This window comes from Pseudomonas sp. LBUM1671 (assembly GCF_059695685.1).
Window position 1 is genome coordinate 3,661,137 of the sequence record NZ_CP166782.1, and the last position, 111,071, is coordinate 3,772,207.

The 111,071-nt window shown below is 58.9% G+C and carries 111 protein-coding genes and 8 pseudogenes (2 of these 119 cut by a window edge); 66 read left to right on the forward strand and 53 right to left on the reverse strand.

Annotated features, from left to right (window positions below):
• Nucleotides 1-584, forward strand: the 3' portion of a protein-coding gene (gene fnr, locus ACA060_RS16715) for a fumarate/nitrate reduction transcriptional regulator Fnr (RefSeq protein ID WP_497311852.1). 160 nt of this gene lie to the left of the window's left edge; the window shows 584 of its 744 coding nt (coding positions 161-744); its start codon lies beyond the left edge, outside the window; the stop codon is at nucleotides 582-584.
• A gap of 23 nt (nucleotides 585-607) precedes the next feature.
• Entirely contained in the window at nucleotides 608-1,591 is a 984-nt protein-coding gene (locus tag ACA060_RS16720; RefSeq protein ID WP_109632494.1) for a zinc-dependent alcohol dehydrogenase family protein, read from the forward strand.
• Here the strand turns inward: ACA060_RS16720 and ACA060_RS16725 are convergent.
• A complete protein-coding gene (locus ACA060_RS16725; protein WP_497311853.1) occupies nucleotides 1,581-2,492 on the reverse strand; it encodes a universal stress protein in 912 nt (303 codons plus the stop codon). The two genes, ACA060_RS16720 and ACA060_RS16725, sit on opposite strands and share 11 nt — an antisense overlap.
• Before the next feature lie 227 nt (nucleotides 2,493-2,719).
• Here ACA060_RS16725 and ACA060_RS16730 point away from each other — a divergent pair, with 227 nt between their 5' ends.
• Nucleotides 2,720-3,283, forward strand: a complete 564-nt coding sequence (locus ACA060_RS16730; RefSeq protein ID WP_497311854.1) for a GNAT family N-acetyltransferase — start codon at nucleotides 2,720-2,722, stop codon at nucleotides 3,281-3,283.
• Nucleotides 3,284-3,336: 53 nt separating this feature from the next.
• Here ACA060_RS16730 and ACA060_RS16735 read toward each other — a convergent pair whose 3' ends face one another.
• The gene (locus ACA060_RS16735; protein WP_497311855.1) at nucleotides 3,337-4,260 is read right to left on the reverse strand and encodes a universal stress protein; all 924 of its coding nucleotides are present in this window, start codon (nucleotides 4,258-4,260) and stop codon (nucleotides 3,337-3,339) included.
• A 107-nt stretch (nucleotides 4,261-4,367) separates the two neighbouring features.
• Nucleotides 4,368-5,606, reverse strand: coding sequence for an MgtC/SapB family protein (locus ACA060_RS16740; protein WP_109632502.1), 1,239 nt, complete (start codon nucleotides 5,604-5,606; stop codon nucleotides 4,368-4,370).
• A 274-nt stretch (nucleotides 5,607-5,880) separates the two neighbouring features.
• On the opposite strand from ACA060_RS16740, the gene ACA060_RS16745 reads away from it, so the two are divergent.
• The 4 genes from ACA060_RS16745 to ACA060_RS16760 all read left to right on the forward strand — a co-directional run bounded on the left by ACA060_RS16745 (nucleotide 5,881) and on the right by ACA060_RS16760 (nucleotide 8,583).
• A complete protein-coding gene (locus ACA060_RS16745; protein ID WP_109632504.1) occupies nucleotides 5,881-6,807 on the forward strand; it encodes a universal stress protein in 927 nt (308 codons plus the stop codon).
• Nucleotides 6,808-6,958: 151 nt separating this feature from the next.
• Complete coding sequence (locus tag ACA060_RS16750) at nucleotides 6,959-7,363, forward strand: antitoxin Xre-like helix-turn-helix domain-containing protein (protein WP_497311856.1); 405 nt, start codon at nucleotides 6,959-6,961, stop codon at nucleotides 7,361-7,363.
• Entirely contained in the window at nucleotides 7,357-8,049 is a 693-nt protein-coding gene (locus ACA060_RS16755; RefSeq protein ID WP_497311857.1) for an RES family NAD+ phosphorylase, read from the forward strand. Before ACA060_RS16750 ends, ACA060_RS16755 begins: the two co-directional genes overlap by 7 nt.
• A gap of 132 nt (nucleotides 8,050-8,181) precedes the next feature.
• A complete protein-coding gene (locus ACA060_RS16760) occupies nucleotides 8,182-8,583 on the forward strand; it encodes a hypothetical protein (RefSeq protein ID WP_497311858.1) in 402 nt (133 codons plus the stop codon).
• Nucleotides 8,584-8,819: 236 nt separating this feature from the next.
• Here ACA060_RS16760 and ACA060_RS16765 read toward each other — a convergent pair whose 3' ends face one another.
• On the reverse strand, nucleotides 8,820-9,149 hold the full coding sequence (locus ACA060_RS16765; RefSeq protein WP_497311860.1) for a DHCW motif cupin fold protein: 330 nt from the start codon (nucleotides 9,147-9,149) through the stop codon (nucleotides 8,820-8,822).
• A gap of 183 nt (nucleotides 9,150-9,332) precedes the next feature.
• The gene (locus ACA060_RS16770; RefSeq protein ID WP_497311862.1) at nucleotides 9,333-9,923 is read right to left on the reverse strand and encodes a TetR/AcrR family transcriptional regulator; all 591 of its coding nucleotides are present in this window, start codon (nucleotides 9,921-9,923) and stop codon (nucleotides 9,333-9,335) included.
• 195 nt (nucleotides 9,924-10,118) lie between these two features.
• Between ACA060_RS16770 and ACA060_RS16775 the strand changes: the two genes are divergently transcribed.
• Genes ACA060_RS16775 through ACA060_RS16785 form a run of 3 tightly spaced genes read left to right on the forward strand, consistent with a single transcriptional unit; the run spans nucleotide 10,119 to nucleotide 13,182 of the window.
• On the forward strand, nucleotides 10,119-10,832 hold the full coding sequence (locus ACA060_RS16775; RefSeq protein ID WP_497311864.1) for an SDR family oxidoreductase: 714 nt from the start codon (nucleotides 10,119-10,121) through the stop codon (nucleotides 10,830-10,832).
• A 10-nt stretch (nucleotides 10,833-10,842) separates the two neighbouring features.
• Nucleotides 10,843-11,799, forward strand: a complete 957-nt coding sequence (locus ACA060_RS16780) for an alpha/beta fold hydrolase (protein ID WP_497311866.1) — start codon at nucleotides 10,843-10,845, stop codon at nucleotides 11,797-11,799.
• Between the two features lie 57 nt (nucleotides 11,800-11,856).
• On the forward strand, nucleotides 11,857-13,182 hold the full coding sequence (locus tag ACA060_RS16785; RefSeq protein ID WP_497311868.1) for an epoxide hydrolase family protein: 1,326 nt from the start codon (nucleotides 11,857-11,859) through the stop codon (nucleotides 13,180-13,182).
• A gap of 92 nt (nucleotides 13,183-13,274) precedes the next feature.
• On the opposite strand, the pseudogene ACA060_RS16790 reads toward ACA060_RS16785, so the two are convergent.
• Nucleotides 13,275-13,541 (reverse strand): annotated as a pseudogene (locus tag ACA060_RS16790) (TetR/AcrR family transcriptional regulator); the annotation flags it as partial.
• Between ACA060_RS16790 and ACA060_RS16795 the strand changes: the two are divergent.
• The 3 genes and pseudogenes from ACA060_RS16795 to ACA060_RS16805 form a co-directional block, all read left to right on the forward strand.
• Nucleotides 13,524-13,853 (forward strand): annotated as a pseudogene (locus tag ACA060_RS16795) (hypothetical protein); the annotation flags it as partial. The pseudogenes ACA060_RS16790 and ACA060_RS16795 sit on opposite strands and share 18 nt — an antisense overlap.
• 336 nt (nucleotides 13,854-14,189) lie before the next feature.
• Complete coding sequence (locus ACA060_RS16800; RefSeq protein WP_497311870.1) at nucleotides 14,190-14,720, forward strand: glyoxalase superfamily protein; 531 nt, start codon at nucleotides 14,190-14,192, stop codon at nucleotides 14,718-14,720.
• A 98-nt stretch (nucleotides 14,721-14,818) separates the two neighbouring features.
• Nucleotides 14,819-15,490 (forward strand): class I SAM-dependent methyltransferase, encoded by a 672-nt coding sequence (locus ACA060_RS16805; RefSeq protein ID WP_497311872.1) that lies wholly within the window; start codon nucleotides 14,819-14,821, stop codon nucleotides 15,488-15,490.
• A 19-nt stretch (nucleotides 15,491-15,509) separates the two neighbouring features.
• Here ACA060_RS16805 and ACA060_RS16810 read toward each other — a convergent pair whose 3' ends face one another.
• The 3 genes from ACA060_RS16810 to ACA060_RS16820 are packed head-to-tail and all read right to left on the reverse strand — an operon-like array spanning nucleotide 15,510 to nucleotide 19,032.
• Nucleotides 15,510-16,742: a nucleoside permease gene (locus tag ACA060_RS16810; RefSeq protein ID WP_497311874.1), complete on the reverse strand. Its 1,233-nt coding sequence runs from the start codon at nucleotides 16,740-16,742 to the stop codon at nucleotides 15,510-15,512.
• A 56-nt stretch (nucleotides 16,743-16,798) separates the two neighbouring features.
• A complete protein-coding gene (locus ACA060_RS16815) occupies nucleotides 16,799-17,896 on the reverse strand; it encodes a sugar phosphate isomerase/epimerase family protein (protein WP_497318279.1) in 1,098 nt (365 codons plus the stop codon).
• Entirely contained in the window at nucleotides 17,893-19,032 is a 1,140-nt protein-coding gene (locus ACA060_RS16820; RefSeq protein ID WP_497318281.1) for a Gfo/Idh/MocA family protein, read from the reverse strand. Before ACA060_RS16820 ends, ACA060_RS16815 begins: the two co-directional genes overlap by 4 nt.
• A gap of 227 nt (nucleotides 19,033-19,259) precedes the next feature.
• Between ACA060_RS16820 and ACA060_RS16825 the strand changes: the two genes are divergently transcribed.
• From ACA060_RS16825 to ACA060_RS16845, 5 genes are all read left to right on the forward strand, one after another.
• The gene (locus ACA060_RS16825) at nucleotides 19,260-20,264 is read left to right on the forward strand and encodes a LacI family DNA-binding transcriptional regulator (RefSeq protein ID WP_497311876.1); all 1,005 of its coding nucleotides are present in this window, start codon (nucleotides 19,260-19,262) and stop codon (nucleotides 20,262-20,264) included.
• A 113-nt stretch (nucleotides 20,265-20,377) separates the two neighbouring features.
• Nucleotides 20,378-22,540 (forward strand): ATP-binding protein, encoded by a 2,163-nt coding sequence (locus tag ACA060_RS16830; protein ID WP_497311878.1) that lies wholly within the window; start codon nucleotides 20,378-20,380, stop codon nucleotides 22,538-22,540.
• Nucleotides 22,541-22,680: 140 nt separating this feature from the next.
• Nucleotides 22,681-23,250, forward strand: a complete 570-nt coding sequence (locus ACA060_RS16835; protein ID WP_497311880.1) for a GNAT family N-acetyltransferase — start codon at nucleotides 22,681-22,683, stop codon at nucleotides 23,248-23,250.
• Between the two features lie 252 nt (nucleotides 23,251-23,502).
• Complete coding sequence (locus ACA060_RS16840) at nucleotides 23,503-23,997, forward strand: PaaI family thioesterase (RefSeq protein WP_497311882.1); 495 nt, start codon at nucleotides 23,503-23,505, stop codon at nucleotides 23,995-23,997.
• Nucleotides 23,998-24,247: 250 nt separating this feature from the next.
• Entirely contained in the window at nucleotides 24,248-25,348 is a 1,101-nt protein-coding gene (locus ACA060_RS16845; RefSeq protein WP_497318283.1) for an alpha/beta hydrolase family protein, read from the forward strand.
• On the opposite strand, the gene ACA060_RS16850 is transcribed toward ACA060_RS16845, so the two are convergent.
• The 4 genes from ACA060_RS16850 to ACA060_RS16865 form a co-directional block, all read right to left on the reverse strand.
• On the reverse strand, nucleotides 25,331-26,353 hold the full coding sequence (locus tag ACA060_RS16850) for a sensor histidine kinase (protein ID WP_497311884.1): 1,023 nt from the start codon (nucleotides 26,351-26,353) through the stop codon (nucleotides 25,331-25,333). The two genes, ACA060_RS16845 and ACA060_RS16850, sit on opposite strands and share 18 nt — an antisense overlap.
• Before the next feature lie 10 nt (nucleotides 26,354-26,363).
• Nucleotides 26,364-27,824: an ATPase domain-containing protein gene (locus ACA060_RS16855; RefSeq protein ID WP_497311886.1), complete on the reverse strand. Its 1,461-nt coding sequence runs from the start codon at nucleotides 27,822-27,824 to the stop codon at nucleotides 26,364-26,366.
• Entirely contained in the window at nucleotides 27,821-28,255 is a 435-nt protein-coding gene (locus tag ACA060_RS16860; RefSeq protein WP_109632539.1) for a hypothetical protein, read from the reverse strand. The genes ACA060_RS16855 and ACA060_RS16860 overlap by 4 nt, the downstream gene beginning before the upstream one ends.
• 457 nt (nucleotides 28,256-28,712) lie before the next feature.
• Nucleotides 28,713-29,309, reverse strand: coding sequence for an eCIS core domain-containing protein (locus ACA060_RS16865; RefSeq protein WP_497311888.1), 597 nt, complete (start codon nucleotides 29,307-29,309; stop codon nucleotides 28,713-28,715).
• Between the two features lie 200 nt (nucleotides 29,310-29,509).
• On the opposite strand from ACA060_RS16865, the gene ACA060_RS16870 reads away from it, so the two are divergent.
• The 3 genes from ACA060_RS16870 (at nucleotide 29,510) to ACA060_RS16880 (ending at nucleotide 31,463) form a co-directional block, all read left to right on the forward strand.
• A complete protein-coding gene (locus ACA060_RS16870) occupies nucleotides 29,510-30,055 on the forward strand; it encodes a cupin (RefSeq protein ID WP_497311890.1) in 546 nt (181 codons plus the stop codon).
• Between the two features lie 315 nt (nucleotides 30,056-30,370).
• On the forward strand, nucleotides 30,371-31,045 hold the full coding sequence (locus tag ACA060_RS16875) for an NADPH-dependent F420 reductase (protein WP_497311892.1): 675 nt from the start codon (nucleotides 30,371-30,373) through the stop codon (nucleotides 31,043-31,045).
• 118 nt (nucleotides 31,046-31,163) lie between these two features.
• Nucleotides 31,164-31,463 carry a hypothetical protein gene (locus ACA060_RS16880; protein WP_371922083.1) on the forward strand — a complete coding sequence of 100 codons (300 nt, stop codon included), beginning with the start codon at nucleotides 31,164-31,166 and terminating at the stop codon, nucleotides 31,461-31,463.
• Between the two features lie 176 nt (nucleotides 31,464-31,639).
• On the opposite strand, the pseudogene ACA060_RS16885 reads toward ACA060_RS16880, so the two are convergent.
• Nucleotides 31,640-31,786, reverse strand: a pseudogene (locus ACA060_RS16885) (LysR family transcriptional regulator); the annotation flags it as partial.
• A gap of 7 nt (nucleotides 31,787-31,793) precedes the next feature.
• Here ACA060_RS16885 and ACA060_RS16890 point away from each other — a divergent pair.
• The 3 genes and pseudogenes from ACA060_RS16890 to ACA060_RS16900 all read left to right on the forward strand — a co-directional run.
• Nucleotides 31,794-31,926: pseudogene (locus tag ACA060_RS16890) on the forward strand (EamA/RhaT family transporter); the annotation flags it as partial.
• Between the two features lie 216 nt (nucleotides 31,927-32,142).
• A complete protein-coding gene (locus ACA060_RS16895) occupies nucleotides 32,143-32,724 on the forward strand; it encodes a hypothetical protein (protein WP_109632547.1) in 582 nt (193 codons plus the stop codon).
• Nucleotides 32,725-32,884: 160 nt separating this feature from the next.
• Nucleotides 32,885-33,094 (forward strand): annotated as a pseudogene (locus ACA060_RS16900) (MAPEG family protein); the annotation flags it as partial.
• Nucleotides 33,095-33,137: 43 nt separating this feature from the next.
• Here the strand turns inward: ACA060_RS16900 and ACA060_RS16905 are convergent.
• Nucleotides 33,138-33,959 carry an SDR family oxidoreductase gene (locus ACA060_RS16905; protein ID WP_497318285.1) on the reverse strand — a complete coding sequence of 274 codons (822 nt, stop codon included), beginning with the start codon at nucleotides 33,957-33,959 and terminating at the stop codon, nucleotides 33,138-33,140.
• A gap of 255 nt (nucleotides 33,960-34,214) precedes the next feature.
• Between ACA060_RS16905 and ACA060_RS16910 the strand changes: the two genes are divergently transcribed.
• The gene (locus ACA060_RS16910; RefSeq protein WP_109632549.1) at nucleotides 34,215-34,724 is read left to right on the forward strand and encodes a YkgB family protein; all 510 of its coding nucleotides are present in this window, start codon (nucleotides 34,215-34,217) and stop codon (nucleotides 34,722-34,724) included.
• Nucleotides 34,725-34,770: 46 nt separating this feature from the next.
• Here the strand turns inward: ACA060_RS16910 and ACA060_RS16915 are convergent, their stop codons facing one another.
• The 4 genes from ACA060_RS16915 to ACA060_RS16930 all read right to left on the reverse strand — a co-directional run bounded on the left by ACA060_RS16915 (nucleotide 34,771) and on the right by ACA060_RS16930 (nucleotide 40,071).
• Nucleotides 34,771-35,616 (reverse strand): helix-turn-helix transcriptional regulator, encoded by an 846-nt coding sequence (locus ACA060_RS16915; RefSeq protein ID WP_497311895.1) that lies wholly within the window; start codon nucleotides 35,614-35,616, stop codon nucleotides 34,771-34,773.
• A 337-nt stretch (nucleotides 35,617-35,953) separates the two neighbouring features.
• Nucleotides 35,954-37,627 carry a tetratricopeptide repeat protein gene (locus tag ACA060_RS16920; protein WP_497311897.1) on the reverse strand — a complete coding sequence of 558 codons (1,674 nt, stop codon included), beginning with the start codon at nucleotides 37,625-37,627 and terminating at the stop codon, nucleotides 35,954-35,956.
• 237 nt (nucleotides 37,628-37,864) lie between these two features.
• Nucleotides 37,865-38,521 (reverse strand): DUF2931 family protein, encoded by a 657-nt coding sequence (locus tag ACA060_RS16925; protein WP_497311899.1) that lies wholly within the window; start codon nucleotides 38,519-38,521, stop codon nucleotides 37,865-37,867.
• Entirely contained in the window at nucleotides 38,521-40,071 is a 1,551-nt protein-coding gene (locus tag ACA060_RS16930) for a T6SS phospholipase effector Tle1-like catalytic domain-containing protein (RefSeq protein WP_497318287.1), read from the reverse strand. The genes ACA060_RS16925 and ACA060_RS16930 overlap by 1 nt, the downstream gene beginning before the upstream one ends.
• A 218-nt stretch (nucleotides 40,072-40,289) precedes the next feature.
• Here ACA060_RS16930 and ACA060_RS16935 point away from each other — a divergent pair, with 218 nt between their 5' ends.
• Together ACA060_RS16935 and ACA060_RS16940 are read left to right on the forward strand one after the other, a co-directional pair.
• A complete protein-coding gene (locus ACA060_RS16935) occupies nucleotides 40,290-40,652 on the forward strand; it encodes a hypothetical protein (protein ID WP_102650913.1) in 363 nt (120 codons plus the stop codon).
• A gap of 197 nt (nucleotides 40,653-40,849) precedes the next feature.
• Nucleotides 40,850-41,251, forward strand: coding sequence for a RidA family protein (locus ACA060_RS16940; RefSeq protein ID WP_497311901.1), 402 nt, complete (start codon nucleotides 40,850-40,852; stop codon nucleotides 41,249-41,251).
• A gap of 3 nt (nucleotides 41,252-41,254) precedes the next feature.
• On the opposite strand, the gene ACA060_RS16945 is transcribed toward ACA060_RS16940, so the two are convergent.
• Nucleotides 41,255-42,160 (reverse strand): LysR family transcriptional regulator, encoded by a 906-nt coding sequence (locus ACA060_RS16945; RefSeq protein WP_497311903.1) that lies wholly within the window; start codon nucleotides 42,158-42,160, stop codon nucleotides 41,255-41,257.
• A gap of 191 nt (nucleotides 42,161-42,351) precedes the next feature.
• On the opposite strand from ACA060_RS16945, the gene ACA060_RS16950 reads away from it, so the two are divergent.
• The 5 genes from ACA060_RS16950 to ACA060_RS16970 all read left to right on the forward strand — a co-directional run bounded on the left by ACA060_RS16950 (nucleotide 42,352) and on the right by ACA060_RS16970 (nucleotide 45,932).
• Nucleotides 42,352-42,924, forward strand: a complete 573-nt coding sequence (locus ACA060_RS16950; RefSeq protein WP_497311905.1) for a chorismate mutase — start codon at nucleotides 42,352-42,354, stop codon at nucleotides 42,922-42,924.
• A gap of 130 nt (nucleotides 42,925-43,054) precedes the next feature.
• Entirely contained in the window at nucleotides 43,055-43,495 is a 441-nt protein-coding gene (locus ACA060_RS16955) for a phage infection protein (protein ID WP_497311907.1), read from the forward strand.
• Between the two features lie 198 nt (nucleotides 43,496-43,693).
• Nucleotides 43,694-44,122 carry a nuclear transport factor 2 family protein gene (locus tag ACA060_RS16960; RefSeq protein WP_109632565.1) on the forward strand — a complete coding sequence of 143 codons (429 nt, stop codon included), beginning with the start codon at nucleotides 43,694-43,696 and terminating at the stop codon, nucleotides 44,120-44,122.
• Nucleotides 44,123-44,336: 214 nt separating this feature from the next.
• Entirely contained in the window at nucleotides 44,337-45,368 is a 1,032-nt protein-coding gene (gene ahr / locus ACA060_RS16965) for an NADPH-dependent aldehyde reductase Ahr (RefSeq protein WP_497311909.1), read from the forward strand.
• A gap of 111 nt (nucleotides 45,369-45,479) precedes the next feature.
• Complete coding sequence (locus ACA060_RS16970; protein WP_497311911.1) at nucleotides 45,480-45,932, forward strand: hypothetical protein; 453 nt, start codon at nucleotides 45,480-45,482, stop codon at nucleotides 45,930-45,932.
• A gap of 82 nt (nucleotides 45,933-46,014) precedes the next feature.
• Here the strand turns inward: ACA060_RS16970 and ACA060_RS16975 are convergent, their stop codons facing one another.
• The gene (locus ACA060_RS16975) at nucleotides 46,015-46,473 is read right to left on the reverse strand and encodes a MarR family winged helix-turn-helix transcriptional regulator (protein ID WP_109632571.1); all 459 of its coding nucleotides are present in this window, start codon (nucleotides 46,471-46,473) and stop codon (nucleotides 46,015-46,017) included.
• Between the two features lie 226 nt (nucleotides 46,474-46,699).
• Nucleotides 46,700-47,905, reverse strand: a complete 1,206-nt coding sequence (locus tag ACA060_RS16980; RefSeq protein WP_497311913.1) for an epoxide hydrolase family protein — start codon at nucleotides 47,903-47,905, stop codon at nucleotides 46,700-46,702.
• A gap of 639 nt (nucleotides 47,906-48,544) precedes the next feature.
• Here ACA060_RS16980 and ACA060_RS16985 point away from each other — a divergent pair.
• Nucleotides 48,545-49,462, forward strand: a complete 918-nt coding sequence (locus tag ACA060_RS16985) for a LysR substrate-binding domain-containing protein (protein ID WP_497311915.1) — start codon at nucleotides 48,545-48,547, stop codon at nucleotides 49,460-49,462.
• 14 nt (nucleotides 49,463-49,476) lie between these two features.
• On the opposite strand, the gene ACA060_RS16990 is transcribed toward ACA060_RS16985, so the two are convergent.
• Nucleotides 49,477-49,971 (reverse strand): cupin domain-containing protein, encoded by a 495-nt coding sequence (locus ACA060_RS16990; RefSeq protein WP_497311917.1) that lies wholly within the window; start codon nucleotides 49,969-49,971, stop codon nucleotides 49,477-49,479.
• Between the two features lie 222 nt (nucleotides 49,972-50,193).
• Here ACA060_RS16990 and ACA060_RS16995 point away from each other — a divergent pair, with 222 nt between their 5' ends.
• Entirely contained in the window at nucleotides 50,194-50,889 is a 696-nt protein-coding gene (locus ACA060_RS16995) for a tRNA (adenine(22)-N(1))-methyltransferase (RefSeq protein ID WP_497311919.1), read from the forward strand.
• An 84-nt stretch (nucleotides 50,890-50,973) separates the two neighbouring features.
• A complete protein-coding gene (locus ACA060_RS17000) occupies nucleotides 50,974-51,135 on the forward strand; it encodes a DUF2986 domain-containing protein (protein ID WP_497311921.1) in 162 nt (53 codons plus the stop codon).
• 91 nt (nucleotides 51,136-51,226) lie between these two features.
• Here ACA060_RS17000 and ACA060_RS17005 read toward each other — a convergent pair whose 3' ends face one another.
• The 3 genes from ACA060_RS17005 to ACA060_RS17015 all read right to left on the reverse strand — a co-directional run bounded on the left by ACA060_RS17005 (nucleotide 51,227) and on the right by ACA060_RS17015 (nucleotide 53,114).
• Nucleotides 51,227-51,592 carry an antibiotic biosynthesis monooxygenase family protein gene (locus tag ACA060_RS17005; RefSeq protein ID WP_109632583.1) on the reverse strand — a complete coding sequence of 122 codons (366 nt, stop codon included), beginning with the start codon at nucleotides 51,590-51,592 and terminating at the stop codon, nucleotides 51,227-51,229.
• Nucleotides 51,593-51,633: 41 nt separating this feature from the next.
• Nucleotides 51,634-52,608: a zinc-dependent alcohol dehydrogenase family protein gene (locus ACA060_RS17010; RefSeq protein ID WP_497311923.1), complete on the reverse strand. Its 975-nt coding sequence runs from the start codon at nucleotides 52,606-52,608 to the stop codon at nucleotides 51,634-51,636.
• Nucleotides 52,609-52,811: 203 nt separating this feature from the next.
• Nucleotides 52,812-53,114: an ArsR/SmtB family transcription factor gene (locus ACA060_RS17015; RefSeq protein ID WP_497311925.1), complete on the reverse strand. Its 303-nt coding sequence runs from the start codon at nucleotides 53,112-53,114 to the stop codon at nucleotides 52,812-52,814.
• A gap of 488 nt (nucleotides 53,115-53,602) precedes the next feature.
• Between ACA060_RS17015 and ACA060_RS17020 the strand changes: the two genes are divergently transcribed.
• Together ACA060_RS17020 and ACA060_RS17025 are read left to right on the forward strand one after the other, a co-directional pair.
• On the forward strand, nucleotides 53,603-53,962 hold the full coding sequence (locus ACA060_RS17020; RefSeq protein WP_109632589.1) for a DUF6124 family protein: 360 nt from the start codon (nucleotides 53,603-53,605) through the stop codon (nucleotides 53,960-53,962).
• 937 nt (nucleotides 53,963-54,899) lie between these two features.
• The gene (locus ACA060_RS17025) at nucleotides 54,900-55,199 is read left to right on the forward strand and encodes a hypothetical protein (protein ID WP_305502372.1); all 300 of its coding nucleotides are present in this window, start codon (nucleotides 54,900-54,902) and stop codon (nucleotides 55,197-55,199) included.
• 205 nt (nucleotides 55,200-55,404) lie between these two features.
• On the opposite strand, the gene ACA060_RS17030 is transcribed toward ACA060_RS17025, so the two are convergent.
• From ACA060_RS17030 to ACA060_RS17050, 5 genes are all read right to left on the reverse strand, one after another.
• A complete protein-coding gene (locus ACA060_RS17030; RefSeq protein WP_497311928.1) occupies nucleotides 55,405-56,178 on the reverse strand; it encodes an L-iditol 2-dehydrogenase in 774 nt (257 codons plus the stop codon).
• Nucleotides 56,179-56,240: 62 nt separating this feature from the next.
• Nucleotides 56,241-57,338, reverse strand: a complete 1,098-nt coding sequence (locus ACA060_RS17035) for an ABC transporter ATP-binding protein (RefSeq protein ID WP_497311930.1) — start codon at nucleotides 57,336-57,338, stop codon at nucleotides 56,241-56,243.
• Between the two features lie 145 nt (nucleotides 57,339-57,483).
• Nucleotides 57,484-58,314 (reverse strand): carbohydrate ABC transporter permease, encoded by an 831-nt coding sequence (locus ACA060_RS17040; RefSeq protein ID WP_283180389.1) that lies wholly within the window; start codon nucleotides 58,312-58,314, stop codon nucleotides 57,484-57,486.
• A 10-nt stretch (nucleotides 58,315-58,324) separates the two neighbouring features.
• Complete coding sequence (locus ACA060_RS17045; RefSeq protein ID WP_256597514.1) at nucleotides 58,325-59,224, reverse strand: carbohydrate ABC transporter permease; 900 nt, start codon at nucleotides 59,222-59,224, stop codon at nucleotides 58,325-58,327.
• 194 nt (nucleotides 59,225-59,418) lie between these two features.
• On the reverse strand, nucleotides 59,419-60,726 hold the full coding sequence (locus tag ACA060_RS17050; RefSeq protein ID WP_109632600.1) for an ABC transporter substrate-binding protein: 1,308 nt from the start codon (nucleotides 60,724-60,726) through the stop codon (nucleotides 59,419-59,421).
• 294 nt (nucleotides 60,727-61,020) lie between these two features.
• Between ACA060_RS17050 and ACA060_RS17055 the strand changes: the two genes are divergently transcribed.
• Together ACA060_RS17055 and ACA060_RS17060 are read left to right on the forward strand one after the other, a co-directional pair.
• A complete protein-coding gene (locus tag ACA060_RS17055; protein ID WP_109632602.1) occupies nucleotides 61,021-61,971 on the forward strand; it encodes a helix-turn-helix domain-containing protein in 951 nt (316 codons plus the stop codon).
• 30 nt (nucleotides 61,972-62,001) lie between these two features.
• Complete coding sequence (locus ACA060_RS17060; RefSeq protein WP_109632604.1) at nucleotides 62,002-62,904, forward strand: carbohydrate kinase family protein; 903 nt, start codon at nucleotides 62,002-62,004, stop codon at nucleotides 62,902-62,904.
• A gap of 112 nt (nucleotides 62,905-63,016) precedes the next feature.
• On the opposite strand, the pseudogene ACA060_RS17065 reads toward ACA060_RS17060, so the two are convergent.
• The 3 genes and pseudogenes from ACA060_RS17065 to ACA060_RS17075 form a co-directional block, all read right to left on the reverse strand.
• Nucleotides 63,017-63,175, reverse strand: a pseudogene (locus tag ACA060_RS17065) (extracellular solute-binding protein); the annotation flags it as partial.
• A pseudogene (locus ACA060_RS17070) lies at nucleotides 63,174-63,371 on the reverse strand (nitrilase-related carbon-nitrogen hydrolase); the annotation flags it as partial. The pseudogenes ACA060_RS17070 and ACA060_RS17065, both read right to left, overlap by 2 nt.
• 4 nt (nucleotides 63,372-63,375) lie before the next feature.
• The gene (locus tag ACA060_RS17075; RefSeq protein WP_497311933.1) at nucleotides 63,376-64,428 is read right to left on the reverse strand and encodes an agmatine deiminase family protein; all 1,053 of its coding nucleotides are present in this window, start codon (nucleotides 64,426-64,428) and stop codon (nucleotides 63,376-63,378) included.
• Nucleotides 64,429-64,562: 134 nt separating this feature from the next.
• Between ACA060_RS17075 and ACA060_RS17080 the strand changes: the two genes are divergently transcribed.
• From ACA060_RS17080 to ACA060_RS17115, 8 genes are all read left to right on the forward strand, one after another.
• Complete coding sequence (locus tag ACA060_RS17080; protein ID WP_497311935.1) at nucleotides 64,563-65,450, forward strand: LysR substrate-binding domain-containing protein; 888 nt, start codon at nucleotides 64,563-64,565, stop codon at nucleotides 65,448-65,450.
• Nucleotides 65,451-66,053: 603 nt separating this feature from the next.
• Nucleotides 66,054-67,292 carry a non-hydrolyzing UDP-N-acetylglucosamine 2-epimerase gene (gene wecB, locus ACA060_RS17085; protein WP_497318289.1) on the forward strand — a complete coding sequence of 413 codons (1,239 nt, stop codon included), beginning with the start codon at nucleotides 66,054-66,056 and terminating at the stop codon, nucleotides 67,290-67,292.
• Between the two features lie 41 nt (nucleotides 67,293-67,333).
• Nucleotides 67,334-69,547 (forward strand): hypothetical protein, encoded by a 2,214-nt coding sequence (locus ACA060_RS17090; protein ID WP_497311937.1) that lies wholly within the window; start codon nucleotides 67,334-67,336, stop codon nucleotides 69,545-69,547.
• A 12-nt stretch (nucleotides 69,548-69,559) separates the two neighbouring features.
• Nucleotides 69,560-71,674: a glycosyl transferase family protein gene (locus ACA060_RS17095; RefSeq protein WP_497311939.1), complete on the forward strand. Its 2,115-nt coding sequence runs from the start codon at nucleotides 69,560-69,562 to the stop codon at nucleotides 71,672-71,674.
• On the forward strand, nucleotides 71,671-74,214 hold the full coding sequence (locus ACA060_RS17100) for an NfrA family protein (protein ID WP_497311941.1): 2,544 nt from the start codon (nucleotides 71,671-71,673) through the stop codon (nucleotides 74,212-74,214). The genes ACA060_RS17095 and ACA060_RS17100 overlap by 4 nt, the downstream gene beginning before the upstream one ends.
• 8 nt (nucleotides 74,215-74,222) lie before the next feature.
• The gene (locus tag ACA060_RS17105; RefSeq protein WP_497311943.1) at nucleotides 74,223-74,876 is read left to right on the forward strand and encodes an alginate O-acetyltransferase AlgF; all 654 of its coding nucleotides are present in this window, start codon (nucleotides 74,223-74,225) and stop codon (nucleotides 74,874-74,876) included.
• Nucleotides 74,873-75,847, forward strand: a complete 975-nt coding sequence (locus ACA060_RS17110; protein WP_497311945.1) for an alginate O-acetyltransferase AlgX-related protein — start codon at nucleotides 74,873-74,875, stop codon at nucleotides 75,845-75,847. The genes ACA060_RS17105 and ACA060_RS17110 overlap by 4 nt, the downstream gene beginning before the upstream one ends.
• Nucleotides 75,844-76,707: an alpha-amylase family protein gene (locus ACA060_RS17115; RefSeq protein ID WP_497311947.1), complete on the forward strand. Its 864-nt coding sequence runs from the start codon at nucleotides 75,844-75,846 to the stop codon at nucleotides 76,705-76,707. The genes ACA060_RS17110 and ACA060_RS17115 overlap by 4 nt, the downstream gene beginning before the upstream one ends.
• A gap of 12 nt (nucleotides 76,708-76,719) precedes the next feature.
• Here ACA060_RS17115 and ACA060_RS17120 read toward each other — a convergent pair whose 3' ends face one another.
• From ACA060_RS17120 to ACA060_RS17135, 4 genes are all read right to left on the reverse strand, one after another.
• Entirely contained in the window at nucleotides 76,720-77,199 is a 480-nt protein-coding gene (locus ACA060_RS17120) for a VOC family protein (RefSeq protein ID WP_497311949.1), read from the reverse strand.
• A 35-nt stretch (nucleotides 77,200-77,234) separates the two neighbouring features.
• The gene (locus tag ACA060_RS17125) at nucleotides 77,235-78,455 is read right to left on the reverse strand and encodes an MFS transporter (protein WP_497311951.1); all 1,221 of its coding nucleotides are present in this window, start codon (nucleotides 78,453-78,455) and stop codon (nucleotides 77,235-77,237) included.
• Nucleotides 78,456-78,963: 508 nt separating this feature from the next.
• On the reverse strand, nucleotides 78,964-79,491 hold the full coding sequence (locus tag ACA060_RS17130) for a GNAT family N-acetyltransferase (protein WP_497311953.1): 528 nt from the start codon (nucleotides 79,489-79,491) through the stop codon (nucleotides 78,964-78,966).
• A 34-nt stretch (nucleotides 79,492-79,525) separates the two neighbouring features.
• Entirely contained in the window at nucleotides 79,526-79,915 is a 390-nt protein-coding gene (locus tag ACA060_RS17135; protein WP_497318291.1) for a c-type cytochrome, read from the reverse strand.
• A 202-nt stretch (nucleotides 79,916-80,117) separates the two neighbouring features.
• Here ACA060_RS17135 and ACA060_RS17140 point away from each other — a divergent pair.
• A pseudogene (locus ACA060_RS17140) lies at nucleotides 80,118-80,229 on the forward strand (thioesterase); the annotation flags it as partial.
• Nucleotides 80,230-80,284: 55 nt separating this feature from the next.
• Entirely contained in the window at nucleotides 80,285-80,593 is a 309-nt protein-coding gene (locus ACA060_RS17145) for a DUF7693 family protein (protein WP_497311955.1), read from the forward strand.
• Here the strand turns inward: ACA060_RS17145 and ACA060_RS17150 are convergent.
• On the reverse strand, nucleotides 80,577-81,851 hold the full coding sequence (locus ACA060_RS17150) for a glucarate dehydratase family protein (RefSeq protein ID WP_497311957.1): 1,275 nt from the start codon (nucleotides 81,849-81,851) through the stop codon (nucleotides 80,577-80,579). The two genes, ACA060_RS17145 and ACA060_RS17150, sit on opposite strands and share 17 nt — an antisense overlap.
• Nucleotides 81,848-83,227 carry an MFS transporter gene (locus tag ACA060_RS17155; RefSeq protein WP_497311959.1) on the reverse strand — a complete coding sequence of 460 codons (1,380 nt, stop codon included), beginning with the start codon at nucleotides 83,225-83,227 and terminating at the stop codon, nucleotides 81,848-81,850. The genes ACA060_RS17150 and ACA060_RS17155 overlap by 4 nt, the downstream gene beginning before the upstream one ends.
• Nucleotides 83,228-83,333: 106 nt before the next feature.
• Between ACA060_RS17155 and ACA060_RS17160 the strand changes: the two genes are divergently transcribed.
• A complete protein-coding gene (locus tag ACA060_RS17160) occupies nucleotides 83,334-84,236 on the forward strand; it encodes a LysR family transcriptional regulator (protein ID WP_109632636.1) in 903 nt (300 codons plus the stop codon).
• Between the two features lie 112 nt (nucleotides 84,237-84,348).
• The gene (locus ACA060_RS17165) at nucleotides 84,349-86,034 is read left to right on the forward strand and encodes a sensor domain-containing diguanylate cyclase (protein WP_497311961.1); all 1,686 of its coding nucleotides are present in this window, start codon (nucleotides 84,349-84,351) and stop codon (nucleotides 86,032-86,034) included.
• 215 nt (nucleotides 86,035-86,249) lie between these two features.
• Here ACA060_RS17165 and ACA060_RS17170 read toward each other — a convergent pair whose 3' ends face one another.
• The 5 genes from ACA060_RS17170 to ACA060_RS17190 all read right to left on the reverse strand — a co-directional run bounded on the left by ACA060_RS17170 (nucleotide 86,250) and on the right by ACA060_RS17190 (nucleotide 91,480).
• A complete protein-coding gene (locus tag ACA060_RS17170) occupies nucleotides 86,250-86,585 on the reverse strand; it encodes a hypothetical protein (RefSeq protein WP_109632637.1) in 336 nt (111 codons plus the stop codon).
• Between the two features lie 152 nt (nucleotides 86,586-86,737).
• The gene (locus ACA060_RS17175; RefSeq protein WP_497311963.1) at nucleotides 86,738-88,021 is read right to left on the reverse strand and encodes an MFS transporter; all 1,284 of its coding nucleotides are present in this window, start codon (nucleotides 88,019-88,021) and stop codon (nucleotides 86,738-86,740) included.
• A 62-nt stretch (nucleotides 88,022-88,083) separates the two neighbouring features.
• The gene (locus tag ACA060_RS17180) at nucleotides 88,084-88,962 is read right to left on the reverse strand and encodes an alpha/beta fold hydrolase (RefSeq protein ID WP_109632641.1); all 879 of its coding nucleotides are present in this window, start codon (nucleotides 88,960-88,962) and stop codon (nucleotides 88,084-88,086) included.
• A 41-nt stretch (nucleotides 88,963-89,003) separates the two neighbouring features.
• Entirely contained in the window at nucleotides 89,004-90,008 is a 1,005-nt protein-coding gene (locus tag ACA060_RS17185; RefSeq protein WP_497311966.1) for a PdxA family dehydrogenase, read from the reverse strand.
• Between the two features lie 1,067 nt (nucleotides 90,009-91,075).
• Nucleotides 91,076-91,480 (reverse strand): DUF1801 domain-containing protein, encoded by a 405-nt coding sequence (locus tag ACA060_RS17190; RefSeq protein ID WP_497311968.1) that lies wholly within the window; start codon nucleotides 91,478-91,480, stop codon nucleotides 91,076-91,078.
• Nucleotides 91,481-91,999: 519 nt separating this feature from the next.
• Here ACA060_RS17190 and ACA060_RS17195 point away from each other — a divergent pair.
• Entirely contained in the window at nucleotides 92,000-92,362 is a 363-nt protein-coding gene (locus tag ACA060_RS17195; RefSeq protein WP_109632647.1) for a DUF6124 family protein, read from the forward strand.
• A 112-nt stretch (nucleotides 92,363-92,474) separates the two neighbouring features.
• On the opposite strand, the gene ACA060_RS17200 is transcribed toward ACA060_RS17195, so the two are convergent.
• Nucleotides 92,475-93,410: a Ppx/GppA family phosphatase gene (locus ACA060_RS17200; protein ID WP_109632648.1), complete on the reverse strand. Its 936-nt coding sequence runs from the start codon at nucleotides 93,408-93,410 to the stop codon at nucleotides 92,475-92,477.
• A gap of 189 nt (nucleotides 93,411-93,599) precedes the next feature.
• On the opposite strand from ACA060_RS17200, the gene ppk2 reads away from it, so the two are divergent.
• From ppk2 to ACA060_RS17215, 3 genes are all read left to right on the forward strand, one after another.
• Nucleotides 93,600-94,517, forward strand: a complete 918-nt coding sequence (ppk2, locus tag ACA060_RS17205; RefSeq protein WP_497311970.1) for a polyphosphate kinase 2 — start codon at nucleotides 93,600-93,602, stop codon at nucleotides 94,515-94,517.
• A gap of 124 nt (nucleotides 94,518-94,641) precedes the next feature.
• Nucleotides 94,642-95,094, forward strand: a complete 453-nt coding sequence (locus ACA060_RS17210; RefSeq protein ID WP_497311972.1) for a thiol-disulfide oxidoreductase DCC family protein — start codon at nucleotides 94,642-94,644, stop codon at nucleotides 95,092-95,094.
• A complete protein-coding gene (locus ACA060_RS17215) occupies nucleotides 95,091-95,459 on the forward strand; it encodes a DoxX-like family protein (RefSeq protein WP_497311974.1) in 369 nt (122 codons plus the stop codon). The genes ACA060_RS17210 and ACA060_RS17215 overlap by 4 nt, the downstream gene beginning before the upstream one ends.
• A gap of 70 nt (nucleotides 95,460-95,529) precedes the next feature.
• On the opposite strand, the gene ACA060_RS17220 is transcribed toward ACA060_RS17215, so the two are convergent.
• Complete coding sequence (locus ACA060_RS17220) at nucleotides 95,530-96,129, reverse strand: HD domain-containing protein (RefSeq protein ID WP_497318293.1); 600 nt, start codon at nucleotides 96,127-96,129, stop codon at nucleotides 95,530-95,532.
• 326 nt (nucleotides 96,130-96,455) lie between these two features.
• On the opposite strand from ACA060_RS17220, the gene ACA060_RS17225 reads away from it, so the two are divergent.
• Entirely contained in the window at nucleotides 96,456-97,520 is a 1,065-nt protein-coding gene (locus tag ACA060_RS17225) for an alpha/beta fold hydrolase (RefSeq protein ID WP_497311976.1), read from the forward strand.
• Nucleotides 97,521-97,618: 98 nt separating this feature from the next.
• Here ACA060_RS17225 and ACA060_RS17230 read toward each other — a convergent pair whose 3' ends face one another.
• Together ACA060_RS17230 and ACA060_RS17235 are read right to left on the reverse strand one after the other, a co-directional pair.
• Entirely contained in the window at nucleotides 97,619-98,077 is a 459-nt protein-coding gene (locus ACA060_RS17230) for a metallophosphoesterase family protein (RefSeq protein ID WP_497311978.1), read from the reverse strand.
• A 108-nt stretch (nucleotides 98,078-98,185) separates the two neighbouring features.
• Nucleotides 98,186-99,343 carry an alkene reductase gene (locus ACA060_RS17235; protein ID WP_497311980.1) on the reverse strand — a complete coding sequence of 386 codons (1,158 nt, stop codon included), beginning with the start codon at nucleotides 99,341-99,343 and terminating at the stop codon, nucleotides 98,186-98,188.
• Between the two features lie 90 nt (nucleotides 99,344-99,433).
• Between ACA060_RS17235 and ACA060_RS17240 the strand changes: the two genes are divergently transcribed.
• The 3 genes from ACA060_RS17240 to ACA060_RS17250 all read left to right on the forward strand — a co-directional run bounded on the left by ACA060_RS17240 (nucleotide 99,434) and on the right by ACA060_RS17250 (nucleotide 101,047).
• Nucleotides 99,434-99,811 (forward strand): winged helix-turn-helix transcriptional regulator, encoded by a 378-nt coding sequence (locus ACA060_RS17240; protein WP_497311982.1) that lies wholly within the window; start codon nucleotides 99,434-99,436, stop codon nucleotides 99,809-99,811.
• A gap of 91 nt (nucleotides 99,812-99,902) precedes the next feature.
• Nucleotides 99,903-100,337, forward strand: coding sequence for a GNAT family N-acetyltransferase (locus ACA060_RS17245; RefSeq protein ID WP_497311984.1), 435 nt, complete (start codon nucleotides 99,903-99,905; stop codon nucleotides 100,335-100,337).
• A 107-nt stretch (nucleotides 100,338-100,444) separates the two neighbouring features.
• The gene (locus ACA060_RS17250) at nucleotides 100,445-101,047 is read left to right on the forward strand and encodes a P-loop NTPase family protein (RefSeq protein ID WP_497311985.1); all 603 of its coding nucleotides are present in this window, start codon (nucleotides 100,445-100,447) and stop codon (nucleotides 101,045-101,047) included.
• On the opposite strand, the gene ACA060_RS17255 is transcribed toward ACA060_RS17250, so the two are convergent.
• From ACA060_RS17255 to ACA060_RS17265, 3 genes are all read right to left on the reverse strand, one after another.
• The gene (locus tag ACA060_RS17255; protein ID WP_497311987.1) at nucleotides 101,041-102,030 is read right to left on the reverse strand and encodes an MBL fold metallo-hydrolase; all 990 of its coding nucleotides are present in this window, start codon (nucleotides 102,028-102,030) and stop codon (nucleotides 101,041-101,043) included. The genes ACA060_RS17250 and ACA060_RS17255 overlap by 7 nt on opposite strands.
• Before the next feature lie 199 nt (nucleotides 102,031-102,229).
• Nucleotides 102,230-103,228, reverse strand: coding sequence for an acyltransferase family protein (locus ACA060_RS17260; protein WP_497311989.1), 999 nt, complete (start codon nucleotides 103,226-103,228; stop codon nucleotides 102,230-102,232).
• Nucleotides 103,229-103,476: 248 nt separating this feature from the next.
• Nucleotides 103,477-103,818, reverse strand: a complete 342-nt coding sequence (locus tag ACA060_RS17265) for a hypothetical protein (RefSeq protein WP_497311991.1) — start codon at nucleotides 103,816-103,818, stop codon at nucleotides 103,477-103,479.
• Nucleotides 103,819-104,024: 206 nt separating this feature from the next.
• Between ACA060_RS17265 and ACA060_RS17270 the strand changes: the two genes are divergently transcribed.
• The 7 genes from ACA060_RS17270 to phnE all read left to right on the forward strand — a co-directional run bounded on the left by ACA060_RS17270 (nucleotide 104,025) and on the right by phnE (nucleotide 110,844).
• Nucleotides 104,025-104,273 (forward strand): hypothetical protein, encoded by a 249-nt coding sequence (locus ACA060_RS17270; RefSeq protein WP_109632663.1) that lies wholly within the window; start codon nucleotides 104,025-104,027, stop codon nucleotides 104,271-104,273.
• A gap of 246 nt (nucleotides 104,274-104,519) precedes the next feature.
• Nucleotides 104,520-105,002, forward strand: a complete 483-nt coding sequence (locus tag ACA060_RS17275) for an HIT family protein (protein ID WP_109632665.1) — start codon at nucleotides 104,520-104,522, stop codon at nucleotides 105,000-105,002.
• A gap of 140 nt (nucleotides 105,003-105,142) precedes the next feature.
• Nucleotides 105,143-107,398, forward strand: coding sequence for a TonB-dependent siderophore receptor (locus tag ACA060_RS17280; RefSeq protein WP_497311994.1), 2,256 nt, complete (start codon nucleotides 105,143-105,145; stop codon nucleotides 107,396-107,398).
• 215 nt (nucleotides 107,399-107,613) lie between these two features.
• Entirely contained in the window at nucleotides 107,614-108,465 is an 852-nt protein-coding gene (locus ACA060_RS17285) for a putative selenate ABC transporter substrate-binding protein (protein WP_109632720.1), read from the forward strand.
• On the forward strand, nucleotides 108,462-109,259 hold the full coding sequence (locus tag ACA060_RS17290) for a phosphonate ABC transporter ATP-binding protein (protein WP_497311997.1): 798 nt from the start codon (nucleotides 108,462-108,464) through the stop codon (nucleotides 109,257-109,259). The genes ACA060_RS17285 and ACA060_RS17290 overlap by 4 nt, the downstream gene beginning before the upstream one ends.
• Complete coding sequence (locus ACA060_RS17295; RefSeq protein ID WP_109632724.1) at nucleotides 109,253-110,080, forward strand: PhnE/PtxC family ABC transporter permease; 828 nt, start codon at nucleotides 109,253-109,255, stop codon at nucleotides 110,078-110,080. The genes ACA060_RS17290 and ACA060_RS17295 overlap by 7 nt, the downstream gene beginning before the upstream one ends.
• Entirely contained in the window at nucleotides 110,077-110,844 is a 768-nt protein-coding gene (phnE, locus tag ACA060_RS17300) for a phosphonate ABC transporter, permease protein PhnE (RefSeq protein ID WP_497311999.1), read from the forward strand. Before ACA060_RS17295 ends, phnE begins: the two co-directional genes overlap by 4 nt.
• A gap of 8 nt (nucleotides 110,845-110,852) precedes the next feature.
• Here the strand turns inward: phnE and ACA060_RS17305 are convergent, their stop codons facing one another.
• Nucleotides 110,853-111,071, reverse strand: the 3' portion of a protein-coding gene (locus tag ACA060_RS17305; RefSeq protein WP_497312001.1) for a GFA family protein. It continues 174 nt past the right edge of the window; only the last 219 of its 393 coding nucleotides appear in the window; its start codon lies off the right edge, out of view; it ends in the stop codon at nucleotides 110,853-110,855.

A 111,071-nucleotide genomic window follows, 5' to 3' on the forward strand; every position in this document is an offset into this window, starting at 1 on the left:
TCTACCGCACCGGCGACCCGTTGCGTTCGCTCTACGCGGTACGTATCGGTTCATTCAAGACCTGTGTGGTGTCCGTCGATGGCCGCGAACAAGTCACCGGTTTTCACATACCCGGCGAAATGCTCGGTCTGGACGCCATCAGTGCCGAGGAGCACGCCTGTACGGCGATTGCCCTGGAGGACAGCGAAGTCTGTCCCATTCACTTTGCGCAGCTGGAAAAACTGGCGCAAACCCTGCCGTCGTTGCAGCACAACCTCAACCGGCTGCTGAGCCGCGAAATCGTGCGCGATCACAGCATGCTGATGTTGATGGGCAACATGAACTCCGATGAGCGCCTGGCGGCGTTTCTGCTGAACCTGTCCCAACGGTTCAGCATCCGTGGTTATTCATCCAAAGAGTTTGTGCTGAAAATGCGTCGCGAAGAAATCGGCTCCTACCTGGGGCTACGCCTGGAGACCATCTGCCGGGGCATTGCACACCTGCGGGACCAAGGGTTGGTGGAAATCGCCGGCCGCGACGTCAAGATCCAGAACATGGAAGGGCTCAAGCAGATGGTCGCCGGCTGTCATCGCCAACCCCGCTGATTTCGCCCGACTGGAGCTTCGTCATGCGCGCCATGGTTCTGTCTATCCCCGGCCAGCCGTTGCAACTGCAAGAACGCCCCATCCCGATACCCGGCCCACACCAACTGCTGCTTAAAGTGCTCGCCTGCGGCGTGTGCCGCACCGACCTGCACCTGGTGGACGGTGAGTTGCCGCAAGCCGTGCTGCCACGGGTGCCCGGCCATGAAATCGTCGGCGAAGTCACGGCAGTGGGCAGCGAGGTCACGCCCGACTGGATCGGTCGGCGGGTCGGCGTTCCGTGGCTTGGCTGGACCTGCGGTCAGTGCGGGTTCTGTACCTCGGGCCGGGAAAACCTGTGCGACCGTGCGCAGTTTACCGGTTGTCACCTGGACGGCGGATATGCCGAGTACACGGTGGCCGACCAGCGCTTCTGTTTCCCTATTCCCGAGGCGCTCTCGGACATCCAGGCTGCGCCGCTGCTGTGTGCCGGCCTGATCGGCTTTCGCGCGTTGCAAATGGCCAAGGGCGCTCGCCATTTGGGTCTTTTTGGCTTCGGGGCCGCCGCGCATCTGGCGATTCAGGTGGCGCGGGGCCGGGGTCAACGGGTATCGGCCTTCACTCGACCTGAGGACAGCGAAGGCCAGGCCTATGCCCGGTCACTGGGCGCCGAGTGGGCCGGTCCATCGGACCAGCCTCCGCCGCACCTGCTCGATGCCAGCCTGATTTTCGCCCCCGTCGGTGCGCTGGTGCCGCTGGCACTGGCCGTCACTGCCAAGGGCGGCTGCGTGATTTGCGCCGGTATTCACATGAGCGACATTCCCGCGTTCCCTTATCGGCTCTTGTGGGGCGAGCGCAGCGTGCGCTCGGTGGCCAACCTGACCCGTGAAGACGGCACCGCGTTTTTCGAAGAGCTGCAACACACGCCGGTGCATTGCGACGTCACCCGTTTTGCCCTGGAGGATGCCAATCAGGCCTTGGCGTGTTTGAGGGCCGGCCAGTTCAAGGGCGCAATTGTCCTCACGCCCTGACGTTTGACCTGACCGCCACAATGCTGCCCGGCACCGAGTACAGCGCACGCTCCGTGTTACTGCCGATCAATCGGTCGATGCCCACCCGGTGCACGGTGCCCATCACGACCACATCCGCCAGGTATTGCTCGACGAATTCACTGATCACCGGCACAGGCAGGCCCATGACAAAGTGCCGTCGCTCAGGTGGCACACCGTAGCGATCCGCCAGGGTGACAAAAGCCTGGTGCAAGGATTGGCGCAGCTCCTCGATATAATCCACGCCCCAGCCACCCCCGGCCAGCGGCGCGTCGCCGTTGAAGGCTGGCGACAAGTCATAGGCGTAAAGCAGATGCAGCGGAGCGTCGCATTGCAGCGCGAGGGCGTTAGCGGTCTGGATGATGGTGTCATTCAAGCCATTGATTTGAGTTAAAGGGTCGAACGGGTCCACCGCCGCCACGACCCGGTGCGGCAAGCCGTAACGCGTCTGGTTGACCAGGTGCACGGGGACCGGACTCTCGCGCAGCAAGTGGCAATCGAGCGGCGTGATGAATACCCGTTTGAGCAGCGGTTCGAGGGTGACGTCCTTGATCAGCAGATCCGGTTTGAAGTCTTCGATCGTTTTCAGAATATCCAGCAGCGGATGGGTGGTGAACACCACGTCAACCGTCACCTTCAGCCCCATCTCGTCAAGCCGGTCGCCCTCGTCGGCTGCCCAGCGACGAAAGCGGCGCAAATAGCCCTGATACCGTGCGTCGTCGATCTTGTCTTCCCACACATGCACCACCGGTGCCGGCTCGACAAAGGCCCGCACCGCCAGCTCGGCGCCGCTCGCCCTGGCCAGCGCGACGGCCCGCAGCATGGCGGGGGACTGATGCAGGGTTTGGTCGGCGATCAGCAACAGACGTTGATATTGGCCCATCACACACCTCGGCTCGACACCGGTCGTTGAACGCCGGCAGGTGTCCAAGACTGCGCTCGTTGCCCCCTCCTCCCGCTTGATTTACATCAAACATGAGCCAATGAACGCCTGCCGTCGCGACTCTCTGATCCAGATCATATTCAGGCGCCGCCAAGGGCGTAGAAAGGAAGTAACCGAACGGTTCGTCACCGTGCGCCCACCTTTCAAACCAGATGGAGGATCACACCATGCTGACTGTCAAAGACCACAATGACCGAGCCGCTGCCGCCTACGCCGCAGTCACCGGTAAATACTGGATTGAAGCACTCAAGGATGGACGTCATGTGCTGATCCGGCCGCTGGCGGAAAAAGACCGCGAGCGCGAACTCGCCTTTATCAAGCGGCTGTCGCCCGAGTCCCGGCACATGCGCTTTCTCGCCCAGATCAACGAGCCTGGTCCGAAAATGCTCGACCAGTTGATGGACACCGATAATAAACAGCGCACGGCCTACATTGCGCTGGTCCACGAAAATGGCCAACTGATCGAGATCGGTGTCAGCCGTTACGCCGCCACGGGCGAGCATGAATGTGAATGCGCCGTGACCGTCGCTGATGAATGGACGCACCTGGGTCTGGGCTCTTTGTTGATGGAGCATTTGATCAAGGCCGCGCGCAAGAACGGTTTCCACCAGATGTATTCGGTGGACGCCTCCAGCAATGCGCCGATGCGCGACCTGGCCAAAGCGCTGGGTTTCGAGACGCACAATGATCCCGATGACACCCGTCAGGTCATTCATCGTCTTTCCCTGTAAAAAATTGCCCCGCGATGTTCCGGCCAACGGTTCATCGCGGGGCGATCCAGCCTTCAGGATTGCAGGACCCTGCCCGGTTTGATGGCCAACACGCTGCAAGGCGCCCGATGCAACAATTGCTCGGCCGTGGTCCCCAACAGTTTGTTCAGCCCCTTGTGCTGCACCGTCCCCATCACGATGACATCGGTGTGGTGATCAGCGGCAAACTCACAAATGCTCGTCAGCGGCACGCCTTCGATGAAGTGACGATTCTGCGGCGCTATGCCGTGGCGCTCGGCCACTGCCGCAAACGCTTCGTGCTGGGTCGTTCCCAGGGTTTCGTATATCCCGACGGCCAATGGCAGCGCACCGAAGCCAATGTCCTGGGCGTACACGGCCGTCCAGTCATACACATGCACCAGCTCAAGCGCCGCACCACATACACTGGCCAGCTTCGCCGCGGCGTCGATAATCTGGTCGTTGAACACGTGGTCCTGATCCTCGCTGCGTAACACATCGATGATGGCCAGCACGTTGCGCGGCCTAGGGTTGAGGGCGTTGGTCACCAGGTGCACCGGCACCGGGCAATCGCGCAACAACTGCCAGTCCAGCGGGGTAAAAAAGACCCGCTTCAACGCCGACTCTTCCTGCGCATCCTTGATGATCAACGCCAAGGGCATCTCGTTGACGAAGTGCATGATCTCCTCGTAGGGATGCTGCACCCAGACCACCTCGCTGGTCACCTCGATCCCGTGTTTACTCATCAATCCGGCTTGCTCGGCGAGCCATTGCCGATGGGTTTGCAAATACCCGTCCCGGGCCACGTTGACCTGTTCGGGGGCAAACAGACCGGCCACCGCCAGGGCCTGCAAATAATCGAACGCCACAATGTGCAACGGCATCTGCATGGCGAGCGCCAACGCAGCTGCCCGGTCGAATGCCGGGGTGCGGGTCATGACTGAAGGAGCAATCAACAGTAAACGCTGTGTCTGCGACATGGTGCACCTCGGTACGCGGTCATCTTCATGGAAGGGACAGACCTGCAGATTGTGGCTTCCGGCCCCCCAGCGGCTTGATCTTTATCAATGACCCGGCGCGAAGCACCTTAATGCAGCAACATGCCCGCCCACATAGCCAGCGTCAGCAACACCTGGCCGGGAATCACGTATGCGGCGAATCGCCGCCCGCCGCTGACCCAGGCCACCAGGCATTTGCTCAAGGAGTTGCTGCTGACCGCGATCAGCGCAGGGCCAGCAATGGCGTCGAACGGCAACTGGCCCGATTTGGCCAGGGCGGCAATGGACGCCGTCGAGGCGTGCGCATCGGCGAATCCGGTCAAGGTGGCCGTCAGCATTACCCCCACCTCGCCGAAATGGCTGAGCATCACCGACGACACAAAGGTGATCCCGGTCATCATCAGCGTGACCATCAGGGCCAGCTTGAGGTTGAACGCGCCACCGACCTTGAACGGCTGGTTAGCGCCGCTCGCAGACCTTGGAAACATCAGGCAAACCCCATACAACGCAACGGCGGCGGCCCCGCACAACAGCGGCCCCCACATAGGTCGCAACAGACCGGTGTCAACCGCCCCCAGAATCAGGCCGACCTGCGTGACAGTGGCCAAATTGGACAGAATCGCTGCCGCGCTCAGGACTTTGACGTTGTCCGGTTCCTTGCTGACCAGATGCCCCATGGCCGCAATGGTCACGGTGCTGGACGCAAACCCGGAGGCAATCGCACTGACCGCATAGCCGTAGTGCGTACCCAGCGCCCGGACGGCGATATGCCCCACCGCGCCCACCGCCATCAGCAACACGGTCAGGGTGCAAATGGTGCGCGGATTGATGGCGGCGTAAGGACCGATGAAACGGTCTGGCACCAGCGGCAACAGCACCAGCGCAGCAATCAACAGCACCAGGCCGTCGCGCATTTCCGCTTCGGTCAATTGGCTGCGGGCAAAGTGGTGCAACTTTTGACGGTAGGCCAGCAGCCCCGCGATCACCACGCCAATGGCAATCGCCAGCTCCGGCGCGGTGCCACATAACGCGCCCAGTACCAGCACCGCAAGCAATGCCACTTCACTGGTCACGCCAGGATCATTACTCGGACTGCGCCAGTACGCCACGGTGATCAGCAATGCCAGACAGATCGCCATGATTCCCAGCAGCAAGCCACCTCCGACCTGCATCGCCCCATAGCCCAACAGCGCCGTAATGGCGAAAGTGCGCAATCCGGCACAGGCCCGGCTATCCCCTCGTCCCTTGCGTCGTTCACGTTCAAGACCGATGAGCATGCCGATCCCCAGCGCAGCCGCCGCACCGGTCATGCCGAGGGTTTCATTCATTGGACTCTCGATCCGGGGTGAGCCCCGGCCCACCTACGCTCAGTTCACGCCAGATTGCGCCGTACTGATCAAGCATAGATTGATCATGATCAACCCCGTCGAGTATCGACCTTGCGACCGCACGTCCGACCTTCCCGCTTCACAGGCGCCGGCTTGACAAAGATCAAGCTGCAATTCCCGGTCAACGGCAGTATCGGCATCAGGTACACGCGCCAACTAACCTTCGCGGCCTGTTCCGGCCAGCGTCTGAGTGATGACCCTAGGGAGAATTGTCATGTCCGAGCAATCACGTTTCATGCTGGTCGTCTCGCCCCTGATGGAAAACAGCCCCGCGTTCGACCGGGCCGCCGCACTGGCCAAGGCTGAAGACGCAGCGCTGCACATCGTCGCCTTCGATTACCTGGAAGGCTTGGCGACCGCCGGCCTGGTCAACGATCAAGCGCTGGAGCAGATGCGCCTGGGGTACATCGAGCGCCACCGTCAATGGCTGGAAGAACAGGCCCGCCCCCTGCGCCATATTGGCGTGACCGTCACCACAGAAGTGGTCTGGGTCGAAAAACCGCTGCAGGAAATCCTGATCCATCTCAAGGAACAGCCCATGGCCCTGCTGATCAAGGCACTGGAACATGAATCGCTGCTGTCACGGATGATGTTTACGCCCCTGGATATCCATTTGCTGCGCGAATGCCCGGTGCCGCTGCACTTTGTCAGTCATATGCAGCACGCCTTGCCGCGCAGGATCGTCGCGGCGGTCGACCCTTTCCATCGTGACGGTCAGTACGAAGGCTTCAACGACCGGATCCTGCATGAAGCGGTGAAGCTGGCAACGGCGTGCAACGCCCGGCTCGACGTGGTTTACGCCTATGACTTGTCTTCGATCGGCGCCGATGAATTCGGCTTCGACAATGCCTCCGGATTCTTCTCCTCGACCACTGCCAAGACCCTGTTCGACGCTCAGGGCGAAGCCTTCAACGACCTGGCCGAGCGCAACGGTATCCCACCCGGGCAACGGCACATGGTCATGGGCAACCCGGCCAAGGTCCTGGCCAGTTATGCCGATGCCTACAACACCGACGTGATCGTCATGGGGCGGGTTGGCCATCGCGGCATAGGCCGGCTGATTGGCAGCACGGTAGAACACTTGCTGTACAAAATGCCATGCAGCGTCTGGGTGGTTTCGCCCGAAGTGCTCAGCGACTGAAACCCTGCGAACCAGGGCTGCCGTGTCCAACGGCAGCCCATTTGTGTAAATCGCCCCAGGCCACTTTGTATTCCATTGGTCGAAACATCCTTGCTCTGTAGATTCAATGTAGATAGTTTTGAGTCTATGGAATCAGAGTGAGGTATCACACATGGCAGTCCCACTCCGGGAACAGGCACTCACCAAAACCCAATGCGTGACAGGCCTGCGTGCAGCCGTCGGCATCCTCGAAAAATGGCGCGCCTCCAGCGAGCAGGCCTGTCGCATCCTGCGCATTTCCCGCAGCACTTATACCCGCGCCCGGCAGCGCGATCCCTCGTGGTCCGTGGCGCTGGATTCAGACCAGATGCAACGCATCAGTTTCGTGCTCAACACCCACGCCGCACTGCGCCTGGTCTTCGATAACCCGGATAACGTCTACGGCTTCGCGTCGATGGCCAACCACAACGAGTTTTTCAATGGCCGCAGTCCGCTGGAGATCATGGCTCAGGGCGACATGATTTCCTTGTATGAAACCTTCAAGCGCATCGACGTGCTGCGCGGTGCGCAATGGTAACGGTGAACGAACTGGCAGAATTGGCCGGCGAGCAGCTGCAGGCTTATCGATTGGTCAATTCGAAGTTTCCACCGATCGCGATGTTCGATGACGTGGCGGATGCGGACGAGTTTGAGGTGCTGTATCAGATTCAAGCGTTGACGAATCCAAGGCTGAAAAATGAAGTGGGTCATCTTGAGTTGATTGCCCGGGATCAGATCCCGTTCGGCATTCCTGGCTGTTCTTACGCGACAGCGCCTTTTACCCACATCAACCCGGCGGGTTCGCGGTTCAGCGATGGCAGTTTTGGGGTGTTGTACCTGGCGGACTCCATGGAAACGGCGTTGGCCGAGGTGCGGCATCACCAGAGCCTGTACTGGTCGAATGTGCCGAGCCTCAACTATGAGCGGTTTGTGTTCCGGGGGCTGTCCTGCTCTTTCGTGGATGCAGCGATGAGAGATGCTGCGTCCATTGCGCTGACCGATCCTGTTTATGACCCTGACGATTACACCGAGTCGCGGCGCTTGGGGAGGTCCGTCAAAGAGGCGCGCTGTCCTGGCATTCGTTACCACTCTGTGCGTTTGCAGGGCAGTTATTGCTGGGCGCTGATGACGCCGAGACCGGTTTTATCCATCGTTCAGGCGGCGCATTACGAAATGGTCTGGAATGGTCAGATGACGAGTGTCAATAAGATCAGCGAAGCCTGAGGCGTCTAAACCGGGGCTTTCGCACTCATTACCGGCGTCGATAGTCACCATCGACTCAATGAAGTTCTCATAAAAAATCCGCGGCGTAAGATCGGCTCCATACCAAACAACTACACCCCGGAGCACACCATCATGAAACGCCAAATCCTTCTCAGCATCGCTTTCTCGGTTTTCGCAGTTAACGCTTTCGCCGCTTCTTCTGCTCACCCGGTTGTCGCTGAAGGCGGCTCGGATCGTCTGATTGAAAGTCGTGTTGCCGAAGGTGGCTCCGACCGTCTGATTGAAAACCGCGTTGCTGAAGGTGGTTCTGACCGCCTGATTGAAAGCCGCGTCGCTGAAGGTGGCTCCGACCGTCTGATCGAAAACCGGGTTGCTGAAGGTGGGTCGGATCGTCTGATTGAAAACCGCGTTGCTGAAGGTGGTTCGGATCGTCTGATCGAGAACCGTGTTGCTGAAGGTGGCTCGGATCGTCTGATCGAGAACCGGGTTGCTGAAGGTGGTTCGGACCGCCTGATCGAAAGCCGCGCTGTATAAATGAATGGTTTCACCGAAGTCCTCGACGAAAAGCCCGGCCTCATCAGCCGGGCTTTTTTACGCTCTGGAGCCAGCACTTACCCTGGTGAGGTTTGGCTTCGCGCTGGTGTGTCTCAATACTGCGCTCGTAGCGTTGGGCGCCGGATTGCTGAGTGGATGGGCACTCCAATGAGCAGCGTGCGGATTAGCCTGATTACGCTCTGGACAGGCAGATTGCGCACCGATCAACCCCACCGTTAATCCACGATGAACAACTTGGCACCCGTGGTGCTGAAAGATCGATGCCCTTCTGCATTGTTGCCCACCTGATAGCTCATCCCTGCGGTGAGCGTGAACTGGCGACCGTCCTCCAACTCAGTGTGCAACTCACCTTCCAGACACAACAGGATATGACCTCTCCAGCACCAGTGATCCGCCAGGTAGCCGGGGCTGTATTCGACCATCCGCACACGGGTCGAGCCAAACTGGCAGGTTCGCCAATGGGCGGTACCCGTCTCACCCGCATATAGGACAGGTTCGACCGTCGACCAGTCGGTCGTACCAAAGGGAATAGCCGTCAGATCCATGGTTACCTCATCAATGAAAGAGTGTCTGTAGACCGTACCCATCCAGTGGTACTTTCGATAGACACAGATACCTCGCATTCATGAGATACAGACGTCCGCTTTAGCATGATCGCCAGAACGGTATCCCGGTTTTGTCATCCCCAAACGGAACGTCGGCGCCTTTTAAAGCGCCGATCTCTCCCGCTACACCGGTTTGTTCAGTGCAGCATCGATCATCAGACGCACGCCCCGCAGCACTTGGGCCGACACTTCAGGCCGCGCCTTCGACGTAGCACGCGCAACCGAGAGGGCGCCCACCATCGCGGCGACGATGCCCATGGCGGTGGCCAGCGCGTCGACCTCGGGATTGTTAGCGGCGACCCTGCGCTCAAACGCCCGCACCAGCACCATGTAGCCCTCGGTGAACTTCGCGCTGATCGCAACATCCTGACGGCCGATTTCGCTGGCAGACGCTGCCATTGCGCAGCTCTCGGCGTAGTTGTCGAGGCTGTCCACAGCCAGATAGTCGGACAGGAAACGCTCCAGGTCCGGCTCGCCATCGATGGTGCCGGTATAGAGCTTGGCATTGCCCTGCTCCAGGCTCCACGCCAGTGCCTCGGCGGCCAGCGCTTCCTTGGAGGGGAAGTGCGCGTACAGCGCGCCGTGGGTCAAGCCGGCCGACTTGCTGATTTCGGCAACGCCCACACCATCGATCCCTTTCTCGCGAAACAGACGGCTGGCGGTCTCCACCAGCGCGGCGCGATTGGCTTCTGATTTTTCTTTCGAGATTTTCATAATGAGGCTCCTCTGCGCTCATCCTTGCACACTATGATTGCGATCACAATTAACCAATTACCCTTGCCTGACTGGAATATATTACGGACAGAATATTTATGTTGACTTTAATAAATGCGACCACCATTATTAATTCAATGATTGCGAGCGCAATCTTACAGGGCGATAACCGCTCATCCAACCGGAGTACATCTCATGAACATAAAAAATTCCGTAGCCTTCGTGACCGGCGCCAACCGCGGTCTGGGCCTCGCGTTCGCAAAAGAGCTCGTGGCGCGCGGTGCGAGCAAGGTCTACGCCGGAGTGCGCAACCCTGAAGGCGTCAACATTGCGGGGGTGATCGCCATTCGCCTTGACGTCAGCGACCCGGCATCGGTAGCCGCGGCGGTGGCCCAGGCAGGCGACGTGACGCTGCTGGTGAACAATGCCGGCATCGCCCGCCTTCTGCCATCGATGCTCGATCCTGGCCTGGTGGAAGCCGCTCGCGAAATCTTCGAAACCAACTATTACGGCGTCATGCACGTCAGCCTGGCCTTCGCCCCCGTGCTTAAAGCCAACGGCGGCGGCGCGATCGTCAACGTACTGTCGGATGCGGCCTGGGTTGCCGCGCCGTTCCTGTCCGCCTACGCGGCATCGAAAGCGGCTGCATGGAGCTTCACCAACTCGCTGCGCATTGAACTCCAAGGCCAGGGCACCAGCGTGCAAGGCCTGCATGTGGGCTTTATCGACACCGACCTGACCCACGGTTTTGACGTACCGAAAGTCCAGCCATCCGACGTTGTGATCCAGTCGCTGGACGGCGTGGAAGCCGGCGTGAAAGAAGTGCTCGCAGACACAGGCACACGCGCCATAAAGGCCAGCCTGTCGACTGATCAAGCGGCTTACCTGAATCCCGAAACCGTCGCGTAAGGAGCCCACCATGCACCTCTTCCAGCGACTGACCCTCGGGGCTGTCTTTGCCTTCTCGATCAGCGGCGCCATCGCAGCGCCGGCGGCCACACATAACAGCGCACCCAATCAATTCGTCGAAGCTGACGGCGTGCGGTATGCCTATCGCCAGTTCGGCGCGCAGACGGGCGTGCCTGTCATCTTGCTCCAGCACTTTCGCGGCAACATGGATTACTGGGACCCGGCCTTGACCGATGGCCTGGCAAAGCAGCGGCCGGTCTACCTGTTCGACAATGCCGGCGTGGGCCTCAGCAGCGGCGAAACGCCCGACTCGTTCGAAGCCATGGCCGATCACGTCGCTGCCTTTGCTCGCGCACGCGGGTTGACGCAGGTCGATGTGCTTGGCTTCTCAATCGGCGGCATGGTGGCGCAGGAAGTTGCGTTGCGTCATCCGCAACTGGTGCGCCGGCTGATCCTGGCGGGAACGTCGCCGCGTGGCGGGGTCTCGGGACATGATCCCCGGGTTCCCGGTATTGCGTTGCGCGAATCGATCGCCACACAGGAAGAAACTGCTTACCTGTTCTTCGATCCGGCGCCGGCAAGCCAGCAGGCCGCCCGGGAATTCTGGGACCGGCGTCACCAGCGCACGGAAGGCCTCGACAAGCTCAGTTCGATGAAGGTCATCGCGGCCCAAGGCGCGGCGCTGGGCAAGTGGAGCGTTCCCGGTGACGGCACTTTTTCGCAATTGAGCCAGATCACCCAACCGACCCTGGTGGTCAACGGCAGCAAGGACGTGATGGTGCCCACCGAGAACTCCTACACGCTGCAACAGCATATTCCGAACGCCAAGTTGCTGATCTATCCAAGTTCGGGGCACGGCGCATTGTTCCAGTACGCCAACGATTTCGTGCAGCAAGCCAATGCCTTCCTGGACCAGGCCGAATCCCATCGCTTTCGAAAACCCTTGAACGACACGCCGTCGCGCTAAGGAAATCCAATGTAGTCCCTTGTTTTATTGCCCCTAATCCCCCCTGGAGTTACGACCATGTCAGCACTATCGTCTGCGGCGTTCCGTCGCTGCTTGTTAGCTGTTTCAGCAACCGCTGGTGCCTTGGCACTGGTCGCCCTCGTCTCGCCCTCTTACGCCCGGGCCGCAACACCGCCTGTGGCCGCCGCCACCGTTGAGAAGGACAGCGCCATTCGTCCTTTCAAGGTCAACATTCCTGAAGACGCGGTGGCTGATCTGCGCAAACGCGTACTGGCGACCCGTTGGCCCGACCGCGAAACGGTCAATGACCAATCTCAGGGCGTGCAGCTTGAGAAACTGCAGGCACTCGTGGGCTATTGGGGGACGCAATACGACTGGCGAAAAGTTGAAGCCCAACTCAATGCCTTGCCGATGTTCGTGACCAACATCGACGGCCTCGACATCCAGTTCATCCACGTCAAATCGAAACATCCCAACGCCCTGCCGCTGCTGCTCACCCACGGCTGGCCCGGTTCGATTCTGGAACTGACCAAAGCCATCGGCCCGTTGACCGACCCGACGGCCTACGGCGGTCGCGCCGAAGATGCCTTTGACGTGATCATTCCTTCGATGCCCGGCTACGGCTTCTCGCAGAGACCTACCGATGGCGGCTGGGGTCCCGACCGTATCGGCGTGGCGTGGGACGTGTTGGTCAAGCGCCTGGGCTACAAGCGTTACGTGTCGCAAGGTGGCGACTGGGGATCGGTGATCGCCGACGCCATGGGGCGCCAGGCACCGCCCGGCTTGCTGGGGATCCACGTGAACATGCCGGCCACCGTGCCTGCCGATGTCGCCAAGGCAATCAACGACGGCACCTCGCCTCCCGCCGGTCTGTCGGCCAAGGAGACCGCGGCCTATGAGTCGCTGAAAACCTTCTTCGGCAAAAATGCGGCTTACGGCGCCATGATGAGCACCCGGCCACAAACGGTTGGTTACGGCTTGTCGGATTCACCCGCAGGCCTGGCCGCGTGGATGTTCGATAAATTCAACCAGTGGACCTACAGCGGCGGCGATGCAGAAAAATCCCTGACCAAGGACGAGATCCTCGACGGTATTTCACTGTATTGGCTGACCAACAGCGCGATATCCTCCGCTCGCCTGTATTGGGAAAACAACACCAACAACTTCAACGCCGTTGAACAGAAGACCCGGGATATCAAGATCCCTGTCGCGGTGACCGTGTTCCCCGGCGAAATCTATCAGGCGCCGAAAACCTGGACCGAACGCGCCTATCCCAACCTGATCTATTTCAACGAAGTGGATAAGGGCGGCCATTTTGCGGCCTGGGAACAGCCTGAACTGTTCGCCAAAGAACTGCGCGCCGCCTTCCGCTCCTTGCGCTAAATACTACGCTGCACGGGCCTGCCCATCGTCCTGATGGGCAGGCCGCACTATCGATTGGCATCTTAAAAGACATGGATCAGGCCTAATCGGTGTCATTCAGAAGAAGGCCGCGAGCTCGTAGCTTTGCGCTTGCGTCGAGCCTCTTCATCCTCCGCCAGAGCCTGACGAACCAGCGCCCGAGCCGCCCAGGTGGCGGCGTCGAGTGATTCTTCGACACTCGCGCCACTGATATCGCGCACGGCGATCAACGCCTCTGTACCGATGACGATCGACAGCGCCTGCTTCAGCCGCTTGCGCGCCCGGGGTGCGAGCACATCCTTCAGCGAGTCGACAATCGGCTCGATGTAGCGCTGTTCGCGGTACACGCCCATGTCAATTTGTTGGGATGGGTGTCGATGGCCCTGTTCGGGATCATCGGCACTGCACACCCGTCCATTACCGAGGGACGCGTGGCCGCCACGCAGTTCTGGATGTACAACGTTGGCGTCCCGGTGTTGCTCGGCGCACTGACGCTGCGGCTCAAGGGTTTCCCGTCAGTCGAGCCGTTGATTGGCGTCGCCTCAATTCTCATTGGCTGCAGCGTGCTGCTTTTTGTCTGGCTGGTGTTCTCGCGCATCGGTGCGAGAGCCGAGTACTTGAGCAGCACAGCACCCGAATCGCGCCTGTCTTGACGCACAAAACACGTAGCCGCTTTGGGCAGCGTCGGTGCGCGGTGAATCCGCCCCGGATCGATGGCTGCCCTGAGCTATTGGCAACTGTTCAGGTCTGCACGTCGGGCATCAACTGACCCACAGCGAACTCATGACCCGCACCGGTGATTGGAAACCGGGAAACTTTCGCACTCAGGATCCACCACTGTGTATCATCGGCGCAGGCCGATGCTGCCCGCCGCTCGCTTCCGAAAGGAAAGGTGAAAGCATTTCTTCTCCCCCCAAATCCTGTCGCAACTCTTGAGAGTCGAGGTTTGGCAACGCGAGCACCAGAATACCTTGGCTACAGGAGGAACGATGTTTTCAATCGAACAAGCCAAACAGATGGCCAAGAGGCTACGTGCCTCGCTTGAGGCGCGCAATCAAGAGGCGTCTCACTCAACGGTGCTTGAAATGGTAGCGCATCAATTGGGTTTCAAGGACTGGAACACCGCGTCTGCGATGCTCCCCCATGAACCGACCCAACCCCTCATTGCATTCGAAAAAGCCGTCCCGATATTGCGGATGTTCGACGAAACCAAGGCGCGCGAGTTTTACCTTGATTTTCTAGGGTTCAGCGTCGAATTCGAACACCGATTCGAAGCAGATCTGCCGCTATACCTGGGAATCAGCCGAAACGGCCTGCAACTCCATCTTTCCGAACATCATGGCGATGCCAGCCCGGGATCGACAGTTTTTGTCCCGATGCAAAATATCGAACTGCTGCGCGACGAATTGCAGGGCAAACGCTACGGATACGGACGGCCAGATATCGTTCAGCAAGGTTGGGGGCAAGTGCTGGAAGTCTATGACCCATTCGGCAATCGAATTCGGTTCTGCCAAAGCTAATCCTGCCTGGCGGGCTGGGGTGACCCAGCCTGCTTCAAGGTCAGTCGATCCGGGTACTTGTCCTATGCTCTATCTAACCCACAACGCCAGACACTGACATGCCCGCCCCCGAATCCGCCCTCCTCGACAGCTGGCACCACAACGCCCATTCCTGGATCGAAGCCATCCGCAGCGGCGCCATCGAAAGTCGCCTCACGGTCACCGACCAGGCGATCCTGCTGGCGGTGCTAGGTCGCCAACCGGAACGCGTGCTCGACCTGGGCTGCGGCGAAGGCTGGCTGTTGCGCGCATTGGCTCAACGGGGCATTGAGGCGATCGGTGTGGATGGCGATGGGACGCTGGTCGAGGCGGCGCGGGCGGCAGGCGCTTCATCGGTGCAGGTGGCGAGCTATGACGAGTTGGTGGAAGCGAAGGTGGACATCGGCCGCGACTACGATCTGATCTGCGCCAACTTCGCCCTGCTGCACCAAGACATTATCCCGCTGCTCGCCGCCATGAACGCCCTGCTCGCCCCAGGCGGCGCGCTGGTGATTCAGACGCTGCATCCGTGGGCCGTGGCGGCGGGTGACTATCAGGACGGTTGGCGAGAGGAGACCTTTGCCGGATTCAAGGGCCAGTGGCGACCGATGCCGTGGTATTTCCGCACTCTGTCCAGTTGGCTGAATGCGCTGGACATGGCCGGTTTTCGTCTGGCCAGCCTGCAAGAACCGCAGCACCCGCAAAGTTCGGTGCCGCAGTCGTTGCTGTTGGTGGCCGAGCCGCGCCAGTGAGTGCGGGTCGGGGCGCTGTTCAGACAGTCGACTGAACAACCGTCGCCTGCCGCCCTTTGAACGCCAGCCCGAAGCAGAAAAATATCACCAGGGCGAACCCGGCCGGGAACAACCAGATGCTCTTCCAGTCATGGCTGCCCGTCAGCGCAAAGTGGTCGGTAACCTGCCCCGCGACCCAGAATCCGATCAGCATGCCCAAGCCGTAGGTCGCCAGGGTAATCAGGCCTTGGGCCGAACTTCTGAAGCGTTCCGGTGCTTTGGCGTCGGTGTAGATCTGGCCGGACACAAAGAAGAAGTCGTAGCAGATGCCGTGCAAGGCAATGCCGGTAAACAGCATGAACGCCAGGTCGCCGTTGTTACCGTAGGCGAACAACAAATAGCGCAAAGCCCACGCCAGCATGCCCACCAAGAGCGCAAGCTTGATCCCGAAGCGGTGAATGAACAGCGGCAGAAGCAGCATGAACAGCACTTCGGAAACCTGCCCGATGGCCATTTTTGCCGTTGGGTTGGTCACGCCGATTTCCGCCAGGAACGGATTGGCATTCTGGTAATAAAACGCCAGCGGAATGCAGATCAGAATGGAGGCGATAAAGAACACCAGGTAGCTGCGGTCCTTCAGCAAGCTCAGGGCATCGAGCCCGAGCATTTGCTTGAGGCCGCTGCGGCCCTCTTCGGGTTTCAGTGGCGCGGTGCGCGGCAAGGTGAAGCTGTAGAGGCCGAGCACCAGAGAGGCAATCGCCGACATCAGAAAGGTGTTGCGCAGCCCGCCTGAGGAAATCATCGCCTGGGAATCCCAGGCAAACACAAAACTGATGACCACACCGGCCACGATCCAGCCGATGGTGCCCCACACGCGGATGCGGGAGAACTCGAGAGCCGGGTCACGCATCTGCCGGAACGCCACTGAATTCACCAGTGCCAGGGTCGGCATGTAGATCATCATGTAGGCCAGCACGTACGGGTAAAACGTGCTGAAGTCCGGCGCGCGATACAGCTGATACAGCAACACGGCGCCCAGCAGGTGCAGCACCGCGAGAATGCGTTCGGCATTGAAGAAGCGGTCGGCGATCAAGCCGATCACAAAGGGCGCAAGAATAGCGCCCCAGGACTGGGTCGAGAACGCCATGCCGATCTGGCCGCCGTTGGCGCCCAGGTTACTGGCGAGGAACGTACCGAGGGTGACGAACCATCCGCCCCAGATAAAGAATTGCAGGAACATCATGGCGCTCAATCGCGCGGTCATCGTGGACATAACAGTCACCGTCTTATTGTTTTTTTTGTTGGAGAGAGGAGCAAACAACGTTGTGATCAGGCGTCGGGCAACCCCAACAATCGTCGATTGAAAGCTGCGTCCGACTGCACGCTGGCGAAATCATCAAAAGCCTTCTGTGTCTTGGTGATCATGTGCTGCTCGATAAACGTCGCCCCTTGCGCAGCGCCCTGGGCGGAATCCTTGAGGCAACACTCCCACTCGAGCACGGCCCAGCCGCTGAAGTCGTATTGAGTCAATTTGCTGAAGATCGACTTGAAATCGATCTGGCCATCGCCCAGCGAGCGGAAACGCCCCGGCCGCTCGACCCAGCCCTGATAACCGCCGTAGACGCCCGAACGGGCATCGGGCCGGAACTCGGCATCCTTGACGTGGAACATGCGGATCCGCGCGTGGTAGCGATCGATGAAACCGAGGTAGTCCATTTGCTGCAGCAGCAGATGGCTGGGGTCATACAGAATCGCGGCCCGTGGATGGTGATCCACCGCCTCCAGAAAGCGCTCGAACGAGGCGCCGTCGTGCAGGTCTTCGCCGGGGTGGATTTCGTAGCACAGGTCGACACCCGCCTCCTCGAAGCAATCAAGAATCGGCAACCAGCGCTTGGCCAGTTCGGCAAAGCCTTGTTCGACCAACCCGCTCGGGCGTTGCGGCCATGGGTAGACATAGGGCCACAGCAGCGCGCCGGAGAAGGTCGCGTGGGCCTTCAACCCCAAGCGCTGACTGGCGCGGGCGGCGAGTTTCAATTGCTCGATCGCCCACTCGGTGCGCGCTTGGGGCTGGCCGCGTAAATGCGCCGGGGCAAAGTCGTCAAACAAGGTGTCGAACGCCGGATGCACCGCCACCAATTGGCCTTGCAGGTGCGTCGACAACTCGCTGATCTCGACGCCTGCTTTAGCGCAGACGGTTTTCAATTCGTCGCAGTAATCCTGGCTGTCGGCGGCGCGAGCCAAGTCGATGTACTGCGTGCCCAGGGTCGGCAATTGAATGGCTTTGTAGCCTTGGGACGCCGCCCACTGGGCGATATTGGCCAGTGTATCGAACGGCGCTTCGGCGGACATGAACTGCGCGAGGAAGATCCCCGGGCCGCGCAGGCCTGCTTGAGATGAAGGGTTCACGGTTGAGTGCTCCGGGTTCATTGAGGGCAGACCAGTTCGGTCCATTTCGTGTCGCCACGATGATTGGCAATCACCGCTTCGATGAAGGCCATGCCACGCAGCCCGACATCGATGCCCGGTACGCCGGGGGCTTCGTTGCCGTTGACGTTGCTGCGGATCGCGTTGGCGAAATCGCCGTAGAGGTTGGCCATGGCTTCCAGATAGCCCTCGGGATGCCCCGCCGGCAAACGCATGCGCCGAGTCGCGGCGTCGCACAACCAAGGTTGGCCGACACCGGAACGCAGCACGCGCATGGGTTGATCCAGGGAACGATGGATCAGGCTCGCCGGTTCTTCCTGACGCCATTCCAGGCCGCCCTTGTCGCCGTAGATGCGGATCTTAAACGGGTTCTCTTCGCCCGCGCAGACCTGGCTGGCAATCAACACGCCACTCGCGCCGTCGGCCATCTTGAACAGCATCGCGGCGTCATCGTCCAGTTGCCGACTGGCGATATGGGTATTCAACATTGCGCACAGGTGCTGGATGGGTTGGTCCGCGACGAATTCGGCCAATGAAAAGGCATGGGTGCCGATATCGCCGATGCAGCCGCCCAGGCCGGACTGCTCGGGCAGATCGCGCCAGCCGGCCTGCTTGTTGCCCTGCCCCGCCACATCCTCGCTCAACCAGCCTTGGGGGTACTCGACAATCACTTTGCGCACGGTGCCGATCACGCCTTCGCGCACCATCTGCCGCGCCTGCCAGACCATCGGATAACCCAGGTACGTGTGGGCCAGGCCATAGAGGCGATCGCTGTGCTCAAGCACAGCCTTGAGCGGCAGCAGCTCGGCCAGATTCAACGCCGCCGGTTTTTCGCTGAACACATGAAACCCCGCGCTCAGCGCCTGGCTGGCAATCGGGGCGTGCAGGTGATTGGGGGTGACAATGATCAGCAGCTCCATGCGCTGGTCGGCGGGCAGCGCGCGCTCGACCTCCAGCATCTGCCGCCAGTCGCTGTAGCAGCGCGATGCGGACAAGCCCAGCGCGGCACCGGTGTCCTGATTGTTGCGGGCATCGCGGCTGAACGCGCCACACACCAGTTCAAAACGACCATCGAGCCCGGCAGCCTGGCGGTGGGCCTGCCCGATGAAGGCACCCTCCCCGCCACCGACAAAGCCCATTCTTATTTTTGCCACTGGAACAGTCATCGCAATTCTTCTCTGTTTGAGGCGGCTTCAGACGGCTTTAAAGGGATGAAACCTCAAGCCTATGTAACCGGTTACATCGTGACAGAAATTTAGGCCCTGATTGACGAGGTGTCAAACCCCAAATCAATCGCCAGGAAAATTTCAGGGTGGCCTCGACCTGCGCTAAGCTCGCCGCTGCACAGTTCGATAACGAGGTGGTCTTGTCCAATATCCGCGAAGTAGCCAGGCTGGCCGGTGTTTCCGTCGCCACGGTGTCCAGGACGCTGAAGTCGCCTGAGCGCGTGCTCCCCGACACGCGCGACAAGGTCAACGCCGCCGTGGAAAAAGCCGGTTATCGACCAAACCTCATGGCGGTGCAATTTCGTTCGCGCAGAACCGGCAACCTGGTGATTCTGGTGCCGACTGTCGCCAACACCTTTTTCGCCAAGGTGATCAGCGGCGCGCAACAGGCCGCCCAGCTCGCCGGTTATCGGCTGTTGCTGTGCGACACCCAGGGTCGGGAAGAGATCGAACGGGAATTTGCCGAATTGGTGTACGCCCATCAAGCCGATGGCGTGATCCAGCTGCGCGCCTATGACCCTTTCGAAGCGCCCTTCCCCAGCGCCGAATTGCCGCCAATCGTCAATGCCTGCGAGGTGATTCAGGGCGGTCGTCATCCCACCATCAGCCTCGACAACCGCGCAGCCGCCAAGGCCATGACCGAGCATCTGATCGAACTCGGCCACCGCCGCATCGGCCTGATCAAAGGCCCGAAAAGCAGCCCGCTGACCCGCGATCGCGTGGCCGGTTATCAGGACGCCTTGCATCAGGCCGGGATCGCGTCGGACCCCGCGCTGATCTGCCATGGCGATTTCAGTCTCAAGGCCGGCGATGACGGTGCCGCCGCGATGCTGGACTTGCCCGACCGCCCCACGGCGCTGTTTTGCGAAAACGATGAAATGGCCATCGGAGCATTGAAACGCATCAAGCAACAGGGCCTGCGAGTGCCAGAGGACATTTCATTGGTGGGTTTCGACGACATCCCTTTCGCGGCGTACTGCGATCCGCCCCTGACGACTATCTCGCAACCCGCCGAAACCTTCGGCCAGAAAGCCGTGGAGATGTTGATTGCGCTGATCGAGAAGAAACCGATCGAGCAACGGCATGTGGTGTTGCCGTTTGAATTGACGTTGCGCAACAGCACGGCGGTGGTCAGGGAGCGCTGACACTCGCAGGGTCAGAGCACCGCCGCATGCTCAAAAAAATGGAAACCTCACGCATTCGGTGGAACCTAGCCGGAGCGCCAGCCTCGGATATATAAATCTGCGTGGGTGAACACATGGCTACCGAGGCGACGTTACTGCGCCAACGCAAAGTGCTCGCCGAGTTTGGCGAACTGGCGTTGGTCTCAGACAATCTTGAGCACATCCTCGACGAAGCGTGTCGTTTGGTCGGGGAAGCGCTTGAAACTCATCTGTCCAAGTTCATGCTGTTGCAAGACGACGGCATCACGTTTGTGGTGCGAAACGGCGTTGGCTGGACCCCGGACGTGGTCGGAAAGGTACGGGTTCAAGCCTGCGAAGGAAGCCCGGAGCGGTTTTCACTGGACTCGGACGCCCCGGTTATTTCGACGGATATTTCGACAGAAACTCGCTTCCGCTATCACCATTTTCAAAAGAAAAACGGGGTAAAAGCCTTCGTCAACGTTCTGGTGTACGGGGCCACGGAGAACCGTCCTTTCGGCATCTTCGAGGTCGACAGTCGAAGCCCTCGCCAGTTTACGGACAGCGACATCGATTTTCTTCGTGTCTACAGCAACCTGCTCGGCGCGGTGTTAAAGCGCTCCAACACCTTGCAGGCCATGCGTTCAACGGAAGAACGATTGCGTGAAAGCGAAAGGCACTACCGGATCGCGGCGGAACTCAATCCGCTCTGGCCCTGGACGGCGGACAAGGGCGGCACACTGACCTCCATTGATCAGCGCTGGTACGAATACACCGGGATGACCTCGGCAGAGACATTAGGGCATCAATGGGCTAAAGCTGCTCACCCTGAGGACCGGGAATCTCTGGAGAACCTCTGGAGTCGTTCCCTGACCACACTGGAGCCGTTCGACACGCAAGTGAGGCTGCAAAAAAACACCGGGGAATATCGCTGGTTCAGAACCCGGGCACTGCGCAGCTTCGACGCTGCCGGACAAAATGAACAGTGGTATGGAACCATCGAGGATATCGACACCCGGGTGCAATTGGAGGGCGCGCTTCGAGACTGGAACGACTTGCTTGAGGACCGAATTGCCCAGCGGACGGCTCAGCTTGAGGCCGAACAGCAAGAACGCGCAATGACCGAATCCAAGCTTCGGCAAAGTCAGAAAATGGAAGCGGTTGGCCAACTGACTGGCGGCATCGCCCATGACTTCAATAACTTGCTGGCGGGCATTATCGGCAGCCTGGAGCTGTTGCAACGACGTATCGATGCGGGTCGCTTCGATGAGCTGACTCGCTATGCCTGCGTGGCGATGACCTCAGCCTCCAGAGCCGCTGCACTAACGCAACGTCTGTTGGCGTTTTCGAGACAGCAATCACTCCAGCCTGAACTGCTCGAACCCCGGACAGTGGTGGCGGGACTCGATGAAATGATTCGGCGCTCAGTCGGCCCCAGCATCATCGTCGAATGCTCCTTTCGCGCAAACGATCGCATCCGCTGTGACCTCAACCAACTGGAAAACGCACTGCTTAACCTCGCGATCAATGCCCGGGATGCCATGCCCAATGGCGGCACCCTGAATCTGGGGGTCGATCGATGCGTCATCGATCAGGCATCGTCTACCGAGAAAATGGTGCCGTCAGGCGCCTATGTCACGATATCGGTGACGGACTCAGGCACGGGCATCAGCGCGGAGAATTTATCGCGCATTTTTGACCCGTTCTTCACCACCAAGAAAATCGGCGAAGGCACGGGCCTGGGCCTCTCGATGATTTACGGCTTCACCCAGCAATCCGGTGGGCAGGTCAGGGTTCACAGCAGCCTGGGTGTGGGTACGACAGTGACGATGTTCTTTCCAGTGGACAACTCGCAGCCTGCCCGGAACACAGCCGACCCGGATGAGACTCAAGCATCGGAGCCATTCGGCCACAATGAAACCATCCTGCTGGTGGACGATGAAACGGCCATTCGGCAAATGGCCTCGGAGTTCTTGTCCGACATGGGCTATCGGGTCATTGAAGCGGTCGACAGCGTCTCAGCCTTCAGACAAGCGGAAAAGCTGGACCACATCGATCTGCTGCTCACGGACATCGGCTTGCCCGGACTGATGAACGGGGTCGCCCTGGCGGCGGAGTTCAAGGCGAAATACCCGAAACTCAAGGTGCTGTTCATCACCGGATTTGCCGGTGGTTCGAACCTGGTTTCCGTTGATTCGACGACCCGGCTACTGACCAAGCCGTTCAGCCTGAACGACCTCGGCCAGCGCGTGCGCTCGCTGGTCAGCGCAGGAGCATAACTGAATGCCAGGCTAAGGAACCGCGGGATTGAGCGCACCGGCTGTCCAGTTTTCCTGTCAGCGAGCGGATATCACGCCAGCTCACCGCGCATAAGACTAGGGTGAATGAGCAGTCCCATTAATGAGCTGGAGTTCTTCGCATGTCTTATGACGCAAGCATCAACCAACGTTTCAAGGATGAAACCGATGGGCTGACCAGCGAATACTGGGTGGAATCCTTGGCGGACGGTACGCCCCTGCTGATTCGCGAATTGGCAGAAACCGATCGAGACCGGGATCTGGCCTTTTTCAACGAGCTCGGCAAAGGCAAACCGCATTTTCATTTTCTGGCCTCGTTCAGCAATCTGGTCGAACCCCACGACCAGCTCATGGATATCAACCTGAACAATCGCATGGCCTACCTTGCGCTGGCATACGAGGGCAATCAGCTCATTGAAGTGGGTACGGCGCGTTACGGGGCGTACGAAGGCGACGCCCATTGCGAGTTCGCTGTGGCGGTGGTTGAACGCTGGCAACGACGAGGCGTCGCCAAGGCGCTGTTGCAACATTTGATGGACACCGCCACACGCCAGGGCTTCAGCAAAATCTCGTCGATGGATTCCTCCGGTAACGAGGCGATGCACGGCCTGGCAGTCCATATGGGATTTACCAGCAAAAACGACGACCAGCACGGGCCGCAGATTTTTCATGAGTACGTTCTGGCGCCTTAGCTTTATCCTGCGATTCGCGCAGCGTGTCCTTTCGCGTGTCGCGCGAATCCGATCCTGATGCCCACCAACATGGCGGCATCGCATTGCTCGACAGGGCACGTTTGCTCATGCCGTTCGCTTGAGTCCGCTGGACCCGGAAATATTCAGGATGCAGGTGGGCACGTCGCTCGCGATTGCCCGAGTGACCGCGGCCCTCTTGCAGCGTTAAAATCCGCCAGGTTTGGTTCCCCCCCGTTTGAGGAAGACTCCGTTATGTCCAGTCTCGACACCTCCCTGCAAGACAGCGCCGCGCCTGAAGGCGTTTGCTATGGCTGCGGCAGCAGCAATCCACACGGGCTCCACATCAAGAGTTACTGGGATGAGGACGGCGTGCATGTCTTGGCTGAGCACGTGCCTGATCCCATGTATTGCGGCTGGCCGGATCTGGTGTACGGCGGGTTGATTGCGATGCTGGTCGACTGCCATTCAAACTGGACAGCGATGGCTTATCACTACCGGACGGAAAACCGCGAAGTGGCCAGCCTCCCTCGCATCAATTGCGTCACCGGCAACCTCGGCATCAAGTTCATCAAACCGACACCGATGGGCGTACCGCTGACCCTGCGTGCCCGGGTGGAAGGCGATGTCGGGCGCAAAACCCGTGTGATCTGCGAGGTCTACGCCGGGGACGTGCTCACGGCGGTTGGCGACTCGGTGTTTGTGCGCGTGGATACCGGGCAATTGGCGGCTGCGGCGCACAGTCGGTAGTTAGTTTCTACGCACTAGAGACAGTTCCGTCGCGGGACCTCGTCAGAAAATCGGAATCATTGAGCATCCCGTCGCAATCACGAAAGTCGCCCTGATGCTGACGATAAAAGTTATGCGCGGCGCTTCGAATGTGGGCTTTAATGTCCGTGCCTATGGGCAACCACATTAGCTTCGACGCCCTCCGAAAGTGAATGCGCCGAACGGCGGATTCAGGTTGCCATGCATTTGTCTAATCAAGGAAGAAACGACATTGAAAATAGCTTTTGCCGCCCTGCTGTTGACCTCGTTGACGACCATCGCACTCGCTGAAGAGAACCCTGTCGGATTCCACTCCTCCACACTGGCAGATTCGCAGAATAACCGTGCACTGGAGATGGTCGTCTGGTACCCCAGTGCAACGACCGCCGCTACGCAAATGATTGGCGATGATGTGGTGTTCGTCGGGGCTTCTGCCGTTCGTGACGCACCGCCAGCTGCTGGCAAGCATCCACTGTTGGTGCTCTCCCATGGGTACAGGGGTAACTGGAGTAACCAGGTCTGGCTTGCCAGTGCTCTGGCTCAAAGGGGTTACATCGTCGCCGCCATCAATCACCCTGGCACCACCACTCATGACCGTAGCCCTCAAGCAGCGGCACAGTTATGGCAGCGGCCCGTTGATTTGACTCGAGCCATTGATAGCGTCACGGCTCAACCTGAGAAATTCGGCTTGGTCGCCGATGGCCGAATTGCAGTGGTGGGCCATTCACTCGGCGGCTGGACCGCCCTTGAGATCGCCGGATCTCGCTTCGATCCAGACCGCTTTGCCAACGACTGCAAAGCCCACCCACAGTTAGCAAGCTGCACCGTCTATGGAAAGATGAACCCCGCAAGCACCTCAAAATCAAAGGCCGCGTTGACCGCCGATTGGCGCGATAAACGCGTCACCGCTGTGGTTACATTGGACTTGGGCCTTTCACGGGGCATGACCGACGAAAGCCTGGCCGCGCTGTCGGTACCAGTGCTGGTGATCGCTGCCGGCGTACCGTCGCGCGACCTTCCCGCCGAGCTGGAGTCTGCCAACCTGGCCAAACGCCTGCCTGCGGCGTCAAGCCGTTACGTCGAAATCAGTGACGCAAGCCACTTCAGCTTCTTGTCGGTGTGCAAACCTGGCGCAGAGGTACTGCTCGAAGAGGACGTACCCGGCGATGGCATCATTTGCCGGGATGGCGACGGCGCTCGCCCACGTGGGGTGATCCAACAGCAAGTTACATCGCTGATCGACGAGTTTCTTCAGTCCTCAATCTACAAAATAGGGGCTAAATGCAAACGGTGTGATCAAGTGACCAAAAAAGCATTAATGAATCAAGGGTAATGTCACTATAAACTCGCTTCCCTCCCCTTCTCCCGCACTTGTGCCCGTCACCGTACCACCGTGGGCTTCGATCAACTCACGCACCACCGTCAGACCAATGCCCAGGCCTGCTCCATTGAAACCAACCGCGTGAACATCCTGTACAAAGGGTTCAAAGATGAACGGCAGCGCCTTGGAAGTTATACCGATGCCGGTATCGCGGATGCGAATTTCGAGCAGATCGGCTTCGGCGGTAACTGTAAAGATGACTGCGCCATCCGCCGGCGTGTACTTGGCTGCGTTGCCCAGCAGATTGCCAAGAATTTGAGTGAGGCGTGCCCGATCGCCGTTCACCATCAGTGCGCACTCCGGCAGTTCCGAGCTGAAATGCAAGTTGTGAGCGACCATGACCGGGGTACAGATGTCTATGGCCTCATGGATGATCTGAGCCATATCGACAATGTGGCAATCAAGGCGAAACTTGCCGGTGCTGGCGCGGGCGATGTCGAGCAAGTCTTCCACCAAACGGGACATCTGCTTCACCTGACCTTCGATCAACATCTGCATGCGGGGCAACTCTTCGCTTGGCACACGCACTAGCCTGCCTGCAATCATGCTGATGGGGGTCAGAGGATTTCGCAGTTCGTGGGCCACCATGTTGAGGAAGTTGCGTTGCTGCTCCAGCGCATGTTCCGCTGCAACCTGCAGGTCTTGTGCGCTAAGCGCGGCTATCACCAATTGTTCGTTGGCTTCGCGCATCTCCAGGTACATTTGCTGCTCTGATTGAGCGAATTTCGGACTTTCAGCATCCGACTGCGCCGACAGAATTGCCAGCACCAACTGCTGGTTGGCTTCGATCAGTTGCTCGACCTGCTGGCTATCGACGAGATGGGTACTGGCTTGGTTGAGTTCCTTATGCACTGCCGCGAGCACCGCCCGCGCCGCAACCGTTTTGCGGCCGAGCAGGAACAGTTCGCGTGCTGCAGTGGCTATCGCTTGCTCATTGTTGCCGTCGGCTTCACTCATGTTATTTTGCTCATCCTTCGACTGTGCCCAAACGCTGCTGGGTAGGTCGTCCCCCAAGCAATCCTTCTTTATCCGGCAACATTTCCCCGATCTGCAAACCGTCATTGTCGATGCGATACAGCCGCAGTTCATCGGAGTGAGCGCTGGCCCGAACCTTGACCACGGCCATGATGCGTAACAAGCGACTCTGCACTTCAATATAGCGCTGGACGATGATTGCGTCGGTGAGAAATGCCGTGCCGTAAGGACTGAAGCGCAGGTCGGTGTAGCGGTCTTCCAGCTCTGAGGTCAACAACACGCTGACGCCCACGCTGGTCAGCGCCGTGACCATGCGCGACAACGATTCGCGGAAATCTTCGCGGAAGGTCGGCGCCAGCGCCAGTTCGAAGCCGGACAGCGAATCGATGACCACGCGAGTGGCGTTCAGGCGGCTGATCTCACTCAACAGCAGCTGGACGATTTCGTCGATGGACAAATCCGGTGCACGGCTGTCCACCAGAGCCACCTGCCCGCTCTGAATAAGACCCGCGAGGGTGGCGTTCCGGGAGTGATTGGGTCTTTGTTCGAACACCGCGATGACGCCAGTTTCGCCATTGCGTGCGCCTTCGGCCAGGAAGGTTGACGCCAGGATGCTTTTGCCCGAACCCGACGGCCCGGCCACCAGCAAGGAGTATCCACGGGGCAAGCCACCGCCGAGCATCTCGTCGAGTTGCGGTACGCCCATTTTCAGGCGCTGAATCGGAAACTTCAGTGGCGCTTCAACCCGGTTGAGTGGGGGCGGCGCGAAGACCTTGATGCCGGAGGCGGCGATACGGAAGGTGTGCAGCCCCGGCAGCGTCGGCTGACCGCGCATCTTCATGATCTCCATCTTGCGCACCATGGAGTTGCGCTGGACGCTCTGACGCAGCCAGATCAAGCCATCAGCGACGGTGAAAATCGGATTGGTATCGGTTTCGGTGAAGTATTCGCCGATCAAGAAGGTTGTTGCCTGCCAAGTGGTCATTAACATGCCCAGCTGCTGAACGAACTGCGGCAAGTTATTATTGGGGTTGTCCTGGGTCTGGCTCGCCAGCACCACCGAACGGAACGAGTCGACGAACACCAGCGACGGAGAGTACGCCTCAACCTCAGCGACGATGCGCCGTAACACTTCGTCCAAATTCCCGGCCAAGGTGTCATTGGCCAAATTGATGTAACGGATCGACTGATTGATCGCTTCGTTGTCGAAAAAGTCAAATTGCTGCTGATAACGCAGCATCTTCAACGGCGGCTCGCCGAGCACGGTGAAGAACAGTGCCGGGCGCTCGGGCGTCGCCAGGGCGAACATCATTTGATGCGCCAGGGTGGTTTTGCCACAGCCAGGCGGGCCGGCGATCAGGTTGAACGAAAACTCCGGCAATCCCCCGCCCAGCACCTCGTCCAGTCCTGGCACTCCGGTGGCCAGACGGTTGATAGTCACTTTGGTGCTCATGGCGAATTTTCCTGCGCAGATGTGTCGCTCAAAGAAGGATTCCACACGTCACGGAGCAAGCGTGCGGTGAGCGAAGGCCCGATCAGCGTAGTCAGCAGTTGGTAGAAGGTGGTGAGCAGCACTTCACCAAAAAACAAGGCATCTTCTTCGCTTTCTGAAACGAGTTCAGAATTTAGAACATTCAGATCCAGCGCGGTTTGCACACGATCAGATATATGAGCCACACCCGGGTGTTGGGAGGCGCACAGATGAAGGCTGCGCCGGTAAAGCGCGGCAACCCCTTGCTGGCCAATAATGGGGGTGAGGGCTGCATCCATACTCTGCAAGGTTGAGACAATCGCTTGGGCGATCCTTGCAGTATCAGCATTAGGGCCAACCCGGTGCGCCAGAGAAGCTACGATCTGGCGGCTCTCTTCGTTTAGCGCGGACATGGCTAACTGATTTCTGATGGACAGAGCCCGATGGTACACCCTATAACGAATCAGAGAGACTCAATTGACTAGAGACTATCGTTACTGTCATTTCCAATGATTTATCAGCCGTATGGGATGCCATCAGGTTTACGAGGACGAATTGCTATCGCGGCACAACCACCAGAAGCCTTGCTACTACGAGACGAGTTGGGCGCACGACTGCTGATCAGACCTTCGCCTGCTTCAACCATTGATTGACCCACTCGCAGTCAAACTGCCGTCCGATCGAACCCATCATCCTCATACAACTCCGACATTGCCTCGTGCTCAGGGTGATTCGGATCCGCCACTATCACAAAACCCCTTGCACATTTACGCAGCACTGATACCGAATGCACTCTTAGTACTTGCACTCGCTAAGTGATCATTGGAAATGCGCTACATGATTTAACATGGTCAGCGCATCCACTCCCCTTCAGAGCGTCCCGTCCCGCACCCACCGCCTGACCTCGGCTTGTATGGCATAAGCCGGCGCCTCCACCGCATTGAAATCTTGTGTATATCGCTGGGCAAACCCTTCAACCCCCCATTCCTGATACTGCTGCACATGCTTGAGTTCGTGGGCCCAGAGCGCGATGTTCTCTTCAGCGGTTTGCGCATCCCTGAAGAGGATGATGTCAATCAGCGTCACGGCGCCGACATCGGGGTTTTGCAGCATGGCGGTGGCGGCGTTGAATTGTCCGTTGTCGCTGACTTTGTAGCGTGCGGCATCGAGGACGCGGGGGTCGTACCAGCGCAGCAGTTTCTCCCGGATGTGCGGTGGAATGGGTTGAGTTCCGTTGACGGCCGCATCAGCACGAGCTTGGGTCAGCCACATCGCCAGGGCCGGTGACGCAATCTGGTAGATGTCATCAGGCAAAGGGCCCAGCAGCGGCCCCAGGTCTGGGAGGCAGATGCATTCGTCCAGGCACACTTGTTTCTCGCCAACTGGGCAGGCGCTGTCCTGGGCTGGCACTTCGAGCGTCAGGCAAAGAACGAACAGCGCCACCAGGCGCGTGGTGATGGGCGGCATTGGGCGCTCCTGGGGCGGACGCTGCGCGCGATAGTTTCAGCGTAGTCCCAGCAACCCCGTCAGTGTTGCGGTCCTCCTTACCTCTGCCTGGAATCGCCGTTGGCCCGCAACGTTGAACTCACACATCATTCGCATCGTCTAGCGCATAAGGAGGGCCAACGCGTACCCCCACACACCCTGTTCATTTCAAGGACATTGCCATGACTGCAACCTTTATGAACAACTCGCAAGCTGCGACCGGTACCGTGCAAGCCCTGATGTTTGAACGCAACGAATGGGTTCCCAACAACCCGCGCCTGCCGGTACTCATTTACCCCAACGCGATTGCCGTTCAGGGCGATGACCCCGCGGCGCTGTTCGAGCAAACCTTCAGCGCCAATGGCTGGCCACCTCATTGGCGAGACGGGGTTTACAGCTACCACCACTACCATACCGAAGGTCATGAAGTGCTTGGCATCGTCAGCGGCAAGGCCCGGTTAATGCTGGGCGGCCCGGATGGACAGGTACTTGAAGTCAACGCTGGCGACGTATTGCTACTACCGGCCGGCACCGGTCACTGCAATTTGGGTTCCAACGCAGACTTTCTGGTCGTGGGTGCTTATCCGCCGGGTCAGCAGGCCGATATCTGCCGCGAGGCGCCCACCAAGGCTCAACTGACGAGCATCGATACGTTGCCATTTCCCGATCAGGACCCGGTGCAAGGCTCACAGGGCGCAGTGCATCAGTATTGGGCTGGGCAGCGTTGACAGGCCGGGGGCAATCACGAACGGTGCGGACCTTTGCGCTGAAGACTTTGAAGCCGTAGGGGTAAATCCGTTCCGCATGCCACAGTCTCTTAGCAGCCTGCCCTCTATGAAAGCTCAAAAGAGAGTCCACCCCGCCAGCCGCCTCAGGGACGAGCTGATTGGGCGGCAACTGGCGAAGTGAACACATAGACAATAGCTGCCCCTACTGAACCTGCCCCACTCCGTCCATCTAATATCCCTGCTCGACCGCATCGTTTGTACGCTGTCTCTACTACGGTTATTCCACGACCGCTTTGCAACCGAGGAGCGCAGTGCATGTCCAGAATATTCTCTCTGATGTTCGCCGTCCTGGTCCTCTGCGCCAGCCAGGCGATGGCGGACACCCTCAAGATCAGCGTGATCGGCGCCGGCAAGGTCGGCGGTACGCTGGGCACGCTATGGGTAAAGGCCGGGCATTCGGTGATGTTTTCGTCACGCCACCCCGAGGAGTTGGCGGACCTGGTCAAGGCGGCCGGTCCCAATGCTCAGGCGGGCACGGTCGGCGATGCGGCGACATGGGGCGATGTGATCGTATTGAGTGTTCCCTACGGCGCAATGCCAGTGCTATCCGAACAGCTGAAAGGCAAGCTGGACGGCAAAGTGCTGTTCAGCACCAGCAACCCCTTCAGTGGTCGAGACGGAGACATCGGGCGCAAGGCGCTGGATCTGGGCGTCGCCTCGGCAGACCAGCAATATTTGCCCGGCGTGCACCTGGCGCGAGCGTTCAACGCCATTGGCTCTGCCTCAATGAAAGACCTGTCGGGCAAAGACAAGGCGATTCCCGTTTTCGCCGACGATGCCCAGGCGCGGGATGTCGGTGCCCGGTTAGTGCGTGATGCTGGATTTGTACCGGTGTTCTTCCCGCTGGCGCGCGCCAATGAAGGTTTGCCGGGCGGCCCGCTCAGCGGCGTGTGGAATGAGGCTGATCTTAAGCAAAAGCTGGGACGTTAGCGCAATGCCGGACTGAAGCTCACTGCATGTTGAAACCGACACAGGCCCGGGCCCAACACCGTCTAATCTCAATAGAGCAGGACCCAGACACGCCTCTTGATACAGGGGAAACGGGATGATCGTTAGAAAAGCAGCACGCCAATGTTCGCCATGGCTCATCCCTTCCCTGCTCGCCATCAGCCTGGCGCTGATCGCAGGATGTTCAGGCAAAGCTTCCACTGCTCGCTATTCGGCCTCAAACGTCGGCTCGGCCTGCTATGCCAAAGCGCTCCCCACCGCCGGCGAAGGCGGCCTGGCCTGGGGCTCCACCTTGAGCATGGCGCGCCAAAAATCCCTGAATAATTGCATTCGCTATGCCGGCCGATCCGGCGGCACGCCGAATACCTGCCAAGTGGTGTTGGCGGAGTGCAGGAATTGAAACCTACGCGAACCCGAGGAACGACAGGATTACCACGACGACCACGACTAACCCGACGATGTAGATGATGTTGTTCATGAAACCCACCTCTCAACCAGAATAGGACTGCGGCACGAGGGCTTACACCTACACGGTAGTGCAGCTTTGCCCGCAATGCCATTGAGCTAGGGCCGATGTTGGGCAATCACAGAGGCCTGAAGCTTTCCACGCTGGACCTGGTCACGCAGCGAGTCACTTGGCGCTGTCTTCAACTCCAGCACCACATTGGGCCAGGCGGCGGCGAACGTCGGCAGGATGTCGCGGATGAGATGGGCGGCATATTCCTGCGCTGCCGCGCTGCTGAAAAATGCCGGCATCGGTCTTCTGGCCATGGCCGGCTATCTGGCCGGCGTCATACAAGGCATCGCTCTGGGTGTGCCGGCGGGCCTTTCGGCGCTGCTCGCTAACCTGCTGCCGATGGCAAATGGTGTCAGGGATGGTGGTGTCCGGGGTTGGAATCTGGATGGTGGTGCAGTCGGAGGCTCGGCAGGTTCGGCGGCAAAACTGATGGATATTTCGGGTTGGAAATGGCGCTTGCTGAACAGGCTGAAAATCGGCCAAAAGCCGACCTTGCAGGCCAGATAATCACTTTTGCGCTGCTATGCTGACAACACCTGTTTCTGCACTAGAGACGATTAACATGGCAGCACTAGGCAAACACCCCCCGTTCACGTTCAAGGCTATGGCCTGTTCCGCTGGATTTTTCCTTGCCGCTTGGGGCGCCATAAAGCTGCTCGCCCCTTACTACGACCTGCCATGGATGGCAGATACCACGAGCTGGCTGCTACGTTTGCGGGATTGGATTTTGCTGGAAACGCCAATGCCGAATTGGTCGCTGCTGATAATTATCGCGATTTTAATCAGCACCCTGTCTGTAGCGATTTACTACGCCCGCCACACTGATGGAGATTACGACGAGTTACATGAAATAGAGCGAAAAGTTTACAAGATGAACAACCCTCAGTTTCCACGACTGACAGATAACCAAACGCTACTGATGGAAGCGTTGGCCTATCATGCAAACTTCAGAAAAATTGCAAACTTAAACTCAATTTGCAAACTTGTCTCACTCAGCACATTAGAAGTTGAAGCCGGGCTAAAACAACTCCAAGCCAAACGTCTCGTAAAGCAAAAAGTGACACGCGGTACGTTTGGTGCCACCACTTTTGAACTTACCTTGGCAGGTAAGGATTATTCGTTAGAGCGATTTGAGCTGACGTAGCATCGACACACGGGACGAAGCCTAGAGGTGAGAATACCGGCAGGTACCTCAGTGGGCAGGCGCAAACTCGCCCCCTCGGGAGGGGATTTAGAGAAACGCTTTGAACGGCGCGCTATTCTTTTATCTGGGGGACACCCTCACCTTCAACACCGTTATCGTGATCGTGGTCCTGATTTCGGCTCTTGGTGTCGAAGGCCCGGCAGTGAACCAACTGTCGACAATCGTCCTGAGCGCTCGTGTGTGCCAGTCTCTGGTTCACGTATGCCATGTGCAAACCGATGCGTTCGTGGCGGTTCGTTTTGCCTTTTTCAGCGTTCAGTTGGTGTGTTTTTTCGCGCTGATAGTCATGGCCGCTTACTACGGGATGTGACGAGCATCGCTCTACGATCGCACCGCACCCCAAGCCCTTTGAACTAGTCTGAGCTGTCACCCACGACGGTGGGCGTCGCAGCCGTACCCGCCAATAGGCCGCCATCGATGTTGAACTCACTGCCGGTCATGTACGTCGCTTCATCCGAGGCGAGTAGCAGTGCCAGTGCCGCAACCTCTTCGGGCATCCCGAACCTTCTAAGTGGAGTATCTCGAACCAGTGCGGCCATTCGCTCTTGACGATCGACGCCTGTGCCCAACATGGGCTCCCACATGGGCGTGAGGATGGCCGCTGGATGAATCGAGTTGCACCGAACGTTCAGACCTTGCTCGGCACAGTAGAGCGCCACTGTCTTTGTGTGGTTACGCACTGCGCCTTTGGACGAGGCATAAGCCGCGGCGCCAGGAATGCCGACCAAGCCTGATCGAGAGGAGATGTTGATAATGGACCCTGCCCCATGCTGCCGCATGGAGCGAATGGCGTACTTGCAACCGAGGAATACACCATCGAGATTGGTTTGATGCACTGCGTGCCAGTCCTCCAGACGCGCATGCTCCGGGTCGTGTCGCACGAAGCCTCGCTCAAATCCGGTGATCCCCGCGTTGTTCACCAATACATCCAGCCTGCCGCGCGCCTTCAGGATTTGCGCCGTCACTCGCTGCCAGTCTTCTTCCCGCCGCACATCAAGGTGCAGATAGCTGGCGTGATCACCGAGCGAGTCTGCAACGACTTTGCCGAGTTCGTCGTTGATATCAGTGACGTAGACAAAGCAATCCTCCTGCGTGAAGAGTCGCGCAATCGCCGCACCAATCCCTTGGGCCGCCCCGGTAACAATCGCAGTCTTGGACGTGAGTTTATTAGCCATAGTAATGCGGTAACTCCCTTGGGTCGTTTTCATGCCCGGCCACCTCAGCCATTTTTGCACTCAGAGCGGCGGGCGATTATGTCGGGCCAGGAGGTTTAGAAGCCCTCCTCTTCAAGTCCTGTCGTGAGTCAAGACGATCTGCACCGTTCTCAATACGTTCAGAAGCCACGGGCGTGGGATCAAAGGCAACACTGTGTCCACTCCCAACGTAAACCGCGCTGGGTTTGAATCCCCACACTATTGGAAGCCTGAATCATGCCTACCTTGAACATTGAGAACTCCAGAACGAACGGCGTCGCTCAGAAATTTTCGCTCGGGGCTAGAACCACGGCGATCGGTACCTACGGTGCTTACGCTGCACTGGCCATTATTTACTTCTGGTTTGGCGGCATGAAATTTACGCACTATGAAGCCGAAGGCCTGGTGCCGCTGGTGAGCAACAGCCCTTTCCTGGGTTGGGTCTACAACATTTTCAGTGTCGATACGTTCTCCAGTCTGCTCGGCATCCTGGAAGTCTCGATCGGTGTGCTGATTGCAGGCCGCCTTCTGTCACCCAAGCTGTCGTTGATCGGTGGTGCGTTGTCTGCCGGGCTGTTTTTCACCACCTTGAGCTTCATGTTCTCGACACCCGGTGTGATTGAACCCGGCCTCGGTTTCCCGGCCATTTCGGTTGCGCCCGGTCAGTTTCTCCTGAAAGACATCGGGTTGCTTGCCGCCTCTGTGTTCGTGGCCGGCCATTCCCTGACTGCGCTGGAAAACCGATAAAACGATGATGTGTCCTCCCGGAATGGCCTGAAACCGCTCGATGTTTTCAGGCCATTTTCCCTTCACCCTCTCCTGTCGAATCCTTCATCCAGTCCCGGGGGCTGTAGCCCGTCTTGCGCCGAAATGCGCGGGCAAGCGCCGAAGGACTTTCATAACCGACCTCAGCGGCAATCAGCGTAATCGGTCGCCCTTCACGCAAACGCTTCTGCGCCAGACTGATACGCCAACTCAACAGATAATCGGCCGGTGTCTGCCCGATGACGGCCCGAAAATGCACGGCATAGGCCGCTCGCGACATGTTCGACTCGCTCGCGAGTTCGGCAATCGACCAGGGACGATGAGGGGCGTTGTGTATCTGGACCAGCGAGCGCGCCAGGCGCGAATCGGCCAGTCCGGCCATCAATCCGGTGTGCAACTGGTGGTGATCGAGCAGATGCCGAAACAACAAGATGATCAGCAGTTCGAACAAGCGATCCAATGCGGCCTCCCTGCCACAATGTCCGCCCCCAGCCTCAACGAACATCCATTTCAGCGTATCGGCCAGCATCGGTAACTCATCCAGGGGCAGCACCAACAGATCGGGTAACGAAGCCGACAACGGGTTATCGACACCGCCCTCAAACTCCATTGACGCACACAAAAGTTGAGCCCCCTCGGGTTCACCGGCGAACAGTTGATGGCGGCGCGCGCGTGGCAGAAAAATCAGACTGGGCCGGGTCAGCCGCACGTCCTTGCGATCGAGTCCCAGCAACGTGACGGCACCGGCCTGAAGCAGATGAATATGACCGCGCTGGTCAGCACCATCATATGCCGCCATGCCGCACAGCTTGCCGTTGTAGAAGAGGTTTGCGCGCACGCCGAACTGCGACAACAAGGTAGACAAGCGATCCATGGGCGAACTCTTGGCGAGGTGTAGACGCGAAGTAGCATATCACTGACGGTTTGCACTCCGATTGGGCTCGTTCTCCACTCGACGCTCAATGAAACGACCGGCCTGACTCGCTTAGTGCGGTTCATTTAAGCGCAGACACTCACATTTGTGGCGAGGGGATTTATCCCCGTTCGGCTGCGAAGCAGTCGTAAATCCAGACAACTTGGTCTGTCTGAACGGACGCGGGGGGCCGCTTCGCAGCCCTACGGGGATAAATCCCCTCGCCACAGGTTCTTGCTCGCCTGAAGATTGTCTTAAGTGCACAGCGTTTCGGCCTGACCCTCCGGGCTCTTGTACATCACTTGCAACACCGCTCCCCAACCCGGCAAAAACACGATGCCGTAATATCCACATCAGCCCGGGCCATGGCCAGGTCAAGCCGGGGCTTGGCCGCCGCGGCTTCAGCGTCCCGCCCCAGGCGTTTCAGGCATTCCACATAACCGTGGAGGCTCCACACATTGTCCAGATGCCAGGACGCACGGCTGAGTGTGTTATCCAGGCCGAGATCGGCCCGATAGGCCTGCAAGGCTTCTTCTACCCTGCCCTGCTCCAGAAGCAGCGCGCCCAGTGCGTGCCGGACCGGTTGCATCCAGCCCCACGGTTCGTCATAAGGAAGGTTGTCGTCCAGCGCCAGCGCCTCGCGCAGGTGGGCGAATGCGCTGTCGTGGTTGCCTTTGCGGTACTCGATTTCGCCGCGCAGCATAGCGCCGGCCACCGCCAGGATATCGAGGCAGGTGTTGTTGAAGATGTAGCGGGTTGGCGGCACTCGGGTCAGTGCATTGATGAACAGCTGCTGTTCGTTTTCTGCCGCGACGACATGCCCGCAAGCCGCGTGCGCCACGCCTCTGGCGTAATGCAGCATCGCGGTGGTCACGCAATACAGTGCCTGGTCGTTCGGCAGCGGCGTGGCGAGTATGTCCAGCCATTTGCCGAAGCGGATCTGTACGTGGACCTTCATCGACACGAAACCTTCCAGCCAGTCAGCCATGGGCGGCTGCTTCACGCGCAGCAGTTCTTCCTTGATGGTCGCGGTCAGTTGATCGGCGGCGTCCGAGGCCGGTTGGTACTGCCCGAGGAACATCGCCGAATAAAGTTTGAAGTGGTAATTGTGGCTTCGGTACAAAGTGTAGAAATTGATGGGCCCTTCGTGTTGCAGGTATTTGCTATCCGCCTGGATCGCCCGGCTGTTGGTGATCATGGCCCCACGGTAATCCCCGCAGAGCACATCGATGTGCGACGGCATGTGGCGCAAATGCCCGGCGTCCGGCACCAGGTCGCGCAGGACATCGCCGGCGCGCAACGCCCGTTCCGGGTAAGGCGACATTTCCATCGTGTGGACGTACATGTGCAGCACGCCCGGGTGGGGCGCATCGCCGTGCTGCTCCATCCGTCGCAGCGCAGTCTCCAGCACCGCCACCGCCTCCAGCGTGTCGGCGCCCGGTGCCGGCGTGCCGGTTTTCAGGTCCCATAACTGCCAGGGCGTGCGGTCGATCAGCGCTTCGGCAAACAACGCCACAACGTCGGGATCATCAGGGAAGGTTTTGTAGACATCGCGCATGGCCGCCGCATAGGCGTCGTTCCAGGCGAAGAGTTGCTCAAGGCTGGTCGCCTCATCAGCCTGGTAGCGTTTTTCCAGCGCCCGGATCAGTGCCTGCTCCAACGGTTGGGCACCGTCGAGATGCGCCAACGCGGTGTGCGTTGCCAGTCGGGCACGGGCCACGGCCTCTTTCAACTCTTGTTCGATGAAGGCATCCCAGCGCTTGTTGTAGTTCGGGCCCGAGGCGTAAGCGATGCCCCAGTAGGCCATCGCGCAATCGCTGTCGTGTTCGATGGCCTTGTGGAAACAGCGGATGGATTCGTCGTGGTTGTAGCCGTAGCACCAGATCAGACCGCGGTCGAACCAGAGCTGGGCCTCGGGTGAGCTCGTTGTCACCGGGCGACTGTAGGTGCCCAGATCGTAACAGTCGTGCATCGGTTTACCCTCTCGACCAGAGCATGAAACCTCGCAGGAAATGCTGGCAGACGGGGACGGATGAAGCGGGCTGATTTCCTGGAGACCGTTGATAGCTGAGGAGGTAAAGCATAGCCCTGCGATCGTGGGTGAGTTATGCAGCCGACGACAGGTTTGCGCCGACGGATTTTCCGGGCTTGTGGGGTAAATGAAAACGGGCGCCAAGGAGGCGCCCGTTTTTTGTTGGTGTGTTGGGTCTTACCAACTGCCGTAAGGGATGCCGTACTTCTTGACGTAGTTTTTTGACTTTTCGGATAGCGGATAATATTTGCCCCCAGATTTCCCAAGGTGAGGCCCCAAAGGCTCAATCTCCGCTTGGGCGTGGGCAACTTTGATAGATTTCATACATTTGTCCAGTACCCACACCTGCACGATGCCTCCAGGTGCGAGCCCAAGATAAACCTTGGCTCTGTAGTTGGCCGTCTCCTCAGAACTGGATGGACAACGTTCATTCACTGAGGCATGCAAGATTTGTCGAGCCTCTTCAGGAATGTCGACCCATGCTCGATAAGTTTGCGGCTCGACTACCGACTGCCAACGAACATAAATACGTTTGGGCAAATCCGCACCGACTACACCGCGAGTGCTACTGCTGATTTTTTCGCCCCAGCCGCGAGCAAACTCAGCGTCACCTGCGGGCTCATCACTTGCTGCTGTACCGCCACCGGTACGGCGAAACAGCTTCCCGTTGATGTCTTCAACTTCCGTGTCTTCGACCCAGACCTTCATATAGGTGGGCTCGACAAAACTGAGGCTCCACCATTGATTCTTCGGGTCGTTTTTACCAGAAGGTGGTGCTGCGGCCTGGCAAGCGGAGATCAGAAGTGCGCCCAGCAAAAAAACCAATGCGCGCATCAAAATGTTCTCCAAAGGGAATCAGCTACGTGAGGATGACGCACCCGTAAGCCGTCGTCGGTGGGTGCATTTGCGTATCGGAGAGTTATGCCCTGCTCACGGCTTCCACCAATGGGGTTGTTCCAGTTGGCGGACATATGCACGTATTTGAGTTTCAATAGTTCTTCTTCATCGGGTTCTGGCTTGTACTCACCAGCGAGTACTCTGTCACAGAAAGGCTGAAGTTCAGGAGGCACGCTATAAGCGGGGTCATTCTCGTCGATCACCTCAAACTGCACACCTTTCTCCTTGGCCAATTTATGCATCAAACGCAGGTAAATTACAGCCAGTTTGCTACTGACCGTCCGCTTGAGCTGCAAGCCTGCATACACCCTCAACTTTTTCGGTCCTGACTTCTCCTGCTCCCAATCAGGCGCGACGCTTGGCGTCGGGATCACAATTTCCAGCATAAATTCGGGCCACCCCTTGGCCACCATGCTTGCTTTCTGTTGTTGGACATCCAGGTAAATGGAAGTGGAGCAGATATCCGTACCATGCGGCACCGTAAGCGCTTGCATTGGATTAACCAGCACACACTCCTCCACGACTTCGCGATAGCCACCACCTAAATCTGAATGCACGCCGGGTAAAGGTATTTCCGGATGAGCGGGAACAACTGTACTCAATGCGAAATTCGCTCGGTGTTCGTCACGTGCGACAAGTTGGACCACATCGGTAAAGTATCGGCGATCCAGATATAGTTTGATCCCAGGAGCAACCGGGCTTTGGATATTTCCAAAATTCGTCAGTCCCGCCACGGAAGGTACGGTGTCGAATAAACCGACAAAGCCCATGATGATTTCGGTGTTGAACTGATTGCCAAAGCTGGAACTGAATCCTTTGGGGTTTCTACGTAGCACTTCCCCTAACGGTCCTTGCTTGCAACGCACTATCTCATTCGCAAAGTGCCGGGCCGCCGCGGCACCCCGACTGAAGCCAAAGGTGTCGAAGGTCAGCGAGGTGATTTCGCAACCAGGACTCTTATCAATGAGTTCTTTTATCAAGTCATTCAGGTCGGAAAATGCTTGCTGGACTTTGGCCGCTACACCGGTGTCACCACGTCCGGTGGCTGCATTTGTTAACTTATCTTCTGCTCCTCCGGTCGTACCAATGCCCTCAACGTAGAGGCTGCGTAAGGAGAGTCTGACGGTACCTTCACCCTCGACGTCTTTCGCTGCGGGGTAGAGATCAAACAACTTTGAAACGTTACTCACATCATTCCCATAACTCCCCTCGGGATCCGCCATATACGGCTTGCAGCTCGCATCGACGTCTTCCGGGCGAATCGGATGATGGGCACCACACAATAATCCCGAAGCCGAGTTGCCCGCATTGTTCAGCGTCCCGTCAAAGAACACCCCAATGCGCAGCGCAACCCTGACTTTTTCTTTCGCAGGCGCCGGTGCCTTGCCGTGTTTCTCGTATTCCGCCCAGCGTTGGGCATGGATGTCGACGGGTTTGGCTTCGTCGTATCGATAGTTTTTCGGGGGGTTGGGGACGTATCCACTCATTCCTTGATCACCTGGCTCCTTGGTACAGCGGGCGCTGAGGGTGCCACTGTGGATCCAGTGAAGCAATGCGTAGCCAGAGGCCATCACCCACTGAAACTGAGTGTTGTCCATACATTACCGTCGTCGATAGTCACCATCAATTCAATGAAGTTCTCATAAAAAATCCGCGGCGTAAGATCGGCTCCATACCAAACAACTACACCCCGGAGCACACCATCATGAAACGCCAAATCCTTCTCAGCATCGCTTTCTCGGTTTTCGCAGTTAACGCTTTCGCCGCTTCTTCTGCTCACCCGGTTGTCGCTGAAGGTGGCTCGGATCGTCTGATTGAAAGTCGTGTGGCTGAAGGTGGTTCGGATCGTCTGATCGAAAACCGCGTTGCTGAAGGTGGTTCCGACCGTCTGATCGAAAACCGCGTTGCTGAGGGAGGTTCGGATCGCCTGATCGAGAATCGCGTCGCTGAAGGTGGTTCCGACCGTCTGATCGAAAACCGCGTTGCCGAAGGTGGTTCTGATCGACTGATCGAAAACCGCGTCGCTGAAGGTGGTTCTGACCGTCTGATCGAAAGCCGCGCTGCATAAATGCATAGTTTCACCGCAGTACTCAACGAAAAGCCCGGCCTAATCAGCCGGGCTTTTTCGCGCACCACGCTATTTCAACTATCCACGCACATGGATAGTCATGACAGCTTTAGCGGCTATTGATCCTCTTTTCAGTCTATTAGCATCAACAGCGGGTAGAAGCCTCTACCTGCCATGAACTTGAACAGAGGATCAAAATGAACAAGCCCGAGTTTTTTGTTACGCCCGGCTATGGGGAAACCCTGCTCAATGCATTGCATTACTCTCAAGCGCTAAGAATCGGCGATCGAGTTGAGACTTCCGGCCAGGGCGGTTGGGATGACGATCTGCAGATCCCCGAATCGATCGAGGACGAGATTGTTCAGGCGTTTCAAAACCTGGAGCGAACCCTGGCGACGGCAGGTGCCGGTTGGGAGCATGTGGTCCACGTCAATTCTTACCATGTCGCAGGTTTTCCTCCGATAGTTAACGAGACGATGGCCAGGCTGTATCGGCATTACATGCCCAACCACGCTCCCATCTGGACGCAACTCGGAGTCGCGGCACTTGGTCTTCCAACGATGCGCATTGAAATCCGCGTTACCGCCATTGTTCCTTGAGTTTCAATGAGCGGGCGACGCCTCTCGGAATGTTTGAATCACCCAATCGATAAAAACCTTCAGCCGGGCATTTTGATGTCGATTGGGTGGATAGAGGACATGAAACGGCATGGCGGGTCGAGACCAGTCTTCCAAAACGGCCACTAACTCGCCGGCGTCCAGACAAGGCTGAACGATGCGCCTGAAGTGCTGCCCGATACCGAGTCCCGCGAGCATCATTTCTTTAAGGCCATTACCGTCATTCGTCGAAAATTCGCAGTCACCGACTTCATATCGATGAGTGCCGTTCTCGAAAATCAAGGGTTCCGGTTTCCCCGTCGTGGCAAAGAAGTAGCCTGCCTGAACATGGTTAGTCTGGAGATCATTCGGGGTAGAAGGCATCCCCATGCGTTCGAGGTAAGCGGGGGCCGCGCAGGTGACGTAGTGAAGGTCGACAAGCTTGCGACCGATCATTGTCATGTCATCCAGTTCACCCGCACGAATCACGCAATCCACGCCCTCGCCGACGATATTCACTGGTCGGTCGCTGATGCCTAAAGCAACGGTGATATCGGGATACTCGCGATGAAAATCAGGCAACGCGGGTATCAGCAGGCAATTGGCGAATGAGGCTGGCGCATCAATCCTCAGATGCCCGCCAGGCTTGAGTTTTTTACCACGGACGGCGGTGTCCACGGAATCTAGTTCTGCAATCAGGCGCATTGAATGACTGTAGTATTCCAGCCCGTCCGATGTGGCGGCGACTGCGCGGGTAGTTCGGTGCATCAGCTTGATGCCAAGGTGCTTTTCGAGGTCGGTGATCAACTTGCTGACCGTCGAACGTGGAAGCGCCAGTTGGTCGGCAGCCCGGCTGAAAGATCCTGTTTCCACAACACGTACAAAAGCACGCATTGCTAAAAGTTGATTCACTGTGGTCTACCCGCTTGATGATGAACATCCAGCCTTACTGTCCATGAATCTGCACATTGATGACTGAAATCAGTAGGTTTGTTCTGCGTTTGAGTCTAACTCAGCAGGCGCTCCAAGCGTTGTATGCTTGGCGTCCGCTTGTGATACACATCACCTGATTGAAAATAACGAGCTCTAATGAGGTTTTGCTTATGCCCTGCTCCCCACGCATCCCGCAGCTGCTGACTTGCGCCCTGATCGGTTTACTCGCTGGCGGCGCACAGGCGAGCACGCCCTCCCCGGCACCCGCCAGTTTGCAACCGCTGCTGGTGACGATGAACGAGCGTCTGAACATTGCTGATCTGGTGGCGCTGACCAAGTGGGACAGCGGCAAGGCGATTCAGGACAGTGTCCGCGAAGCACAAGTCATCTCCAATGCCAGGAAGTTGGCCGCAAAACGAAAACTGGACCCGGAACAGGTCGCCGAGTTGATCGCTGCACAGATTGAAGCCAACAAGCTGGTGCAGTACGGGCTGCTCGCGAACTGGCGAGCAGCCGGCAAGGCGCCGGACACACCGCGTCCGGACCTCGCCAAGCAGATCAGGCCACAGCTGGATGAGCTGCAAAGTCGCCTGCTGCAGCAATACGCCGAGTTTGAGCCCTATCGCAAAGATCCGAACTGCCCGGACTGGCTGGGCGAGGCGCGAGCCGGTTTGATCAAAGATCAACTGCATGGTCAGGCTCTTATACGCGCTACCGGGGAGCTGTGTGTCGCTGATCAATGACAGGGAATCGCCGTTTTGTGCAGCCATTGACTGCATCAATAGTCACCATTAACTCAATGAAGTTCTCTTAAAAACTCCGGGGCGTAACATCAGCGCCATACCAAACAACTACACCCCGGAGCACACCATCATGAAACGCCAAATCCTTCTCAGCATCGCTTTCTCGGTTTTTGCAGTTAACGCTTTTGCCGCTACTTCTACGCACCCGGTTGTCGCTGAAGGCGGCTCGGATCGCCTGATCGAAAACCGCGTCGCTGAAGGTGGCTCCGACCGCTTGATCGAAAACCGCGTTGCTGAAGGTGGTTCCGACCGCTTGATCGAGAACCGCGTCGCTGAAGGTGGTTCGGATCGTCTGATCGAAAACCGTGTTGCCGAAGGTGGCTCCGACCGTCTGATCGAAAATCGCGTTGCCGAAGGTGGCTCCGACCGTTTGATCGAAAACCGCGTCGCTGAAGGTGGCTCTGACCGTTTGATCGAAAACCGCGTCGCTGAAGGTGGCTCTGACCGTTTGATCGAAAACCGCGTCGCTGAAGGTGGTTCTGACCGTCTGCTCGAAAACCGCGTCGCCTGAATGAATGGCTTTACAGCGGTACCCAACAAAAAGCCCGGCCTAACCAGCCGGGCTTTTTCGTGAGCTACTTTTAGTACATTCGCATAGCCTCCAGTCGATCTTCGCGGCACTATTCAAGTCTTGCGGCAAGCCATCAGGCGACACTGCATGTGCCACACCGGAGCGTTTTACAGAACAACAAAAATACAGGAGTTGAAAATGTCTGAACTGAACCTGCATCCCAACGCCGCAAAATCCCTGAGCCAATGGCACGACATGATCCTCAAGGGCGACTTGAGCGCCCTGCCCGAATTGTTGGACCCACAAGCGATATTCCGCTCGCCCATGGCTCACAAGCCTTACCCGGGAGCGCCCGTGGTTTCGATGATTCTCAACACGGTCGTCAAAGTGTTTGAGGATTTCACCTACCACCGCGAACTGTCGACCGCCGACGGCCTGAGCGTCGTTCTGGAATTCAGCGCCAAAGTCAGCGGCAAAGAGCTGAAGGGCATCGACATGATCCGGTTCAATGAACAGGGGAAAATCGTCGAGTTCGAGGTAATGGTCCGCCCATTCAGTGCCTTGCAAGCGTTGGGAGAGCAAATGGGACAACGCCTTGGCGCTTATCTGGCGGCCAGTAAAGCCTGATTGCGTTGCATCGTTCGCAGGGAGGTGCTGCGGCCTGGCACCTCGCTTGCGGGTACCGATCGCGATCAAGGCGCGGCAACCCGGAAGAACTGATTGTCGGGCCGCGCCCTTGGTTCCAGATCCCGGACTATCCTTTCATGCGGTCGCCGCACTTCCCTTGCTCCGCGGCGACGTCTGAGCAGTCCCCTTGTGTCTCCTGATCTGGAGGTCTCCCATGAGCGATAGCACCGAAGTCACGTCCTTCACCGGCTGGGCCGCAATGGTCGCCGGCGCGCCACTGGAGCGTTACAGCTACGACCCCGGTCCATTGGGGGATGAGGAGGTGGAAGTCGCCGTGGAATATTGCGGCGTCTGCCACTCCGACCAGTCGCTGATCGATAACGAATGGGGCGTCAGCAGCTACCCTTTTATCCCTGGGCACGAGGTGGTCGGCAGCATTGTGCGAGTGGGTGCGCAGGTCCGCGGTCTTCAGGTGGGGCAACGGGTGGGCATCGGCTGGTACAAGGGCAGTTGCATGCATTGCTCATCATGCATCGGCGGCGCCCACCATCTGTGCGGCACCGCCAAACCCACCATCATCGGCAGCAACGGCGGTTTTGCCGACCGCGTGCGTTCGCACTGGGCCTGGGCGCTGGCGATACCGGGTGAACTCGACCCGTCGATGGCCGGGCCGCTGTTCTGCGCCGGTTCGACGGTGTTCAACCCGCTGGTGGAATTCGGTGTCAAACCCACTGATCGGGTCGGCGTGGTGGGCATCGGCGGCCTCGGTCATCTGGCGCTGCGCTTTCTCAACGCCTGGGGCTGCGAGGTCACCGCATTTACCTCGTCGTTGAACAAGACCGACGAAGCCCGGCGCCTCGGCGCGCACAACGTCGTCGCCTCGACCGACAGTGACTCGCTGAAAGCCATTGCCGGCACCCTGGATTTCCTGCTGGTGACGGCCAACGCCAACCTCGACTGGACGGCCATGCTCGCCACCCTGCGCGGCAAGGGGCGCCTGCACTTTGTCGGCATCGTGCCCGACGCTATTCCCGTGCATGTGTTCAACCTGATCCCCCAACAAAAGACCCTGTCCGCCTCGCCGGTCGGCTCGCCGAGTACCACGGCGACCATGCTGGAATTCTGCGCACGTCATCAGATCCTGCCGCAGGTCGAGCTTTTTCCCATGAGCCGGGTCAACGAAGCGATCGATCACCTGCGCAGCGGCAAGGCGCGTTACCGCGTGGTGCTGGATGCGAGCAAATGAAGGACCAACGCTGATACGGATAACCAGGCACCCGAGCCTCAATCCGTCGACAGCCTCATCCCCAGCAGCACCCGCTAATCACCCCTTGCAGTTCTTACGCAGGAGTTGGCAATGATCCCCAGACATTCGCTTGCAACCCTGATGATCAGCGCAAGCCTGTGCGGCTGCACCACTTCAACCGACCATGGCGTGTCTGTCCCGCTGGTTGCCACCCGACAGAACACCGGGCAGATCGGCAATGTAACGCTGACAAGCTGGGACAAACAAACCGGGCTCAGCTTCTTCATCAGTGGTGCTCCAAGCGGAGCGACCCTGCCCTTGCGTCTCTACAGCTTCATTCATAAAGGCAGCTGCCAGCAACCCGGGCCAGTGGCCTTTGCAATGAACGACAAGGTCAATACCAAGCGCGAAGCGGTACGCGGCTGGTCGTTCTCAAGAAGCGCACCGATCGCCCTGCCGGATCTGCTTGCCGACGAGTATTACATCGTCGTGCGAACGGCTCCGGCGAATGGCAACGTCGATATTTTTTGCGGCGATATCAGGCCGGCTGGCGCAGTGAAGTAGCCACTGGAGAGAATGCGATAACGGGGCAGATTCATTGTTTTGAGTCAGTCGGGGGCGCCTCATCCCCTGCATTCGAAACGGCTTATTCCCTGTCTTTCGTAGTACGGATCAGGTTGTCCCGCAATTTCACAATGGCTTGCTGCATTTGCACGAATTCGTCGGGATCAAGACCGGTTTGCGGGAAGCCTTCTTCCGTAAGGCCTTCACGCAGTTTTCGTCCCTCGTTTGTGAGGCTGATGCGTACCTGGCGCTCGTCTTCCGGGTCGCGCTGGCGTAGCAAGTAACCCATCGCTTCCAGTTTCTTCAGGATTGGCGTGAGGGTGTTGGATTCGAGGAACAGCTTTTCGCCGAGGCTCCCTACAGTCTGGTTGTCTTCTTCCCACAGCACAACGAGGGTGATGTATTGCGTGTAGGTGAGCCCGAGCCGTTCGAGCATTGGCTTGTAAGCCTTGCCGAAAGCGAGGTTGGAGGAATAGACCGCAAAACACAGGAAGTCGGAAAGCTTCAAGTCGAGGGCAGCTGTCTTTTTGGTGGGTTTCATGAGCATTCTCTGTGGCCAAAGACGGATAGACTGCAAGATTCGACTATACATCGCATGCGATGGTATCGGAAGTGCTCGCTGCGTCGTCCGTCCTAAACACTGTGATGGCCGACGACTGGTTCACCGATGCCCCTGGGTTGCTCGGTTCGGATCACTTTCACGTGATCCGAACCGAGCCATTCTGATCATTACAAGATCAGTTCTTCGATGCCTGTGGGTTTGGCACTTACCTCAGCGATTTAAATCCGGCCCGGACTTCCTGCGAGAACAGCGCCGGCTGCTCCCACGCAGCAAAGTGCCCGCCTTTGGAAAGTTCGTTGTAATGCACGAGTTTGGGATACGCCTTCTGCGACCAACTTTTCGGCGCCGTATACAGTTCATCAGGAAACACACTCACCGCGACCGGGATGTTGACGCCCTTGACGGCAAAGAATGTTGACTTGTTTTCCCAATAGAGCCGCCCCGAGGAAACGGCCGTCTGGGTCAGCCAGAACAACGTGATGTTGTCGAGGACGTCATCCGGTGTGAGGCCTTCCGGTTGCCCGTCAATGGATCGCGCAATCATCTCGTAGCTTTTAGGATCATGATCAAGCATGAAGGCCGCCAACCCAACCGGTGAATCATTGAGGCCTGTCAGCGACTGCGGCCGATCCCCCATCATGATGGCGTAACCGATGTGCTTGTACGTATTGGCGAGTTGATCGGCCGCGCGCTTCTCTTCTTCAGAAAGACCATTGGGTACAGGCTCGCCGCGAAATAACGCAGCATCCAGTTCAGGCGGGATGACGCCGGGCATGTTCGAATGAATACCGATCAAGCCAGGTGGCGCCTTTACAGCCATCAGGTCGACAACGATAGAACCCCAGTCGCCACCTTGCGCGCCATACGTTGTGTAGCCGAGACGCTTCATCAACTCGATGTAGGCATCGGCGATACGATCGGGATTCCAACCGGGCCCGGTCGGTTTCTCCGAGAAGCCGTAACCCGGCATCGATGGAATCACCAGGCTGAACGCATCGGATGCACTGCCGCCATGCGCGGCAGGATCGGTGAGTGGCCCGATGACTTTCATCAACTCGATCACCGACCCGGGCCAGCCGTGCGCCATCAATAGGGGTAGCGCATTCTCGTGTTTTGAGCGGACATGAATGAAGTGGATATCCAGGCCATCAATATGGGTGATGAAGTTTGGAACGGCGTTTATTTTCGATTCGATTACCCGCCAGTCATATTGGGTCGCCCAGTGCCTTGCCAGTTTCTGGATCGTCGCCAGTTGTACACCTTGGGAGGAATCATTGACTGTTTCCTTGTCCGGCCATCTTGTTGCTTCTATCCGTCTACGCAACTCTGCAAGTTCAGACTCTTTGGCGCTGAAATGAAAGGGCCGTATTTCAGCGGAAACACTATCGGTTTTTGTTGAAGTATTGGTCATAGCGTCAGTCCTGGTTGATAAACCGAGTAACCCTAGCGGTGCAGCGGCACAGGCCACTGCAGCAGCGCCGCAGAAGTTACGTCTGGTCAGGGAAAGTAGTTTTAGAGTTTTTGGCATACAGGCTTCTACGTCGCGAAGTCACACGCGGGCCGTATTTTTCAAACACGGGACAATAACGACAAATAGGTATCTATCGCGGGAGCTGTAACAAACCTGAGCGGTGTTTTTTATAGCCTGGGTAACAAAGCAGGAAGTTTAATTACGCCGACTTTTTCAATGTTGCTCATCGATGACTCCTTGAGATTTTTATTGAGATTCAAATAGCAGAAAATCACGTAACTATTTGACAGGACTGATTTTATAGGCGCGATCAAGCGGTCGAGAAGAACGGAAAAAGCGATCACCTTCGGTTTTTCCGCCCACACCGCTCGTCGCCAAGGCGCAACGTCCGCTTTGACATCACCAGGTCTTTGGGAGAATATTTATGCATCGCATGCGATCTAATCGATTACGATAGCAAGCCATCACAACACTGCCGTTTGGAGATCCAGCCATGAACACCGGAAGCAGCCGCACCCTGTTGAGCAACACCCATCACGCTTCCCGTGGCCACAACGGCAACAACTGGATCACGGCTTCATGAAGCTGATCCAGCTACGAGCGTTCTGCTCAGTGGTCGACAGGGGCAGCTTTCGTTCCGCGGCGCGAGAACTGGACGTTGCCCAAAGCACGCTGACAGAGTCGGTTCAAAGTCTGGAAAGAGAGCTCGGGGTCACCTTGTTGATGCGCTCCAATCAAGGCATCAGCCTGACCCTGGCCGGCAAGGTTTTCCTGACCCGGGCACGCTCGATCATTCTCGATTGCGATCGCGCGGTACAAGACGTCCGCCAGTGGAATGGAACGCCTGAGGGCCAGATCGCCTTGGGTGTCACAGCGGAACCCATGGCTGCGTGCTTGATGCCGGTCTTCAGCAGTTTTACCCACCGTTTTCCTAACGTGCAGCTGCACGTCGCCAGCGGAAAGACCCGTATGCTGATCGAGATGATTCGCGCTGGCCGGCTCGACTTTGTGATGGGTCCACTGAGTCCCGACGTCTTCGATATAGACCTGAACATCGAGCGGCTCTACAGCTCGAAAACCAGCGTCATTGCGCGTAAGGGCCATCCCTTGGCGAGTGCTCGATCAGTGCGCGATTTGGCCGATTGCCAGTGGATCAGCGTCCGGCCGGCGGGAGTCGTCGGCAGCGCGGAGAACCATCTGATCGAGCGGTTCAAAGCCCACGGCTTACCGCCACCGAAGATCGCGATCACGACCGAATCGCTGCTGGAACTCCTGCACATCATTTCCGAGACGGATTACCTGACCCTGGAGCCCGGCATGCTTCCCGGCATGAAGCTGTTTTCCTCATCGCTTATCAGCATTTCGATTCCGGAGCTGTTGGCGTCGTGTGAGGTGTGTCTGATCAGCCGCCGGGTGTCACCCTTGACCCAAGTCACGCAGGAACTGACCAGCATGCTGATTTCGTACTCGCGCTTGCGTCACCGAGCCAAAGGGTGAGCCGCTTTTCTTATTTACTTTGACGCATGACGAGGATCGTCACGGCTATCAATGTACTCAAGCCCCAGCGGACCTGTTCCATAAACCTGAGAGATGTACTCCCCCGACCTGGCCCAATGAAAATGCGGAGTATTGGCCGGGAGCACCACTACACTGCCCGGGCCATAAGCGACCAGTTTGTCCGGATCAAACACAGAACCGAAGCCGATATAAAACACACCGGCCACTACGGTGTAGATACGGTCTTCAGGATGGGTATGGGGCATTAATTTCGTGCCGTTCGGCACTTTGACTCGCACAACGTAGGGGCCTGGCTTGGCAGGATCACCGACCAGGACAGCCAGTTTTACTTCTTTCGGAAACGCCGCAAAACTACGCCACTCCACGTCTTCGTTATACAAAGCGCCGGTTTTACCCAGCGGTAAGGGTTGTGCTTGGACAACCGATATTGCTGCACCCACGACAAGAAGCGTTGTCAGGCAAGCAGTTTTCATCATGCTCTGAATCATGAGAGGCACCCTGAGAAAAAATGTCCTCTCTAATGTAGTTGTCGCCCCCTGTTGTGATAATGCCGCCGATGCGCATTTCAGTTGATACGCTATGTAATCAGTTCAATAACCGGGTCGAGCCATGGCCCCGGTCGCAAGAATTTGAAATGCACGGCATTGCTCGACAGAATGGCGCCCCGATTCGGCCAACGTGCCGAACGCTCGTGGTGAAAGGGGTTGCGGTTGAACGAACAGACATTGTCCATGCGTTTGGAACGCGTGGCGGCGCATGTACCCGCCGGTGCACGCCTGGCCGATATCGGCTCGGATCACGCCTACCTGCCGGTGGCGTTGATGCGCCGGGGCGCCATCGCGTCGGCCGTGGCCGGCGAAGTGGCGTTGACGCCGTTCCACTCGGCCGAACGCACCGTGCGCGAAAGCGGCCTGGACCCGCACATCATCGTGCGCCTGGCCAATGGCCTGGCGGCCATCGAGCCGGAAGACCGGATCACCGCGATCAGCATCTGCGGCATGGGCGGCGAGACGATCCGCGACATCCTCGACAGCGGCAAGGCGCATCTGAACGGCCAGGAACGCCTGATCCTGCAGCCCAACGGCGGCGAGCAGCCCCTGCGCCAATGGCTGATGGACAACGGCTACCGCATCCTCTGCGAGGAACTGCTGCGGGAAAACCGCTTCTTCTATGAAATCATCGTCGCCGAGTGCGCCGGACCGGTGATATACACCGCCGAGGAACTGTACTTCGGCCCGCTGCAGATGCAGGCACGCAGCCCGGCGTTCCTGGTCAAGTGGCAGCGCATACTGCGCCACAAGCAGCAAACCCTGACCCACTTCGCCCGAGCGCGGCAGGCTGTGCCCGAGGAAAAGGTGCAGGACGTCGCCCGGCAGGCCCGATGGATCACCGAACTGCTGGCGTGAAAACGGGTTTAGGGATTGTACGAACAGTCGCCGAGCGTCGATCAGGCAAGGCATTATTCAAGAATTTCAAGCTGAGCGAAAAACATGAATCGTCAGAAAAAAATAAAGCAGTTGTTAAAGGCCCACGCCAAAAAGGCCAGTGCCAAATTGGCACCGCAAAGCAAGTCTAAATACATCAGTAAAGCCGACCGATTGAAACTGGCGGCTGAATCCAGTGACGACTCAATCGTTGTCGCTGAGAGCTGATTGATGTGTCGTAAGTACCACCGGGCCGTCCCCGATCATTACAAATCTGTCGAGAACAAGACTGCAAATTTCCGACGACGGCCCAGTCGCGTTAAAGCCACAAACTTTTAGTACCGGTATTACTCATGCCAACGGCACTGTCAGGGTCATCATGTTCGCCTGTAGCAAAAGCTGCCCCCTCAATGTGATAGACCGTCGGTTCTTCCGAAAAATATTCCTGTAAGCCCATCATGAACACCCGATGGTCTTCACTCTCTTCGAAGCCTGGCGTGTGATCCTCGAGTGAAGCCCAGCGCACGATCAGGTTGAATAGCTGCGGGGTTTCGATGCCTTGCGCGAGCAAGTGGCCGCCGTAACCCTTTGCGCGGGTGAGCAAAGGAGCGACCTCGGCAAATGCACACCTGAACTGTTCAATGCGTTCTTTGTGGACGGGGAGCAAAGCGATCTCATAAATCATGGCGTTCCTCTGATATGACTTAAGCGGTTAAAAGTACGCACTTACGAGATGAGCGATGGCTCGACTGCAATCGCGATTTTTCCTTGAATGCCGTTGTTGGGACTCTCCAACCGGGCATGTGCAAGCGCAATGTCGGCAAGCGAATAGACGGCACCAACATGTGGCCGCAGCTGACCGCGCTCTATCAATGCGCTCAACTCATCCAGCTTGCCGCGGTTCTGTCTTGTGAACACGAAGTGATAACTGGCGTTCTTGCCCCAGGCCTGAACGACGTTTTGTGGCTGTGCAATGTCCACAATCGAGACAACGCGGCCAAGTTGTGCGAGCACGTCGGGGCTGCGCGACAGTGTGTTGCCGCCGATGGTGTCGAACACGACATCGACTCCGCGGCCACCCGTTTCCCGGATGATGGCGTCGACGTAATCGTCCTTTTCGTAGTCGATGATCACGTCGGCACCCAAACTTCGAGCAAACTCAACGTTTGCTTCGCGCACGGTCGTGAACACTCTTGCTCCCATGGCTTTTGCCATTTGGATCGCCACATGACCGACGCCTCCCGCGCCGCCATGTATCAGGATGCTTTCCCCCACTCTGAGCGCCGCACGCACGATCAGTGCTTCCCACGCGGTCCCGCCAACCAAGGTCAGGCTTGCCGCCTCAAGATGGCTTAACGAGGCAGGCTTCTTCCCGATAATGTTTTCGGCCGCAACGTGGTACTCGGCATAACTTCCTGGACCGTCGAATATTTGTGGGGTGTACCAGACTTCATCTCCCGGAGCGAAGGACGTCACACCCGGCCCGACTGCTTCGACAACGCCCGATACGTCGTGTCCGGTAATGGCCGGCAGTTGTACCAAGTCTGGATAATCGCCACGTCGAACCTGGTAATCCAACGGATTGATGGAGGTTGCGTGTACCCGCACCAGGACTTGTCCCGCACGCGGCACTGGCTTGGGCACCTCGCGAAGTTCGAACGATTCCGGGCCGCCAAAAGATTTAAGTATCAGCGCTTTCATTTTTGATCCTCGTTTCGACAAAAAGGGATATCGGGATTTTTCGATATCTTATGGTAAAAAAAATAACAGTTCTTTCTCTACGGCGAGAATCCTCACCGATGCTGCGGGTACTCGGACGTGACTCGCCCGTGTGCTATGTCATTGCAAATCCTCATTTCGATAAAAAGGGATATCGGGATTTTTCGATATAACGTGGCAAAAAATTACAGCTCTTTCCCTATGATCTCCGCTAGAACACGGATGGTTACTTCATTTCGCTTGTAATAGGTCCACTGACCGATGCGCGTGACGTCGACCAAGCCCACCCGTTGCAGAGTTGCAAGATAATCAGAAACCGTTGACTGCGACAGCCCGACGCCTTCTTGAATACTGCTGACGCAGACTCCCACCGTATGAACGTCCCCTTCATCCTGCGGAGGGAAGTTCTTGGCTGGGTCCTTCAAACCTTTCAGGATTTCAAGGCGCGTACGGTTCGAGAGAGCTTTGAATATTTCGAGTAATTCCATGCCGCGATGATATCGGCATTTCCCGATATGTCAATGTGCGAATGCAGTCTGGATGACAGACGGTTGGCCGCGTTGGGTTGATGGCCGCGCCTGAAGGCCGTCAGCGTCCAGACGTTGAAAGCGAGCGCCTGCATGTTTAACGCCGTTGTTTAACGACACTCCGCGTTACCTCCCAAAGGCTACAAATCCTTGCGCCGTTGCCTACGGTTACGCCAGAATCCGCCGGCTTGTGCGTCTATGGACCGGGCTTTATCGTTTCCCTGTCGCTGAAAAACAGCGATCGGGTTTGGTAGCCCGTTGTCCGCATGACGCATAGCTTCACTTTATGCAAATGCCTTTTTGGCATTCGTTTTATGGTGGCCATGCGCAGGGCGCCCTCGGGCGCGCCGGATTTTCCATGTGGGCCGGTCTACCAACCTTCGTATGGCCGCCACCCTTCGTTTGGTAGCGAGGGTGATGGCTCCAATAATCCATATGGAGTTTCATCAATGTTCAAGATCACACCCAACCCACCGGACACCGATCCGGCCTCCCCCTACGAAACCCTCGACTCAAGAAAACTGCACGAAGCCGCCGAACGCGCGCTCGATTTCTACCTCAATCCGGCGGCGCTCATGAACACTCCACGCAAACCCAGCACCATTTTCATGATTGCCCCGGATGTCGACGACGAAACCTTGCTGGTTCAAGCATGTGAGTCGATGGCGTCGGCCAGTGTCATGGCCAGCGATATCGCGGGGTTGGTGGAGGGCTCCCACCGCAACACCTTGCTGGCGCTTCAGCAGGTCATCATGCTCGGGGAATTGGCGGTGAATCGGATGCTGGATAACCTCGTTCCACCGACGTAATCACTGAACCCGGCACAGTGAAGGCATTGCACCTTCACTATGCCGGTGCTGAACGCTGTGCCGACAAACATTCACTTTCTCTCAGAGGCAGGTTCATGACTTCCAACCTGGCAGTCTCGAAACTATCAGGTCCGTGGTGTGGCGATGCTCCCACAGGACTGATGCAGCGTTGCAGGGAGGCATGGTTGCTTCGGGTCGATAGCGGCACTTCATGACAGGCAGTTCTCGACCCAAAGCGGACACTCCTTGCTGGAAGCCGCCGGCCAAAAGCGGCTTCAAATTCACCTGTCAGCTTCTACGACATCCGCACCTACAAGTCGCAAAGAAGTTCGCGTCTCACCTGAAGAGCAATCGCTGCGAAGCCCTTTCCACTGCCACGCTTGCGGGGTGTGTAGTCCTGATGAGTAGAAACATCCGTCCATTGACTCACCGATTCCACGTACCTATGGGTGCTATCGGTATCAATTTCAAACGCAATGAACTGTTCTTCGTGAGTGAGCAATAGACCATACAGGCGTGGCATTCCGGGAAAGTCGACTTGAAGGTCAAGCACGACGGTTTCTGGCCATCTAATGCCTTTTGACTCGCCATAGTTTTTTAAGGCGGGAGGAAGCCCTGTGGCCAGCCAAGCTTTGGCGGTTACCATGAGTCTGTGGGCCACAAGAGCATTTTGCTCTTGCACGTTCAGTTGCCGCTTTTTATCAGGCGGTCAATGTCCACTTCAATCTCCTCTGAAATCGTCGATCCCAGGATGGCGATGACCTATCAAACGCGCAACGACTTAGACGATTCCCACCTGCACGCTGCTACTCGAACTAAGCGGGGCGTAGCGAGGTCCCGATGGCGTCAGCGAAAGACGACTTTCGACCCATAGCTGTCGTTCATTTGTGTCTATAAAATCCAGGGACCATTCGGCGAATAGTAGCGGGAGTAAAAGGTGCTTTCAGACAGCTTGCGGAATGTGAACCAGCAAATCGAAAAAACTATCGCTGCAATTCGAGACAAATGCATCGCGTCTGATGAAGTCGTCGTAGCTGATTACTTAAAGCGGTACGAGGCAAGCTTGGCGCTAATCGGTACTGGCTCAAAACAAAAGCTGGAGGCGAGCTTGAAGGGGCTCTTGAACTGCACGCGAGGCTACCTGGAAACCACCAGTCATTATGATCAGGAATTTCTCGGTGAAATGTGTGAGACGGAACGACTGATCAAGCAGCTGCTGAAGGACAAACTGCTGTGAGTTGGTGAAAAAGCCTGACATCTACCAAAAAAATATCTTCCCAAGTACGGGCTTATTGGCGGGAACGACCGTCCGCTTCTGGCCGATATCTGCCTGCCGTGGATGGCTGCTATGAGTCGATATCGGCCCACCACCGACATAACCACTGAACCCGGCGTAACGAAGGCATTGCACCTTCGCCACGCCGGCGCTGAACGCCGCGATGTCAGCTCATCCAGTTACCACCGTCGACATTGTAGGTCTGGGCCACCACATATTCGCTCTCGGGCGATGCGAGGAAAATCGCCATGCCTGTCAGGTCGTCAGCGGTGCCCATCCGCCCAAAGGGCACTTCCTGACCCACGAGTTTTTTCTTCTCACCCAATGGCCGATTTTCATAGCGGGCGAACATTGCATCGACACCGTCCCAATGTTCGCCATCGACGACGCCTGGCGCGATGGCGTTCACATTGATCCCGTGTTTGATCAGGTCCAGGCCTGCGGATTGGGTAAGGCTGATCACGGCCGCTTTGGTCGCGCAATACACACCCACGAGGGCCTCCCCTCTTCGTCCCGCCTGGCTGGCCATGTTGATGATTTTGCCGCCGTGGCCCTGACTGATCATCTGACGTGCCGCTGCCTGCAGGGTGAAAAGCGTTCCAGCGACATTGATCGAGAACAGACGCTCGAAGCTGTCGCGGGTGATCTCGACGATGGGCGCAAGGTCGAACAGTGCGGCGTTGTTGATCAAAATATCGAGTTTGCCTGTCTGCGCGATGACAGCGGCAATGGCCGCATCGATGGACGTCTGGCGGGTAACGTCCATCTCGACAGCGTATGCGTTAGGCCCCAGCTCGGTGGCCGTGGCGTGGGCGCGTTCCAGGTTGATGTCCGCGATAGCGACCGTCGCCCCCTCACGAATGTAAGCCTGAGCAAAAGACCGTCCGATGCCTCGGGCCGATCCGGTGATGAGCGCGCTTTTACCTTCTAGTCGTTTCATTGAGGGTTCATCCGTTTTCTGAAATTCGGTTCGCCCAATCGTGGGCATGGTTGGCGTAGCGGTCAGGCAGCGCGACGCATCAGGGGAGCCAATGCTTTGCCGTGCTCGTCGAACAAGTGGCAATGCAGCACGTCCAGCGCCACCCGGCGCGACTCGCCATAAGCGACCTCGCAGTCGCCATTCACCCGGACTGTGAGCGCTTCACCAGACGTCGCGACGACGTGGCAGAACGTGTCGCTGCCCAGGCGTTCGGTGACGTCGGTGGTGATCGGCAATTGCCCTTGTTCATCCAGACGCAGGTGTTCGGGACGGATACCGACGGTGACTGCGCTGCCCACCATCAAGGTGCTTGCGTCACGGGGGATGAGCAGACGTCGACCGGAGGCCAGCTCGACCTCGACACCCTGATGACTACTGGAAGTCACGGTGGCATTGAGAAAACCCATTTTCGGCGTGCCCAAAAATCCTGCGACGAACAGGTTGGCCGGTTGGTGATACAGGTCCAGTGGCGAGCCGATCTGCTCGATCCGGCCACCGTTCAGCACCACCACTTTGGTGGCGAGTGTCATGGCTTCAACCTGATCGTGAGTCACGTAGATCATCGTCGCTTGCAGCTCTTTGTGCAGGCGCGACAGCTCCAGGCGCATCTGCACCCGCAGGGCCGCGTCAAGGTTGGACAGGGGTTCGTCGAACAGGAAGATTTTCGGGTTGCGCACGATGGCGCGGCCGATGGCTACGCGCTGACGCTGGCCGCCGGACAACTGTTTCGGTTTACGTTCGAGCATCGGGCCGAGTTCAAGGATGCGCGCCGCTTCGCCGACTTTTTTCTCGACTTCGGCTTTCGGCACGCCGGCCAGGTCGAGGGCAAAGGACATGTTTTTGCGCACGCTCATGTGCGGGTACAAGGCGTAGGTCTGAAACACCATCGCCAGGTCGCGCTTGGCCGGGCTGACTTCGGTGATGTCGCGGCCATCGAGTTCGAGGGTGCCGCCGCTGACTTCTTCCAGCCCGGCGATCAGGCGCAGCAAGGTGGATTTGCCGCAGCCCGACGGGCCGACGAAGACCACGAATTCCTTGTCGTTCACTTCCAGGTCGATGCCCTTGATGATGGAAAAGCCTTCGAAGCCTTTTTGCAGATTCTTGATTTTCAGGTTGGCCATGGTGATGGGCCTCCGCTTGTTGTTATTCGATTGAGCCGGGCGGGCTTTTCTGTAGGAGCCGGGCTTGCCGGCGAAGGCGTCCGGGAGATCGCCTTCGCCGGCAAGCCTGGCTCCTACAGGGGGGATCGCGTGGGGTCGGCGATCTTCATTTCACGGCGCCAAACGACAGGCCGCGGACCAGTTGTTTCTGGCTGATCCAGCCGAAGATCAGGATCGGCGCACAGGCCAGGGTCGAGACCGCCGACAACTTGGCCCAGAACAGCCCTTCGGGGCTGGAGTACGAGGCGATCAACGCGGTCAGTGGCGCGGCTTTCGACGAGGTCAGGTTCAGCGACCAGAACGCCTCGTTCCAGCACAGGATCAGTGACAGCAGCACCGTGGACGCGAGGCCGCCCTTGGCGATCGGCAGCAGCACCCGGACCATTTCCTGCCACAGGGTCGCGCCGTCCAGGCGCGCGGCTTCGAGGATGTCTTTGGGGATGTCCTTGAAGTAGGTGTAAATCATCCAGACCACGATCGGCAGGTTGATCAGCGTGTAGATCACGATCAGTGCGATGCGCGTATCGAGCAGGCCGAAACTCTTGGCCAGCAGGTAGATCGGCATCAATACGCCCACCGGCGGCAGCATCTTGGTCGAGAGCATCCACAGCAGAGTGCCTTTGGTGCGCTGGGTTTCGTAGAACGCCATCGAGTACGCCGCCGGCACCGCGATCAGCAGGCTCAGGGCCGTGGCGCTGAAGGAAATCACCACCGAGTTCCAGGCAAAACTGAAGTAGTCGCTGCGCTCGTTGATGTGCAGGTAGTTCTCCAGCGTCGGCGTGAAGATGAACTGCGGCGGCGTGGCGAACGCATCGATTTCGGTTTTGAAACTGGTCATCACCATCCAGAAGATCGGGAAGAAGATCAGGATCGCGATGGCCCAGGCCAGGGTGCCGAGCAGCAGGCTTTGCAGACGGCGGGATTGTTGAAGGGTCATGGCGCAGGCCTCAAGTCTTGTCGGTCAGGTTTTTGCCGATCATGCGCACCAGCACGATGGCCGCGATGTTGGCGATCACCACCGCGATCAAGCCGCCGGCGGACGCCATGCCGACGTCGAACTGCACCAGCGCCTGGTTGTAGATCAGGTACGCGAGGTTGGTCGAGGCATAGCCGGGGCCGCCGTTGGTGGTGGTGAAGATTTCGGCGAACACCGAGAGCAGGAAGATGGTTTCGATCATCACCACCACCGCAATCGGCCGGGCCAGGTGCGGCAAGGTCAGGTGCCAGAAAATCGCGATCGGCCCGGCGCCGTCGAGGCGTGCGGCTTCCTTCTGTTCCTGGTCGAGAGACTGCATGGCGGTCATCAGGATCAGGATCGCGAACGGCAGCCATTGCCAGGAGACGATGATGATGATCGACAGCAGCGGGTAATGCGCCAGCCAGTCCACCGGCTGCGCGCCGAACAGTTTCCAGACGTAGGCGAGAATCCCCGAGACCGGGTGGAAAATCAGGTTCTTCCAGATCAGCGCCCCGACCGTGGGCATGATGAAAAACGGCGAGATCAGCATCACCCGCACGATACCGCGGCCGAGGAATTCACTGGCTTCCAGCAACGCGCTGATCAACACACCCAGGACCACGCTGATCAGCAACACGCTGCCGACCAGCAACAGGGTGTTGGTGGCGCCCGGCATGAACCCCGAGTCGGTCAGGAAGTAGGTGAAGTTCTCCAGCCCGACGAACTCGTTTTCACCGGGGTAGAGCAGGTTGTAGCGGATCATCGAAAAGTAAACGGTCATGCCCAGCGGCACGATCATCCACAGCAGCAACAACGCCACCGAGGGGCTGACCAGAAACCAGCCGGGATTGGCCAACCGGCTTTTACGCACCGGTTGGGGGATGTCCATGTAAGCTTTGGCAGTTGAAATATTCATGGCATTTAACCGATTAGGACAGACAGACGAAGATCAAAATGTGGGAGCGGGCTTTTGTGGCGAGGGAGCTTGCTCCCGCTCGACTGCGCAGCAGTCGCAAAGCGTTTGGGGGCGCTTCGCACCCCAGCGGGAGCAAGTTCCCTCGCCACAATTTGGATGGCTAGGGGTTATTTGGGATAACCGGCGCGCTTCATCTCGCGTTCGGTGGAGGTCTGTGCGGCAGCGAGTGCTTGATCGACCGACATCTGCCCGGTCAGCGCAGCGGAAAACAGTTTGCCCACGGAAGTGCCTATCGCCTGGAACTCGGGAATGGTGACGTACTGGATGCCGACGTATGGAACCGGCTTGATCGAGGGGTGTGCAGGGTCGGCGTGCTGCATCATCTGCAAGGTCACCTGCGCAAAAGGCGCCGCTTGTAGATAAGCCTCGTTGTACGTGGATTGACGCGTGCCTGGCGGAACATTGGCAATGCCGTCTTTTTCAGCGACCAGTTGAATGTATTCTTTCGACGTGGCCCACGTGATGAACGCCTTGGCAGTCTCTTTATGCTTGGAGGTGGCCGGTATCGCCAACGACCACGCGTACAGCCACGACGAACCCTTGTCGGTCACCTCCGTCGGTGCCGGGGCAAAGCCCACGCTGTCGACGACTTTGCTCTGCTCCTTGTCCGTCGTGAAAGATCCCGCGACGCTGGCATCCACCCAGATCGCGCACTTGCCGCTGTTGAACAATGCGAGGGTCTCGTTGAAGCCATTGCTCGACACACCGGGCGGCCCATACTTTTTCAGGGTATCGACGTAAAAGTGCGCCGCTGCCGTCCACTCCGGGCTGGCAAGTTCAGGCTGCCACTTTTCATCGAACCAGCGAGCACCGAAGGCATTAGCCATGGTGCTCAACAACGCGATGTTCTCGCCCCACCCTGCCTTCCCCCGCAGGCACATGCCGTACTGACCTTTATCAGGTTCGTGCAGCCTGGAGGCAAACTCGCCGAGCTGCGTCCAGGTCGGATGCTCCGGCATGGTCAACCCGGCACCCTTGAACAGGTCGGTGCGGTAATAAGTGATCGTGCTTTCACCGTAGAAAGGCAAGGCGTAGAGCGTGTTGTCGACCGACAAGCCCTGGCGTACCGAGGGAAAGATGTCTTCCAGGTCGTACGCCGGCGGCAGTGCCGTGATCGGCTCAAGCCAATGCTTGGCGCCCCACAGCGGCGTTTCATAGGTACCAATCGTCAGCACGTCGAATTGCCCACCCTGAGTCGCAATATCGGTGGTCAGGCGCTGACGCAGGACGTTTTCTTCCAGCACCACCCAATTGAGTTTCACATCAGGGTGCTGCTGTTCAAAAATCTTGGAGAGCCGCTGCATCCGGATCATGTCGCCATTGTTCACAGTGGCGATGGTGACCGTTTCGGCAGCATGACTGACAAGGGCAAAGGACAGGCCGGCGGAAAGGAAAAGCGCTTTCGGGATGTTCATCGTAGTGCTCTCCGCTCCGCGCCTTGGACGACGGGAGCTATTATTTTTGTTGTTAACCATCGCTGGGCAAATACAACTGCGCAGCCAGGGTGGACGGCTTGATTACAACAGCTTGGAAAACCCCGGACAAACGCACAGAGGACGGCAAACCGATACTTTTTTAACCCCGCTTGAAAAACAACCCAACGATCAAAAAAGTATCAGTGCCAGGCAATCCCTGAGCTAGCAAACGCCGGGCATGAAGGCGTATGTTGCTCGCATACGAACAACAAATAACAAAGAAAGAGACCTGCCATGCCTGATAGCCGAGCAGCGCTGTTTGAACAGCGACCCGCCGAACTGGAGGTCATCCTTCCCGAGCCCGATCATTGTTTTCGCTGGTATGAACACGACTACCCCTACTCCCTGGCTCGCTGGAACCATCACCCGGAATTCGAAATCCACCTGATCCGCCAAGGCAGCGGCAAGCTGGTGGCGGGCGATTACATCGGCGCATTCGGCGCCGGTCATGTGGCGCTGATCGGCCCTGACCTGCCCCATGACTGGATAGGCGACCTGGCGCCCGGTGAGTTCCTGGCGGGACGCGATGTGGTGCTGCAATTCGACGGCGCGGCGATTCTGGCCTTGCGTGGGACGATGCCCGAGCTGGGCGAGCTTCAGCACCTGTTTGAACGAGCACGCCGTGGCCTGGAGTTCACCGGCGCAACAGCTATGCAGGCGGCGCAGCTGCTGGAAGACATTGGCCCTGCTCAAGGGCTCGAACGCCTGATTCTGTTTCTTCAATTGATCAATGCACTGATGAAAGCGCCCACACAGGACGTCCATTTGCTCGCCAGCGCCTGCTACGCGCCGACCCTGGACGCCCGCGCCTCCGAGCGCATCCACAAGGCTTTTGACTACCTGTTGACTGAGCTCACAGGCGATATTCGCCTGTCGGTGATTGCCCAGCGCCTGGCCATGAGCGAACCCGGTTTTTCGCGCTTCTTCAAGCGAGTCACCGGCCACGGTTTCATCGACCTGATGCGCAAGCTCAGGGTTCAACGTGCCTGCCGGCTGCTGTTGCAAACCGAGATGTCAGTGGCGGACATCTGTTTTGAAGTGGGCTATGAAAACCTGTCCAACTTCAACCGGCACTTCCGTATCGAAATGGACCAGACCCCGAGTGAATACCGTCGCGGTACGGCGATGACCCTGTTCAATCGCAACGGTCCCCACCCTTCCCTGCCGTTCACCAACGCTCATTGAGTCAGCAATAACAAATAAGAGGAAATGACGATGGTATTGCCTCGCGCAGTCGTATTTGGCGAAGCCCTGACCGACCTTGTCCAGGGCCTTCCCGGGCAGTGGACAGGTTATCCGGGCGGTGCGCCGTGGAACGTCGCCCGAGCGCTGAGTCGCCTGGGCATCAGCACCGCGTTCGCAGGCTCGGTGAGCACGGATTCACTGGGCGATGAAATCGTCCGGCAATCGGCTGCGGCAGGTCTGGATATGCGGTTCCTGCAACGGGCAGACCGCGATCCGCTGGTGGCCATCGTCCCGTCGAGCCGCCCACCACGGTACTTTTTTGCCGGCGACGCCGATCTGTTCTTCGATGCACAGCAGTTGCCGGACAGCTGGATGGTCCACGCTGAAATCTGCCATTTCAGCTGCATCAGCCTGGCCCGCCAACCGCTGGCAGACCAGTTAGTCAACTTGGCCACGCGAGCGAAAGAGGCAGGAAAACGGATCAGCTTCGATCCGAACTGGCGCAACTTGATGGACAGCCACTACCGCGCGCAGACCTTCCCGACGATGACCGCCCTCGCCGACCTGATCAAGCTGTCGGACGAAGACCTTCGGCACCTCTATCCAGGGCTCACCGAAAGCCAGGCCATGGATGAGCTGCGCGCGCTTAACCCGCACGCGCAAATCCTGTTCACCCGCGGTGAGCACGGCATGGTGTTGCACACCCCGGACACTGTTTACGAGCAACCCGCGATTGCAGTGGACGTCGCGGATACGGTGGGGGCAGGCGACGCTTGCATGGCCGGTTGGCTGGCAGCGGACTTGCTGGGCATGGCCGATCCGAGGGAGCGCCTGCAGTTTTCAGCCGCCTGCGCGTCGATATCCTGCCGCCATGCCGGTGCCTATGCGCCTGCGCTGGACGAGGTGAAGCGTTTACTCAACACCTCAGTTTGACGCTCTGACAGAGTTGGCGAAGGCATTGCGCTTTCGCTTCCACCCCGATCAAGTCGCCGGTTGATGACTGGTCCCCGACGCGTCGGCATGTGTGGATCCCTGTCTATAAAACTCATTTTGCAGTGGCCGTCTTGAACTTGGTCCAGGTGCGCATCCGCGCGCGCATGTCGGATTGGGGAATGTCCTTGCCTGGAATCAACCGCGCATAAGTCGCTTCATCGAGGTAGATGTCCGGGTTGTTGCGCATCGTCGCATCGACGTCCTGGCGAGCGATATTCTTCGGCCAACGCCAAATGCTTATGGCTTTGTTCGATGCAGAAATACGGCGTGGCAAACAGCTCCTGCAACAGGATGACCTGGGCACCCTTCGCCGCCGCCTCGCGGACCAATTGCTCAGCCTGATCGAGGTTGTTCGGCAAGTCCCAGGTGCACGGCATCTGGGCGGTGGCAATCGTTAGCAGCGTCATGGCATCACCCCTGCACTGGCCAGGCGGGCTGCTGCTGGGTGATGCAATGCACCCCGCCGCCGCCATGGGCCAAGTGATTGATTCGCACCGGCACCACCTCGCGCCCCGGGAACGCTTGGGCCAACACCTCGGCCGCCGCGTTGTCAGCGTCGATTCCATAGGCCGGCATGATGATTGCGCCGTTGGCGATGTAGAAATTGGTGTAGGAAGCGCAGAACACTTCGGCCTCGGTGTCCACCGCATCAGTGGCTTCATAGAGCTCGATCAGCTCGAACTTGCGGCCTTGGGCATCGGTGGCCAGTTCCAGCGCGCGGCGGTTCTCGCGGGCCACTTCGGCATACACCGACTGCTTGTCGTGGGTGGCATCCACCAGCAACACGCCAGGGCGTGCAAATGCGCAGACGCCATCGACATGGCCGTCCGTCATGTCGCCGGTCACGTAATCCGGATCGCCCGGCAGCCAGATGGTTTTCTTCACGCCCAGCAGACGCTTGAAGATCTCCTCCATTTCAGCCTTGTTCATCCCCGGATTGCGGTTGGGATTGAGCAACACCGACTCGGTGGTGATCAGCGTGCCCTCGCCGTCCACATGAATCGCGCCGCCTTCGTTGCTCAGCGGTGTGCCAAAGCACGGCAAGCCAAGGTGATTGAGTGCGCGGCGTGCCAGGCCTTCATCCAGATCGTGGGCCGACTTGCCGCCCCACGCGTTGAAGCGCCAGCTCACCCCGGCCAGGCCTTGTTGCGGGTGGCAGACGAAGCTTGGGCCGGAGTCACGGCACCAACTGTCGTTCACCGCCAATTCGATCAGCTCGATGTTGGGTCCGCACAGCGCTTGGGCGCTCGCCACGGCCGACGGATCGACCACCATGGTCACCGGTTCGAAACGGGCGATGGCGTTGGCCACCCCGGCAAAATCCTTCTGCACTTGCGCCAGGGTAACGCGCCAACCCGACTCCCAGAGTGCCTGGTTGTGCGGCCAGACCATCCAGGTCGCGGCGTGTTTTACCCATTCTGCCGGCATCCACCAGCCACTGTTTTGAAGTTCGTTCTGCTGCATGACAAGCACCCTTTAGTTAAGTCATTGTGTTCAATGAAAACTGCCTTCGCGGTCTTGGCATGCATGCTACGGCCCTAAAATATGGCCAACAAACGATGGATTTTGTAGAAAAGTGATTAGAGGAACTTATCAATATGCTTAAGCACTGGCCTCCGCTCAGCACCCTTCGCGGCTTTGAAGCCGCCGCCCGCCTGGGCAGTTTTCACAAGGCTGCCGACGAGTTGCACCTGACCCAATCGGCGATCAGCCAGCAGATTCGCACGCTTGAAACGTACCTTGAGCAGCCGTTGTTTTTTCGCAGCGGACGCAGTGTCAGCCTGACCGATGCCGGTCACGATTTGCTCAGCACCACCCAGGCGTTATTGCAGCAACTGGCGGTCGGCATTCGTCGCCTCGGGCAGTATCAGAAACCCAATCAACTGGTGCTCAACACCACGCCGACGTTCGCTCGTCATTGGTTGTTGCCACGCCTGGGGGATTTTCGCCGGCAGCATCCGGAGGTCGATCTGTGGATTTTCAGCACCGATGAAGTCCCGGACATGACCACCCAGACCATCGACCTCGCGGTGCGCGACGACATCAGCTCCCAGGCCGAGTGCAACTTCAAGGTGCTGCACGCCGACCGCCTCTACCCGGCCTGTCACCCGAACCTGTTGGCGGTGCCTGTCGAGCAGCGCACCACCCTTCACGGCGAGCGGGAAATGGACTGGAGTCACTGGGCCGTGGAGGCTGGCATTGATGTCGGACAGAAAGATCAGGGGCTGAATTTTTCCGACCCCGGCCTGCTGCTGGACGCGGCGTGCGCGGGGCTTGGTATTGCGCTGGTCAGCCAACTATTGAGTCGGCCAGCGCGCGATAGCGGACTGTTGCAACCGTTGGTGGAAGGCACCATTCGCGGCCCGAACTGGGCCCTGCTGACTCACCGTGACAGCGAGAACAATCCGTTGGCACGAAGTTTCATCGAATGGCTGCTGAGTAACCTGGAGGCAGCGAACCAGACGGCGTCCGCACTTGCGACATAAATGGGTGCGCGTCAGTTAGCCAGCCATAAACGCTGGCGAAGTTCCCATTTCACAACAGAACACTCTGCCCACTACTCTTGCCCGACAGCACTTTTACAAGAAACTTTATTAGTTCAAAAAGAATATCCAGTGTATCGTGACATTATTCAGGCGCCATATAAGTGACTGACACCTCAGAAAACAACACTGCGAATATGGTCAATCGCGACTGTTATAACCAAACAATAATTCACACGCGCCGACGAACGGCGACAAAATAATAAAACATCTATAAATCAATGATTTAAAATGCGAACAACAACAAAAAACAAAACTTCTCAAAAAACACAAAACCAAAAAAAGACAGACTATTATTACAAAAGTTTCAAACTTATTGATTAAATAAAAAACCTCATATAACTCTTTAAAACATTCCCCTTCGATGCTAATAATCCCGCCGCTTCCGGGTTTACAGGCGATACAACCTCTCACATGAAGTGATCATCAGCGCCCACGCTGATCTCCCGGTATTAATCAAAATTCAGATAACACCGCTTGCTCAAGTCGCCATAAAACTTGGGCCTGCATTGTGCTGCGCACTCAAACTGCGCAAGGAAGGCAATCATCGCTCGCCATCATTCAAGGATTAAAATCCTTTCGATCTTCGGTACCCGTCCGGAAGCCATCAAGATGGCGCCGTTAGTCAAAGCCCTCGCTGCGGAACCCGGCATTCATTCGCAGATATGTATCACCGGCCAACATCAAAGCATGTTGAAACAGGTGCTCGATCTGTTCGACCTCAAGGCCGATTACACCCTCGATGTCATGACGCCACAGCAAACGCTCAACTCGTTGACGGCGGCGCTTTACGGGGCGATCGATCCGGTGCTGGAAATGGCCTGCCCGGACCGGGTGCTGGTGCACGGCGACACCACCTCGGCCATGGTCGCCGCGATGGCGGCGTTCCATCGACGCATCCCGGTCGGCCATGTGGAAGCCGGGCTGCGAACCGGTGATATCTACAGCCCGTGGCCGGAAGAAATGAACCGTCGCTGCATCGACCTGGGTGCGGACATGCTGTTTGCGCCGACCCACGAATCGCGCCAGAACCTGCTCGACGAACGCCTGCAGGGTCGCACTTTTGTCACCGGCAATACGGTGATCGATGCGTTGCAGATGACCGCTCGGCGCATTGAGCAGGACGCCGACCTGCGTGCCTGCCTGGACCGGCAGTTCTCGTTCCTGCAGGCCGGCCGCAAGGTCCTGCTGGTCACCGGGCACCGTCGGGAAAATTTCGGCGAAGGCTTCCTGGATATCTGCAAGGCCCTGAGCCATCTGGCCCGGCGCACGGACATCCAGATCGTTTATCCGGTGCACTTGAACCCGAATGTCATGGGCCCGGTCACCGAGCATCTGGGCGACCTGCCCAACGTGCACCTGATCCAGCCGCTGGACTACCTGGCCTTCGTGCGCCTGATGCAACGAGCCCATGTGATCCTCACCGATTCCGGTGGCGTGCAGGAAGAAGCGCCGTCCCTGGGCAAACCGGTGCTGGTCATGCGTGATGTGACCGAACGCCCGGAAGCTGTCGCGGCGGGCACCGTGCGTCTGGTCGGCACCTCACCGGACTCGATCATCGCCGGCGTCAACGCGCTGTTCGATGACGACCTGCTGTGGCGCCGTTGCTCCCAGGCGGCCAACCCTTACGGCGACGGCAAGGCCAGTGCGCGCATCGTCGATGCCCTGATGGGCCGCCCGGTGGACGATTTCATCGTGGCCAGCCAGTCCTTGCCCAAGTTCCTGCACTACCCGTCAACACAGTCTGTGCCCGAGAAGCATTACCCGGCTTTCACCTCTCGATAAACCAAACCGCTCCTCCCCTTATCAGCTCGAGATCTACCTGAATGAAGTCTTCCGTTGCCATCCATACGGGTGCACTCAGCACCCTTGCCTGTGGTGTGAGCCTGCTCGCGCTCATGCCGACCTTTGCCTTGGCCGCGGACAGTCCGCTCACCCAGGCGATCAACCGGCTCAACGCCGACACCCGACAAGAGCGTGAGGTGCGCTTGAGCGATCTGGGGATCGACGCACCGATCATCCTCGGCTCCACCGATGCCCGCCGTGAACTGTATCTGCCCGTACCGGCAGGTGTTCCGCTGACGGATGCGACGTTGAACTTCGACGCCAGCTACCTCAATGGCGAAGGTGGCCGCAATACGCTGCTGCTGTCGCTGGACGGTTATCCGGTGCGCGCCGAAGGCCTCAGCGAACCTCAGGGTGACGCCAGCGCCACGCTGGGCGTGGACAAAAAAGCGCGGGACAGCGGCTCTGTGCGCCTGGGCATTGCCTGGTCGTCGATCGTGTCCCGTGTGCTGTGCGAAGACGAACGCGCCATCGGCAACGTCTTGCGCATCGAACCGGACACCCGCCTGACTTACAGCTACGACGCCAGCCAGTTGCGCGACGTCGGCGCAGCGTGGACGGCTTTGCCCGGCAAGCCGGGGATCATGGTCGCGCCCGGCACCTTATCCGCTGAAAGCTACGATTCGGCGTGGCGTCTGGGCGTGGCACTGGAGCGGATTGGCAAGCGCAGTCAAATCCTGCCCTTCCCTGCCGTACAAGACAGCGTCGACCTGAGCGGCCTGCGCATTCCGGCCGAACTGCAAGGTATTCCAGCGTTCGCCAGCCTCAACGGCAAGGGTTCGCACACTTTGGCGAACCCGGCGGAGATTGGCGCATTGCTGGTATTGGGCCAAACGCCGAACGTCCAGGCGGATCTGGCGGTCAACGACCCGCAACTGCTCCAAGCGGTCAATGAATCCCTCGACGCGCTGCAGAGCCAGATCCAGGGCCTCGATGCCACGGCGGCCAACGCGTTCACGCAATGGCGTGAGACGCATATCAATGCCGGCCTTGCTGCCGATGGCACAGACAATGTGCGCCTGGCCTTGGTGGGCACGCGTCCGGTCCTGATGATCGCGCCGCCTGCCACCGGCAAGGCGCTGGCCTTGTTCAGTACCGCCTGGAACAAACTGGCGCGCAGTCGCCAATTGACCATCAGCGAAGCGCTGCTGCCCTTGAGCACCGACGGCCGTGTCGCCCTGTCGCGCCTGGGCGGCAATCCCGGCGCCATCGACGTGCTGGCCAAGTCTGACTGGAGCACGTCATTCCCTCTGGGCAGCGTGGCTTACGACGGGCGCTTGCCGGTCAAGGCTGTGGTCGACGTGTCTGCCGCGCCCGGCGCTTCGGACACTGCGCCGGTGGCCTCGCTGTTTCTCAATGATTACCTGATCGGTGCGCAGCAACTGGTGGCCAACGGTGAAAAACAACGCATCGAAGCGCGCATCCCGCGTTACGCCGTGGGCGCGACCAACGTGCTACGCGTGTCGTTCCAGCGTCAGCCAGTGAGTGATCGCTGCCTGGAAACGCCACAAGCCTTCCCTGTGTCGGTGCTGCCGACCAGCCACATCGTGCTGGAAAAAACCGCGCTGGGTGATGACTTCTCCGGCATGGCCGCGCGCTTTGCCAAGGACACGCAAATCCTGGTGCCGCGGGCCTACCTTGAGCACCCGGCGAGCAGCTTGCCGCAGGTGATTTCGGTCGCCGACGCCGCCGGTGTCTCGCCGCTGCGGGCGCAATTAAAGGTCGTCACTGACCCGAACGCCTCGGTCACGCAGGACAAGGCCTTCCTCGCCTTCGAGCTGCCGATCAAGGACAGCAAGGAGTCGGTGCAGGTCGATGAGCAGGGACGCCTGCGCATCAATCACAAGGATCAGGTGTTGCTTGACGTGCATCCCCTCAACCACTTGGCCTCGCTGCAAGTGGTGGATGCCGGCGGCCAGCGCGGCATGGTTTATCGCGCACTGGGCACCGACACGCCACGCTTCGCCAAACAAATTCTGCTGACCCGCGGCGATGTGGCCATCCTGGGCGACAACGGCGCACTGACCACCTTCGACACTCAAGATCCAAGCGGCAGCCAATTGATCGACAACGAAGAACCCAAAGGCCTCGACGCCTGGCGGACACCGTCGCTGTTGTGGCTGATTCCGGGTGGCATCCTGTTGGTTCTCATCCTGTTGCTGGCTGGCCGTAACGCCCGTCGCAATCGCCAGTAACGGAACCCTTCGATGACGTCGCTTTATTGGCCCTATTGGCTGGCCCACTACTACAGCTTCCTGGAATTCTCGACCATCGTGGTCGCGGTGCTGATCCTGATTTCCAGCCTGGACGATCTGTTCATTGACCTGTGGTACTGGTCTCGCCGTCTGTTTCGCAAGTTCACCGCGGACCGAAAATACCGGCCGCTGACCGCCGAGCAGTTGATGGCCCGGGATGAACAGCCGCTGGCAATCATGGTCCCGGCCTGGCTGGAATATGACGTCATCGCGCCGATGATCGAAAACATGGTGTCGACCCTCGACTACCAGAACTATGTGGTTTTCGTCGGCACCTACATCAACGACCAGCGCACCATTGATGAAGTGGAGCGCATGCGTCGGCGCTACAAGCAGTTGCACCGCGTGGAAGTCCCGCATGCCGGGCCGACCTGCAAGGCCGACTGCCTGAACTGGGTGATCCAGGCGATTTTCCTGCACGAGAAAACCCACGGCATGACCTTCGCCGGTGTCGTGCTGCACGACAGCGAAGACGTGCTGCACCCGATGGAATTGCGCCTGTTCAACTACTTGCTGCCGCGCAAGGACATGATCCAGTTGCCCGTGGTGTCGCTGGAGCGCAACTGGTACGAATGGGTGGCCGGCACCTACATGGACGAGTTCGCCGAATGGCACGGCAAGGACCTGGTGGTGCGTGAAAGCATGACCGACACGGTGCCGTCTGCCGGCGTCGGCACGTGCTTTTCACACCGCGCGTTGCGTGTGCTGGCCGGGGAAACCCAGAACCAGCCGTTCAACACCGACAGCCTCACCGAGGACTACGACGTTGGCGCACGCCTGGCCAAGGTTGGCATGAACGCGATCTTCGTGCGCTTCCCGGTGCAGTTTCGCGTGCTGCGCAAATCCTGGTTTCGCAAGCCTTACGAATCGACGCTGAAGATGCCGTTGTGCGTGCGCGAATTCTTTCCCGATACCTTCCGCACCGCGTTCCGCCAGAAGGCCCGCTGGACACTGGGCATCGGCCTGCAAGGCTGGGAGCAAATGGGCTGGAACGGTTCGCTGGCCAACCGGTATCTGCTGTTTCGTGACCGCAAAGGCGTGGTGACGGCGTTCGTCAGCATCATCGCCTACGTGATTCTGGTACAGCTGCTGGGCCTGATCATCCTGCGCCAGAGCGGCCTGTGGGACGTGAGTTTCCCCACGCCATTCGAAACCAACGGTTTCATCAAATACTTGCTGCTGGCCAACGGTGTCGCGCTGGCCTGGCGCATCGCCCACCGCTGCTATTTCACCACCGTGCTGTACGGTTGGCAGCACGGTTTGCTGTCGATCCCGCGCATGGTCGTGGGCAACTTCGTCAACTTCATGGCTGCGTCACGGGCCTGGCGGATGTTCCTGGTCGGCAAGGTCATGAACCGCAAACTGGTGTGGGACAAGACCATGCACGACTTCCCCTCCACCGACCTGGTCGCTGCCGCACCGCGCAAGCTGGGCAGCGTGTTGCTGTCCTGGCAGGCGATCAACGAAACCGACCTGCAAAACGCCCTCGCCGAACAGAAAACCCGTCACATGCCATTGGGGCGGATCTTGCTTAGCAATGGCTGGCTGGACGACGAGACCCTGGCCGAAGCCATCGCCTTCCAGAACGACCTGCCGCGGGTGTTCGATGTGGCCCACAAGGCACAGGCATCGACCCTTACTTTGGACGATGAATTCGCGCTGCGCTGGCGTGTGGTGCCGGTGGGTTTGAATGCCGACGGCCGAGCACAACTGGCCGTGGCCAGTCCGTTGCCGGCCGAAGGTCTGCAACAGGTCAGCGAAGTACTGGGCAGCGAGCCGTTGCAACTGATTGCCCGGGAAAGCGAAATCGTCGCGCAGTTGCGCCTGATGAACGTGCGCGAAGGCCAGTCGGTACCGGATGCCCGCGCGCCACTGCTGGGTGATCTGTTGATCGAAATGGGCCTGCTGGATCGCGACGTGTTCAACCGCACCATGCTGCAGTACCGCCCGCAGCGTCACGGACGCATCGGCGACTATCTGGTCGACAGCGGCGTGCTGCCCCGCGCCACCATCGAAAAGGCCGTGGCACGTCAGCACAGCCACTACCCTGCGGAGCTACCGGCATGAATCGCCCCTTGCTGACCCTCATGGCTACGGGGCTGAGCCTGATACCTGCGCTGGTTCATGCCCAAACGCTGCCATTGCCGTTGACCGGCCCGGCCTATGTCACCGCCAACGAGGCCTACAGCGCCTACGAGCGCAAAGACTACGACCTGGCCATCGCCAAGGCCCGCGAAGCGTTGCGTCAGCGCGCCGACATCACCCGTTTGAACACGCTGATCGTGCTGGCGCAACGGGACAAGGATCTGCGTGATCATCCCAAACGCTACTCACCGTCACGTCAGGCGCCGGGTTTCGGCGCCGCGGCCCAGGCCTTCAAGGCCTATGATCGCGATGATTTCGGCGCGGCGGCACAGGCTTCGCGCAAAGCCATCGCTCAAGCACCCAAGCGCATGGATTATCGACTGCTGCTGATCGAGTCGTTGCAGCGTCAACAACATCTTCAAGAAGCGGATCAGGCCACCACTCAGGCACTGGCCGTGTTCCCGGACGACGATACGTTGCTGATGCGCCGCGAAGCGATTCGCCGGCAATTGGCGGCGCCGCTGGCCGTCCAAGGTTATCGCGCCCTGGAGCAAGGCCAAGTGCCGTTGGCCGTGGATCAGGCCCGGAAAGCCGTCGCCTGGGCACCGGAAATCGGCGCCAATCAGCAACTGCTGATCAGCGCCCTGCTCGCGGCCAAGGATTACCGAGGGGCCGAGCTGGCCGCCTCCGGCGCACTGGCTCAGGACGATGGCGAAATCGCACCGTGGATTCTGCGCAGCTACGCCCTTGATCGTCAGGGCAAAACAGCGGCGGCCCAGGCTGACCTGAACCAGGCTCTGGCTATCGAGGGTCTGCTGGAAACGGAAACCCGTGACATTCGTTTCTTCGCCGCCGACGCCGCGCTGGCCCATGGCGAGCCTCAGCGGGCGCTCGATCAGCTGCAGCCTCTGGCCGACGACGAAGGCGGCGAAGTGGCCCGCCGACGTACCGCCGCCCGAATGGCGCTCAGGCAAAAAAACAATGAGTTGAACGCTGTAGCCCAGTTCCCGGCCCCGGCCCTGAACTGTCAGGAAACCGCCTTCGGTTTGGTCTGCGATATCTGGCCGGGCAACCAGCGCGACGGCGGAACCGACAAGGCCGGCCAGGCCTACGCCGCACTCGCCAGCAAGGACCCCGCCTCAGCCGTCGTCCTGGCGAATGAAGCCATTGCCCGTGCGCCGCAGAATCCGGCGTATCGGCGGTTGCTCGTCAGCGCCCTGAGTGACCAGAAACGAGTGCCCGAAGCCATTGCGGCAGCCAGTGAGGGCCTCAAGCTCACAGGCGATGACGCGCGGCTGCTGGCCCAACGCGGTCGTCTGCGCCAGCAATCGGGTGACGACGCCGGGGCTCGCGAGGACTTTACCCAGGCCTTGGCGCTAGGCAGCCTGCCTGCTTATGAAGAAGCCAGTTTGTACAGCGCCATCGGCCAGCGTCGAACTGCACGCGAACGGCTGCAACAAGCGCGGGACACGGGCGAACTGGAATCGATGAGCGACCTGCAAATCGCTTACTTGTCGGTCCAGGCTGGCGACGATGACGGCGCCAACGTGTCGTTCCGCAAGGCCGACGCCGACACCCGACTCACGCCGACCGCCACTCAGGATGCGGCCTACAACGCGATGCGGGTCAGCGAGGACGAGCAAGCCGTCAGCTACTTCAAGCGCGTCATCGACGCCAATAATGCCGGTGAACTGGACCTGTCCCCGCAGCAGCTGTTCGACACCCGTCGCGCCGTGGCCGATGTCTCGCGCACCTGGGGTTTGACCAACACCACCAGTTATCGCGGCAACAGCACCAGCAGCGGCCTGAGCTCAGCGCCGAGCGGCGGCAATAGCAGCAATGACAGCCTGCAAAACAGCACCGAACTGTCCTGGCGTCCGTTGGGTTATCGCAACGCACGGTTTGTCGAACTCTACGGACGCGTCACCGACACGCTGTGGAGCAAGAACAGTGATTCGGACACCGGTTTCGATGCGCTGCAAGGTGCCGTGGGTGTACGGGTCAAACCCTTTACGTCGCTGAACGTGATGGCCGCCGTCGAGCGCACATTCCCCTTGGGATCGTCGGACGTCGACGGTGACTGGCTGCTGCGTCTGGGCTATGGCGCAAGCGTCGGGACCGATCTGCGGGTCGATGCCTCCAGCTGGTGGACTTCGCAGTTGTTCGCTGAAGCCGGACATTACGTCAACGATTCGCGTGACTATTTCAACAGCGAATGGCAGGTCGGCCGCAGCTATGCCATCGGTGGCGCAGGCTCGCGCTGGGTGACGTTCCCCCATGTGGTGGCCGCGTTCGATTACGACTCAAAGATGAACAGCGGCACCGACGCCGACGGCAAGTCGGACTCATCGTCCGGCAAGGCCGGCGGCATCGGTGTCGGCAACAACGTGCGCTACTGGTTCCGCGAAGACGCGTATAACGCGCCCCGCTCCTATGTCGACTTCTCCCTGCAGTACCGCGTCAAGGTGCTGGGCGATGATCGCGCTCAAGGTGTCTTCGGTCGCCTGACTTATTCCTATTGAGGACTTGCATGAACATTCGATTCTGTTTGTGGTTGGGACTTGGCCTGATCCCGATGGGGGCAAATGCCGCCCCTGAAATTGCCCAGTTGTACGCGCCAAAACTGCCCGAGGGTTCGGCCTGGGTGCGGGTGGTCAACCCCTCCGACACCGCCATGCAGGTCCAGGTGGGCCAGGGCGCGAGTTTCGCCCTTTCCGCCCAGGCCACAGTGGCCAGTCCTTTTCAGGTCGTGGACTCGCGACAGCCGCTGCAAGTGACCGTCAACGGTCGCGAGATACAGGGCCTGAGCACATCGAAAGGTGCATGGGTCACACTGATTCTTGACAGCGACCCGGCACGGACACCCCGCCTGATCATCGATCCACCGCTGCGCGGCAAAGACCTGCGCGCCGAACTCAATATCTACAACCTGGCCAACGGTTGCGAAAAGGCTGGGGTCAAACTGGCTAACCATGCCCCTGTGTTCAATCAGGTGCCGTTCAACGGCCAGGCCCAGCGCACGATCAACCCGGTGCAAGCGACACTGGTTGCCAGTTGCGAGCAGAACAGCAGCCTGCCGTTCAAGCTGGCGCCCTTCAAGGCCGGCGATCGTTACAGCCTGTTCCTGGTCGGCTCTCGGCAGGCTCCACGCCTGATCGGCCTTGTCGACCAGACCGCGCCATGATCCTTGCGTTGAAATCTCGCTTGCCGGTCACGACCATGATCGCCGGTGTATTGTTGAGCCTGTCGGGCACCAACGCTCAAGCAGCCTCGGCGGTCATTACCGGCGAAGGTGGCTGGCTGTTCCCGGCCTGGGAGAGTTTGAGCAAAGTCGATAAACCAGGCATGGCCCGCAACATTGCGCTGGTGAAACAACTCCAGCAGAACCTTGCCCGGGAACACATCAGTCTGGTCGTATTGGTGGTGCCGATGAAAGCGCCGTTTTATGCCGCGCGTCTGCCCGCCAATCAGCCCTTGAGCCCGACCGTGATCCAGCGCTACGAGCACTTGCAGAGCGACCTGAGCCAGGCAGGCCTGACCACGCTGAACATCAAGCCTGTCCTGCAACGCACCGAACACGGCAAACAGACCGCGTTTTACCGCGCCGACTACCACTGGACAGCCTGGAGTGCGGAAAACACCGCTGACGCCACGGCGCAACTGATTACCGAGCGTTACCGCCTGCAAGGCGAACCCGGCGGTGGCGCTGCGCTGGGCGAGTGGTTTGACCGTCGCGCGTTCGGTGACCTGGCGAGCAATTTCCTGCCGGCGATCAAGCGTAAATCGATTGGTCGCGACATTTACACCGTTCGCCATCAGGCCCAGAACGACTTGCTGATCGATGACGCACCGGCACCGGTCCAGGTGATCGGCAACAGCTTCGTCCAGCCTTACCTGGGCTTTACGCAAAAGCTTTCCAATGCCCTGGACCGTCCCGTCGCGCTGACCTGGAATCCTGGCGATGTCGGCCCATGGGCTACGCTGCTGCAATACCTGGAGTCTGCGGATTTCGCCCAACACAAACCGCAAGTGATCGTCTGGCAATTCAACGAGGGCCAATTCCACCTCGGCCCCGATGCCGCAGCTAACTGGAACGCCAAAGGCGTCACCTCGCTGAGCCAATGGCATCAGCGCATCAATAAGGCTCTTCCGTGAACATTCTTGGTTACACCGCCAGTCGCGCGACCGTTGCGGGTCTGTTGTTTGCCGCCATTCTCGGCACCGGGACTGGCGTGCTCTACGTGACGGACAAAAAGGCCCAGACCCCAGGGATCGTCGGCATCGTCTGGCAGCCGGACAACAAGACCGTCGGCATCAACGGCCATTGGGAAAAACTGGGGGCCCGTGAGCTGCTGGTGCAGTGGACCGTCGTCGACGATCAGGCATTCGTTGCCGGTACCGGCCTGCCCAGCGTACCGGTTCTGCCCGATTGGGCACGCATTGCCAAGGCCCCTTGGGCGCAAGACGTCATCCTCGGACTGGCCGGCTATTTCAGCGAAAACCGCTCACGGGACAACATCGAGCAACTGGCGGCAGTCTCGGCACGCATCGCCAAATTGCCGACGCCCTTGCACGTCACCGGCTGGTATTTCCCCGCCGAAGTCGACCCCAGCTGGACCCGCGCCAAAGAGCTGCCCGCCCTGCTGGCCAAGTTACCGCGACCGTTGTGGATCAGCGTGTATGACGGCGCCAACATCGGCCCTGTCGCCACGGCCGAATGGCTCAAGCAGTGGCTGCCGAATGACATTGGCGTGTTCTTCCAGGACGGCGTCGGTGTCTACGCCCGCACCGCACCGGTTGCCAGAACCTACGCCGACGCCTTGCGCCAGCGCCTGGGCAAAGACCGGGTGCGCATCATCGTCGAAGCCTTCCGCCCCAACTTCGGAGGTGGATTCCGCTCCGCGACCGCCGCGGAGCTCAAACCGCAATTGGCGGCCTATGACGGTTATCCGCTGTACCTGTTCGACGGACCGCACTACTTGACGCCTGAGCTGGTGGAGCAACTGGCGCGATAACGTCAGGCCGGGTTAACCCCTGACAGCCGCTTCAATCGCCGCGACGTCGATTTTCCCCATCTGCATCATGGCGTTGAACGCGCGCTTGGCCGCTGCTTGATCAGGGTTGTTGATCGCGTCCGTCAGGACGCGGGGCGTGATCTGCCACGACAGTCCCCATTTGTCCTGGCACCAGCCACAAACGTTTTCCTGGCCACCGTTTCCCACAATCGCGTTCCACAAGCGGTCCGTTTCGGCCTGGTCATCGGTCGCCACCTGGAACGAGAACGCCTCGTTATGCTTGACCCCCGAGCCTCCGTTCAAGCCGAGACAAGGAATGCCCATCACCGTGAACTCGACCGTCAACACATCGCCCTGCTTGCCCGCCGGATAGTCGTCAGGCGCGCGAAGAATGGTGTCCACCGCGCTGTCGGGAAACGTCTTGGCGTAGAACGTCGCGGCCTCCAGCGCAGCGCCGTCGTACCAGAGACAAATCGTGTTTTTGCTGACCATTCTGGTTCTCCAGTATTGGGGAGTGAATGATCATTCTAGCTGGCTGATGACTGGAAGCCCGGCTCGGCGCAAACCGCTGACGTGGCGCGAAGTGCAGGTAGCCCCAGAAGCACGACCACCACCATGAAGATCCCCGCGACAATGGCGACACCGAAACCTGCCCGCGCGCCGTAGACATCGATGATAAGACCCGCGGCCACGCCACCGAGCGCTACGCCGATGCTGATGCCCGTCGACATCCACGTCAGACCTTCGGTGATCCGTGACGGCGGAACAATGATCGTACCGAGGTTCATGACCACGACCATCGTTGGCGCAAATGACATGCCAGCCACAAATAGCATCCCCGAGAGGATGTAGACGTTCGGTGAGAAAATCGGCAGTACGCCGGTGACGGCCGTGACCAGTACTCCAACGAAGAACTGTTTTTCAACCGGCAAGGAAAACCTTAACGCGCCGAACGTCAGGCCAGCTATCAGGGAGCCGAGCGCATAGGCGGCCAGAATGAAGCTGGCAGACGCTGGCCAGTCTTGCGCGTTGGCGAAGGCAACCACCGCCACATCGATTGATCCACCAATCGCACCCATCGCCAGCAGCGCCAGGACAATGGTGCGAAGGCCGGGGATCAGCAAAGCCGAGCCTGCGTTCTCCTTGCGGCCCACGACCACCTTCGGTTCTGTCTGCCGTTGCAGCAGAAAAGCTGTCACGCCGATGACCAGCAGCAAGACGGCAACCAGCGGCCCGGCTTCGGCGAAGAAACGGGTGCTCAAACCAATGGCCAGGGGTGGGCCGATAATAAAGGCCATCTCAGTGATAACCGTGTCCAGGGAAAAGGCCGTGTGCAATTGCGGCTTGCCACGGAACAGTTGTGACCAGCGCGCTCTTATCATCGCGGGCATGCTTGGCATCGTGCCCGCCAGTGCCGCAAGAATAAAAAGCAGGACAGACGGAGCCTTCATATACACCGCAAGTATCAGCGCCAGTAACATGCCGACGCTGAAGGCAGTCATAAGCGGCAGAACGCGACTTTGACCTCGCCGATCGACGAGTTTCGATACTTGCGGGCCGAACAGCGCATTCGCTAATGTAAAAGTGCCCGCGACTGAACCGGCCAGCCAATAAAGACCCGTCTGCTGCACCAACATGATAATGATGCCGATACCGATCATTGCCTGGGGCAAACGGGCAATGGAGCTCGCGACCACCAACCCCATGACGCCGGGGATTGCGAGCAGTTCGCGGTAGTGATTTGCCATGATGACTCCGTTTTATTATTCAACGTTTATACGTATCCCGCTGCGCGCGATGCAAACCATGAGAGCAGGTTATAGAAAACTGAACGTGCACTTCACCAAGCAGGCAAGCGGCCAGTTACATAACTGTCAACAGAACCCACACGCATGTAGTTGAGCGACGAAGGCAACGTTATTGCAAAATCACGCGAGTGATGCCGCTCGCACAGATGCCGAATAAAACAACGAACTGAAGATAGAGAAATAACTTTTTCCTGCATCCTTGCCTCCCAGAAGTTATCAACATCACTTCCATTGATTGATTGCCCCTACATCATGTAAGTGCAAACCCATGAACAACTATAAAATCAAACAATAACTGGGGTTTATATTCAGAAAGAACATTCAAGTTACAGCTCTGAAAATCATCGAAACCAAGGGTCTACTCCTGACACATCGAAGTCAACATCGCTTCACCGTTGAGCTCAATGAAAGCCCGACCCAACCAGCCAGGCTTTTCATGCGCAAAAAATCAGCCCCCAATCAAGGGCAGGCTGATCTTGTAAACAAGACTGGGCGCCTGCCCCGGTACGTCATCCAGCACATCGACACGCTGCATGCCGATCTTTTCCAGCACGGCTATTGAGGCGGCGTGGGCAGGCCTGACCAGCGCAAAAACCTCCGGCACCTTCAGCTCATCGAATCCATATTCAAGCGCCGCCCTGCTCAATTCGGTCGCATAGCCTTGCCCCCACGCAGTCACGGCCAATCGATAACCGAGGTTCAGCAGCTCGACTTCACCAAATTTGCGCAGACCCATCCCGCCGAACCCGATAACGCAATCCGGGGAAGCACGGGTGGTAATGGTCCACAGCCCGTAACCGTGTAGGGTCCAGTGGCGAATCCAGTCTTCCAGCAGCGTTTCAGCCTGGTCAATCACAGTCAAAGGCCCGGCCGGGTTGTACTGGTTCGTGGCAGGGTCGCCGTAGATAGCAAACAGGCTGGCCAGGTCTTCGGATCGAGGCGGCCTTAACAGCAATCGCGAGGTGGTTCGTTGCATCGATATTTTTATCCTTGGCGAACGTCGGGACGTCCTACTGCGGCTGAAAGGTCTGAAGATACGCCAACAGGTTTTCGATCTTTTCCGGATCGCTGAGTCCCCAGAAAATCATGCGAGTGCCGGGCACCACTTCCTTCGGCGCTTCAAGGTACGCGGTCAGGGTTTCGCGGGTCCAGACGATGCCGGCCGATTTCATCGCGTCGGAATATTGATAATCCGTGGTGCTGCCCGACGGGCGTCCAAAAATGCCATTGAGTTGTGGCCCGAACGAACCTCGCGCCGACTCCCCGACCTGATGGCAGCCGCCGCATATTCGCTTGAACAGTGTCCCGCCCGCTTCAGCATCGCCGGCCGCTTGTGCAGGGGCGCTGAATAATCCGGCAATGAACACCAAGGCCAAGGTGAGTGCTGCGGCTTTCTTCACGTCCTGCTCCAATTCATCTGTGGCAGGGTTCGTGGCGCTGGCGGCGAAACATTGGCCCGCCAGTAAAGAAGTGACGTACATACATGATCCAATTGCGCTTTTCGCATGAAAAAAGTCATTTGCGCACCTACCTTACCTGATCCCTCCTCCCTAAAGTGCACCGGTCATTTAATCATCGGCGTACTTATGAGTCTCTGGTTCCGCCTTCGAGATTCACACCCGGATGCTGGGCTGGGACGAGAAGTGGAGCTTTATGGAGCACCGCTTCGTGAGCAAAGGACGCGTGGTCGGCGTGGTGGTGATGGCTCCGCTGACAGCGGCAAACGCAGGCTCTATCCTGTGCACCTCGCCATTTCACCGGAGAAAGCTGTGCCGCCCCTCACCAACCGCGAGGTTTACCAGCAATTGCGCGACGCCGCGCTGGAAGTTCGGCGCCTGATACTCCTTGTCGAACAACCCGAGCCCGGCCACGTGCACGTCGATATCGAAGGCTGGCGCCTGAGCCTCGGTGTCGACGGCAATCGCCTGTTGCATTGCCAACGTTGCCAAAGCCCGGACGGCCGCGAAGGTGAACTCGACCACTGGCAACGTTACGGCACCGACCCGGTGAGTTTGCTCAGCACCTGGGAGCTGGCGCAGATCGAGCGTTTGCTGACGGAACTCAAAAACGCGGTTTGACCGCCTTCCAGCCGGGCTTGTAACGCTGCATCTGTTTCACGTCATCGCGCTGGCGAATGCCGCAGGTCAGGTATTGATCATGCAGCTTGCCGAGCTGATCGTGATCCAGTTCCAGACCCAACCCCGGCGCACGGGTGATTTTCACGCAGCCATCGACAATCGGAATCTTGCCGCCCTTGATCACCTCTTCATCCGGCTCCTGCCACGGGTAATGCGTGTCGCAGGCGTAATCCAGATTCGGCACCGCGGCGGCCACATGCGCCATCGCCATCAGGCTGATGCCCAGGTGCGAGTTGGAATGCATCGACACACCAAGGCCAAAGGTGTCGCACATTTTTGCCAGCGCCTGGGTATCGCGCAGGCCGCCCCAGTAATGGTGGTCGGCGAGGACGATCTGCACGCTGTTCAGCGCCACACTGCGGCGGAACTCATCGAAATCGGTGACCACCATGTTGGTCGCCAGCGGCAGGCCCGTGCGTTTGTGCAGCTCGGCCATGCCCTCGAGGCCCGGCGTCGGGTCTTCGTAATACTGCAGGTCATCGCCGAGCAATTCGGCCATGCGAATAGAGGTTTCCAGCGACCAGTTACCGTTCGGATCGATGCGCAACGGGTAGCCGGGGAAGGCTTTTTTCAGCGCCTTGATACACGACACTTCGTGCTCCGGATCCAGCGTGCCGGCCTTGAGCTTGATGCTCTTGAAACCGTAGGCCTCGATCATCCGTCGCGCCTGGGCGACGATCTGCTCTTCGTTCAGGGCTTCGCCCCAATTGTCCGGTTTGTAGGGTGAATCGACATGTTGCGCGTACTTGAAAAACAGGTAGGCGCTGAATGGAATTTCGTCGCGGATCGCTCCGCCCAGCAGGTCCACCAACGGCACGTTCAGCGAGTGCGCCTGCAAATCCAGGAACGCCACTTCGAACGCCGAATAGGCGTTGCTAACCGCTTTGCTCGCGTGGGAACCGGGCGCCAGTTCCGCACCGGCAATGCTCGCCGGTTTGTTCGCCGCCACCGTGGCCTGGACGATGCGGCGCAGCTGATTGAGGTTGAACGGGTCGAGACCGATCAGTTGCTGTTGCAGTTGCTGCTGGATCAGCAGCGCCGGGGCATCGCCATAGCTTTCACCCAAACCGATGTAGCCATTGTCGCTTTCGATCTCGATGATCGAGCGCAGTGCGAAGGGCTCGTGAATCCCGCTGGCATTGAGCAGCGGCGGATCACGAAAGGCGATTGGGGTGACGCTGACTCGGGTGATTTTCAAGAGGCTGCTCCCTTTGGCTCAGGTTTCAATGCGGGGTGACTTGGAGATTGTTGTGGGGTGGCGGTCAGCACACTGCGTGCATCGCCACGAGGTGCCGTGCGAGCAAAGAAGATCACCACCGCCGCGACCAGTGAAGTGGCCGCCAACCCATAGAGGCCGCCTTCGATGGAGCCGGTTTTTTGCTCCAGGAGACCGAACGCCGTCGGCGCGACAAAACCGCCGAGGTTGCCAATGGAGTTGATCAAGGCGATCACGGCAGCAGCGATGCGCGCATCCAGATAGCCTTGTGGAATCGGCCAGAACAACGCCGAGGCAGCCTTGAAACCAATCGCGGCAAAGCAGATGGCGACGAAGGCGAAGATCGGCCCGCCGGTGGTGGACATGAACATGCCGAACGCGGCAATCACCAGCGTCAGCGCAACCCAGGCCTGCTGGTGTTTCCATTTGCTGGCCATGGCGGCGAAGCCATACATCGCGATGATCGAAATGATCCAGGGAATCGAGTTGAACAGGCCGACCTGGAAGTCGCCGAGGTTGCCCATCTTTTTGATCATGCTCGGCAGCCAGAACGTGGCGCCGTAGATGGTCAGGGCGATGGAAAAATAGATGAAGCAGAACAGCGCGATTTGCTTGTCGGCAAGCAATTTGAACATCGACGGCTTGACCGTCTGCGTGGCTTCGCGGGCCTGCTGTTCCAGGGCGATGGCGCCTACCAATGCGTCCTTCTCCTCGGCACTCAACCAGTTCGCCTGACGCGGGTGGGACTGCAACCAGAACCATACAAATGTGCAAAGCACGATCGAGGCAAAGCCTTCAATCAGGAACATCCACTGCCAGCCATGCAGGCTGAACCCGCTGACGTTCAGCAGCGCGCCGGACACCGGACCGGAGATCACCGAGGCAATGGCCGAACCGCTGAGAAAGATCGCCATGGCCTTGCCCCGTTCGGTCGACGGCAGCCATTGGGTGAAGTAGTAAATGATGCCGGGAAAGAAACCTGCTTCGGCCGCCCCGAGAATAAAACGCAGCACGTAGAAACTGGTTTCGCCGCGCACGAACGCCATGGCCATCGCCGCCGCGCCCCAGGTGAACATGATCCGCGTCAGCCAGGCACGAGCGCCATAGCGCTGCAGCAGCAGGTTGGAGGGCACTTCGAAGATGGCGTAACCGATGAAGAACAACCCGGCGCCCAGGCCATAGGCGGCTGCGCCGATACCGAGGTCGGTCTCCAAGTGGCTGCGCACGAAGCCGATGTTGACCCGGTCGATGTAGTTGACGATGAACATCACCACGAACAGCGGCAGCACGTGGCGCTTGACCTTGGCTGCGGCGCGGGCAAGCACAGTCGGGTCCGGCGGACTCTGGAGGGTATTCAAGGGGCAACTCCCGATCATTGTTTTTTTAGGGACAGGCCGATCATGGACGCCGGCATTGATCCCGTCTAATCTAACTTGGCATTCGATTGATACCTGGATTAGATCAATGTTCGAACTGACTCAATTGCGCTGCTTCACCACGGTGGCGACCGAACTCAACTTCCGTCGCGCCGCCGAACGGCTGAACATGACCCAGCCACCCCTCAGTCGGCAGATTCAACTGCTGGAGCATCACCTGGGTGTCGAGCTGTTTACCCGCACCACCCGCAGCGTTGCGCTGACCGCCGCCGGCCGGGCGTTTTTCATCGAGGCGCAGAACCTGCTCGAGCGTGCCCAGCAAGCCGCGGTGACGGCGCGGCGCTTTGCCGAAGGGGACATCGGCTCGGTTAACATCAGCTTCGTTGGCAGCGCGGTGTACGAGTTTCTGCCCAAGGTCATCGCCGAGGCGCGACTCAAACAGCCCCATGTGAAAATCGATCTGTCGGAGATGAACACCTACCAGCAACACGAAGCGTTGCGTGCGCGGCGTATCGACTTGGGCATCGTCCGCGCGCCGCTGCTGGAGCCGGGCTACGCCACCGAGTGCCTGGTACGTGAACCCTTTGTGCTGGCCGTGCCCAGTCACCATCGGCTCGCCAGCACACAAACCGTGTCGGTCAATGACCTTGATGCGCAACCGTTCCTAATGTACTCCCACGCCGCCTACCCGCCGTTCAACGAACTGCTGACCGGTATGCTCCGTTCTGCCCGCGTGGCGCCGGAATACGTGCAATGGCTAGGCTCGTCGCTGACCATCCTGGCCTTGGTCAACGCCGGCATGGGCCTGGCCCTGGTGCCTCGCTGCGCCACCAGCGTGGTGTTCAAGAACGTGGTGTTTCGCGACATCGATCTGGGCGAAGGGGTGCAGAGCGAGTTGCATTTGATCTGGCGCGAGAACAACGACAACCCGGCGTTTGCGATGTTGCTGGAGGCGATTCGACGGGCTGTGCGGGAAGGATGGGGTGTTTGAAATTGCCTCGAAGAAAGGTCATTCGGCCCGGGCCATGAAAGCGCCGCCACTGGCAGCTACCCCTCCATTGCGCATACCATGCCGCGATTCCAAAAACTTCAGCCAGGCCCCCATGATCAAAGCCAGTCTGCGTAGTCACCTGACACTCTGGTTTGCCGGCTTGTCGCTGCTCACGCTGGTCAGCGTGGGTTTTTATGTCGGCCACATCGCCACCGAGCAGATGAAGCAGGCGAGCGGCAATGCGTTGTTGAGCACGGCAAGGTCTGCGGCCGAGTTGTTGGGCGCGCAACTGCATGAACGTCAGCTCGAAGTGTCTTTGCTCAGTCGAGCCCCGCTGTTCAAAAATGGCGACCTCAACGATCCGGACATCTTGTCGTCGATGGAGCTGCGTTCGCAGTCCCGCGCCGAGTACGCCTGGATGGGCGTGGCAGACGCCGACGGGCGTGTGCGGCAAGCCGTGAATGGCCTTCTGGTGAATCAATCGGTCAAGGAGCGTCCGTGGTTCCAGGCCGGGATGCGCGGTGCTTACACCGGTGATCCGCACGAAGCGGTGTTGCTGGCCAAACTGCTGCCGGGAACTGCCACTGGCGAGCCGTTGCGCTTCATCGATTTCGCCGCACCGATCCGCAATGCCAATGGCCAGGTGATCGGTGTGCTGGGCGCGCATGCCCATTGGAGCTGGGCGACGCGAATTGTCGACTCGGCCGTGCTGCGCAAAGACATGACGCCTGAAGTGGAGGCGCTGATCGTCGACCACGACGGCAAAGTGCTCTATCCGGAAGCGCTCATGGGGCAACACGTGCCGAACATGCCGCAGGCCCGGGAAAACCATTCCGACACCTCTGGCTGGTCAGTAGGCAATGGTTACCTGACCAGCGTTGTCGCGGTGCCGACGCCTTCGAGTACGGACCTTGCCTGGTACATCGCGGTCCGGCAACCGCTGGATATCGCGCTTCAGCCCGCACGCATCCTGTTCTATAAGTTGCTGCTGTTGGGCGTGATTGCCGCGATCGTGTTCGCCTTGGTCGCTTATTACCTGGCGCTGTACCTCAGTCGCCCGATCGAATTGTTGGCCAAATCGGCCAAACGGGTACAGAACCAACAGCCAGGTGCAACGTTCCCCCAAGACCATCCGGTGCGGGAAATTGCCCAGCTGGGGCAATCCCTCCAGGGCATGACGCAGTCCTTGCTCGGCAAGGAACGCGAGTTGCAGGAAGCCAATGCGTCGCTGGAAGCCACCGTCGCGCAACGCACCGCCGCCCTCACCCGGGCCAATGCCGATCTGTTGAAACTGGCCACCCACGATGCGCTGACCGGCGTGTACAACCGGCGGCGATTTGACGAAAAACTGGACGAGTGCAACCTGCTGTTCCAACGCACTGGACGACCGTTTGCGTTGCTGTTCATCGACGCCGACCACTTCAAGCAAATCAACGACACCCACGGCCATGCGATTGGCGATGAGGTGTTGCACCAGCTCGCCCGGCTGATTCAGGACAACACCCGCGCCACTGATTTCGTGGCCCGTTACGGCGGTGAGGAGTTTGCGGTGCTGTTGCCGGAAATCGAGGAGCCGGAGAGCCCCGAGGTCGTTGCCGAGAAGATCCGCGCCGCGATTGCCGCGGCTAGCTTTGCTACGGTTGGGCACGTGACGGTGAGTATCGGCATAGGTCTGGCGGAGACATCGGACAGCAATACCACCGCACTGATCAAACGTGCCGATCAGCAGCTCTATCAGGCGAAGTGGTCGGGAAGGAACCGGGTGGCTGCGCAGTCCCGCGTGACGGAACGCCACTGACCTCCAGCTTCCAATGATGAAAAACCCGGTTAAGCTCACTTAAGAAAATCTTCAGTCGAGCAAAAGACCTGTGGCGAGGGGATTTATCCCCGTTGGGTTGCGAAGCAGCCCCAAGATCTCGGCACTGTCGAGGATTTTGGGAGCGCTTCGCACTCCAACGGGGATAAATCCCCTCACCACAATTGCGCATCCGCAAACAAAACCGGGTATTGGGCTTACTGAACGTTTTTCAGCTTAACCACATCACCGGAGATTTTGGTGGTGTAACCGGTCAGGACCCAGGCCCAGAACCAGTTTTCCTGCACTTGGGTGTTGATCATTGCGTCGCCGCCCTTGGCTTTGATCGCCGCGTTCTGAGCGCGAACAAAACGGTTGTTCTGCTGGATCGGGATCACGCCGAACAGCAACAGGCCAGTGGCGCTGGCTTCACTGTGGCCAAGGACGGTGTATTGGCTGCTTTCATAATGCTGGGTGTTCATCGGTGTGCCGGTGCAACCCGCCAGAACCAGACCGAACAAGGCTACCGCGGCAACTTTACTGAGGTACTTCACTGAAAAACTCCATGAGATGTTGCCCGGGATCCATCTCTCGGGCGGCGCACACTCTAACGGATGAGATGGCCAATTGGTATCAGCTAAAACAGACGATAGCCGCCTCATGGCAAACGGCGGCTATCGGTCAGGGAGGATCAAACCGTTTCGGCTCAGCCCTGAGTCACCGCAGCTTGTGGATGCGAAGATGAAACGGGCTCGGGCGCAGGTTCGTCATCCAGCGTGATAAACATCGCCAACACCGGCCCCATCAGCACCACAGCGATGGAAGCGCCGAACGCCACCGCCCAGTTGTTCCCCGTGATGTCCAGCAACCAACCGATCACCACCGGCGACACGGCACCGGCCAGGGCCATGCCGGTGAAAGTGCACGCGCTGGAAGTTGCGGAATGTTCGTGGGATACCTCGGTGCCGATGACCCAGAGCGGCGAGTCCGCCAATTCCGAGCAAAAGAACGAGAAGCTCAGGCCGCAGGCGCAGATCATCAGGTCGTGGGTGAACAACAGCGGAATCAGGCCGATGATCGAGGCCAGGAAGCCGAAGATGATCAAGTCGCGACGCGAGCGCAGACGGTTGCCGGTGACCTTGAAGCGCCAGTCCGAGAGCATGCCGCCGACTGCGGTGCCGACGGTGCCGCCCAGCAGCACAAAGGTCGAGAACAACGCGGTGTGGGTCAGGTCCATGCCGTAGCGTTGGGTGAAGAACGACGGAATCCAGTTCAGGAAGAACCACAGCACCCAGCCATGGCAAAAACAGGTGGCCGCTGCTGGCCAGACTTTACGCAGCATTGTCGGCCAATGGACCGGCTTGGCGGCCACGGGTGGCAGCGGCACAGCGGCGGTGGATTCGACCAGTTTCTTCGATTCGCTCAGGCTGAAATACATGATGAACATGTAGATCAACGTCACCACGCCGAGAATGACGAAGGTCAGGCGCCACGAGAACTGGATGATCATGAACGTCACGATCAACGGCGCCAGTGCGTTGGCCAGGCGTCCTGACGCATGCATCATGCCTTGGGCCGTGCCGCGCTGGGTGATGGGAATGGCGCGGGCGATCATGCGCGCCGCTGTCGGGTAGATCGGTGCTTCGCCGATACCGACCACGAAGCGTGCAATCACCAGCACGACCAGACCACTGACCAGCCCCGTGGCAATGGTCGCGGCCGACCAGATAATGCCGTACAGCAACATCGCCTTGCGTGAGCCGATACGGTCACTGAACCAGCCGCCGGGAATCATGAAGCAGCTGTAGGCGATGGCGAAGGCGGAAAACATCATGCCCAGGTTGGTGTTGCTGAAACCCAGCTCCTTGCTGATCGTCGGTGCGGCGACGGCCAGGTTGGTGCGGTCCACGTACATGATGAAAGCCATGATGCACAGCAACACGAACGTCAGCGTTGCCCTGCGTTTTTGCGCAAGCGTAGTCGGAATCATTTTTCCACCTTTTTTTATAGTTCTAGTGGGCAGGCGGTCATCCCGGACCGCCTGTCATTGCGTTACTTGAAGAAGCCGTGCAACACCTCGTAGGTCTCGTCCGGGCATTCTTCCTGCAGGTAATGGCCCGAGGGCACAGTGGCGGTTTGCACGATATTGGTGGCGTAGCGGCTCCAGATTTCTGCGGCGTTATGGTTGCGGCCAACGCCGCCCTTTTCGCCCCAGAGAATCAGCGCCGGGTTGTCAATCCGGCGGCCCGCCTCGAAGTCGGCGGTGTCCATGTCCAGGTCGATGCCGAAGGTCGCGCGGTAGTCTTCGCACATGGCGTGGGTGGTGGCAGGGTTCTTGATGCAGCGGATGTAGTCGGCCAGCGCTTCGGGCCCGAAGAAACTGGTGCCTTGGTCAGTCTTCGACAGCTTGCGGCGGATGAAGAACTCCGGATCGGCGTCCATCATTCGCTCTGGCGTCGGGGCGTCCTGGGTCATGAAGAACCAGTGCCAGGAAAATTTGCCCCACTGGCGCGTGACGTTGTTCAGCAAATAATGCTGCGGCAGCATGTCGACGAAACCGGCCTTGAGCACCTTGTCACCGTGGTCCAGGCACATGCGATGCAGCACCCGCGCGCCCCGGTCGTGACCGGCGGCATAAAACTGCTCGAAACCCAACGACTGCATCACTTCAACCTGATCCTGGGCCATGGCGCGGAAGGAATAATCCGAGTGATCGCCACCGCCCTGCGGTTTAGAGCTGTCGCCGTAACCGCGTAAGTCGGTGCAGACCACGGTGAAATCCTTGGCCAGGCGCGGAGCAATCTTGTGCCAGGACAGGTGATTGAACGGGTTGCCGTGCATCAACAGCAATGGCGGACCTTCGCCACCGACGACAGTGACAATCTCGGCACCGCTGGTTTTGGTGACGGTCTTGGTGAAATTCTCGAACATGGTGTCAGCCTCGATTCTTTTCTCGATCACTTGGCAGGTGTTTAGCGTTTGGCTTTGCGCACGGCAGCGTTGTCGGCGGCGACACGGAATGCAGCCGCCATGGCGCCAACGTCAGCGATGCCTTTGCCGACGATGTCGTACGCCACGCCGTGTGCCGGAGTCGCATAAACAGTCTTGAGGCCGCCGGTCAAAGTCACGCCGGATGAGAAGCCCAGCAGCTTGGTCGCGATCTGGCCCTGGTCGTGATACATGATCACCACCGCATCGAAATCGCCGTTGCGCGCCTTGATAAACACCGTGTCCGACGGGAACGGCCCTTCGCAGGCCAGGCCTTTGAGGCGCAGGGCTTCGAGCGTCGGGCGGATGATCGTGATCTCTTCGTCGCCGAACAGACCGTTCTCGCCGCCATGGGGATTGAGTGCCGCGACGCCGATGCGCGGTGCGTTGTTGCCCAGTGCACGCAACGTGTCGTGGGCCAGTTGCAACGCCCCTTCGATGCGGTCCGGTTGCACCATGTCGACAGCTTTGCGCAGCGCCACATGGGAGGTCACGCGAAAGGTCGAGAACTGCGGGATGATGTTCACTTCGCCGAAGTAACCAACATGTTCGGTCCAGGCCGCAAACATCTGGTGTTCGTCGTGGTACTTCCAGCCACCGCGATGCAGCCCGGCCTTGTTGAGCGGCGCGAAGCAAATGCCATCGAGCTCTCCGGCCAGGGCCATGTCGGTCATGATCTTCAGGGTTTCGCCGGTCAGACGACCCGACTCCGCGTTGACCAGGCCGCGCTCATACAGCGCAGGATCCACGTTGTGTAAATCGATCAAGGGCACGGCCGCCTGGGAATGGTCGGCCTCGCGCAGGTGCACAATCTTCTGGTAGGGAATGCGCTGACCGGCGTCACGCATGCCGAGCTCGAGCACACGCTCGTCACCAATGATCACCACATCCGCCCGCTCACGTGCCTCAGGCGTCGCCAACAGCTTGACGACCAACTCGGGGCCAATGCCGGTGACATCGCCCAGCATAAGTCCAATCAGGGGTTTCATCAGTTTTTCTCCAGTCCAGGCAAGGTGTGTCTTTTATTGTTATGGGCAGCGCCGATGGCGGAACGCAGGCCAACAGTCCGGTGCAACCACTGAGGCCCATCCTAGGCCGACGGGCTGGGGCTTCAAGGTGCGAAACGTGGGGTGGGGGTTCACAGATTGTGGTTTGAGCGGGGGGTGGCCGGAGGTGGCGAAGCAAGATCTTCGGATAGCACCTACGGATGCCGAGGAAGTGTCCCACAAGCGCCTGACACCAAAACGAGAAATATCCTACTTTTGACAGCTTTACAGAGACAAAAAAAGCCCGTTTCAGCCGAAACTGAAACGGGCTTTTCCCCACATCAACGGCCGTTACTTCAGGTCGTCAAAGTGGTCTCGCAGGAACTCGTAAAAGCGAAACGCTTTAAACAATCTCCATACGAGGCTCAGCGTACGCAGCAATAGCTTCATACGTTTTGACCTCCAGGTTGGGGGCCAAACCTCCAGCGCACTTACCGGATCACGCGTGCCTTCGGATATACACGCTAATGTTGTCCGTGAGGCGGCCGGTTGAGTTCCCCCCGAACCATCATTCCGGCACGGGTGCAAAACCGTGTCAGAGGGCGTGAAACCGTTATGTAACTGGCCAAACCTCACAGCCGCATTAGCATGTGAGCGCCGGCATATTAACCTAGAATCTTCAGCGCAGCGGCTGGTCTTTGACGTTCCAAGGCAAAGTGATGACGTGTTTTTGTAAAACGTTATTTCTGTCAGGTTATTTCTATCGCTTAGAACACCGAAATTCTCTAGTGATGCCTGCATATGACGTAAATCAATCAATGCAAAATAACGTTGCAAGGATAAGCAAAGCTTAATACCATGCCCCCACGCTAGTGTTGTCCGTGAGATGCACCAAGCCTCAGCCGCAAACTGGGGCTTACAAAAGAACCGCCCCGCAAAGGCGGTTTTTTTTCGCCTGTCGTTTTTGGACCTTGGCCATGCTGGCTGCGATTCGACCCGCCATATCGCGCGCAGTGGGATCACGATGAATAACCCCACCTCCTTTGCTCTCATTTCACCGTTTTGGCACGCTAGGTCGTTCGCGAAGTGTTGAAGGTGACGGCGGCGTTAATCAGCACCTTCAACGCCTCTTCATCAATCTCATCGCCTTCATGCACATCAATCGCACGTCGGGTATTACCTTCAAGACTGGCATTGAACAACCTTGAAGGATCCTCCAGCGAAGCCCCCTTGGCGAAGGTCATCTTCACGGCGTTCTTGTACGTCTCCCCGGTGCAGATGATGCCCGCGTGCGACCACACCGGAACCCGCCACTTCCATTCTTCGACCACGTCAGGGTCGGCCTGCCGGATGAGTGCCCGGACCTTGGCTAGCGTTTCGCCCCGCCAATCGCTCAACTCCTTGATTCTCGCGTCTATCAGCGAAGAGGCCTCTTCAATCTCTCCGTCATTTGCGCCGATCGCTTCCTTCTTCATCGAGTTGCCGCTCCTTCAGGATGGTTTTCGCCCGCTTCAAGATAGTTGCCGTTTGCCCGCCGTCCAGTGTCGCTGACTGACGGTTTGCGTCCAGGCAATCACCGCCATGCAGAAGAAAAGGGGACGTCTCTATTTTCCGTCCGATCCTGAAGGCGAAGTCCAATTAAACATCGGTGTTTAATCGACATCTCCAGACACTCTCTCAGGCTACACATCCTTGCGCCGTTACCTACGACTGCGCCAGAATCCGCCGGCTTGTGCGCCTTGGACTTGGGACTTATCGTTTCCCCGTCGCTGAAAAACAGCGATGGGGGTTTGGTAGCCCCGGGGTATACGTAAGGTGCTAAGCATCATGATTCGCAGCGTTTGTTCGACTCTGCTTTATGGTGGTCATGCACAGGGCGCTTTCGGGCGCGCCGGTTTCTTACGTCCCGGTCTACCAACCTGAGCATGGCCGCCACCCCTCGTTTGGTAGCGAGAGTGATGGCCTTCATTTAAACGACGTAAGAGGTTTCATCCATGTTCAAACCTACGCCAAATCCACCCGAAACGGACGACGTTTCCCCCTACGAATCCACCGATTCCAAAAAACTCAACGAGGCCGCCGAACGCGCTCTCGACTTTCACTTCCCGTCAAACGCCGACATCAAAGCCACCCCGAGAACGCGCAGCACCCTGTTTTCCGTAGACCCCGAGGCCACGGCCGAAACACTGAGTGTCTACCTGGTCGAGACCCTGGCCTCGGTCGACGTGATGGTGCACCAGTTGGTGGATCACCTGGAGGGCGAGTCGCGCTACGCCCTGCTGGGCATTTCCAACAGCATCATGATGGCGGAGATCACCGCAAACCGGGTGCTGGATAAAATTGATCTACCCAAGTAAGTGCCACTCGCTGTGGTGAATGCGTAACTGACGGTGAGCTGTGCAGCGGTCCCTTTCGGGGTCGCTCACAGCTCCGAGGGATCAACGATGTCGAAACCTTTGCCCCAAGCAGTCAGTGCCTGGCCATCAATCCATGAAGCACCCCGAGCCTCAAACCCGCCTCGGACGGTGTCATCTGGGAGATACCAAAGACCTTGAACGCAGCCAGCATGACCACCAGCCCACCCGGCAAACTGCTCAGGCGATGGGGTTGCAAGCCCGCCAACCCGAGCTGATTGACATGCCCCGCTTCAAGCAGGCGTAACGACAAGCGCAGCAGGCCGCCGTAAGTGATTCCGCCTTGGCCTTCGTCATTCAAGCCGTTGGCCTTGAGGACTTTGGCGAGCATCCGCGCGGTGCCTGAAGAACCGATGGACTGCTGCCAACCCAGCGCCCGGTAACGACGTGCGACTTTTTCAAACTGCACAGTGGCGACACGCTCGGCTTCCAGCAGGGCTTGGGCCGTGATGCACCCTCCCTGAAAGTACCGCGCGCCAAAGGTGCCGCTGCCAATGGCAATGCTTTCGGTCAACAGCGGCTGAGTGCCCTGCCCCAGAATCAACTCGGTGGAGCCACCGCCAATGTCCACAACAAGTCGCATACTCGCGGCACTCGGTATCGTGTGGGCAACCCCGGCGTACACCAGCCTCGCTTCTTCGTGCCCGGAGATCACGTCGATCCGGAAACCCAGGTGGCGCTCGGCACTGGTCAAAAACAGTTGGGCATTGTCGGCTTCGCGCACCGCGCTGGTCGCGACGGCTCGCACGCGTCCGGCCTCAAAGCCGCGCAGTTTTTTGCCAAATCGCGCGAGCGCCTGCCATCCCCGATCCAACGCCAGCTCATCCAGCGCGCCGCCCTGGAAGCCTTCTGACAAACGGACGGGCTCGCGCAGGGTTTTGACTTCATGGATCACGATCTGCTGGTTGCGTCTGACCGACTGGCCAATCATCAGGCGAAACGCATTGGAGCCCAGGTCAATGGCCGCAAACAGAGGGGCATCTCCTTTCATGGTGGCGATTCCTGGCAAATTCATCAGCCCTTGGGCGGGGTATTCAAGATGGTTTGTGATGATCCTGCCATGCCTTGGGTGACACGAAGATGACAGCGCGCTTTATTGACCCCGCCCCTTCATCGTCACTTCTTCGTCATATCCCCCGGCCTAGCATGACCACTTCCACCATCGTCCGGAGTCCTCGCCATGCTTTTAACCAATGACACCCTGGTGCAACGCATCCATCGCGAGCTGCTCGATCACAGTGACGAAGAGCTGGAACTGGAATTACTCGAGGACGGGCACGACCTCAATTCGCTGTTCGAAGAACACGTCGGCGACAACAGCGAAAAGGAAGAAAGACGCCGCTACTTCAGTGAACTGTTTCGTCTACAAGGCGAACTGGTGAAGCTGCAGAGTTGGGTGGTCAAGACCGGGCACAAAGTGGTGATCCTGTTCGAAGGACGCGACGCGGCGGGGAAAGGTGGGGTGATCAAGCGCATCACCCAGCGGCTCAATCCCCGGGTCTGCCGGGTCGCCGCACTGCCCGCGCCCAATGATCGCGAGCGCACGCAATGGTATTTCCAGCGCTACGTTTCACACCTGCCGGCCGCGGGTGAAATCGTCCTGTTCGACCGCAGCTGGTACAACCGCGCGGGTGTCGAGCAGGTCATGGGGTTTTGCAATGCCGATCAATATGAAGAGTTCTTCCGCTCCGTGCCGGAGTTCGAACGGATGCTCGCCCGCTCCGGCATTCAGTTGATCAAATACTGGTTCTCCATCTCCGATCAGGAACAGCACCTGCGCTTTCTCAGCCGTATTCACGACCCGCTCAAACAATGGAAACTCAGCCCCATGGACCTCGAGTCCCGTCGGCGCTGGGAAGCCTACACCAAGGCCAAGGAAATCATGCTCGAACGCACCCACATCGCCGAAGCGCCGTGGTGGGTGGTGCAGGCCGACGACAAGAAAAAGGCCCGGCTCAACTGCATCAATCACCTGCTCAAGCAGATGCCTTATGAAGAGGTGGAACAGGCGGTGATCCAGTTGCCGGAACGCGAACGTCAAGAAGACTATTCGCGCAATCCGACGCCACCGGAAATCATCGTGCCTCAGGTTTATTGAAACCGGTCAGGCTGCGCTGCAGACCCATCGTGCAGCGACAGTCTCTATAGAGGCTGCCGCTTGCGTAAAGACTTTCGCCCTGGCACGCGGGTATGATCCGGGATACCTCCCATGGACCTTCTCTATGCCAGCGTCCACCATTCGCCCCTCCCCCGCGCCCTTGCTCCAGCCAGGCGAGACCGTGGTCTTGTTCGACGGTGTGTGCAAGCTGTGCAACGGCTGGGCAAGGTTCCTGATCCGCCACGACCACGACCGACGCGTGCGGCTGGCCGCAGTGCAATCGCCCGAGGGGCAGGCGCTGCTGGCGTGGGCAGGTTTGCCCCTGGATCAATTCGATACCATGGCGGTGATCCGCGACCGGCACTATTGGGTGCGTTCGGATGCCGTCTTCGAAGTCATTGCCCGGTTGCCCCGCGCCTGGCGCCCGTTAGGACTGTTGCGCGCCTGCCCACGCAGGCTGCGCGATTGGGCCTACGATCGCATCGCGCTGAATCGATATCGACTTTTTGGGAAATACGACACGTGCCTGTTGCCGCATCCCGACCATGAACGTCGATTCTTGAAAACGCCCACGTGAGCCCCTTGAAACGCACCCACTGGATCGCCCGGGGAAGCCTGGCGTTCATGTTTGCCTATCACGGTCTGGTGCCCAAGTTGCTGTGGCTGAGCCCCGGCGAGCGGACCATGATTCAAGCCCATGGCATCGATCAGGTGGAGTTGTTTGCCTATGCGGCCGGGGTCGTGGAAATTGCCTTGGCCTTATGGTTACTGCTCGCGTCAAGCATTGCGTGGCCATTGATCGTTGCCTCGACGGCGTTGGCTGGCTTGCTGCTGGATGTGGCGATTTTCAATCCTTCCCTGCTCAGGGATGCCTTCAATCCCGTCACCCTCAATGTGGCCGGACTGGCGCTGTGTGCGGTGACCTGGAATAGCAGGGTTTGAGCCGTTGTGTGAACCGATCCGCGCGCGGGCCATCTCCCGACCAAAGAATCTTCGGCGCTGAGTGGAAAACTCACCGCTCCCAACGCGAACTCAAGATAACGCTGCAAAGATTCACTCGCTGGAAACCCGGATCCTTGCAGGCAAGGAAATCATCGTTAAAGGTCCCGAACGTGCTGTGGGGCCGATGCTGCAGACCGCGATAAAACGCGTCGATCATCTGATGGGCAAAATCGGTATCGCGAGGATAGGCGGCGATCACCGCTTCGCGTTGCGCGTCTGTGAACAGTTCAAAACCACGCCCCGCTACGTCCATCCCCGCGCCAGCCTGAACCAGGGCGATTTCTGAATGCATGTGCTCTGGAATGCCCGGCGTCGTATGGAGCGCGACGGCGTTCCAGACTTTCTCGATGTCCGCTTCGGCGATGTGATGACCGCGCAAAAAGTCACGCGCGGCATTCGCGCTGTCGACCTCGAAGCGAAGCTGGCTTTCGTGATAGATCGAGGTCAGGCCGAGGTCGTGGAACATGGCCGCGACGTAGAGTAACTCCGGATCGAAGGCCAGGCCTTTGCGTTCCCCGAGCAAAGCGCCCCAGAAGTAGACGCGGGTGGAGTGGGAAAACAGCAACTCGCTTTCGGTATCGCGAATGAGCTGCGTCACCTCGCGGGCCATTTTGCTGTCAGGGATTTTCACGCTGAAAATGTCGTTCGTCGCCACGGTTTAACCTCTGTCAGATCGGCCCGGTGATCTTGAAAAGGGTACGCGTCGCTCGGGTTGCAACCCAGCGCCAATGTCGCGAATTTCCAATGCGCCAATCACAGCTTTTTTTGCTGCGCCGCTGTGTATCACAGTGTGTCTGGCTATCCTCTTGATACATCTGTTTTCACCCGGCCCGGGATTCGACACAGGCCAGATACGTCACCGCGTTGAAATGCATTCAAGGTTTCAAGGGGCTCAGCCAGATCCCCTGGCCAACGGCTTGCAACGGAGACATCACCATGAAGATGGCAATGCACAACAAAATCGGCAACACCCGCCGCCGCTTGGTCAGCTCGTCGATCCTGGCGTTCGCCCTGTTCGGCGCGCTCGGCGTGGCCCACGCGCAAACACCTGCCGCCGCACAGCCGGCTGCAACCAAGGCCGAGGCCACTTATTCAACACCCTCTCCGTTCGGCCCGCTGAAGCACATCAAGGCAGGCCTGCTAAATGTGGCCTACGCCGAAACCGGTCCGGCCGACGGGCCGGTGGTGATTCTCCTGCACGGCTGGCCGTATGACATTCACAGCTATGACGAAGTCGCCCCTCTGCTTGCAGCGAAGGGTTATCGCGTCTTGATGCCGTACGCGCGTGGCTACGGCGATACACATTTCCTGTCCGATAAAACCCTTCGCAATGGCCAACCGGCCGCGCTGGCCAGTGACGTCATCGACTTCATGGATGCGCTGAAGATCAAGCAAGCGGTGCTCGGTGGTTACGACTGGGGCGCGCGCTCTGCTGGCATCGTCTCGGCGCTGTGGCCAGAACGGGTCAAGGCGCTGGTGTCGGTCAGCGGCTATCTGATCGGTAATCAGGCGGCCGGCAAGAACCCGCTGCCACCCAAGGCTGAATTGCAGTGGTGGTACCAGTTTTACTTTGCCACCGACCGCGGTCGCGCCGGGTACGAGAAAAACACCCACGACTTCGCCAAGCTGATCTGGCAACTGGCCTCGCCAAAATGGGCGTTCGACGACGCGACGTTCGACCGCAGCGCCAAGGCGCTGGACAACCCGGACCATGTCGAGATCACCGTCTTCAACTACCGCTGGCGTCTGGGCATGGTCCAGGGCGAGCCGCAATACGAGGCGCTCGAACAGAAACTGGCCACCGCGCCATCCATCAGCGTCCCGACCATCACCCTTGAAGGCGATGCCAACGGCGCACCGCACCCTGCCCCCGAGGATTACGCCAAGCGCTTCTCTGGTAAATACGAGTTCCGGCTGATCAGCGGCGGCATCGGTCACAACCTGCCGCAGGAAGATCCGCAGGCGTTCGCCAAGGCGGTGATTGATGCGGATCACCTGTGAGGCCGATCTGAACTAGCACCTTAACAACGACGGCCCGTTTTATTGAACGGGCCGTTTTTTTTGCGCAAGCATTCGCCGGTGGCTCTCTCACTTTTAGATCATTCCAGCAGCGAGATCAGGCGCGGCTCTATGGAGGTTTCGAGCACCTCCAGCAGCGCCAGCGTCACCGACAACTTGAAGCGTCGCCGTCCCGCGCTGCCGGGATTGAGGTAAAGCCGTTCACCGCGCCACTCTATGCGTGGCTTGTGAGAATGGCCGGTGATCACCAGCTTGATGGCTGAATCGAGCACGGCGGGGACATCGGCGATGTCATGCACCAGCAGCGCCTCCCATCCGTTGAGATCGAAACGAAGAAGGTCGGGGATATTTTCTGCCCAAGGGGCGTCCAGGTCATTGTTCCCACGGACGACGTGCAGCGGCGCGATCGCTCTTAGCTGATCGAGAATGTCAGCGTTGCCGATGTCCCCCGCGTGAATGATCCGCTCGCAACCCGCCAGGGCAGCAAGGGCTTCGGCGCGGAGCAAGCCATGGGTATCGGAAATCACGCCAACTTTCATGTGTGGCTCCGCAGCAGGATCAGGAATCGGAACAGAGTGTAACCCGGTGAGGGCTGCCCCTTGCGTGATCCGAGCCGCCGGCAACGCCTGCTCTACCCACCATCGCTATCAACCTGCCCGGCGTGAACCACTGCCGAGGGAATAGGCAGGGAAATCCGTATAACCCACCTCCCCGCATCGAGTGTAATAAGTGGATCGGTCCGCTTCGGCCAACGGCCAGTCCTGCTTGAAACGCTCAACCAGATCCGGGTTTGCGATGTAGGGCCTGCCGAAGGCGATCAAATCCACCAACCCGGTATCAAGCGCATCCTCAGCGCTTTGGCGATCAGTGAATCCACCGCACCAGATGATTGCCCCAGGAAACACTGCCCGAACCTTGGCCAGCAGTGCGTGGTCGAGGTGGTGCGATTTGAACTCGGCGACCTCCATGTTTTCCTCAGGCATCAGCTCGTAGACCAGGTGCAAATAGGCGACACCAAGACGCCCCAGACGCTCGGCAACGTAGAGCAAAGTTTCCTCAGTGCGAGGATCCGCCGGAATGCCGTTGAACTTGCCGAACGGCGACAGGCGCACACCCACGCGTCCCGGCCCCAATTCGCGCACCGCCGCTTCAACGACTTCCAAAAGGAACCGTGTACGGTTTTCTACGCTTGCGCCTCCATATAAATCGGTTCGCGTGTTGAGCACCGAGTTCATGAACTGCTCTAACAGATAGCCGTTGGCTCCGTGGATTTCGACACCGTCAAATCCGGCCTCCCGAGCGTTGATGCAGCCTCGAGTGAAGGTGCCGACCAAAGCCATCACTTCCTCAGGCCTCAGACGTCGGGGCTTGCCTGTCGGGATATGGGCCAACTTGCCATCTGGGCCGTGGGCAAATACTTGCGAGTCAGCCCTTTCCTCGGTCACCCCCCAAGGCGCCTCGCCGTTCGGCATGAGCGATGGATGGGCCATCCGGCCGACGTGCCACAGTTGCAGAAATATCGTGCCGCCATTGCGGTGAACCTCATCTGTCACCAGCCGCCAGCCCTCCCGCTGAGCTTGCGTGTAGATGCCGGGGGTCATGGCGTAGCCGTTGCTGGACAGCGCAATGTCCGTTGCTTCGGTGACGATCAGGCCGGCACTGGCGCGCTGCCCGTAGTAGGTGGCCATCAATTCGTTCGGGACGTCACCCTCGGCCGTCCGCGTACGAGTCATGGGAGCCATGACCATGCGGTTCGTCAGCGCAACGGTACCGCTAACCAAATGGGATTCAAACAGGTCTATCATGGGTCTTCCTTCGGGTCGGACTGGATCGGAAGGAAAGCGTACGGTTCGTAAGTCGCGCCCATCTACACACCGTTTTGTCAGTGGTGGCACATGAAGACAATCAATAGACTGCCGGGTTTGCCGATTGAGCGCACGCTGGCTGTCCTCTCCGGGCGCTGGAAAGGGGTCATCCTCCATGTGCTGCTGGACGGGCCGCAACGCACCTGTGATCTGGAGAAGCGCATTGTCGGCGTTTCACAGAAGGTGTTGATAGAGCAACTGCGAGCGCTTGAGGAACATGGGATGGTGAATCGCCAGCCCAGTGCCGAGGATCGTCAGGGGATCGAATACCTGCTCACCCCGCTGGGCGAAAGCCTGCGGCCCATCCTGGAAACGCTGATCGAATGGGGCGTCCATCACGCCACGGAACTCGATGAGGCCCATCGGCTGCTGCCATGTGAGGCGGTTGTTCGGGATCGCACCCACTGACACGTATTTCATTTCAGCGTCTGAGGCTGTTCCTGATCACTGCCTCTGCTAGTCTGCCGGATCCCATAGTTATCAACGCCAGGCTCAAGCAATGTTCAACATCCGTGTTATGACCATGGACGACTATGACGCGGTCATCGACCTCATGAGGCGTACCCCGGGCGTTTCCTTGCGTGATGCCGACTCTCGTGAATCGACCTCGAGGTATCTGGAACGAAACCCCGGAATGAGCTTCGTGGCTGAAGCCGGAGCCGATCTGTGTGGATGCGTCATGTGCGGACACGACGGCCGCAGAGGCTATTTGCAGCATCTGGTTGTCCGTCCTCAATATCGGCGCCAAGGCATCGCCAATGCGCTGGTAGAGCGCTGTCTTTCGAGTCTTGAAAAACTCGGAATACTTAAATGTCATCTCGACGTTTTCAAGACCAATGGAACAGCTGCCAGCTATTGGCAAAGCCAGGGTTGGCAGCTCAGGTCTGATATCGATCGGTATTCGTTTACCCGATCGGATAATGAGAACGTATGACCGAGTGACACCATTCAATCCCGTGCGCGGTCGCGCGCGCCATCAGCCTTTAACTGGCCCTCCAAAACCTGCACAATCGCCGGCTTTTTTCGCGACAGGAAGTCCCCATGCAACGGATTGTAATTCTGGGCAATGCCGGCAGCGGCAAATCCACCCTCGCCCGCGCCCTCGGCGAACGCATGGGCCTGCCCGTGGTGCATCTCGACACATTGTTCTGGGAACCCGACTGGGTCGAACCCGATGCTGAGCAATTCCGCGCGCGGGTCCGCGAAGCGATCGCACCGGATGCCTGGGTGTGTGAGGGCAACTATGCGCGGCGAACCTTCGACCTTCGCCTGCCCCGTACCGACCTGATCATCTGGCTCGATACATCGCGGCTCACCTGTCTCGCCAGGGTAATCATACGCAGCATCATGAACCGCCCTCGCGCTGACCTGCCTGCAGGCTGCACGGAGAAGCTCGACCGGGCATTCCTGACCTTTCTGAACTTCGTGTGGAATTACGATCGTGGCTATCGCCCAGGTATCGAGGCAGTACGACTGGCCATAGGCCCGCAAATTCCTACGGTGCACTTGCGCGGTAACCGGCAGATTGCTGCGTTTCTCGATGACTTGCCCGCAATGTCTGTAACCTCCGTCCCGCCTGAACACCCCGAGCGAACGGGCTGCCTTGACCTGAACGGAGGTCCGGACCAAACAAGCAGTCAGTAATCCCAGAAAGCCGCTATCCAGCGAAAGGCGTTGCCGTCGATGGCCACTCGGCCAACGGAGGGGAATGGCAGGTGCGTGGCGACAAACAGCTCACCGCTCGCCGCCGCCTCTTGCATCAGACGCACCCGAACGCGGACCGACTCTTCAGGGTCATGTTCGAAGCCGTTTTGCCAATCGGGATGTTCAAAGGCGACCGGGAACAGCGCGTCACCTGCGAACGTCAACCACTCACCGCCGGAGTTCACGTAGACCACGCTGTGCCCCGGGGTGTGCCCGCCGGTAAGTTTGACGACAACGCCCGGCGCCACCTCATAGTGGTCTTCAAATGTTTGCAGTTTGCTGTGGAATTCCTGCATGAACTGCTGGGCGGTTGAGCGCAGGACGTCCGGCACTGGCGACGGCATGGTGGTGAGGGAAAAATCGGGTGACGCCCAGAACGCAACCTCAGTGGCCGAAACGTGAATTCGCACGTCCGCACGCAGCCGGCTCTTCACCTCGTCGACGAGCAACCCGCCGATATGGTCCATGTGCATGTGGGTAATCACCACGTCGGTCACGGACGCCAGATCGATGCCGGCAGCTTGCAGTCGCTTGGGGAACATCCCGGCCCGCGGAAAGCCGGGGAACTGCCCTCCCAGTCCCGCGTCGACGAGTATGGTCTGGTCGCCGCTGCGCAGCACCAGCACGTTCAGCGGCCAATCGAATGCGTCCGGCCCCAGGTACTGATCCTTGAACCAGGCCGCGCGATCGGCCGGGTCGACATTGGTAGACATCGTCGATGTCGGCAAAGGCAGCACGCCATCGCTGATCACCAGCACGTCGATCTCGCCGACCCGCAGCGCATAGCGCGAAGAAACCAGCTCCTCGACCCCCGCTCCACCGGGGTGTGAGGTGCTGTGCACGCTTACGTTTGACTCCTGCAGACCGCTGTTTTCCTGATGGGCTCCATCCTTCGGGACGGGGAAGTTCAGATGCGTCGTCATGGTCGTTCTCCGATTGCCTGGCTCAAGAAATCTCGAGCGAAAACCGCTCTCTCGACGTGAGAGGGACGGATCGCCCAGAAACCGAGTCTGCATCGCGACGCACCGCGCCAGCTACCATACCTGGGTATGGTGCGCTTGCACCTTAGCGTGATCGCTTCATGCAAAAGGGTAGGAGGATGCCTCTACGAAGTTACACGCACTAAGCCGCCGTTTCGCCGCCTTGCGGTTTACCCACGCCATACCTCACGCCCGCCCGAAGCGCATGACGGAGTTTCAGGGCCGGCCGTTCGATGCAGTAGTACGAAACGCAGCTCAACCCGAACGACAGGATCAGAACGGCGGCAACGATAGGCGCGTCGTAGGCAACGGGCCAGAAAGCGCGCAGGAAGTACATCACCACAAAGTGATTCAAAAACACGCCATAGCTGATGTCCCCGAGGAACTCGTCAACCCGGTGAAACTTGAGTTTCGTCAGCACGTACACCGCCGGGATGCCTAACGCGATGCCCGCAGTCACTTCCGCGTTAAATGGCCGACGCTCAATCAGCCCCGCTTCGATCGCCGCAAACATCAAGGCCGCCACCATGGCGGTGCCGGCAGCGATCGCCAGACCCTTCGCTCGCGGTTTGTACAGGTAGCTGCCGCACAGGAACATGAACAAGACGCCCGGCAACAGGCGATAGCCGTACACATCGGTGTTGATGAAACCAAGACAGGCCGTCATGAAAACCGCAACAGACAAGGCAAACGCAATGCCCCGCGCCTTGTAGATAATCAAGAAAGGGATCACCAGGTAGAAACACATTTCAAGCCCCAGCGACCAGCCCGGCGGCAAGATCAGCGACCCTGCAACCCCGAACATGTAGAAACCGAGGGGCACCATGGCAAGACTCTGCGCGATGGTCTTGAAGGTCAGCTCGGCGGCTTGGGGCGTGCCGGGCAGCAGGAAATAAATCACGGTGCAGGATGCCAGGAAGTAGAACAGGAACTGCGGGTAAAGCCGCAAGGCCCGGTCCATGTAGAACAGGCCGATTTTCTCCGGCGCCTTGTAATTGCGCTCGATGAGCGAGGTCATTACGAAGCCGCTGATGATCAGAAAGGAAACCACAGCAACCACGCCAGGGTTAAGCCCCGCGAACGTCTTGCCCATATGAGAAACGGCCACCAGAACGGCCAACAACAGACGATATGCTCCCACCCGGTTCTCCAGACATCCTTATATTTATGGCGCGTAAGCTACGATGCTTTCAGTCCTGAGAACAGGCTTTTTTCGTGGCGCCGGAACCTTCCTTCATCTGCGCGAATCGATCCGGCGATCCCTGCCGTGTGGGACTATTCAGATTCCCCCGGGCAAAAAAAGCCCCGCAACCGAAATGCGGTGCGGGGCAAAAAATTGGTTGGTTGCGGCCAACCAAAGGAGCGCTTGAAAAACGTTACGGGCCGGGGTCAGATGCAATCCTGGGCGGCGCGTCCAAAACTCGACGGCAGGAAGTTCGAAGCCAGCAAGTGCCGCTCGTAGATGAACACCTTGCCGCCACTGCCGGCCTTGTAGGCTTCCAGCACGTTGTCTGCGGAGACTTTGCTCGGCACCACAATCCGGTAGCTGCGCTGGGTCTGCGAGACGGTCGGGTTCAACGCACTGCCCTGCAATTTCGGTACGACGCAGTCGGCGTATTGCGCAGGTGTCTTACGGGTCTGCAGGGTCAGCGTCGGGTCATTCGGTGCAGAAGCGCAGCCGGCGAGCAATAAAGAGGCAAACGCCATGGCAGGCACAAATAACGGGCGCATGGATGTCATCCTGAAAATAAAAAGTCCGGTTCATCACGCGTCGGGACAGCATCACCGGCGGTGTTCGATGGGGGGGATTTTCCGGTGATTGCCGACAAAGCAGAAACTGTGTTTCGTGATTGTCACTATTACTTCACGCAATAGTTGCGCGCCGTGCAGACTCGTACACACTCAATCACAACCAAAAATATTGATGAGGCCGCTCCTTGAGAACGTTTGACCTGATCCGCGACGCCGTCCTGCCCGATTTCCGTGACCGGGTGGCCGAGTATCTGATCGAGTACGAAACCGTACTGCTGGGCGAAATCGCGCCCGACCCAGAGCTTGCGCGAGCCACCGCCAATCAGCTGCGCGGTTATTTGCGCGGGTTGAACACCACGCGGGTGTTGGGCATGGCGGAGTGGGAAGAGCTGGATCGGCGGGTGGTGGATACGTGGCTTTTGCCTGACCAATGACAGCTTCGGGGGAGTCGCTTTACTGGCCGGAACGGGTCCTTGATTAGCCCGCCTCAACACGTGCGCGCACGCGGGTTAAACAGTCTCGGCGTCGTGGTTGCGGGCAGGAATGTGCCCCGGTCATTTGAAAGAACAGTGATGAATCGGCATTAATCCGATGCGAAGAGCGCATGGGCACAGAAGTGCCCTTCACAACAGCCGATGCCTTGATACTCTGTGTGCCCCCTGATCATGGATCATCAGCACATGGAAGTAGCAGCCCACTTCATCATTCTTGAAACGGAGCATTGGCTGCTCAATCACCACCTGTCGTCGGCGCTTCCCGGCTATCTGATGCTGGGGGCGAAGACTCACGTCAACTCGCTGGCTGAACTTCCCGACGCTGCGCTGGCTGAGTTGGGTGGGCTGATGGCCAACATCCAGAAAACCCTCGAGTTGCAGCTGAAGCCGAAGTGGCTCTACATCAGTCGATTCGGTCACGACCCTCGCTATCCCATCCACTTTCACTTCATTCCGGTGTACGCCTGGGTCGAAGATCTTTTCTGGAAAGATGCCAGGTACCGGCTTTTGCAGACATTCGCCAGCCTCGAAAACGCCCAGTCACTGACGGATGGAGCGGAACTGACACTGTTCATCTGGCGCGAGTTTGGAGAGAGCCTAGAGCCGCCGGAAGCTCAAGGGCCGTCAATCAATCAGCTCATTGATGATTTGCGCCAATCCTTCAATTAGGGGCAGCCCTGTCCGGAAAAAGGCCGGACGCCATCGCATTTGATAAATACTCTCAAATGAGAGTACGACGTATTCCAGAATGTATTGCGTTTGCGTATGATACGAATTCTCAATAACATCAAAATCAAATGTGAGCTCGCATGACCGCCCCCCTCTCTCTGCGTATTCAAAACTCCGTGACGCCGCGCTCGCCTTCGACCCTGCGCCCCCTGGCTCTCGCAGTGCACATGCTGGCAGCCGGTATCGCCATCACTGCGCCCTCCGTGCAAGCGGCGGAACAGACTGAGCAGACAGAGACTGGAAGTGCTGTGACCCTGGCGCCTATCGCGATCACGGAGACGGCCACTCGCGAGCGCAGCGCCGTCACCGAAGATACCCACTCATACACAACTGACGCTGCGCGCACGGCCACGCCGTTGAGCATGTCCCTGCGGGAGACGCCGCAGTCGGTGAGCGTCATCACCCAGCAACGCATACAGGACCAGGATCTGCATACGATCCTCGACGTGGTCAACAATGCCACCGGTGTGTCGGTCAACCGCTACGAGACCAGCCGGGCGCAGCTCAACGCCCGTGGTTTTGAACTCAACTCGTTGATGATCGATGGCGTGCCCACCATTTACGAGCAGCCATGGAGTTCGGGGGAAATTTTCAGCAGCCTGGCCATGTATGACCGCGTTGAAGTCGTACGCGGCGCCAATGGTCTGATGACCGGTGCCGGCGACCCTTCGGCGTCCATCAACATGGTGCGCAAGCGCGCTAACAGCAAAGACCTGAAGGGGTCTGTAGAACTGAGCGCCGGCACGTGGGACACCTATGGCGTCGAGGCCGACGTATCCACGGCGCTGAACGAGGAAGGCACTGTCCGCGCGCGGCTGGTCGGTGAGACCAACGAAGGCGATACGTGGATCGACATGAACTCGAACAAGCGCCAGACCCTCTACGGCACGATGGATATCGACCTGACGCCCGACACCACGCTCTGGTTCGGCTTGAGCCGGCAAGAAAGCAACGCCGACTCGCCGATGTGGGGAGGCCTGCCCGTCTGGTACGCAGACGGCAGCCGTACCAACTGGAGCCGCTCGAAGTCAACCTCCGCCAAGTGGAGCAAGTGGGACACGACCTACGAGACCTACTTCGTCAATCTTGATCACACCTTTGCCAACGACTGGCAAGTCAACCTCAGCTACAATCGTGGCGAGCGCACCGGCGACTCTTCCCTGCTGTACCTGTCCGGCAATCCAGGCAGGAACGGCAGCGCCGGGATGTCTTCGTTCCCGGCGACCTACAAGACCGAAACCACCCAGGACGACTATGGCATCCGCTTCAACGGCCCGTTCTCATTCCTGGGTCGTGAGCACGAATTGGCCTTCGGTTATGTGGACAGCAAGCAGAAGTTCGACGCCGACTCACTCGACGCGCAAACAGGTTTTGACGGCGTTGCCGATTTCGATGCCTACAACGGCAATTTCGCAGAGCCGGTATGGGGCCCGAGGACCGACTACGGCTACAGCGAGACACGCCAAAAAGGACTGTACGCCGCCACCCGCCTGAACGTGACCGACGATTTGAAAGTGATTCTTGGCGCGCGTGAGAGCTGGTACGAGAAGACCAGTGATGACATCTTCTCGGAAGTCAGCAAGACCGATGTCGATCATGAGCTGACGCCCTATGCCGGTATTGTCTACGACCTCACCGACAACCTCTCGGCGTATGCCAGCTACACGGAAATCTTCCTGCCGCAATCGGTACGCGACCGCAGTGGCCAGGAACTGGAACCGATTGTTGGCGAAAGCACTGAATTGGGCCTCAAGGGTGAATACTTCGGTGGCCGCTTGAACGCCTCTGCTGCGATTTTCCAGATCAAGCAGGACAATCTGGGCCAGAACACCGGCGCGCTGATCGATCCTTCAAACCCGGTCGGCGGCTTCGCCTACGAGGCAAGCGAAGGCGCGACCAGCAAGGGTTTCGAACTGGAAGTTTCCGGCGAACTCGCAACGGACTGGAATGCCTCGGTGGGTTACACCCAGTTCACGGCCGAAGATGCCAAGGGCGACAACGTCAACACGCTGTACCCGACCAAGTTGCTGCGCACCTTTACCACCTACCGTCTGCCAGGTGCTTTCAACAAGCTGACCATTGGCGGCGGGGTTAACTGGCAGGACTCGATCTACACCTACGCCGTCAACCCGGCCGGCAATTCCGAGAAGATCCAGCAGGATGCCTATGCCCTGGTCAACCTGATGGCGCGCTACGAATTCACCGACAACCTCTCGGGCCAGCTGAATGCCAACAACGTCACCGACGAGAAGTATTTCGACATCTTCGATGCCTATGGAGCCCTGACGTACGGCGCACCGCGCAGCATTACCGCTTCGGCGAAGTACCGCTTTTAAGGCAGGCTCTCTGCTACCCGAGGCGTGCACCACGAAGAAGACACAACACCGGCCTTGCGCCGGTGTTGTGCTATTGCCCCCCCTAACGACACATATTGATCAGGTCAAAAGCGGTTAATATCGCTCCGCTTCGTCTACCCTCACAAAACGCCACGCGGCAATCAGCTAGTGCCCGGCGCCTCGATATTCATCTGTTCATTCACCGGAGAGCTTCCATGCTCAAGCGTACCCTGGCCTTGGCCGTCGGCTTTACCCTGTCTTTTGGCAGCTTGTTAGTGCAGGCCGCTGACACACTCAAAGTCAGTGCGATTCCCGATGAAGCCCCGACTGAACTGCTGCGCAAGTTCAAGCCGCTAGGCGCTTATCTGGAGCAAAAACTGGGCATGAAGGTCGAGTTCGTGCCCGTGAGCGACTACCCGGCCGTGGTCGAGGCGCTGGCGACCGACCGCATCGATATGGCCTGGCTCGGCGGTTTCACGTTCGTGCAAGCGCGGTTGAAAACCGGCAATGCCATTCCGCTGGTGCAGCGCGAGCAGGACGCCCAGTTCACCAGCAAGTTCATCACCGCCGACCCGAACGTCAAATCCCTCGCCGACCTCAAGGGCAAGACCTTTGCCTTCGGCTCGGTATCCTCCACCTCGGGCAGTCTCATGCCGCGTTATTTCATGCTGAAGGACGGCATCAAGCCGGAAACCTATTTCAGCCGCGTGGGTTACTCCGGCGCTCATGACGCCACCGTTGCCTGGGTCCAGGCCGGCAAGGTGGACGCCGGGGTCCTGAACGCCAGCGTCTGGGAAAAACTGGTCGCCGCCGGCAAGGTCGATACCAGCAAGGTCAAAGTATTTGCGACCACCCCGGCCTACTTCGACTACAACTGGACAGTGCGCGGCACCCTCGACCCGGCGCTGGCGGCGAAGATCAAGGCTGCCTTCCTCGCACTCGATCCGGCGAACCCGAAGGACAAGGAAATCCTCGATTTGCAGGCTGCCAGCCGCTTCATCGAGACCAGTCCTGACAATTACAAAGGCATCGAGGAAGCCGCACGCGCCGCCGAACTGCTGAAATGACATTGCGTCTGACCCAGGCCAGCCTGACCCACGTCAACGGCGTCCAAGCGTTGCGCGGCGTGAATCTGCACATCGGTGCAGGCGAACAGGTTGCCATTATCGGCCCTTCCGGTGCCGGCAAGTCGAGCCTGCTCAACTTGCTGGCCACCGCGTTGCGACCGGACAACGGCGAACTGCAGGTGCTCGGCGAGCGCGCATGGCATCTGTCTGCCCGGCAGCGCCAGCGTCTGCGCGCGCGCATCGGGTTGATTCATCAATCGCCGCCTCTGCCACCGCGCCAGCGTGTGGTCACTGCGGTGCTGGCCGGCAAACTGGGTCAGTGGGGTTTGGGCAAGAGCTTGCTGAACCTGCTCCATCCGCTGGACATTCCGGGCGCACGCGCGGCGCTGGCCAGGCTCGACCTGGGCGACAAGTTATTCGCGCAATGCCAGCAACTGTCCGGCGGACAGCTTCAGCGAGTGGGCATTGCCCGCGTCTTGTATCAAGCGCCCGAAGTGTTGCTGGCCGATGAGCCGGTTTCGGCGATGGACCCGGTGCTGGCCGAACACACGCTGTCGGTACTCTGCCGCCATGCCCGGGAACACCAGGTCACCCTGGTCGCCAGCCTGCATGCGGTGGAGCTGGCCCTGGCGCACTTTTCGCGGATCATCGGCCTGCGTGACGGGCAGATCCTGTTTGACCTGGCGGCAAGCGACGTCGACCGCGAGTTGCTCGACAAGCTCTACGCCAACGAGCAACTGCAATCCTCGCCGGTGCCCCCAGTGTCCTTGAGTGTGCAGATCCCCCGATGCTGACGTCTGCCACCCGCGACCCCGCCGCCCTGCCCCGTTTGCTCCTCAGCCTGCTGGCGATTGCCCTGTTGTGGCCAGGCATCCACTTCAGCGAGTTGGACCTCAGCGTTTTAGTGGCGAGTGACAGTCAGAGCGAGATGGGCCGGTTTGTCTCGGCCTTCTGGCCGCCAGCCCATGGCGCGGAATTCATCGAACTGCTGTTGCAAGCCACCCTGCAGACCCTGGCCATCGCCACGGCTGGCATGGCGCTGGCGCTGTTGTTGGCCGTTCCCGCCAGCCTGCTGGCCAGTCGCGCCCTGTCGCTGTCGGCAGCCTCCCGCGCCGGCCGCCCAAACTTCGGCGGCCAGCTGCTGCGTTGGCCGGTACGCGGGTTGTTGATCTTCCTGCGCAGCGTGCCGGAAATCGTCTGGGCCTTGTTGTTCGTGCGCGCCGTCGGCCTCGGTCCGACGGCCGGGGTACTGGCGATTGCGATTACTTACAGCGGCATGTTGGGCAAGGTCTATGCGGAAATTTTCGAGTCGGTGGACCAGCGCCCGGCCCACGCGTTACTGCGCTCAGGCAGCGGTCGGCTCGCGGCGTTTTGCTACGGGATTCTGCCGAATGTCGCAGCGGAGTTGATGTCGTACACGGTGTATCGCTGGGAATGCGCGATCCGCGCCTCGGTGGTTATGGGTTTCGTCGGTGCCGGCGGTCTGGGACAGCAGATGGATTTGTCGTTGCGCATGTTCGCGGGCGGTGAAGTGGCCAGTCTGTTGCTGACCTTCCTTGTCCTGGTGTTGCTCGCCGATCAACTCAGCCGTCTGCTGCGCTGGAGGCTGACATGAATCGCCTGATCAACCTGGCCCTGCTCCTGTTCATCGGCGCAGCGGTGGTCGGTTCGTTCATCTATCTGGGTATCGACCTCAGCGAGCTCGGCGGCGCCGGCAACCTGAAGCAGATGGGGGCCTATGCACAGCGTTTTCTCAGCCCGGACCTGAGCGCGGGTCATCTGCAAGCCATCGGCCACGGCGCGTTGGAAACCATTGCGATGTCCGCCCTGGGCACCCTGCTCGCGGCAGTATTCGGTTTGCTGTTGGCATTGCCCGCGGCCGGGCGTTTCGGCTGGCCTTTTCAGAGTGCGTCGCGTCTGGTGCTCAATGCCTTGCGCGCGGTGCCGGAACTGGTGTGGGCTGCGCTGATGGTGCTGGCCGCCGGACTCGGTCCCAATGCCGGCACGCTGGCATTGGCCCTGCACACCACTGGCGTGCTCGGCCGGCTGTTTGCCGAAGCGCTGGAAAACACCCCGTCGGAACCGGCCGAAGCCATTCGCCTGCAGGGTGGCAACGCCGTCTGGGCGTTCTGTTACGGCACACTGCCCAACCTGTTGCCGCAGCTGCTGGCCTACACCCTGTACCGCTGGGAAAACAACATCCGCATGGCCAGCGTGCTCGGTTTCGTCGGCGCCGGTGGTTTGGGGCAAATGCTCTATGTCAGCCTCAGCCTGTTTCAGGAAGCTCAAGCCAGCACGGTGATCCTGGCCATGTTGCTGCTGGTGTTTGCCGTCGATTCATTGAGCAGCTGGAGCCGTCAACGCTGGGTCAAGGCCTGATAGCGGGTCTACTCCTCCAAGCGCCCCGTACCCTCACGATCGTTCTCGTAATGTCTCGCGAGCGCAAACGCCGGCAACCAGGACTCGCGACGCACAATCCAGCTTTCGTAGGTTGGCCTCAGTTGGTCAGGGGCATCGAGAGATCCCAGGTTCACTTCGATTTCGTCAGCGCTACGAGCGAAAACGGAGGAGCCGCAGCGCGGACAAAAATGCCGCCCGGCGTAGTC

Excerpts from the sequence above, each read along its gene's own strand:
- ACA060_RS16720 (WP_109632494.1), top strand. The coding sequence starts at position 608 with ATGCGCGCCATGGTTCTGTCTATCCCCGGCCAGCCGTTGCAACTGCAA.
- ACA060_RS16725 (WP_497311853.1), bottom strand. The coding sequence starts at position 2,492 with ATGGGCCAATATCAACGTCTGTTGCTGATCGCCGACCAAACCCTGCAT.
- ACA060_RS16730 (WP_497311854.1), top strand. The coding sequence starts at position 2,720 with ATGCTGACTGTCAAAGACCACAATGACCGAGCCGCTGCCGCCTACGCC.
- ACA060_RS16735 (WP_497311855.1), bottom strand. The coding sequence starts at position 4,260 with ATGTCGCAGACACAGCGTTTACTGTTGATTGCTCCTTCAGTCATGACC.
- ACA060_RS16740 (WP_109632502.1), bottom strand. The coding sequence starts at position 5,606 with ATGAATGAAACCCTCGGCATGACCGGTGCGGCGGCTGCGCTGGGGATC.
- ACA060_RS16745 (WP_109632504.1), top strand. The coding sequence starts at position 5,881 with ATGTCCGAGCAATCACGTTTCATGCTGGTCGTCTCGCCCCTGATGGAA.
- ACA060_RS16750 (WP_497311856.1), top strand. The coding sequence starts at position 6,959 with ATGGCAGTCCCACTCCGGGAACAGGCACTCACCAAAACCCAATGCGTG.
- ACA060_RS16755 (WP_497311857.1), top strand. The coding sequence starts at position 7,357 with ATGGTAACGGTGAACGAACTGGCAGAATTGGCCGGCGAGCAGCTGCAG.
- ACA060_RS16760 (WP_497311858.1), top strand. The coding sequence starts at position 8,182 with ATGAAACGCCAAATCCTTCTCAGCATCGCTTTCTCGGTTTTCGCAGTT.
- ACA060_RS16765 (WP_497311860.1), bottom strand. The coding sequence starts at position 9,149 with ATGGATCTGACGGCTATTCCCTTTGGTACGACCGACTGGTCGACGGTC.
- ACA060_RS16770 (WP_497311862.1), bottom strand. The coding sequence starts at position 9,923 with ATGAAAATCTCGAAAGAAAAATCAGAAGCCAATCGCGCCGCGCTGGTG.
- ACA060_RS16775 (WP_497311864.1), top strand. The coding sequence starts at position 10,119 with ATGAACATAAAAAATTCCGTAGCCTTCGTGACCGGCGCCAACCGCGGT.
- ACA060_RS16780 (WP_497311866.1), top strand. The coding sequence starts at position 10,843 with ATGCACCTCTTCCAGCGACTGACCCTCGGGGCTGTCTTTGCCTTCTCG.
- ACA060_RS16785 (WP_497311868.1), top strand. The coding sequence starts at position 11,857 with ATGTCAGCACTATCGTCTGCGGCGTTCCGTCGCTGCTTGTTAGCTGTT.
- ACA060_RS16800 (WP_497311870.1), top strand. The coding sequence starts at position 14,190 with ATGTTTTCAATCGAACAAGCCAAACAGATGGCCAAGAGGCTACGTGCC.
- ACA060_RS16805 (WP_497311872.1), top strand. The coding sequence starts at position 14,819 with ATGCCCGCCCCCGAATCCGCCCTCCTCGACAGCTGGCACCACAACGCC.
- ACA060_RS16810 (WP_497311874.1), bottom strand. The coding sequence starts at position 16,742 with ATGTCCACGATGACCGCGCGATTGAGCGCCATGATGTTCCTGCAATTC.
- ACA060_RS16815 (WP_497318279.1), bottom strand. The coding sequence starts at position 17,896 with ATGAACCCGGAGCACTCAACCGTGAACCCTTCATCTCAAGCAGGCCTG.
- ACA060_RS16820 (WP_497318281.1), bottom strand. The coding sequence starts at position 19,032 with ATGGGCTTTGTCGGTGGCGGGGAGGGTGCCTTCATCGGGCAGGCCCAC.
- ACA060_RS16830 (WP_497311878.1), top strand. The coding sequence starts at position 20,378 with ATGGCTACCGAGGCGACGTTACTGCGCCAACGCAAAGTGCTCGCCGAG.
- ACA060_RS16835 (WP_497311880.1), top strand. The coding sequence starts at position 22,681 with ATGTCTTATGACGCAAGCATCAACCAACGTTTCAAGGATGAAACCGAT.
- ACA060_RS16840 (WP_497311882.1), top strand. The coding sequence starts at position 23,503 with ATGTCCAGTCTCGACACCTCCCTGCAAGACAGCGCCGCGCCTGAAGGC.
- ACA060_RS16850 (WP_497311884.1), bottom strand. The coding sequence starts at position 26,353 with ATGAGTGAAGCCGACGGCAACAATGAGCAAGCGATAGCCACTGCAGCA.
- ACA060_RS16855 (WP_497311886.1), bottom strand. The coding sequence starts at position 27,824 with ATGAGCACCAAAGTGACTATCAACCGTCTGGCCACCGGAGTGCCAGGA.
- ACA060_RS16860 (WP_109632539.1), bottom strand. The coding sequence starts at position 28,255 with ATGTCCGCGCTAAACGAAGAGAGCCGCCAGATCGTAGCTTCTCTGGCG.
- ACA060_RS16865 (WP_497311888.1), bottom strand. The coding sequence starts at position 29,309 with ATGCCGCCCATCACCACGCGCCTGGTGGCGCTGTTCGTTCTTTGCCTG.
- ACA060_RS16870 (WP_497311890.1), top strand. The coding sequence starts at position 29,510 with ATGACTGCAACCTTTATGAACAACTCGCAAGCTGCGACCGGTACCGTG.
- ACA060_RS16875 (WP_497311892.1), top strand. The coding sequence starts at position 30,371 with ATGTCCAGAATATTCTCTCTGATGTTCGCCGTCCTGGTCCTCTGCGCC.
- ACA060_RS16895 (WP_109632547.1), top strand. The coding sequence starts at position 32,143 with ATGGCAGCACTAGGCAAACACCCCCCGTTCACGTTCAAGGCTATGGCC.
- ACA060_RS16905 (WP_497318285.1), bottom strand. The coding sequence starts at position 33,959 with ATGGCTAATAAACTCACGTCCAAGACTGCGATTGTTACCGGGGCGGCC.
- ACA060_RS16910 (WP_109632549.1), top strand. The coding sequence starts at position 34,215 with ATGCCTACCTTGAACATTGAGAACTCCAGAACGAACGGCGTCGCTCAG.
- ACA060_RS16915 (WP_497311895.1), bottom strand. The coding sequence starts at position 35,616 with ATGGATCGCTTGTCTACCTTGTTGTCGCAGTTCGGCGTGCGCGCAAAC.
- ACA060_RS16920 (WP_497311897.1), bottom strand. The coding sequence starts at position 37,627 with ATGCACGACTGTTACGATCTGGGCACCTACAGTCGCCCGGTGACAACG.
- ACA060_RS16925 (WP_497311899.1), bottom strand. The coding sequence starts at position 38,521 with ATGCGCGCATTGGTTTTTTTGCTGGGCGCACTTCTGATCTCCGCTTGC.
- ACA060_RS16930 (WP_497318287.1), bottom strand. The coding sequence starts at position 40,071 with ATGAGTGGATACGTCCCCAACCCCCCGAAAAACTATCGATACGACGAA.
- ACA060_RS16935 (WP_102650913.1), top strand. The coding sequence starts at position 40,290 with ATGAAACGCCAAATCCTTCTCAGCATCGCTTTCTCGGTTTTCGCAGTT.
- ACA060_RS16940 (WP_497311901.1), top strand. The coding sequence starts at position 40,850 with ATGAACAAGCCCGAGTTTTTTGTTACGCCCGGCTATGGGGAAACCCTG.
- ACA060_RS16950 (WP_497311905.1), top strand. The coding sequence starts at position 42,352 with ATGCCCTGCTCCCCACGCATCCCGCAGCTGCTGACTTGCGCCCTGATC.
- ACA060_RS16955 (WP_497311907.1), top strand. The coding sequence starts at position 43,055 with ATGAAACGCCAAATCCTTCTCAGCATCGCTTTCTCGGTTTTTGCAGTT.
- ACA060_RS16960 (WP_109632565.1), top strand. The coding sequence starts at position 43,694 with ATGTCTGAACTGAACCTGCATCCCAACGCCGCAAAATCCCTGAGCCAA.
- ahr (WP_497311909.1), top strand. The coding sequence starts at position 44,337 with ATGAGCGATAGCACCGAAGTCACGTCCTTCACCGGCTGGGCCGCAATG.
- ACA060_RS16970 (WP_497311911.1), top strand. The coding sequence starts at position 45,480 with ATGATCCCCAGACATTCGCTTGCAACCCTGATGATCAGCGCAAGCCTG.
- ACA060_RS16975 (WP_109632571.1), bottom strand. The coding sequence starts at position 46,473 with ATGAAACCCACCAAAAAGACAGCTGCCCTCGACTTGAAGCTTTCCGAC.
- ACA060_RS16980 (WP_497311913.1), bottom strand. The coding sequence starts at position 47,905 with ATGACCAATACTTCAACAAAAACCGATAGTGTTTCCGCTGAAATACGG.
- ACA060_RS16985 (WP_497311915.1), top strand. The coding sequence starts at position 48,545 with ATGAAGCTGATCCAGCTACGAGCGTTCTGCTCAGTGGTCGACAGGGGC.
- ACA060_RS16990 (WP_497311917.1), bottom strand. The coding sequence starts at position 49,971 with ATGATTCAGAGCATGATGAAAACTGCTTGCCTGACAACGCTTCTTGTC.
- ACA060_RS17000 (WP_497311921.1), top strand. The coding sequence starts at position 50,974 with ATGAATCGTCAGAAAAAAATAAAGCAGTTGTTAAAGGCCCACGCCAAA.
- ACA060_RS17005 (WP_109632583.1), bottom strand. The coding sequence starts at position 51,592 with ATGATTTATGAGATCGCTTTGCTCCCCGTCCACAAAGAACGCATTGAA.
- ACA060_RS17010 (WP_497311923.1), bottom strand. The coding sequence starts at position 52,608 with ATGAAAGCGCTGATACTTAAATCTTTTGGCGGCCCGGAATCGTTCGAA.
- ACA060_RS17015 (WP_497311925.1), bottom strand. The coding sequence starts at position 53,114 with ATGGAATTACTCGAAATATTCAAAGCTCTCTCGAACCGTACGCGCCTT.
- ACA060_RS17020 (WP_109632589.1), top strand. The coding sequence starts at position 53,603 with ATGTTCAAGATCACACCCAACCCACCGGACACCGATCCGGCCTCCCCC.
- ACA060_RS17030 (WP_497311928.1), bottom strand. The coding sequence starts at position 56,178 with ATGAAACGACTAGAAGGTAAAAGCGCGCTCATCACCGGATCGGCCCGA.
- ACA060_RS17035 (WP_497311930.1), bottom strand. The coding sequence starts at position 57,338 with ATGGCCAACCTGAAAATCAAGAATCTGCAAAAAGGCTTCGAAGGCTTT.
- ACA060_RS17040 (WP_283180389.1), bottom strand. The coding sequence starts at position 58,314 with ATGACCCTTCAACAATCCCGCCGTCTGCAAAGCCTGCTGCTCGGCACC.
- ACA060_RS17045 (WP_256597514.1), bottom strand. The coding sequence starts at position 59,224 with ATGGACATCCCCCAACCGGTGCGTAAAAGCCGGTTGGCCAATCCCGGC.
- ACA060_RS17050 (WP_109632600.1), bottom strand. The coding sequence starts at position 60,726 with ATGAACATCCCGAAAGCGCTTTTCCTTTCCGCCGGCCTGTCCTTTGCC.
- ACA060_RS17055 (WP_109632602.1), top strand. The coding sequence starts at position 61,021 with ATGCCTGATAGCCGAGCAGCGCTGTTTGAACAGCGACCCGCCGAACTG.
- ACA060_RS17060 (WP_109632604.1), top strand. The coding sequence starts at position 62,002 with ATGGTATTGCCTCGCGCAGTCGTATTTGGCGAAGCCCTGACCGACCTT.
- ACA060_RS17075 (WP_497311933.1), bottom strand. The coding sequence starts at position 64,428 with ATGCAGCAGAACGAACTTCAAAACAGTGGCTGGTGGATGCCGGCAGAA.
- ACA060_RS17080 (WP_497311935.1), top strand. The coding sequence starts at position 64,563 with ATGCTTAAGCACTGGCCTCCGCTCAGCACCCTTCGCGGCTTTGAAGCC.
- ACA060_RS17090 (WP_497311937.1), top strand. The coding sequence starts at position 67,334 with ATGAAGTCTTCCGTTGCCATCCATACGGGTGCACTCAGCACCCTTGCC.
- ACA060_RS17095 (WP_497311939.1), top strand. The coding sequence starts at position 69,560 with ATGACGTCGCTTTATTGGCCCTATTGGCTGGCCCACTACTACAGCTTC.
- ACA060_RS17100 (WP_497311941.1), top strand. The coding sequence starts at position 71,671 with ATGAATCGCCCCTTGCTGACCCTCATGGCTACGGGGCTGAGCCTGATA.
- ACA060_RS17105 (WP_497311943.1), top strand. The coding sequence starts at position 74,223 with ATGAACATTCGATTCTGTTTGTGGTTGGGACTTGGCCTGATCCCGATG.
- ACA060_RS17110 (WP_497311945.1), top strand. The coding sequence starts at position 74,873 with ATGATCCTTGCGTTGAAATCTCGCTTGCCGGTCACGACCATGATCGCC.
- ACA060_RS17120 (WP_497311949.1), bottom strand. The coding sequence starts at position 77,199 with ATGGTCAGCAAAAACACGATTTGTCTCTGGTACGACGGCGCTGCGCTG.
- ACA060_RS17125 (WP_497311951.1), bottom strand. The coding sequence starts at position 78,455 with ATGGCAAATCACTACCGCGAACTGCTCGCAATCCCCGGCGTCATGGGG.
- ACA060_RS17130 (WP_497311953.1), bottom strand. The coding sequence starts at position 79,491 with ATGCAACGAACCACCTCGCGATTGCTGTTAAGGCCGCCTCGATCCGAA.
- ACA060_RS17160 (WP_109632636.1), top strand. The coding sequence starts at position 83,334 with ATGTTCGAACTGACTCAATTGCGCTGCTTCACCACGGTGGCGACCGAA.
- ACA060_RS17165 (WP_497311961.1), top strand. The coding sequence starts at position 84,349 with ATGATCAAAGCCAGTCTGCGTAGTCACCTGACACTCTGGTTTGCCGGC.
- ACA060_RS17175 (WP_497311963.1), bottom strand. The coding sequence starts at position 88,021 with ATGATTCCGACTACGCTTGCGCAAAAACGCAGGGCAACGCTGACGTTC.
- ACA060_RS17180 (WP_109632641.1), bottom strand. The coding sequence starts at position 88,962 with ATGTTCGAGAATTTCACCAAGACCGTCACCAAAACCAGCGGTGCCGAG.
- ACA060_RS17185 (WP_497311966.1), bottom strand. The coding sequence starts at position 90,008 with ATGAAACCCCTGATTGGACTTATGCTGGGCGATGTCACCGGCATTGGC.
- ACA060_RS17190 (WP_497311968.1), bottom strand. The coding sequence starts at position 91,480 with ATGAAGAAGGAAGCGATCGGCGCAAATGACGGAGAGATTGAAGAGGCC.
- ACA060_RS17195 (WP_109632647.1), top strand. The coding sequence starts at position 92,000 with ATGTTCAAACCTACGCCAAATCCACCCGAAACGGACGACGTTTCCCCC.
- ACA060_RS17200 (WP_109632648.1), bottom strand. The coding sequence starts at position 93,410 with ATGAAAGGAGATGCCCCTCTGTTTGCGGCCATTGACCTGGGCTCCAAT.
- ppk2 (WP_497311970.1), top strand. The coding sequence starts at position 93,600 with ATGCTTTTAACCAATGACACCCTGGTGCAACGCATCCATCGCGAGCTG.
- ACA060_RS17210 (WP_497311972.1), top strand. The coding sequence starts at position 94,642 with ATGCCAGCGTCCACCATTCGCCCCTCCCCCGCGCCCTTGCTCCAGCCA.
- ACA060_RS17220 (WP_497318293.1), bottom strand. The coding sequence starts at position 96,129 with ATGGCCCGCGAGGTGACGCAGCTCATTCGCGATACCGAAAGCGAGTTG.
- ACA060_RS17225 (WP_497311976.1), top strand. The coding sequence starts at position 96,456 with ATGAAGATGGCAATGCACAACAAAATCGGCAACACCCGCCGCCGCTTG.
- ACA060_RS17230 (WP_497311978.1), bottom strand. The coding sequence starts at position 98,077 with ATGAAAGTTGGCGTGATTTCCGATACCCATGGCTTGCTCCGCGCCGAA.
- ACA060_RS17235 (WP_497311980.1), bottom strand. The coding sequence starts at position 99,343 with ATGATAGACCTGTTTGAATCCCATTTGGTTAGCGGTACCGTTGCGCTG.
- ACA060_RS17240 (WP_497311982.1), top strand. The coding sequence starts at position 99,434 with ATGAAGACAATCAATAGACTGCCGGGTTTGCCGATTGAGCGCACGCTG.
- ACA060_RS17245 (WP_497311984.1), top strand. The coding sequence starts at position 99,903 with ATGTTCAACATCCGTGTTATGACCATGGACGACTATGACGCGGTCATC.
- ACA060_RS17250 (WP_497311985.1), top strand. The coding sequence starts at position 100,445 with ATGCAACGGATTGTAATTCTGGGCAATGCCGGCAGCGGCAAATCCACC.
- ACA060_RS17255 (WP_497311987.1), bottom strand. The coding sequence starts at position 102,030 with ATGACGACGCATCTGAACTTCCCCGTCCCGAAGGATGGAGCCCATCAG.
- ACA060_RS17265 (WP_497311991.1), bottom strand. The coding sequence starts at position 103,818 with ATGCGCCCGTTATTTGTGCCTGCCATGGCGTTTGCCTCTTTATTGCTC.
- ACA060_RS17275 (WP_109632665.1), top strand. The coding sequence starts at position 104,520 with ATGGAAGTAGCAGCCCACTTCATCATTCTTGAAACGGAGCATTGGCTG.
- ACA060_RS17280 (WP_497311994.1), top strand. The coding sequence starts at position 105,143 with ATGACCGCCCCCCTCTCTCTGCGTATTCAAAACTCCGTGACGCCGCGC.
- ACA060_RS17285 (WP_109632720.1), top strand. The coding sequence starts at position 107,614 with ATGCTCAAGCGTACCCTGGCCTTGGCCGTCGGCTTTACCCTGTCTTTT.
- ACA060_RS17290 (WP_497311997.1), top strand. The coding sequence starts at position 108,462 with ATGACATTGCGTCTGACCCAGGCCAGCCTGACCCACGTCAACGGCGTC.
- ACA060_RS17295 (WP_109632724.1), top strand. The coding sequence starts at position 109,253 with ATGCTGACGTCTGCCACCCGCGACCCCGCCGCCCTGCCCCGTTTGCTC.
- phnE (WP_497311999.1), top strand. The coding sequence starts at position 110,077 with ATGAATCGCCTGATCAACCTGGCCCTGCTCCTGTTCATCGGCGCAGCG.